Origin of the sequence: Streptomyces sp. NPDC090994 (assembly GCF_044768905.1) — a bacterium.
Classification (GTDB): domain Bacteria; phylum Actinomycetota; class Actinomycetes; order Streptomycetales; family Streptomycetaceae; genus Streptomyces.
This window is the reverse complement of the sequence record NZ_JBIVWS010000004.1, coordinates 339159-451454: the sequence shown is the minus strand read 5'-3', so window position 1 is coordinate 451454 and position 112296 is coordinate 339159. Positions and strand designations below refer to the sequence as shown.

Here is a 112296-nt window from a genome sequence, read left to right as displayed (position 1 = left end):
GCCAGCTGACCGGCAGCACGTCCAGCAGCCCCCAGCGGGCGACCTCCGAACCGTCCGCGCGCCGGGCCACGATCGTGCCGGTGGGCCGCTTGATGCCGGTCTGCACGGAGGAGATCCACTTGGCGACCTTCGCGGTGTCCGGGGTGATCGGACGGGTCAGCCGGATGTTGGAGAAGGTCACGCGGGTCGGCAGCTGCCAGACGAAGCCGTTGTTGCCGCCCTCCTGGCGCTGCTCGACCTCGACCTGGGACGACAGGCCGTCGCATCCGTTCCAGTAGCCCAGGCTCTGGCCGTCGATCGAGAGGGAGAACCAGATGGTGGAACCCGGGTCCTGGCGGGGCATCGGGGGTCGGCCTTTCTGTCGGAAGCGTCGGGGCGGCGGGGGTGGCGGGGGCGGCGGGGGGCGGTTGTGACGGGCGGGGCGGGTCGGGCGGTCGTGGGCGGTGGGGCGGGGACGTCAGCGGCGGTCGTCGCGGAGTCTGCCGATCCGTTCACGGTCCATCCGGAGTTCGGTGCGGACGAGACGGGTGACGCGGCCGATGATCCGGTGCACGAGTTCGTCGAGCTGGGGGTCGGTCAGCTCCTTCGGGTTCCACGCGGGTGCCGGTGTCCGGGCGGACGCGGTCGGTGGGGGCGACGGCCGGGCGGCCGGGGTGTGCCCGGGGGGCGGCACCGCGGCGTAGGGCGGCGGCGGGTCCTCGGGGCCGTTGCCGTGGTTGCCGGTGGCGTGGTGTCCGCTGTCGTTCTGGTGCGGCTGGAACCGGCCCAGCGTGGCGGAGACGGTGGCCGCCGCGGCGGCGGCGAGCGCGCTGGTGGCCGACCGCGCCGGGGCGCGCTGCACGGAGGCCGCCTCGGTCCCGGTGGCCGCGGCGGGCCGTGGCAGCGGGGCGGGCGGTGCCGTGGGGGGCGGGGTGAGGGAGGCGACGGGGAGGGGGGTGGCGGGGCTGGTGGGGCCTGTGGGGCCCGTGGGACCCGTCGGGCTCTGGGGGGTGCGCAGGGGTACGGGGGTGGGGGCGGCGTTCAGGGGGAGGCGCTGGACGCTGGGGGCCGGGGCCGGGGCCGGGGCGATGGCCGGGGCGGCCGTCGGGAGCGGGGCCGGGGCGGGCAGCGCGGTGGGGGGCGGGGACGACATGGAGGTCGTGACCACCGGGACGGCCGGGGTGGTCGGCGTGGCCGGGGCGGCCGGGGGCGCGTCGGACCGGTGGGGCCGGGGGCCGAAGGCGACGGGCAGCACGGCGCGCTGGACGGCGGGTGCGGTGCTCGCGGGGCGGGGCGGGGTGGCGGCGGCCCGCTGGACGGGGGCCACGACGGGAGCCACGACGGGGGCGGGCGCGGATGCGGGAGCCGGGGCGGGCCCGGACCCGGCGGGCTCGGCGGCGCGCTGGACGCGAGGCTCGCCGGGAGCGGCGGCCGCGACCGGCAGGGCCGGCGGCTCGGCAGGCGCCGCGTGCCGCACCTCGGGGGCGGAGGGGCCGTCGGAGGTGGGCGCCGGTGCGGGCGCGGCCGGGGGCGAGGACAGCGGCAGGCGCTGTACGGCGGGCCCGGTGGGCCCGGTGGGCGTGGCGGCCGGGGTGCCCGTGCCTGTCGTGGCGGCGCGCGGCGCCGGCGCCGTCGGTGCGGCGGGCGTGCGGGCCGGGGCGGCGGGCAGGGGGGCGCCGAGTCCTGGACGGCGGGCGGGCGACGGGGCGGCGGCGGCCCGCTGGACCGGCAGTTGCCCGGCGGACGCCCCGGCGGCGGGCTGCCGTACCGGAGGCGTGGCGGGAGTACGCGGGAGCGCCCGCTGAACCTCGGGTGCGGGTGCGGGTGCCGGTGCCGGTGCCGTCTTCGGCGGGGCGGGCCGGGACGTCGTGCCGGACGACGGTGCCGTCGGCGTGGCGCGCTGCACCTGGCCGGGGGCGGGCGGCGCGGGGCGCGCGGACTCGACCGGGAGGGCGGGCGGCGCGTCGGGGCGGGCGGCGTCCGCGGCGAGGCGCTGGACGGCGGGCGCGGGGCCCGACGGGACGGACGGCGCCGGTCCGGAGGTGGTGGGCGCGGGTCCGGAGGCGGTGGGTGCCGCCGGGGCCGGCGCGGGCGTGGCGGAGGGCGCCGGAGGGGTGGACGCGGGGCGCTTGTGCTCGACCGGGAGGGCGGGCGGGGCGTCGGAGCGGACGGCGTCCGAGGTACGGCGCTGGACGGCGGGCGCGGGGGCCGACGTGCCGGGCGCGGCCGGTGCCGACGGGGGCGTGCTCGGGCGGGTCGGCTGGGCCGGCTGGGCCGGCTGGGCCGTGGCCGGGGTGGCCTGCCGCTGGACCGGGGAGGCCGTGGGCGCAGTGGGGGCGGACCGCGGCACCGACGGTGTGGTGGTGCCGGGGTTGCCCGGGTTCCGGGTCGGCTGTGCCGGGTCACCGGTCGCGGCCCGGCGCTGGACGGCGGGCGGCGCGTCCCGGTCCGCAGCGCCGGCGCCCTTGGAGGCGATCGGCAGGTCGGGCTGTACGGGGGTGGCGGGCGTCCGGCGCTGGACCCGGGACGGCGCGGAGGTGCCGGTGGCGCGGGAGGAGCCGCCGGCGTCCGCGTCCCGCGCGGGGGCCGGCCGGGCGGGCTGCGTGGGCTCGGCCGGGTGGCGCTGCACGGCGGGCGGGCCGGCGGGGGAAGTGGCCGCGGGGCGGTCCGCCCGCGCGGGGGCGCTCGGCGTGTCGGCAGCGGGCGCGGGAACCGGTCGGGCCGGCTGCGCCGGTTCGGCCGTCCGGCGCTGGACCGAGGCCGGTGTGTCGCGGCCCGGAGCGCCGGAGTCCTTCGAGGCGATCGGCAGGCCGGGCGGTACGGAGTCGCCGCTCGTCCGGCGCTGGACGGCGGGCGCCGCGGCGGCGTCGGCGCCGCGCGCGGGCGGTACCGGGTCGCCGGCCGGCCGGGGCCGTACGGCGGGCGGGGTGGCGGCGCTGTCCGGGCCCGGTGCGGGCGCCGACCGGTCGGGGCGCACCGGGCCGGTGCTCTGCCGCTGGACGGCGGACTGCGCGGTGCCGGAGGTGCTCGCGCCGCGCACGGGGTCGGCCGCGCGCGGGGCCGGCGGCGCGGTGTCCGTGGCCCGGCGCTGGACGGCGGGCGCCGGGGCGGGGCCGGAGGGGCTCGCGGGGGCGGACGTACGGCCCGGCGTGGTGGCCGGCGCGGAAGGGGAGGAAGCGGAGGGCGTCACCGGGCCTGCGGTGTCGCGGGTGACGGCCCGCTGGATCGGCAGGGCGGCCTCCGACGGGGCGGCACCGGAGGGCGCGGCGGCACGGCCGGGTACGGCGGCCGGCGGGGACGCGGGCGCGGAGGAGGTGGGTGCGGAGGGTGCGGACGGTGCGGGGGACGTGGGCGCGGGGGACGCCGGTGCGGGGGAGGCGGACGTGCCGCCTCCCCCGCCGTCACCGTCCGTCGGCCGTGACGCCGTGGCCGGACTCCCGCCCGACGGCGCGGACTCCCGGCGCGTCGTGGGCAGTGACCTGCGCTGTACGGACGGTGCCGCGACCGGCGCCTTGACCAGGGGAAGCTGCGGGACGGCCGGTGCCGGCGGCGCGGCGGTCACGCGGACGCCGCGCTGCGGGACCGGAGCCGGCGCCGGCGGCAGCACCGGGGTCACCGGAACCGGGGGCACGGAGGCGGCGGCCGGCCCGGAGGACGTGGCCGCCCGCTGGACGGCCGGTCCACCGCCCGCCGCCGGAGCGGACGCGGACGGCGCGGACGACACCGAAGCCGCCGAAGCCGCCGGAGCCGCCGAAGACGCCGACGGCACCCGCCCTCCGGCCTCCCCCGCGGCAGCCGTCGGGTCCGCCGCGGGGACGGCCCGCAGCGGTACCGCCGGCGCGCGCTGCACCGCCGGGCCGCCCGCCGCGGCGCTGGCCGGGGGCAGTGCGCGGGCCGGCCGTTCCAGGCCGGTGACCGGGGTGCCCGCGCCGCCGACCGCCGACGTGGGCGGCAGCAGGCGGTGCGGCGAGGTGTCCAGGACGCCGACGGTCACGGGCTCCGCGAACGACGGGTTCTGCCAGGTCGGCAGGCGTCCGCCGAACCGGTTGTCGGCGACCCCGGGGCCACCGGCCGCCGCGGACCGCTGGATCGGCGGCAGCGCCGACCACGCGGCCCGCACCACCGGCCCCGGACCCGGCGCGGGGGCCGGGGCCGGGCTCGCGGCGGGGGCCGGCGCCGGGGTCGCCTCGGACACCGGTGCCGGCCCTGCCGCCGCCGGTGTCGCGGTCGTGGCGGCGGGACGCTCGCCCCGGCTCCGCAAACGGTCCAGGAAGCCCACGTCTAGCCCTCCGCCTCGGCGCGCGTCACGAAGGACGCGATCTGTTCCGTGTACTGGCGGCGGTCATGGTGTTCCAGGTCCAGGATCGCCTCCAGGCTCCAGTGGAAGTGGTAGGCGACGTACGCGATCTCCTCCTGCAGCCGGTCGGTCGCGTACGTCACGATTCCCCCAGGCGGCTCCCGCCGAGTTCCACCTCGAAGGGCTCGGAGCAGTGCGGGCATTCCACCGCCGCCCGGGTGTGGCCCTCGGCGTTGATCTGGCGGTAGAAGTCCTGGAGGAACGCCAGGTCGGAGGCGAACATGCTCTCCACGATCCCGTCGTGCACCGACGGCAGCGTGCCCAGCTGGGTGATGACCCGGCCGAGCAGGACCACCGACAGGTACGCCGGGTTCTGCTGGACGCGGACGTCGCGCAGCGGCACGAGTTCGTCCCGTGCCGTCGACAGGCGCATCACACCGTTGCGGTGCACCGTGCCGTTGTCGTCCACGTAGCCGCGGGGCAGTTCGAAGGGGAACTCGGTGCGCAGCGTCTGCCGCGGGGCCACGTCCGCCGGCGGCGCGGCGGCGGGCGCCGGAGTGACCTCCGCTCCCGCCGCCGCGGACCGGTCGGCCGCGGGCGCCTCCGCAACCCTGCTCGCACTGGGCGCGCCGACAGCCGAACGCCGCATTACTCGACGACCAGTTCTTCGAACACGATGGTCACGGTCTCGGTGAGCGGATTGGTGTCACCCGCCTTCAGCGTGCCCATCACGATCTTGCTGCACCAGGCGTTGCGCAGGTTCCAGCGCCTGACCGGGCTGTCCTCGTAGTCCATCAGGATGATCGAGGCGTTCTTGCGGGCGGTGGCCATCCGGCCGTTCAGGGAGTCGTCGATCCACTGGGTGAACGCGGGCGACATGCTCGCGCCGCGCTCGACCTGGACCTGCCCGTCCTTGGCCACGCCCGGCATCAGGGTGACGTTGTTGCGGCCGGTCGCGCCCGCGTTCTGCTGGTACTTGATGACGTCCTGCTCGACCTGGAGGCCGCTGACCGAGTTGAGGTACTCGACCATCACACCGTCGATCTGGAGACCGAAATTCGGTGCTACGAGGACATCTTCTTCTTTGGGGAGAGCCATGGGTTCGCTGTCCTTCTAGGAAAAGTGGGGGAGGGGCCGCGGGAACGCGGTGCGCCTACTCCTCCAGCTCGCCGCTGCCGCTGGAGAACTGGGCCAGCCGGAAGATGACGAACTCGGCGGGCTTGACCGGCGCGATGCCGATCTCGCAGATGACCCGGCCGAGGTCGACGGACTCCGGTGGGTTGGTCTCCTCGTCACACTTGACGTAGAAGGCCTGCTCGGGGCTCTGCCCGAAGAGGGCGCCGTTGCGCCACTCGTTGACCAGGAACGCCGAGACGTTGCGCCGGATGCGGGCCCAGAGGTTGTGGTCGTTCGGCTCGAAGACCACCCACTGGGTGCCGATCAGGATCGACTCCTCCAGGTAGTTGAAGTACCGGCGGATGTTCAGGTAGCGCCACGCCGGGTCGGAGGAGAGGGTGCGGGCGCCCCAGACGCGGATGCCGCGGCCCGGGAAGGAGCGGATGCAGTTGACGCCGATCGGGTTGAGCAGGTCCTGCTCGCCGCGGGTGATCTGCAGCTCCAGGTCGACGGCGCCGCGCACGACCTCGTTGGCGGGGGCCTTGTGCACACCGCGCTCGAAGTCGTTGCGGGCCCAGATGCCGGCCATGTGACCGCTCGGCGGGACCAGGCGGGCCTGACCGGTGGCCGGGTCGAAGGACTTGATCCAGGGGTAGTACATGGCGGCGTACTTGGAGTCGTAGCCGGCCGTCTCCTGGCGCCAGACGCGGATCTGGCGGGCGTTCAGTCCCGGCGGCGGGTCGATGATGGCGACCCGGTCGCCCATCAGCTCGGCGTGGGCGATCATGCCGAGCTGGACGGCCTTGACGGCCTCCAGGTCGATGGCGCCGGCCTGGTAGGCGGCCATCAGGTCGGGCACCGCGACCATGGAGATCTCGTCGATCGCCTCCAGGCCGCCGAAGCCGGTGCGGTCGGAGCTGTCGCCGAGGTACTGGGCGGGGCCGGGCTGGGCGATCTCGTCCGGGACCTGCTCGACGGGGGTGGCCGGGGCGGGCGGCACGGCCAGGGTCACCGTCTGGTTCTCCGGACGGGCCAGCTGCGCGGCCGGGGCGGCCTCGGTGACGGTGATGAGCTTGGAGCGCTCCTTCACCTGGGTGACGACGTAGGAGCGGTTGCCCTTCTTGGCGCTCACGTCGAACGTCTCGACCGGCTTCTCGCCGTCCTTGACGATCAGCTTGAAGCGCTCGGCGGGGCCCTCGCCCTCGGGGTCGGCGACCTCGACGGTGAGCGGGCCGTGCTGGCCGGCCGTCGTCGCCGTCACGGCGAACGTGCCGAGCTGCTTGGGCTCGGCGGCGGGCAGCGCGGCCGGGGCGGCGGAGCCGTTCACGGCGGCGGGGGAGGCGGTGGCGCCCGCGCCGGCGCCGTCGGCGGAGCCGCCGACGCGCACGACGTAGGCGGCCGAACCGCCGTTGTTGAAGAAGCCGTAGACGGAGTGCGCGAGGTAGTAGCCGTCGGTGAAGTCACCGAAGGACGCGACGTACTGCGTCCAGTTGGTCACCAGCGTCGGCTCGTTGAGGGGCCCGGTGGGCGCGAGCCCGACGAAGGCCGCCACGGACGTGCCCACTCCCTCGATCGGGCGCGAGCCGCTGGCCACCTCCTCGACGTAGACGCCGGGCGACAGGTAGGACGGCATGCTCTGCTCTCCTCGGGGTACGAGACAGGACGCCCCTCAGCCTCACGCGCGCGTTGCCCTCGTCGAAACGGCCTGCGGTGCCTGATCGGGGGCATTCCGGCTGCCCTGGATCGTGCCCGTTGGGGCAGAATCCTCGATTTGCTCTGGTGGCCGCCCGCCGTTTCTGTTTCAACAGCTCCTGTTGGGTGTCAGTTCGCCAGGATGTCATCTCGTGGTCACGCCCCGGACCGGGGTACGCCGTCCCGCCGCACCGGGCGCGGTGCCGCGTGCTCCCGAACGGTGACGGACGTCAGGAGGGGCTGTCCGTGTCGGACCGCTTGCACGAACCGCACGCTCGCCGCCCAGACCCGGCCGTTCCGGTGCGGCCCGGCCCGCGGGTGGTGCAACGCCCGCTCGCCTCCTTGCAGGCCAGTGCCGGGAACAGGGCCGTCGCCACGGTGATCCAGCGCGCGGCGGCCACGCAGGAGAAGGCCGCGGGCGCGCGCCGGACGCGGGCCGAGACCTCGGGAACGCGGGGGTCGACGGAGCGGCAGCAGGACGACGCCGAGGCCCGGGACAACCACTCCGGGGACAAGGGCTCCGGGAGCAACGACTCCGGGAAGGACTCCGGAGATCAGGGCGGAGACAAGGACTCCGGGAACCAGGGCGGAGACAAGGACTCCGGGAACCAGGGCGGAGACAAGGACTCCGGGGACGGGGGCTCCGGGAGCAAGGGCCCCGAGGACAGGGCGAAGAAGCTCAAGGACGGCGTCGGGGAAGCGGCGCGGGAGCGGGCGGACGCCGAGGCCGAGGTGTGGGAAATGACCGTGGCGGCGGCCGCGGCGCATGGCCGGGCGACCGAGGCCGACGGCAGGGCCGCCATGTCGAGGCACGCGGCCGAGGACGCGCGGTCCAAGCGGGAGCAGGCCGAAGGCGAGGAACGTGAGTGGACGCTGAAGGCCGATGACGCCCAGCAGCGGCGCGAGGAGGCCGAACGCGACGTGCTGACACGGATCGACGCCGAGGCCGACGCGGACGGACAGACGCAGGAGGCGCGGCAGCGGGCCGACGAGGCCAAGGCCGAAGTGCGAAGGCGCCGGGCGGAGGCCGAGGAGGCCAAGGCGGAGGTGCGAAGGCGCCGGGCGGAGGCCGAGGAGGCGGAGCGGGCGGCGGCCGAGGCCGCGGCCGCGGCGGAGAGGTACCGCAAGGAGGCCGAGCAGGCGGAGAAGGCCGCCGCCGAGGCCAGGAAGAAGGCGAGCGCCTGTCAGGAGCGGGTCGACGAGCTGGCGGAGAAGACCGCGCGGGCCGAGGCCGAGGTGAGGGAACGGGCGCGGGCCGAGGCCGAGGCGCAGAAGCGGGCGAAACAGGCCGCGGAACACGCGCTGGCCGAGGCGCGGGCCGCTGACGTGGCAGCGCGGAAAGCGGTGGAGCGGGCGGCCGGGGCCGAGGCGACGGCGAGGCAGCGGACGGAGCAGGCCCGGACCGCGGACGAGGAGCGGGAGAAGGCCGACAGCACGGCGCGGAAGTGCGCCGAGGCCCTGTCGGACGCCGACCACCGCGCCGAACGCGCCGATGCCGCGATGCGGGAGCGGACCGGGGAACTGGCGGTCGCGACGCGGCAGCGTCAGGAGGCGCAGGGCGAGCTGGAGGCGTGGAGATCGGCCGAGGCCGAGGCGCGAGGCAAGGCGGAGCAGGCCGGGGAGGCGAGGCGGGAGCACGAGAGGACCCAGGCCGACGCGGAGGAGCGGGCGCGCACGGCCGGAGCGCAGGCGGAGGGCCATTGGCGGGCGGTCAGGGACGCGCGGCGGCGGGCGGCCGACGCGGCGCGGCGGCAATTGGCGGCGGGCGGCGTCGAGACCTCGGCACGGACGGCCATGGCCACGGCGAAGAAGGAGGCGGCCGAAGCGGCCGAGCAGGCCGCGCGGTCGCAGGAGGCCGCGCAGTCCGGCACCGGCAAGAAGGGCATGAGAGAACGGGTCAGGCAACTGCCCGCCAAGGTCAAGGCAGTGCTCGACGTGCCCGACACGCTGAACCTCCGCCTCACCTCGCCGGTCGGAGGGGGCGTCCGGACCGAAGCCACGCGGGACAACGACATCGCGAAGCTGGTCGGGACCGCGCAGCAGGGGCAGTTCGAGACGGGCATGAACGCCATGGCCACCGGCTTCAACCTCACGACGGACCTCCAGGGTCTCGCGGCCGGGCTCAAGAAACACCAGGGAACGGGACCGGATTCCCACCAGGCGAGGAAGGACGTGCGGGGGAAGTCCGCAGGCGCGGCCACGAACGTCACCATGGGGGTCGGCGACGTATCGAAGATCGTCGACAACGCGGCGCGGAACGCGGGCACCACGGGCGGGCTGACGGCCCTCGGGCACGTCTCCGGCGATGCCACCGTGGTGTTCTCCACGGTCATCGCCGCCCGGGACGGCAAGGCCATCGCGAACGCCGTCGAGAAGCGCCGGAGACTCGACGCACTCCTGGCGGACGTGGAGCCCACGCACGCGGGCAACCTCCAGGCGCTGTTCCACGACCTGGGCTCGGCGAGTGCGGAACTCGCGCGGCACAGTGCGGACCTGGGCACCGAGCAGGGGGTCCCGAGCGAGCAGACGATCGCGGACATCGGTGTCCTCAAGCAGAGGATCGACGACTACCGGAGCACGCTGCTGGCCCACCTCGCCTTCCTCAAGGACTACGCGGTGCGCAAGCAGAACCGGAAGATCTTCAAGCGCGGGGCCAACCTGGGCGGCAACGTGGTGCGCATCGCGGGAGCCACCCTGTCGGTCGCGGCTCTCTCCGGGGCCACCCTCGGTGTCGCCCCGGCGGTCGTCGGGGGTCTGGGAGCGGGAGTCCTGGGCCTCATCGCCGCCTGGAAGGGAGGCAGGAAGGGCCGCAAGCGCGTCGAGGTGATGCGGCACCCCAAGCGATGGGCGCGGACCACTCTGGCGCAGGACGAGACCGAGAGCACCGAGGTCACCGCGCCGGGCACCGAGAACGAGCACGCCCAACACACCGAGAACGCACCGAACCCCGAGAACATCCAGGCCACCGACACCTCCCAGGACGTCTCGGCGGACGAGACCGGTGACCTCCGCAAGCGGGCCGCGGTCCTGGAGTTCGTGAAGGTGCTGAAATCCATCGAGCAGGGTGAGCGGCAACGCATGGCGCAGGAGTTCTACGCGCTCGCGGCCGGGCCGGCCGTCCCGGCGAGCCGGCACGTTCCCGGTGACATCCGCGAGCTGACGCGCGGCATGCTCAAGGAACTCAAGTGCGGCCCCGACAAGCACAAGCAGACGGAGAAGGAGTGGGCGGAGTCGCTCGACGATCCGGACCTGCAGAGGGAATGGGAAGGGTCGATCGCCAAGCAGCTCGCCTCCTGAGCGGGCCCGCGCCGGCGGACCCTGCCCCCACGACTGCCCTTGAGGGCGTTGCGGCAGGGGGTACCGCGGGGTACACCTGTCAGGACCCACACCCACGTGCCGAATAACAGCATCCCTCAAGGAGCGTCGTGCGCGCACACGGAGCACAGCCCGCCCGACAGGCCGGCGAGCAGAGCACGGCCGGTCGTCCCGGCGCCCCGGGCGGTGCCGCCGCCCGGATGCTGTCCCTCCAGCGGCTGGCCGGGAACGCGGCGGTGGCCCGGGCCGTCCAGCGGTCCCGGCACGAGCACGGCCCCGGGTGCGGCCACGCGGACCCGGAGGCGGACGTGCAGCGCAGCGTGGACCTGGAGTCGCCCGAAGTCGCCGCGTCGCGGGTGTCGGTGAACGACGCGATCAACACCCCCCACAAGCCGCTGCCGGCGCACATCCAGCGGACCGCGGAGCAGGCGTACGGGAGGAGCTTCGGGAACGTCAAGGTGCACGACAACGCGGTGGCGCAGGAGTCCGCGAAGAACCAGGGAGCGGACGCCTACACCACGGGCGAGCACATCGTCGTCCGGCCCGAAGCCATGGACGACGCGAAGTATCTCCACGAGACGCACCACACCGTCCAGCAGTCCCTGGGCAAGGTGGCCGGCACCGACAACGGGTTCGGGGAGTCCGTCTCCAGCCCGGACCACCCCGAGGAGATCGAGGCCGCGGCGGTAGGCGCGCACCTGGCCCGGGGTGGCTTCTTCTAACGGCTGAACTGCCCGTTCGGGCAGTCGACTCTGCCCCGGGTCCTGCGACAGCGGACGCGGGCTTCTCTATCGTCGTGGTGTGAGCCTCTGGACCTCTCTTGAGCCCGCTTCCGCCACCGTGGATCCCGGCAGCAGTACGCGCGTACGGCTGCGGGTGCGCAACACGGGTGACGTGGTCGACGAGTACCGGTTCGAACCGGTCGGGGACCTGGCGCCGTGGACGGTGATCGAGCCGGCGACGATGCGCCTGTACCCGGGCACGACGGGGACGGTGGAGCTGACGTTCTCCCCGCCGCGTACGCCGGACGCGACGGCGGGGCCGAATCCGTACGGGGTGCGGATCACGCCGACGGAGCACCCGGACGCGGTGACGGTTCCCGAGGGAAACGTGACGATCACCCCGTTCACCGAGGTGCGGGCCGAGTTGGTGCCGACGACGGTGAAGGGCCGGTTCCGTGGGAAGCCGCGGCTGGCCGTGGACAACCTGGGCAACACGAAGGTGACGGCGTCGATCGCCGGCAGTGACCAGGGCGATCACCTCTCCTACGACCTGCACCCGGCGAACGTGCAGATCGAGCCGGGGCGGGCCGCGTTCGTCAAGGGCACGCTGCGGCCCAAGCAGACCATCTGGTTCGGGTCCAAGGAGGAGCGGCCCTACGCGCTCACCCTCCAGCGCTCGGGCGTGGAACCGCTGGACGTCCCCGGCACGTTCGTCCAGCGTGGTTTCCTGCCGCGCTGGCTGGCAACCTTCCTCAGTGTCTTCATGGCCCTGGCGATCGCGTTCGTGCTGATCTGGATCGCCTACAAGCCCCAGGTGCGCACCGCCGCCACCGAGTTGACCGACGAGGCCGGTGTCGCGCTGGCCCCGAGCCCGAGTGCGACGCAGGAGCTGGCCGCACCCAGCGTGGCGGCCGAGTCGCCCGAGGCGCAGGCCGATCAGCCGGAGGCCGAGGAGTCGCAGGACACGGGCGCCGGCGGCGGTGGCGGTGGCGGTGGGGCGTCACCGTCCGCGACGAAGGAGGCGGAGGCGAGCGTCGTGCCCGCGCAGAACATCATGCTGCGCAACACCACCAGCGACATGTGCGCCGAACTCCCCGGCCGTGACAAGGGGACGACCGACGGGCCCGTCCAGCAGGCCGTGTGCGACGCGAGCGACCAGGACAACCAGAAGTGGAACCTGGAAGTGGTGTACCCGAAGGGCGGCCCCGGCGGGACGAAGCTCTTCCAGATCCGCAACACCAAGGACCAGTACTGCATGGACCTGCCGGACCACGTGGCCGCCGCCTCCGGCACGCCGGTCACGGAGTTCACCTGCGACAGCATCGACAGCACCGACAACCAGCTGTGGTGGGTCGACAAGCAGGAGAGCGGCGACTACTGGATCCGCAACGTCGCCAGCGACAACCTGTGCCTCGCCGTGGAGGGCACCGGCACCGAACTCTTCGCCAAGCTGAACATCTCCGAGTGCACCAACATCGGCGACGAGGAGTGGAAGATCATCAAGCCGACGGCGGAGTGAGTCACCAGGATCCCTCGCCGGGCACCAGGCGCCCCGCCTTGCGGTACTCGCGGCGGGCGCCTTCCAGCAGGTCGGCCGCCGTCACCGCGGAGTCGCGCCCGGCGGCGAGGTAGGCTGCGGTCACCACGGCGCTGCGGATCGAACCGCCCGCCAGCTCGAACTCCTTGGCCAGCGGCGCCACATCGACGTTCTCGACGGTCGGCACGTGCTTCAGCCCGTGCCGCCACAGCGCGAGGCGCTGCTCGGGGTCCGGGAACGGGAAGTCGACGACCAGGTCGAGCCGGCGGGTGAACGCCTCGTCGATGTTGGCCCGCAGGTTGGTGGTGAGCAGCGCGATCCCGTCGAACGCCTCCAGGCGCTGGAGCAGGTAGGCGCTCTCCATGTTGGCGTACTTGTCGTGCGCGTCCTTGACCTCGCCGCGCTTGCCGAAGACCGCGTCCGCCTCGTCGAAGAGGAGCACCGCGTCGGTCCGGTCGGCCTCGGAGAAGATCCGCTCCAGGTTCTTCTCGGTCTCGCCGACGTACTTGTCCACGACCGAGGAGAGCTGGACGACGTAGAGGTCCAGGCCGAGGTCGGCCGCGACGACCTCCGCCGACAGGGTCTTGCCGGTGCCGGACTCGCCCGCGAACAGGCCGAGGACGCCCCGGCCGCGTCCGCCGCCCGCGCTGAGCCGCCAGTCGCCGAGGACCCGGTCGCGGTGACGGGCGCGCAGCGCCAGTTCGCGCAGCTGGGTCAAGGGGTTCTCGGGCAGGACCAGGTCCCCCCAGTCCACGTCGGGGCGGATGCGCCGGGCGTGCTGTTCCAGCCCCGAGGCCGACTGCTGGCGGGCGGCGAGGCGCAGGTGGCCGGCGCCGACCGGGGTGCCGTCGAACGCGGCGAGCGCCCGCGCGGCCCGGGCGGCGCGCACCACGCGCTCCCCGCCGAGGTGGTACGGGGCGACGGTGGCCGCCAGGTCCAGGCCGGGGTCGGTGCCGTCGGCCGGGCCGAGCGCCGCCGACCAGGTGTCCACCGCGCCCGTGCGCCGGGCGGGCGCCTCCAGGACCAGCGGGTCCCGCTCGCACCACTGGGGGTCGTAGGGGCCCTGCGAGGTGATCAGGACCGGTACGTCCGGGGCGGCGGTCAGCGCGCGCACCAGGGCCTCCGGCTTCTCCGGGAGGCCGGTCAGGACGACTGCCCGGCCGGTCAGCCGGGCCTCGCGCAGCAGGTCGGGGACGCGGTCCTCGGGGCCGGTGAAGTGCAGCGCCGGGACGCCCGCGGCGTGCAGGGCGGCCGTCACGCAGGCCAGGCCGTCGCCCTCGCGGCGTTCGCGGACGTAGGCGGTCAGCGGGGCGTCGGCGAGCAGCGCGGCCAGCCGGCGCACGAACACGGCGTCCGGTGCCTCCGCGCCGTCCCCGCCCTCGTCGCCGTACGGCACGACGGGCGCCGGCAGGGCGCGGATGTGCCCGGCGAGCGCGGCGTCCGGGGTGTCGTCGCCCAGCAGGTGGGACGCCAGCCGGTCGGGGACCCGCAGGGAGCGGCTGAGGAAGGGGCGTTCGGGCTCCTCCAGCACCAGCAGGCCGAGCGCGGTCAGCGGCGCCGAGGGGTGCAGCCGGGCCCGGGCCGCCGCGTCGTGCACCGGCAGCCCGCACAGCTCCAGGGCGAGGGCGACGGTGGCGCGGCGGCGGCTGACGTCGTCGTTGAGGTAGCCGTACAGCGACTCGAAGGCGCGGTCCAGGTCCGGGGCGAGGGCGATGAGCAGGACGGCGGCGTCCGTGTCGGTGAGCCCCAGCCGGGCGGCCAGCGCGTCCAGCGCGTCCAGCGCGTCCAGTGGGTCCAGTGGGTCCAGTGGGCCGCCGGGCGCGGCCGGCGCGGGCCGGGGGGCCGCCGCAGGGGCCGGGCGGCCGGGGCTGTCGGGCGCCGCCGCAGGGGCCGGGCCGAGGCCGGCGGGGCGGGCCAGCAGGTGCCGTACCGCGTCCTCGGAGAGGTACAGGCCGCGCAGCGGGTCGTCGGCCGTGGGGTCGGCGGCCGCGCGGTGCTCGACCAGCGTGGCCACCCGTTCCCGCAGCCGGGCGAGCCGGTCCAGCAGAGCGGCCGGGGAGGGCGAGGGGGCGGCCGCCGCCGGGGTGGGGGAGGCCGGCGGGGTGGAGAGGGTCATGACCGTTCGTCGTCCTGTTCCGGGGTGTTCCGGGGGCGCCGCGCGCGTTTGGTCATCGCGACCTGCCGCGGCCGGTGGGCCCGTTCGTCCGTGAGGCGCTCGGTGCGGTCGGCCCAGTCGGCCGTACCGCTGTCGTAGCCCCGGACCCGTACCGCCGCGCCCTCGGTGACCGGCGGTCCGGCGTCGTACTCGCGGAAGGCCGGGAAGGGCGCGGTGATCACGACGTCCAGGGACGGCTTCAGCTCGCCGCCGAGCGCGGACCAGATCTCGGCCAGCGAGCGGGCCTCCGTCTGGTGACCGGCCAGCACCACCTGGACCGTCAGGCCCAGCTCGCCCAGCGAACCGGGAAGCTCGGCGGGCAGGATCGTCTCGCGCGGGATCAGCGTCGCCATCACCGCGGACAGCAGCCGGTGTTCGTCGCGCGGCTGCTTGGTCCAGGCGGTGACCAGGTAGGCCAGCCGGAACCAGCGGACCGGCGTACGGCGCTTGATCACCAAGTCGTTCTCGTCGTGCACGGGGATCTGGCCGCGGTGGCGCCGGGAGAGGTCCTCGCGGATGTCGTACAGATAGGCGTTGATGCCCGGCCCGTTGCGCCGGGCCGCCCAGTCACGGGTCGGGGCGTCGAAGGAGACGTCGATGCCGGAACCGGCCAGCGACCCACTGCCGAGCAGGTCCTTGAGGACCTCGTCCACCTCGTGGATCACCGTCGTGCTCCTGCCTCGCCCGCTCGCTGTGCCGTTCCGTCACCCGGTCGCCGGACACGATGCTGCCCGGCGGCCGCTCCTACCGCACGCGCGGCGGGGACGGGGACCGGGCAGCGGGTGCTGCCCGGGAGTCCGCCTTCGATTGCCCGTTCGGTCAGATGTAGCCTTCCCTGAGGGCATAGGCCACGGCGTGCGCCCGGTTGCGCAGATGCAGGCGCGTGGTCAGGCCGTGCATCACGTTCTTGACCGTGCGTTCGGAGTAGGACAACTTGCTGGCGATCTCACCGGTGTCGAGTCCCTCGGCCACCAGCCGCAGCACGTCGACCTCGCGCGCCGCGAGGCCCAGGGAGGGAGAGCCGGCCCGGCCCGCCGCTCCCCGGTGCAGCGTGCCGACCTGGTTGATGAGCCGGCCGAGCAGATCCGAGGGCAGATCGCCGTCGCCCCGGGAGGCAGCGAGCACTGCCTGCACGAGACGGTGGTCGGTGGCCTCGCGGCGCCAGACGATGGCCCCGACGCCGCACTCGATGACGTCCAGCAGTTCGTTCTCGCGGATCGTGCCCACCACGAGCACGGCGCGGGCGCCCTCGCTGCGCACGAGCCGGCGCAGCCGGGTGAGCCCGGCCTCGTCGAGCGCGTCCTCGATCAGCAGGGCGACCGTGCCGGGACCGGTCTCCTCGCGCAGCTCGATCTCCGGGTGCCGGCGCAGCTGGCTGATCGCGCCTTCGCGGCTGATCGGGTCCGGAGCGGTGACCGACACGGGTGTCCTGCGCCCGGTGCCGGCCGTCTGGCCGGTGTCTGTGGTCCGGGGTGAGTTGAGCAACCGTTTCCCCCAAGTTCACGTGTCCGCACGTCCGGTGAGGGGCGGAGGCGGATGGGCGTACTCCACACTTCTGTGTCTGCCGTGACGCACGCAATCGTGGAGCACCACGAGGTACACCACGAGACCAGCCCGCGAACTCTCGGAGTCGCTCCGGAAAGGCCAACGTCACCGCAGGTCAGCGGTGTTCGCGGCCGGCCGGCCGGTCTCCGGGCCGCCGGACGCGCACCGTGGTGAGCCTCGCCACAACGAGGCTGCGGCCACGCAACCCGAACCACCCCACCCCGTCCTACAGGCCGAGGCGCACCGTCCACCCCGGGAGGCAGCCATGATCCGACCGCTGTGCGAACGCGACGACGCGCACGCGCTGATCGCGGCCGCGACCGAGCGCGCCCGCGCCGGAACCGGCCGCCTCGTCCTGCTGCGCGGCGCCACCGGCACCGGCCGCACCGCCGTCCTGGAGGCCGCGGCCGAGCACGCCGAGGCCCGCGGACTGAAGGTGCTACGAGTGCACTGTTCCCCGCAGGACAGCGACGTACCCTTCTCGGCGGTCCGCGAATGCCTCAGCCACGTACCGGACTTCTCGGAACCGGCCCCCGGCCGCGACGACCGGGAGACCGCCGTGCGGCTGTGGCGGTGCCTGTGCGCGTACGCGGCCGAGTCCCCGGTGATGGTCACCGTCGACGACGTCCACCTGGCCGACTCCGCGTCCCGCCGCTGGCTGGTCGAGGCGGCCCGCCGGGTCGGCCGGTTACCGATCCTGCTGGTCGCCACCGAGCGCAGTCAGTACGACGTGGAGCCGGGACCGCCCGGACTCACGCACGCCCTGCCCCCCTCCCTGGTCAGCGTCCACACCCTCGCCCCGCTCGGCGACATCGCCGCGGCGGCGCTGCCGCGTGCCGCGTTCCCGGCGGCGGGCCCCGACTGGACGGCGGAGTGCGTCCGCGCCGGCGCGGGCAGCCCGCTGCTGCTGCGCGCCCTGCTGGACGACCTGGGCGGTACGGGGTCGGGGGGCGGGGGTGTGGCGTACGGGGTCGGGGGGACGGCTTACGGGGATGGCGGTACGGCGTACGGGGATGGCGGTACGGCGTACGGGGACGGCGGTACGGCGTACGGGGACGGCGGTGCGGCGTACGGGGACGGGGGCACGGCGTACGGGGACCGGGGCTCGGCATACGGGGACCGGGGCGCGGCGTACGGGGAGTTCCCGCCGGCCGGCCCGCAGGGGACCGCTGCCGCCGACGCGCCGTCGGTCGCCGCCCGGTGTGCCACTGCCGGGGAGACGCCACCCGCCGGTTCCGGCGCCGACCCGTCCCGGCGGTTGCCGCAGCCGGTGCCGGACAGCTGCGCCGCGCTGTACCCGGGCGCCTACCCGGCCGCCGTCTCCTGGTGGCTGGAGAACGCCGGGACGGCCACCGCCGAGGTGGCCCGGGCGCTGGCCACCCTGGAACAGGCCTGGACGACGGAGACCACCGAGGACCCGGCGGGCCTGCTCGCCGAGGCGACCGGCACCGACCCGGCCCGGGTCGCGGGCTGGCTCACCGCGATGGCCCGGCTCGGCCTGCTCCGCCCCGACCCCGCCGGACGCCCCCGCTACGCCCACCCCCTGCTGCGCGACGCCGTGCTCACCGGCTGGCCCACCGCGCGGCGGGAGCGGGCCCACCGGGTGGCGGCGGAGGCGATGCTGCGCCGCGGCGGCCGGGTCGAGGCGGTCGCCCGGCACCTGGTGCGCACCCCGGCCGTCGGCCTGCCCTGGGCGCTGCGCGTGCTGCGGGACGCGGTGACCGCCGCCGTCGACGAGTCCCGCCCCGAGGACGCCGTCGCCTATCTGCGCCGGGCCCTGGAGGAGCCGGTCGCCGACGACCTCCGCCAGCGCATGCTGACGGAGCTGGGCTCCCTGGAGTACGCCGCCGCCGACGCCCCCGCGGCCATCGCCCGCCTCGGCGAGGCCCTGCACCTGCCCGCCGCCCCCCGCGACCGGGCCCGCACCGCCATCGCCCTGGGCACCGCCCTGGCCGGCCGCGGCGAGGTCGGTACCGCCCTGGGCGTGCTGCGCCGCACCGAGGGCCACCTCACCGGGCACCCGGGCCTGGCCCGTACCGTACGGACCGCCTCCGTGCTGCTGTCCGACCACGACCACGCGCGGCGCCAGGACGCGTACCGTCGGCTGAGCGAGTCCGCCGCCCGCTCCCCGGAGAGAGCCGGCACCGCCGGGCGGGCCCTGCTCGTCCGCTACGAGGCGGCGGCCGGGCGGATCTCCGCCGACGAGGCGATGAAGCGGATACGGGAACTGCTCGCCGAACCCGGCGACCCGCTCTCCGAACCGTTCCTGCTGGGCACCGCCGCCACCGTCGCCCAGTGGGCCGACGAACTCGACGAGGCCGAACGGCTGGTGGAACGCGGCCTGGCCGGACAGCGCCTGTCCCTGCTGCACCCGATGCGGCACGCCCTGCTCCACACCCGCGCCGGCATCGCCGCCGCCCGCGGCGACCACGCGGCGCTGCTCGCCCACCTCACCGACGACACCGCCCGGCGCGCCCCGTGGACCCGCGGCGCCCCCTCCGACACCGACGCGCACGCCCTGCTGGCCCTCGTGCACACCGGCCGCCTGGAGGAGGCGCGGCGCTTCGCCGACGGCGTCGACCTGCGGCAGGACCTCGACTCCTGGGAGCCGAACCGGTTCCTGTACGCGCGCGGCGCGCTGCGGGCCGCCGTGGGCGACCACGCGGGTGCCCTCCACGACTTCCTGGAGTGCGGACGCCGCCAGTCCGGCCACGGGGTGCTCAGCCCCGTCGTCACCCCGTGGCGCACGGCGGTCGCCGAGTGCCGGCTCGCCCTGGGCCGCACCCGGGAGGCGCTGGACCTCGCGACGGAGGAACTGCGCCTGGCCCGGGTGTGGAACACGCCCCGCACGGTGGGCCGGGCGCTGCGGGTCCTGGGCACCGCGACCGGCGGACGGCACGGCCTGGAACTGACCGAGGAGGCGGTACGGGTCCTGCGGGACGCGCCGTCCGACACCGGCATGGAGCTGGCCGAGGCGCTGCTCGCCCGGGGCCGCCAGCTCATCGACGCCGGCGAACGCGTCCGCGCCCGCGCCCTGCTGCGGGAGGCCGCCGAACGTGCCGAGGACCAGGGCGCCCTCAGGCTGCGCGCCCTGGCCTGGGCGGCCCTGCGCGACGGCGGCGCCCGCCGGACCGGCACCGACCGCACCGGCAGCGACGCCCTGACCGGCAGCGAACGCCGGATAGCGGAACTGGCGGCGGACGGCCGGACCAACGCGGAGATAGCCGACCTCCTCCACCTGGCCCGCCGCACCGTGGAGACCCACCTCACCAGCGCCTACCGCAAGCTGCGGATACGCCGCCGGGTGGAACTGCGCGCGGTCCTCGAACCCCAGGGCGGCCCGGCGCCCCAGGGCCAGGGCCAGGGCCGACGGGACTGACCCCGGCGGCGGACGTCAGCCGGCATCAGCCCCCGCCGCCGCCGGACCGGCCGGAGCCCCCCGCTTCGGCGCCCGCGCCGTCACCAGCACCCCCGCCACCACCCCCGCCAGCAGCATCACCCCGGCCGCCACCCAGATGGCCACCGTGTAGCCGTGCACGATCCCCTCCCGCAGCACCAGCGCCCGCCGCGACGGGTCGGTCAGGTGCGCCTCGACGTACGACGTGCTGCTGGTCGTGGCGATGGTGTTGAGCAGGGCCGTCCCGATCGAACCCCCCACCTGCTGCGCGGTGTTCACCGTCGCCGACGTCACCCCGGCGTCCCGCGCCGCGATCCCCGCCGTGGCCGTCGCGAACACCGGCATGAAGGTCAGGCCCATGCCGAGCCCCATCAGGACCAGCGCCGGCAGGACCTCGGCGGCGTACTCCGAGCGCACGGTGATCCGCGTCAGGATCACCATCCCGCCCGCCGCGAGGACCATCCCCGGCACCATCAGCGCCCGCGGCGGCACGTGCTGGAGCAGCCGCGCGGAGATCTGCGTCGACCCGACGATGATCGCCGCGGTCAGCGGCAGGAACGCCAGCCCGGTCTTCAGCGGCGAGTAGCCCAGGACGACCTGGAGGTAGTACGTCATGAAGAGGAACAGGCCGAACATGCCGATGACCGCGAGCGCCATCGTCAGGAAGCAGCCCGCGCGGTCGCGGTCCCGCACGATGTGCAGCGGCAGCAGCGGGCTCGGCGCCCGGGTCTGCCACAGCACGAAGGCGACGAGGAGTACGACGGCGGCGGCGAACAGCGCCAGCACCAGCGCGTCGGTCCAGCCCCGCGCCTCCGCCTCGCTGAAGCCGTGGACCAGCGCCACCAGGCCCCCGCAGCCCAGCAGCGCGCCGGGGACGTCGAGCCGGGCGTCCGTGCGCCCGGGGGGCCGGTCGTGGAGGAGGGCGAGGGCGCCCAGTACGGCCACGGCGGCGATGGGGACGTTGACGTACAGGCACCAGCGCCAGTTCAGGTACTCGGTGAGCACCCCGCCGACGATGAAGCCGATCGCGGAGCCGCTGCCCGCCAGCGCCCCGTAGATGCCGAACGCCTTGCCGCGTTCCTTGGGATCGGTGAACGTCGTCGTCAGCAGCGACAGCGCGGAGGGGGCGAGGACGGCGGCGAAGACGCCCTGGAGGGCGCGGGCCGCGAAGAGCATCCCCGGGCCGCCGGCCGCGCCGCCGATCGCCGAGGCGACGGCGAACCCGATCAGCCCGGTCACGAAGCTCCGCTTGCGGCCGGCGAGGTCGGAGATCCGCCCGCCGAGCAGCAGCAGCCCGCCGAAGGCGAGCGTGTAGGCGGTGATCACCCATTGCCGGTTCCCGTCCGACATCCCCAGGTCGTGCTGGGCGGAGGGCAGCGCGATGTTCACGATCGTCGCGTCGAGGACGACCATCAGCTGGGCCAGCGCGATCACGACCAGGGCCCACCAGCGCCGGGGATCGGTGGCCGAGTGGACGGCTTCCTGACTCGTCCGGGCGGAAGTCACTCGGACAGGACACCACGGATCGGGGCGTTCCGCACCCAGGCGCCGGCGGTGCGGGTCAGGGTTCCAACACCACCTTCCCCACCGTCCCCCGCGTCTCCAGCGCCCGGTGCGCCGCGGCGGCCTCGGCGAGCGGGAACCGCTGGACGGCCGGGCGGAGCCGGCCCTCGGCGGCCTCGGTGAGGGCGTGCCGTTCCAGGGTGCGCAGCGGGTCGGGGCCGCCCGCCCGCGCCGGCATCGCCGGACCCAGCACCTGCTCGGAGACCCCCTCGACGAGGTAGGGCCCGCCGTCCCGTATCCCCTCCCCCGACCAGCCGAAGACCAGGTGCCTGCCGCCCGGTCCGAGCAGCGCGACCGCCTCGCGGGCCACGTCGCCGCCGACGCCGTCGAAGACCACGGTGGCCGCCCGGCCGCCGAGGTGGGAGCGGACCTGGGCCGGCCAGTCCGGCAGCGTGTAGTCGACGGCGAGCGAGGCGCCGTTCGCCGCCACCCGGGCCACCTTCTCCGGGCCGCCCGCCAGTCCGATCACCGTGGCGCCGGCGTGCCGCGCGTACTGGGTGAGCAGGGTGCCGATGCCGCCCGCGGCGGCCGGGATCACGGCCACCGACTCCGGGCCCGGCTCGGCGAACCGCACGATCCCCATCGCCGTACGGCCCGTGCCGATCATGGCGACGGCCTCGGCGAAGTCCAGCCGGTCCGGGATCTCGTGCGGGCGGCCCGCGTCGACCACGGCCAGCTCGGCGTAGCCGCCGGGCGCGAACCCGAGGTGCGCGACGGCCCGCCTGCCGATCCACTCCGCCGCCACCCCGTCCCCCACCGCGTCGACCACGCCCGCGACCTCGCGGCCCGGCACGGTGGGCAGTACGGGCAGGGCGGGCGCCGGGCCCCGCTCGCCTTCGCGCAGGGCGGTGTCCAGCAGGTGGACGCCCGCGGCGCGTACGGCGATCCTGACCTGGCCGGGACCCGGCTCGGGGTCCGGGACCCGCTCGTAGGTGAGGTTCTCGGCCGGGCCGAAGGCGTGCAGACGGATGGCGTGCATGGGGTCCCCTCGATGCGGTGCGTAGCCGTGTCGTGCCGTGCCCCAGCCAACGTCCTCAAGCGTGCTTGAGGTCAAGCGCCCGCAGCCCGAGCGCGAGCGACACCGCCGTCAGCGCGCTGGTGAAGGACACCTCCGACAGCAGCCCCGGCGCCGCGACCTGGTCGCCCGCCAGGTACACCCCGTCGCCCCGGTCGACGGCGGGCCGGTCCCGCCAGGTGCTGCCGGGCGGGTCGACCGCGCCGGTACGGCCCCGCGCCACGGCCTCCCGCCGCCAGGTGACCCGCTCCCGCCACCCCGGGAACCCCAGGTCGAGCAGTTCCTCCGCCCGCGCGACCCCGGCCGCCTTCGGCTCGTCCGGCGCGATCGGGACCTGTCCCTGGATCAGCTGCTCGCCCGTCGGTGCCAGCGTCCGGTCCTGCGCGGTGAACCGCTCGATCCACCCCGGCGCGTCCAGGTCGGACACCGCGAACGCGTCCCCGCGCCGCGTCCGTACGGCGACGTCGACCAGGACGGTGCGCCCGCTCGGCCAGGTCAGCGTGTCGTCCCCGAGCAGCCGGCGGGCGGCGTCGAGGGAGGTGGCGACGACGACCGCGTGGTCCTCGGGGAGGGCGTCGACGCGGGAGCCGGTCTCGATCCGTACCCCGAGGTCCCAGGCGCGGGCGGCCATCCGGTCGATCAGCGCGGACCAGCCGCCGCGCGGGTAGTGCGCCTCGGGCGGCAGCTTGGCGGCCCGCCGCAGCCGTTCCCGTACGAACGCGGCGGACAGCGAGCCGGGGTCGTGGTGGAAGAGCGCGACCGCGCAGTAGTGGGCGGCGGCCCGCGCCCCGTCCTCCCCGACGACACCGGTGGCCCAGGTCAGGAAGTCCACGTCGACGGGGGCCGGGCCCGCGCTCCGCCGCGCCAGCCTCAGCAGCGCGAGCGGCGGGGTACGGCGCAGCGCGCCCCGGTGCCGGAACCGGAGCCGGGCCCCCTCCAGTGGCGGGATCGGCGCGAGCGGGCCGATGAGGCCGCGCTCGCGCAGCCAGGTCCAGTGCGGGCCGCCGTTGTAGAGGGCGTGCGGGCCCTCATTGGTCCGGTACGGCCCCTCGGCGGTCCGCGCCCGGCCGCCGAGGGTGTCATGCGCCTCGTGCACGGTGACCCGGGCGCCGGCCTCGGCGGCGGCGATGGCCGCGGTCAGCCCGGCGAAGCCGCCACCGACGATGGTGATGCGGTGCATGGGCGTCCTCCCTTCCCTTTTCACTCTCCCCTTACGACGCCCGGGGCGCCCGGGATGTGACAGGGCGTTGTCAGTGGTGGCGTGCAGGATGGGGGCATGGCGAGGAGAGCGGTGGCGGGCGGTACGGGTAGGGGGACGGGTACGGGGACGGGGGCGCGGGTGAAGGCGGCCCGGCGGCCCGGGATACGGCTGCCGGCCCTGACGGAGTACGACGGCGGGGGACTGGAGCCGGACGGGGACTACGACGGACTGGACGTACGGGACGCCGACCTCGCCGGGCAGGACGGCGCGGGCGCCCGCTTCATGGACTGCGCCCTGACCGGCTGCGCGCTGGACGGGACGTCGCTGCCCAGCGCCCGGCTGCTGGACTCGGTCCTGACCGGCGTACGCGGTGTCGGCACCGACCTCTCCGGGGCCACCCTGCGCGATGTCGAGCTGCTCGACGCCCGGCTCGGCGGGACGCAACTGCACGGGGCGGTGCTGGAGCGGGTGCTGATCCGCGGCGGCAAGATCGACTTCCTGAACCTGCGCCGGGCACGGCTCAAGGACGTCGTCTTCGAGGGCTGCGTGCTGGTCGAGCCCGACTTCGGCGGTGCCCGGCTGGAGCGGGTCGAGTTCGTGGGCTGCGCGCTGCGGGAGGCCGACTTCAGCGCCGCCGTCCTCGTCGACGTCGACCTGCGCGGGGCCGAGCCGCTGGAGATCGCCCGGGGCGTGGACCGGCTCTCCGGCGCGGTGATCAGCCCCGCCCAGTTGCTGGACCTGGCGCCGGTGCTGGCGGCGGAACTGGGGGTGCGGGTGGTGGCGTAGGGGCGTGAGGGGGGGGAGGGCCGGCGGCCCTGGGCGGCTACGGCCCTAGATGCGGGGGAACCGGGCCTGGAGCGTCCAGACGGCCGGATTGTCCGCCAGGTCCTCGTGCATGTCGGTCAGGTCGGCGATCAGGTCGTGCAGGAAGTCCCGGGCCTCCCGGCGCAGTTCGGCGTGGGAGAAGGACAACGGGGGTTCGCTCACCGGCAGCCACTCCGCCTCGATGTCGACCCAGCCGAACCGGCGTTCGAACAGCAGTCGGTCGCTGGACTCGGTGAAGTCCAGCTCCGCCCGCTGCGGCCGGGCCGCCCGGGAGCCCGCCGGGTCCCGGTCGATCCGCTCCACGATGTCGCACAGCGCCCAGGCGAAGTCCAGCACCGGCACCCATCCCCAGGCTGTGGAGATCTCCCGGTCGGCCTTGGTGTCGGCGAGGTACACGTCCCCGCTGAACAGGTCGTGCCGCAGCGCGCGCACGTCCGCCCGCCGGTAGTCGGTCTGCGGCGGGTCGGGGAAGCGGTGGGAGAGGGCGTAGCCGATGTCGAGCACGCCCCGATGGTGTCACGGCGCTGACGGTGACACGGCACGCCGCATCGCCGGTCACGGCCGGTCCGGCTTGCCGTCCCCGTACAGCCACTTCTCCCAGATCTCCGTGAAGTCCTCGTCCGGCAGCCGCTGCTCCACGTACGCCGTGAAGTCGCCGGTGTCCGCGTTGCCGTGCCGGTGCTCCGCCGCCCAGCCGCGCAGCAGGGCGCGGAAGGCGGTGTCGCCGGCCCGCTGCCGGATCTTGTGCAGGACCATCGCGCCGCGCTGGTAGACGGGGGCGCCGGAGATCCGCGCCGCGTCCGGCGGATCGGCGGGCGGGAACGCCCAGATCGCGGCATTGGCCTCCGTACCGGCGAAGTAGCGCCCGGCGTACAGCGCGTCGAAGGTCTCCTGCGCCGTGTCGCCGCCGTGGTCCTCCTGCCACAGCCACTCCGCGTACGTCGCGAAGCCCTCGTTGAGCCACATGTCCCGCCAGGTCTTCGGGGTGACGGAGTCGCCGTACCACTGGTGGGCGAGTTCGTGGACGAGCAGGACGATGCCCGGGGCGCCGGGGAAGACGGGCCGGTTCTGGGTCTCCAGGGCGTAGGTGACGTCGGACGGGCGGTCGACGATCGCGCCGGCGGAGGAGAACGGGTACGGGCCGAAGAGGTCGCCGGCCCAGTCGAGGACCTCGGGAATCCGCTGGAGCACGTCCTCGCTCGCCGCCGCCTGCGCCGGGTCGACGGCCGTGATCACCGGCAGCCCGTCCTCCGTGCGGGAGCGGTCGACGTGCCACTGGCCGACGGCCACGGTGGCCAGGTAGCTCGCCATCGGCTCGGTGGTCCGCCAGGTGGAGGTGGTCCGCCCGTCCGCGGTCCGCTCGCCGGCCGGTTCGCCGTTGGAGACGGCGCGCAGCCCCTCGGGCACGGTCACCGTGATGTCGTAGGCCGCCTTGTCGGAGGGGTGGTGGTTGCCCGGGAACCACGCCATCGACCCCACGGGCTGGCCCAGCGCCAGCGCGCCGTCGGCGGTGCGCAGCCAGCCCTCCTTCGAACCGTCGGGATCGGTGATCGTCTCCGGCTCGCCGTCGTAGCGCACGGTCACCCGGAAGGTGTCGCCGTCGTCCAGTTCCTCCGGCGGCCGGACGGTCAGCTCCTGCCCGGCGCGCTGGAAGCGGGCGTCCCGGCCGTCGACCTCGACCGCGCCGACCCGCAGTCCGTCGAGGTCGAGGCTGAACGCCGACAGGTCAGCGGTCGCCCGCGCGGTGACCGTCGCGGTACCGGTGAGGTGGTGGTCGTCGGGGTCGTAGGCGAGGTCGAGGCCGTAGTGGGTGACGTCGTAGCCGCCGTTGCCCGCCTTGGGGAAGTACGGGTCGCGCACACCGCTGCCGCCGGGCCTGCCGTGCACCCCGCCGCACGCGGTGAGCGCGGTGAGGGAGAGGACGGCGGCCACGACGAGCGGGCGGGAACAAGGTGTGCGCACGTCGTGAGCCTATGGGGAGCCGGTGGGGGGACGGCCTGCGGGAATCGGCCGGTCAGGGGGTGGCCGCGGGCTTGGTGTGGAGCACTTCGCGGCCCTGCTCGGCGGCGCGGGTGATGCTCTCGCCGACGAAGTCGAGGAAGCGGGCGATGTTCTCCAGGCGGACGGCGGCCGGGGTGCCGGGGCCCAGGACGCCGACGCCCTGCCGTGAGACCTCGATGACCTGGACGAGGGACCGGGCGCTGGCGATCATCGCCTGGTACCAGATGTCGTCGTCCACGACATAACGGTCCCGGCGCCGCTCGTCCTTCTCCCGGCGCACCAGACCCTGGCCCTCCAGGAACGCGATCGCCTTGGAGACGGACGCCGGGCTGACACCGAGCCGCTGGACCAGCTCGGCCGCGGTGAGACTGCCGGTGTCGGTCATGTACAGGGCGGCCTGCACCCGCGCCATCATCTTGGGCGTGCCCGCCTGCATGAGGACGGTGGTGAACATCTCCTCGTACGCGCGCACCGCCTCGCCGTCGCGCCCGTGCGGCTGCGGCACCGCCTCCGTCCCCCGGGGCGCGGCCCGTCGGCGCCGCTGGGTGCGGTGCTCGGTGGCCCGGTGGGCCAGGTCGGCGCGGTAGCCGGCCGGGCCGCCGTTGCGCATCACCTCGCGGGTGACGGTCGAGGTCGGCCGGTCCAGACGCCGGGCGATCTCGGCGTAGGCGAGGCCGTCGGCCAGCCCCAGGGCGATCTGCTGGCGTTCCTGCTGAGTGAGCCTGCCTCCCGGCATCGGGCGTCTCCTTCGCGGTCCGTGGTGCGCCCCACCATAGCTTTACCTCCACCTCATTGCAACGAAAGATGTGCGTTCTGTTGCGTTACTTAGCCGCTTGTTGCAACGAAATGCATGTGCTGACCTGCGTAAACAATGAAATTACGCAACGAACATGTTGCGCGATCCATGAACGCAACGTAGCTTTTCCAATGTCGGAAACAAGGAACGCACCGAAGGAGAGCACCATGCAGACGTTCGCCACCCCCGCCCCGGTCTCCGCCGTCCTGGACATCCCCGCGGGCCGCGTCCGCCTCATCGCCGCCGACCGCGCCGACACCACGGTCGAGGTCCTCCCGGCGGACGCCTCGAAGGGCCGCGACGTGAGGGCGGCCGAGGAGACCACGGTCGAGTACGGCGACGGTGTCCTGCGCATCGCGGCCGCCCCGGCGAAGAACCGCGTCCTCGGCTCCTCCGGCGCCGTCGAGGTGACCGTCCAGCTGCCCGCCGGCTCCCACGTCGAGGCGACGGCCGCCGCCGCCGAGTTCCGGGGCGTCGGACGGCTCGGCGACGTCACCATCGAGGGCGCGCAGGGCCCGGTCAAGCTCGACGAGACCGCGAGCGCCCGCCTCACCGTCCTCGACGGCGACGTCACCGTCGGCCGCCTCGGCGGTCCCGCCGAGATCAGCACCCAGCGGGGCGACCTGCGCGTCACCGAGGCCGTACGCGGCACGGTCACGCTGCGCACCGAGTCCGGCGGGATCGAGGTCGGCGCCGCCCGCGGCGTCTCCGCCTCCCTGGACGCCGGCACCGGCCACGGCCGTATCCACAACGCGCTCCAGAACACCGACGGCGCCGCCGCCGGCCTGACCATCCACGCCACCACCGGTCACGGCGACATCACCGCCCGCAGCCTGTGACCCGACCTGACCAGGGGGACCCCTCATGACCAGCTTGGCCATCGCGGCGAACGGGCTGCGCAAGTCCTACGGCGACAAGACCGTCCTCGACGGCGTCGACCTCGCCGTCCCGGAAGGCACGGTCTTCTCCCTGCTCGGCGCGAACGGCGCCGGCAAGACCACCGCCGTCAAGATCCTCTCCACCCTGATCGACGCCGACGCCGGAGAACTGCGCGTCGGCGGGCACGACCCGGCCGCCGACCCGCAGGCGGTACGCGCGGCGATCGGCGTCACCGGCCAGTTCTCCGCCGTGGACGGCCTGATCACCGGCGAGGAGAACATGCTCCTCATGGCCGACCTGCACCACCTGTCCAAGGGGGAGGGCCGGCGGGTGGCCGCGGAACTCCTGGACCGCTTCGGCCTCACCGACGCGGCGCGGAAGCCCGCCTCCACCTACTCCGGCGGCATGAAGCGCCGCCTGGACATCGCCATGACGCTGGTCGGCAGCCCGCGGGTCATCTTCCTCGACGAACCGACCACCGGCCTCGACCCCCGCTCCCGCCACACCATGTGGCAGATCATCCGCGAGCTGGTCACGGGCGGTGTGACCGTCTTCCTCACCACGCAGTACCTGGAGGAGGCCGACCAGCTCGCCGACCGCATCGCCGTACTGAACGACGGCAGGATCGCCGCCGAGGGCACCGCGGACGAACTGAAGCGGCTCGTCCCCGGCGGCCACGTACGGCTCCGCTTCACCGACCCGGCGGCGTACGCGAGGGCGGCCGACGCCCTGCCCGGCACCGCCCGGGACGACCAGGCCCTCGCCCTGCACCTGCCCAGCGACGGCGGCCAGCGCGACCTGCGCGCCGTCCTCGACCGGCTGGACTCGGCCGGCGTCGCGGCCGACGAGCTGACCGTGCACACCCCCGACCTCGACGACGTGTTCTTCGCCCTGACCAGCGGCCCTGCCACCCACACCGAGGAGACCGTCCGATGAGCACCCCCCTGGCACTCGCCGTGCGCGACTCGTCCACGATGCTGCGCCGCAACCTCCTGCACGCCCGCCGCTATCCCTCCCTCACCCTCAACCTCCTGCTCACCCCGATCATGCTGCTCCTGCTCTTCGTCTACGTCTTCGGCGACGTGATGAGCGCCGGCATCGGCGGCGGTGAGGCGGACCGCTCCGCCTACATCGCCTACCTGGTCCCCGGCCTGCTGCTGATGACCATCGGCTCCACCACGATCGGCACCGCGGTCTCCGTCTCCAACGACATGACCGAGGGCATCATCGCCCGCTTCCGTACGATGGCCATCCACCGCGGGTCGGTCCTGGTCGGGCACGTCGTCGGCAGTGTGCTCCAGTCGGTGGCCAGCGTGGTCCTGGTCGGCGCGGTCGCCGTGGCCATCGGCTTCCGCTCCACGGACGCCACCGCCCTGGAGTGGCTGGCGGCCTTCGGACTCCTCGTCCTCTTCGCCCTGGCCCTCACCTGGATCGCCGTCGGCATGGGCCTGGTCAGCCCCAACGCCGAGGCGGCGAGCAACAACGCCATGCCCCTGATCCTGCTGCCCCTCCTCTCCAGCGCCTTCGTCCCGCCAGCCTCGATGCCGGGCTGGTTCCGCCCGATCGCCGAGTACCAGCCCTTCACCCCGGCCATCGAGACCCTGCGCGGCCTCCTTCTCGGCACCGAGATTGGCCCCAACGGCTGGCTCGCCCTCGCCTGGTGCGTCGGCCTGGCGGTCCTCGGCTACTTCTGGTCGGCCGCGAAGTTCGACGCCGACCCGAGGTGACACCCCCGGCCCCCGGCGGCCCCACCGGACGCAGACCCCCCGAGCACCAGCCGGGGGGTCTCGCCGTAGCCACCGCCGCGAGCCGAGTCGACATCACGGCGTCAACGGTGTGGCTGTGAGTAACCCACATCAGTGACCTCTGTTCAGGTCACCCTGCGGCGTACCCCGGAGGCACACCGCCCAGCCCGGACCCACGGCGTACCCGATAAACACGACTTCTCAGACAGAAACACGAACATGCTCCACGTTCGTTCGATTGCTGAATCGTTCCTTCCCGGGAGCGTCTCCGTGGAGCGATTCCCGACGAGAAGGAGCCGGCGAAATGGCCGAATGGAAGCAGATCGGCGGTGCGCTCGTCCGGATCTCGGCCGGGTCCAGGACCAATGTCTGGGGTGTCAACGCGGGCGGGAACATCTACCGCTACACCAACAACGACGCCAGCCCGTGGGTGCAGATTCCCGGTGGACTGGCGGACATCGGGGCGGCTGCGGACGGCACGGTCTGGGGTGTCAACTCCGCTGGCAACATCTACCGCTACACCGGCGACCTGCCCGGCTGACCAGCAACCCACCGCCGAACACGAGGCCGGTCACGCCCCTCAGGCCTGACCGGCCTCGCCGCGGCTGCCCGCCGCGCACTGACTCGGGGGCACGACACGTCCATACGCGTCAGCGGCTCGGCTTCGCCGCGTGGGAGAGGAACTCCGCCCATGCGGAAGGCGCGAAGGTGAGGTACGGCCCCGGGAGGGCCTTGGAGTCGCGGATCAGGATCGTGGTCGGGGTGGTGGCTATCTCGACGCAGTTCGAGCTGTCGCCGCTGTACGTGGACTTCTGCCAGTCGAGTTCGGGCACAGGGGCTCCTCGAAGAGGGTCGGCTGAAGTGGATGAGACCTGCCCGAGTCGACGGTGCCCAGATCGCAGGAATCCCATGTAGTGCAGTACGGCTACTTGCTCAACTATGCCGACCGGACCTGACTTCTCAAAGGCCGAGCTTTGCCGCGTGTGAGAGGAAGTCCGCCCAGGCGGAGGGGGGGAAGGTGAGGTGCGGACCGTGGAGGGTCTTGGAGTCGCGGACCAGGATCGTGGTCGGTGCGTTGGCTATCTCCACGCAATTCGAGCCGTTGGGGCTGTAGGTGGACTTTTGCCAGGTGACGGGCTGCATGTCGCTTCCTTTCAGAGGCTTCGGGCGAGGCGTTCGATGAACTGGCGTGACGCGGCCGGGTCGAGAGCGCAGGTCTCCATGCGGTCCAGAAGGGCTCGGTACTGCGACAGATCTTCCTCTGCGTCCAGGAAATCGCAGCCGCCGTGCTGGGTGTCCAGCTGGACGGTGTCGAGTTCGGGGACCGGGCCGACCGCGTAGTCGAAGGGCTGGCCGTTCCCGGGGAAGTGGGGTGAAGAGTAGGGGATGACCCGAACGGTGATGTTGTCCTGTTCGCTCAGTCCGAGCATGTGAAGCAACTGGGCGCGAGTGACGTCCTGCCCTCCGTACTGCATGCGCAGCGCTGCTTCGTGAACCAGAGCCGTGTAGGGAAGCCCTCCGGCGCGGTGAAGGACCTCCTGCCGTTTGATGCGATACGACAGGCGATGTTCGAGCTCATAGGGGCGGAAGGGCGGGACGGCCTCCCTGAGCATGGCCCGGGCGTGATCGGCGGTCTGCAACAGGGCCGGGATGTGGAGCGGGAGGGCCACGCGCAACTCGGTCGCGTGATATTCCAGTTCTGCGAGGTCGATAAGCCCGACAGGCAGGTAGTCCCGGTACTCGTCCCACCAACCACGGACGCGGCCGCCAGTCATGGCAGCGAGTGCCTCCACCAGTGCTTCGTTGAAGCAGCCGTATGCGCGCGCGAGGGTGCGTACCCGGTCCGCGCCGACGGCGTAGCGGCCCGACTCGATGCTGCTGATCTGCGCCTGCTTGAGATCGAGAAGTTCCGCAGCAGCCGTCGACGACAGGCCCGACTGGTCGCGAAGCTTGCGGAGTTCGGCGCCGAGACGTCGCTGGCGCAAGGTGGGCGGGGTGCTGGGTGGCACGGTCCTTCTCTCGTCATGGCGCGCTTCCTCGCGTCACTCGCACGAGGGAAATGTGAAATCTACGCTCTGTTCGATATTAACTATCACATCGAGCCCTCTATGGTGAGTATCGCTGCACCGCCCAACTCCCGCCCTCACAAGCCGGAAGCGCACCTCCCCAGGCACTGCCACCGCAAGGCGCGGCCGTCGGGCAGCCGTATCCCTCCTCTTCCTCCCGGAGACCTCCATGCGCACCGTATCCCCGCCCGACACCTGGGCGTACGCCCTCCGCCTGCCGCATGACCCCAGAGCCGCACGCGTCGCACGTATGACCGTGCGGGCCGCGCTGAGCAGCCACGGTCGGCATGAACTCGTCGACGACGTCGAACTGTTGGCGTCCGAGCTGGTCACCAACGCCTACCGGCACGCCGGAGGGCCCTGCTCCCTGCGGCTCACCGCACTCGGCGACGGGCGGGTGCGGGTCGGGGTGTGGGACAACCACCCGTACGTCCCGGTGCTGTTCACCGATGCGGAAGCGAACGGGAGGCGCACCGTGCCGCCCGACGCACCCGGCGGACGCGGACTGCGCCTCGTGCGGGAGTACGCCGAGACATGGGGTGCCTGGTCGCTCGGGGACGTGCTGCCCGGCAGGCCCGGCACCGGGAAGCTGCTGTGGTTCGAGGTGGGCGCCACGAACCCGGCGTGACACAGCCCTCGGCCCCGCCGAGCCGTGGCTCGACGGGGCCGGGGACGGAAAGGACGGGCGGCGTCAGACGTTCACGCCGAAGTCCTGGGCGATGCCCACGAGGCCCGAGGCATAACCCTGGCCGACCGCGCGGAACTTCCACTCCGCACCGTTGCGGTACAGCTCGCCGAAGACCATGGCGGTCTCGGTCGCCGCGTCCTCCGACAGGTCGTAGCGGGCGATCTCCGTGCCGCCGGCCTGGTTGACGATGCGGATGTAGGCGTTGCGGACCTGGCCGAAGTTCTGCGAGCGGTTCTCCGCGTCGTAGATCGAGACCGGGAAGACGATCTTGTCGATGTCGGCCGGCAGGGCGGCCAGGTTGACGTTGATCGCCTCGTCGTCGCCCGCGCCCTCGCCCGTGCGGTTGTCGCCGGTGTGGACGATGGACTGGTCCGGCGTCTGCTTGTTGTTGAAGAAGACGAAGTGGGCGTCCGAGTAGACCTTGCCCTGGGTGTTGACCGCGATCGCGGAGGCGTCCAGGTCGAAGTCGGTGCCGGTGGTGGTACGGACGTCCCAGCCGAGGCCCACGGTGACGGCGGTCAGGCCCGGAGCCTCCTTGGTGAGCGAGACGTTGCCACCCTTGGACAGGCTTACAGCCATTGTTGGGAGTCCCTTCCCTCGTGTGCGTACGGCAAGAAAGTTACAGCTACCCCCAAGAACGACGAGGGGGGTACGCAAGGTTCCAGCTCGCTTTACTTTCTTTACTCGGATAATCGGGTGACGCGGACCCGGTGGGGGCGGGACCATGGACCGCATGTCCCCGATGTCCGGCCCGCATGTCGTCCGAGGCTCCGTCTCCCTCCCGGAGGCCGAGCTGATCTGGCGTTTCTCGCGGTCCTCCGGGCCCGGCGGGCAGCACGTCAACACCACCGACACCCAGGTCGAGCTGCGGTTCGACCTCGCCCGCACCCAGGCGCTGCCCGAGGTGTGGAAGCAGCGGGCGCTGGAGCGGCTGGCCGGGCGGCTGACCGACGGCGTCGTCACCGTCCGCGCCTCCGAGCACCGCTCCCAGTGGCGCAACCGCGAGGCCGCCGCCGTACGCCTCGCGGCCCTGCTGGCCGAGGCGACCGCGCCGCCGCCCAGGCCCCGCCGCCCGACCCGCGTCCCGCGCGGCATCAACGAACGCCGGCTGCGGGAGAAGAAGCAGCGCGCCCAGACCAAGCGGGGACGCTCCGGGCGGGGCTGGGAGTAGACCGGCGGGCCGAAGAGCCGGCGGCTCAGCCCAACTGCCGGTACCGCCCCCGGAAGTACGTCAGCGGACCGCCCTCCGCGCTCGGCACCCGTGCCGTGAGCACCCGGCCGATGACCAGCGTGTGGTCGCCGGCGCTCACCCGCTGCTCGGTGTGGCACTCCAGGGTCGCCAGCGCCCCGCCGACCAGCGGCGCGCCCGACTGCTCGCCGCGCAGGTAGGGGATGTCCTCGAAGAGGAGGCGGTCGCTGAGGCGGCCCTTCATCGCGAAGCGGCCGGCGATGTGCCGCTGGCTCTCCGAGAGGACCGAGACCGCCCACCGGGGCTGCTCGTCCAGCAGGTCGTCCATGCGGGAGCCCTCGCGCAGGCTCACCAGGACCAGCGGCGGGTCCAGGGAGACGGAGAGGAAGGCCGTCGCCGTCATCCCCACGTCCTCGCCGAGCGGGGCGCTGGGGTCGTCCGGGTCCAGGGGCGGCTCCTGCGCGGTCACCAGGACCACGCCCGAGGCCAGCCGGGACATGGCGGCGCGGAACTCGTCGTTGCTCACTCCCTCAGCATGCACGGCGGCGGCGGGGGAGGGAGAGGACACGGTGGCGGGGCTGGTGTGGGACACATCGCCACGCTAACGGCAGCCCCGCGGGGCCCGCATCGGGCTCCGGTCCCGGTCGGGAGACCTAGGACCAGGGGAGAGAACCACCACCCGAAATTTGCGTTCAGGAAACGCACAGGGAAAGTGCGGAAACATCACGCAATTGTTCATCTTCCGCTGTGACTTGAGTCACAAGAGGTAGGAATTGTTGACCCTGTGTACCGAGTGGGCAGCGCGCTGTGATTCAGTGGCGGGGAAGCTGCAAGAGCATCGTCGACCGCGTCATCGGGACCGCACCGTCGAGACCGGCGCGTCACCGAGCATGACGAGCGTCGAACCGCATGATCCGCATGATCCGGCAATGGCGCCGAAGATGACCCTTGATTCGCTGCGAGGTCTCGGGGGGAGGGCGAGCATGGAGACCGAGTCGGAGCCGTACGTCCGCCTTGCGTCGCTTCGGCAACTGCACCAGGCCATGGCCGACATGAACACGGCCCGCAGTCTGGCGGACACCCTGCAGACCGTCGCGGACGGCGTGGTCCACGCCCTCGGCTACGAGATGGCGTGCGTCAACCTGGTCCGCCCCGACGGCGACCTCGTCGTCGCCGCCTTCGCCGGGAACTCGGCCGCCGAGGCCCTCATCACCGGCCGCGTCGGCCCCCGCTCCTCCTGGGAGCGCCGCCTGAACATGGGCGAGCGGTGGGGCGACCTGATCTTCATCCCGCACACCGAGGGCTGGATCCTCGACGACGACGACGTACCGCAGTGGTACACCGACGGGCCCGCGCCCCGCTTCGAGGACGAGTGGCACCCCTCGGACCGGCTCTTCGCCCCCATGTACGCCCCCGGCCCGCAGGGCGGCGGCACCAGCGGCGAGCTGATCGGCGTCCTCTCCGTGGACCGCCCGCGCAACGGCCGCCGGCCCGGCGCCTGGGGCCGCGAGGCTTTGCAGATGTACGCGTTCCAGGCCGCCATAGCGATCAGCAACGCCCGGCTCCGCTCCAACATGCAGCGCGCCCTGGTCCGCCTGGAGCGCGAGCAGCAGGCCCTGCGCGCCAGCGAGGAGAGCTTCCGGCAGGCCTTCGAGTACGCCCCCTCCGGCATGGCCATCGCCGAGATGGGCGGCGACCAGCACGGCCGCATCCTGCGCACCAACGACGCGCTGTGCCGCCTGCTCGGCCGCCCCGCCTCCGCGATGCGCCGGTACTCCTTCTCCGACCTCGTCCACCCCGAGGACATCGGCACCCTGCTGCGCACCTCCGCCGAGGGCGGCCGGGCCGAGCTGCGGCTGCGCCGCCGGGACGGCTCCCACATCTGGACCTCGCTGCGCAACAGCGTCGTCGCCGACGCCGCCGACGGGCCCCGCTTCCTGCTCACCCACGTCGAGGACATCGAGGAGCGCAAGCGCCGCGAGCTGGCCCTCGCCCACCGCGCCTCCCACGACTCCCTCACCGGCCTGCCGAACTCCGCCGAGCTGCGCTCCCGCCTCTCCGCCCGGCTGTGCACCCGCCCCCAGTCGGCGCACCCCGCGGTCGACGCCATGGACGCCGCCTACGGGGACGCCCCGGCCGCCGACCCCGTCTTCGACTCCGGCGGCCACTACTTCGACTTCCCGCCCCACCCGGACCCGTACGAGGGTCACGACCACCACGAGCACGCGGTCACCCCCGAGGGCGACCGGGACGACGGCACCAAGGGGCTCGCGGTGCTCTTCTGCGACCTCGACGGGTTCAAGTCGATCAACGACCGGTTCGGGCACAACGCGGGCGACGCCGTGCTCATCGAGGTCGCCCGGCGGCTCTCCGGCGGCGTCCGGGACGGCGACACGGTGGCCCGGCTCGGCGGCGACGAGTTCGTCATCCTCGCCGACGGCCTCGGCCGGGCCGACGCCGCCGACCTCGCCGTACGGCTGCGCAACGAGATCATCCAGCCGATCCGGGCCGAGGGACGGGCCGTGCGGGTGGGCGCCAGCTTCGGCATCGGGTGGGCGCACTGCGGCATGACCGCCGACGAGGTGCTGAAGTCCGCGGACGAGCGGATGTACATCGAGAAACGATCTCGTCCCAAACAACACCGGCGGGCGGGATGATCCCCAGGTCAGCGAGTTGATGCGGCCCGAGTCACCCGTTCGGGTCACCGGCACCGGGTAGGCTCGGCCTCTCACCACGTACACCGCACCCGCACCGCACCTGGTTAGGAGACCTAGGGATGACGCCCGGCAACAACGGCGCGAGCACGCCCGAGGACGACGACCCCTTCGGCTACCTGTACGCCGACGGGCAGGCCAACGGGGCCCAGCCGCCGTCCGGTGGCTACGGCTACCCCAACTCGGTCAACCGCGTGCGCCCGGTCGGTACCCGCCAGTACGGCGGACAGGCCGCCGCCCAGCAGGCCGCTCCGCCCCAGCAGGGCGCCTACGGCCGGCCGAACGCGCCCTACGGCGCCCAGAACCCGCACTACGCCGCCCCGGAGACGCTCCCCGGCGGCGCCCCCGCCGCCCCGCACCAGCAGCCGGGACACGGCGGCGGGCACGGGGGCGGGCACGGGGGCGGGCACGGCGGCGGGCGTCGCGGGCCCAACACCAAGGGCCTGCTGATCGGCGCCATCGCGGTGGTCGCCGCCGTCGTCATCGGCATCGGCATCGCCATGACCAGCAGCGGCGATGACGACGACAAGGGCACCGACCAGGCCGGCGGGGTCACCCCGACCCAGTCCCAGAGCAGCGGCGAACCCAGCCCGTCCGCCAGCGGCAGCGCGCAGAGCACCGGGGAACTGCCGACGACCGACGCGGCCGGCCTCCAGCTCAGTGGTGCCTCCACGGCGTCCGACGTCGAGGGCGCCGAGTCGGAGGGCGGCACGTACGTGACCGGCCTCGACCAGAGCGGCGCCTCGGCCACCTGGACCGTCAACGGCATCCCGAAGGCCGGTGTCTACACCCTCTTCGCCCGCTACAGCACCGCCGACGCCGACCAGTCGATGACGCTGACGATCAACGGCAAGGAGTTCGGCAGCAAGCTGAACCTCGGCAACTTCGCCCATGCCAAGGACGGCGACTACACCAAGGGCTGGACCCAGACCTACGCCTACCCGTCTCTCAACAAGGGCACCAACACCATCTCCGTCTCCTGCCAGGACGGCGACAAGTGCGACATCCTGCTGGACCAGCTCTGGCTGAAGGAAGGGCAGGTCACCAGCTGACCCGGCGGCAGGGCCGTCAGGCCGCGTCGGCCTCCGCCGTCACCGTCACCCGGCTCAGCAGCTCCTCGTAGGCCCGTTGGTCGTACTCGCCCGCCACCGGCGCCAGCACCGTCGCCGCCGACAGGGCGACCGCGCGGGCCAGCCGGTCCGGCCAGGGCAGCCGCTCGGCCAGGCCCGACAGCAGACCCGCCACCGCCGAATCCCCCGCGCCGGTCGGATTGCCGCGCACCCGGGCGGGCGGGGCGGCCCGCCAGCGGCCCTCCGCGGTCACCGCCAGCAGCCCCTCGGCGCCCAGTGAGGCGACCACGGCCCGGGCGCCGCGCCGCCGGGCGTCCCGCGTGGCCCGCAGCGGCTCGTGGGAACCGGTCAGCTCGGCCAGTTCGTCGGCGTTCGGCTTGATCAGGTCCGGGCGGGCGGCCACCGCCCGGCGCAGCGGCTCCCCGCTGGTGTCCAGCAGCACCGGCACCGCGGCGGCGCGCGCGGCGCGCACAAGACCGGCGTAGGCGCCCACCGGGACGCCCGGCGGCAGGCTGCCGCACAGGGCCACCGCCGAGACACCGCCGGCGAGCAGATCCTCGTACGCCTCCTGGAACGCGTTCCACTCGGCGGGGGTGATCAGGGGGCCGGGTTCGTTCAGCTGGGTGGTGTCGCCGGTGTGCTCGTCGACGACGGCTATGGTGCGCCGGGTGGCGCCGGTGACCGGCAGCAGCGCGTCGACCAGCCGGGGGAGGCCGGTGAGGCCGTCGCGCACGGCGCGTCCGGTGGCGCCGCCCGCGAAGCCGGTGACCGTCACCTCGTGCCCGAGGGCCGACAGCACCCGGGCCACGTTGATGCCCTTGCCGCCGGGCCGCTCGGTCACCTCGGTGACGCGGTGGGAGGCGTGCGGCGTGAGGCCGGGGACGCGGTAGGTGAGGTCGAGAGCGGTGTTCAGCGTGACCGTGAGGATCACCGGGCCGACCTCCCCCGACTACGTGCGGCGCCGCTGCCCTCGGCGGCGTGCGATGGTGCTCCGATCATGCCAAACGCGGGGCGGTCGGCCCAGTCCCGGGGGCGAGCGGACCGGGCCGGCCCGGGGACGGATCAGCCCAGTTGGGGATCGACCACCCAGGCGCCCCGGCGCATCACGCCCACCACGTCGAACGCGGAGTCCAGCACCACCAGGTCGGCATCCTTGCCCGGCTCCAGCGAACCCACCCGGTCGTCCAGGCCGAGCAGCCGCGCCGGGTTGGCGGAGATCGCCGCGACCACGTCCTCGACCGGCAGCCCGTCCACCGTCACCGCCCGCTTGAAGGCGCGGTCCAGGGTGAGCGTGGAGCCGGCGATCGAACCACCCTCCACCAGCCGGGCCACACCGTCCGCGACCTCGACCTCCATCGGGCCCAGCATGTAGCGGCCGTCGCCGAAGCCGGCCGCGTCCATCGCGTCCGTGATGAAGGCGACGCGGCCGGCCCCCGCGTGGTGGAAGGCGAGCCGGAGCGCGGCCGGGTGCAGGTGGACACCGTCGTTGATCAGCTCGACGGTGACCCGCTCGTCCTCCAGCAGCGCCGTGATCGGACCCGGGGCCCGGTGGCCGATCGGCGGCATCGCGTTGAACAGGTGGGTGGCGACCGTCGCGCCCGCGTCGATGGCCCGGAGCGTCTGCTCGTACGTCGCGTCCGTGTGCCCGACCGCAGCGATCACGCCGTGCTCGGTGAGCAGGCGTACGGAGTCCAGGCCGCCCGGCAGCTCGGTGGCCAGCGTCATCATCTTCGCGTGGCCGTGGGCCGCGTCGACGAGCTTGCGGACCTCGGCCGGGTCGGGGTCGCGCAGCAACTGCTCGTCGTGCGCGCCCTTGCGGCACGGGGAGATGAACGGGCCCTCGAAGTGGATGCCGGCGATGTCGCCCTGCTGGGCCAGCTCGGCGAGCATCCCGGCGTGCCGGGCCAGGAAGTCCAGGTCGCCGGTGACGGCGGAGGCGACGACGGTGGTCGTGCCGTGGCGCCGGTGGGTCTCGACGCCCTGGAGGACGTCCTCGGCGGTGCCCCCGGCGAAGGAGGCTCCGCCGCCGCCGTGGTTGTGGAGGTCCACGAAGCCGGGGACGATCCAGTGGCCGGTCAGGTCGATGACGTGGGCGTTCTCGGGGGGCTCGGCGGCAATGCGGGTGCCGTCCACCACTACTTGGCCCGCTGCCACGGTGCCGGTGGGGAGGACGACGTCGGCGCCGGACAGGATCAGGGGGGATGTGGGGGATGTGGGGGATGTGTCCGTCGCGGGGTGCGGGTATGCCGTGGCTGGTCGCGCTCCGCGACGGAGTCGCATGCCGGCGCTGTCCCGCGCCCCTGGGTCGACTGCCATCAGGACGTTTCCTCCGTACGGTCGAGTAGGTCCCAGGCCAGGAGACCGGCGCCGAGACATCCGGCGGTGTCGCCCAGGGCCGCGGGGACGATGTCCGGGCGGGTCTGGAAGGTGATCCGGCGGGTCACGGCCGCCCGCAGCGGTGTGAACAAGGTTTCCCCCGCCTCCGCCAGGCCGCCACCGATGATCAGTGTCCGGGGGTCCAGCAGGGTCAGCGCGGTGACCAGGCCGTCGGCCAGGGCGTCCACCGCCTCCTGCCACACCCGCGCCGCCCGTACGTCCCCGGAGGCGACGGCCTCGGCGCAGTCGGCGGCGTCCGCGTCGGGGTCGCCCGAGGCCGCCGCCCACGCCTGGCCGACGGCGCTCGCGGAGGCGTACCGCTCCAGGCAGCCGCGCTGCCCGCACGGGCAGGGGGTGCCGCCGGGGCGTACGACGACGTGGCCGATCTCGCCGGCGAAGCCGTGCGCGCCGCCCTCCACCCGGCCGTCGATGCCGATGGCGCCCGCGATGCCGGTGCCGAGGGGGACGAAGAGGAAGCGGTCGGTGCCCCGGCCCGCGCCGACGCGGCCCTCGGCGAGGCCGCCGGTGCGCACGTCGTGGCCGAGGGCGACCGGGATGCCGCCGAGCCGCTCGCTCAGCAGGGCGCGCAGCGGGACGTCCCGCCAGCCGAGGTTGGCGGCGTAGACGGCGGTGCCGTGCGCGTCGTCGACGATGCCCGGGACGGCGACACCGGCCGCCGCGGGCGGCGTGCCGAACCGTTCCGCCCCCAGGAGGCTCAGCTCGGCGGCGAACTCCAGGACGGACTCGACGACCGCCTCGGGCCCGCGGTCGCGGCCGGTGGGCCGGCGGGCCCGGTGCAGCGGCTCGCCGTCCGGCCCGGCCAGGGCGGCCTTCATTCCGGTGCCGCCCACGTCCAGGGCGATGACATGTCTCACGGGGAACAGTGTGGCCCGATGACCCGCGAGAGGTCTAGTCCACTGGTGTGGTGTAGACCTTGATCCGTTAAACGGACAAGGATCGGCGCAATCCGGTCGGCGAAGCGGGGAGCGAACAGTGCAGCGGCGTGGAAAAGGGACGATCGCGGTGGTGTCCGCCCTGGGCATGGCCGTGGTCCTCGGCGGCTGCGGCTCGGGCGGGTCGGACGAGGTGACCCTCCGCCTGGTCGCCGCCGACTACGGCGACAGCGAGTCCACCAGCTCCCAGCGGTACTGGGACGAACTGGCCGAGGCCTACGAGTCGAGCCACTCCGACGTGAACGTCGAGGTCACCGTCTACTCGTGGAACGACGTCGACCGGAAGGTCCGCGAGATGGTCGACGCCGGCAAGGCGCCCGACCTGGCCCAGATCGGCGCCTACGCCGACTACGCGGACGAGGGCCTGCTCTACCGGGCCGACGACCTGCTCTCCATCCCCACCCAGGCCAACTTCGTCTCCCAGCTCGCCGCCGCGGGCCAGGTCAAGGGGGTGCAGTACGGCCTGCCGTTCGCGGCCTCCACGCGCGTGCTGTTCTACAACAAGACCCTCTTCGCCAAGGCCGGCCTCTCCGCGCCCAAGAGCTGGGACGACCTCGCCGAGGCCGCCGAGGCGCTGAAGGAGCAGGGGGTGACGTACCCGTACGCGCTGCCGCTCGGGCCCGAGGAGGCGCAGGCGGAGACCATGCAGTGGCTGCTCAGCGGCGGAGGCGGCTACACCGACACCGTCGGCACCTACACCATCGACTCCGCGCAGAACGTCACCACCTTCACCTGGCTCAAGGACGAGCTGGTCGGCAAGGACCTGACCGGCCCGGTCGCGCCCGGCAAGCTCAACCGGGCGGACGCCTTCGCCGCGTTCGCCAAGGGCGAGGTCGGCATGCTCAACGGCCACCCGTCGCTGATGGCGATGGCCGAGAAGAACGGCGTGAAGTACGGCATGGTGCCCACCCCCGGCGTCGACGGGGAGAGCAGGAGCACGCTGGGCGTCACCGACTGGATGACCGCGTTCAAGAAGAACGGCCACCAGGAGGAGGTCGGCGACTTCCTCGACTTCGTCTACGACGACGACAACGTCCTCGACTTCTCCCGCCGCTACGACCTGCTGCCGGTCACCGCCTCCGCCTCCGAGACGATGGCGGCGGCCGAGGAGGACGAGCACCTGAAGCCCTTCCTCGACGAGCTGCTGACCTCCGAGCTGTACCCGGTGGGCGAGACCTCCTGGGCCACGGTCAGCGCGGAGATCAAGAAGAACATCGGCAAGGCGGTCGCCTCCGGCGGGGACCCGGAGTCGGTGCTCCGGCTGCTGGAGACCACCGCGAACCAGGCCGAGAGCGCCGGGTAGCGCGGGACGGCGCCGTCGCCCGCTGTCGGCGCCCGGCGTTACGGTGCGGACATGGATGAAGGTGAGCAGCAGCCGCTGGGGGAGCGGGAGCGGCGCGTCCTCGCGCTGGAGCGCCGCGGGTTTTCCGGCCCCGGCGCCAAGGAGCGCGTGATCCGCGAGGAACTGGGCCTCGCCCCCGTCCGCTACTACCAGCTCCTCAACGCCCTCCTGGACGACCCCCGGGCCCTGGCGGCGGACCCGGTGACGGTGAACCGCCTGCGCCGCGTCCGGGAGTCCCGCCGGGGGGAACGCTGAGGCGGTCCCCGAAACGGACGGGCCGCTCAGGCCGGCGCGTCACCGAGGCGGCCGGGGCACCGGGGCCCGCGGATCACCGGGGCCTGCGGATCACCGGGGCCCGCGGATCATCGGGGCCCGCGGATCGCCGACGCCCGTCCTGGTCCGGCTCGGGCCCGCCCCCGGTCCCGTTCAGGCCCGCGGATCGCCGACGCCCGTCCTGGTCCGGCTCGGGCCCGCCCCCGGTCCCGTTCAGGCCCGCCGATCACCAAGGCCCGCCCCCGTCCCGCTGACGCCGGCCGATCGCGGAGGCGTGCGACCCGTCCCGCCGGGATAGGTTCGCGGTATGGGCAGCCACACGGACGCAACCCCCGACCCGCTGGACCACCTGCCGGCACCCGCCACCGAGGCCGGGCGCGAAGGGCTCGACGGGCTCCTCGCCGACCCCGGCCGGGCGGTGATCGCGCTCGACTTCGACGGCACGCTCGCCGAGATCGTGCCCGACCCCGACCAGGCCCGCGCCCACCCCGGCGCGGTGCCCGCGCTGGCCGCGCTCGCCCCGAAGGTCGCCTCCGTCGCGGTGATCACCGGCCGCCCGGCCGAGGTCGCCGTCCGCCACGGCGGCTTCGCCGGCGTACCCGGCCTGGAGCACCTCGTCGTCCTCGGCCACTACGGCGCCGAACGCTGGGACGCCGCCACCGGCGCCGTCACCGCCCCGGCCCCGCACCCCGGGGTCGCCGCCGTCCGCGCCGAACTGCCCGGACTGCTGGCCGGGGCCCCGGACGGCACCCGGACCGAGGACAAGGGCCGCTCCGTCGCCGTCCACACCCGCCGGGCCGCCGATCCACAGGCCGCCTTCGAGGCCCTGCGCGCCCCTCTCACCGGCCTCGCCGCCCGCCACGGCCTGATCGTCGAGCCCGGCCGCATGGTCCTGGAACTGCGTCCGCCCGGCATGGACAAGGGCGCCGCCCTCCTGGACCACGTCGAGGGCATCGGCGCCGGCGCGGTCCTCTACGCCGGCGACGACCTCGGCGACCTCCCCGCCTACTCCGCCGTCGAGCGGCTCCGCACCGAGGGCACCCCCGGCCTGCTGGTGTGCAGCGGCAGCGACGAGGTGACGGAACTGAGGAAGCGCGCGGACCTGGAGGTGGACGGCCCGGCCGGGGTGGTCGCCCTGCTCGGCGCGCTCGCCCGGCGCCTGGCCTGAGACAACGTCACAGCGCGTCTCCCCGTGTGTCACAGGCCCGTCCTGACGCCACGCACGGGGCAACCGGCCCGGCGCCCCCGGGCCTCCTCCACGACGAGAAGCCGCCCACCCGGGCCCGCAACCGTGGAGGAGAGACCATGTCCGCTCGCAAGGCCCCGAAGTCCGCCCGCAAGGCCCCGCTGCTCGCCCTCGTCGCCCTCGCCGCCGGCCTCTCCCTCACCGCCTGCGGCGGTGGCGGCGACAGCACCGCGGCGTCCCCGGCCGCCGCGACCGCCGACGCGAGCACCCCGCCGGCCTCCGCCTCGGCCGGCGCGTCCGCCCAGGGCACCGCGGACGACACGCGCACGGACCAGGCCGCGACCACCGGGACCGACCTGAGCTGCACGGACCAGCTCGACTACGCCGACGACCCGCGCTCCAACGCGGAGATCAACTCCATCGGCGCCGACACGGGCACCTGCCCGGAGCCGCTGTCGGGCACGTCCACACAGGAGACCACGGAGTGCACGGACCAGCTGAACTACGCCGACGACCCGCGCTCCAACGCGGAGATCAACTCCATCGGCGCCGACACCGGCTCCTGCCCCGCACCGCTGTCGGGCACGCCCGCGGAGAAGACCTCGAAGTGCACGGACCAGTTGAACTACGCCGACGACCCGCGCTCCAACGCCGAGATCAACTCCATCGGCACGGACACCGGCTACTGCCCGGCGGTGCGGACGAAGTAGTGCGCGAAGCCGCCGCCCCTCAGCCCCGCAACGCCTCCAGCTGCTCCAGGAACCACCGCGCCGGCGGCAACGCGGTCGCCGCCGCCGCCAGCCGCTTCGACCGCTCGGCCCGCTCTCCCGCCGACAGGCCGAGCGCCTCGTGCAACGCCTCCGCCGTCCCCGTCACGTCGTACGGATTGACGGCCACCGCGTCCTCGCCCAGCTCCTCGAACGCCCCCGCCTCCCGCGACAGCACCAGCGCGCACCCCTCGTCGGAGACGACCGGCACCTCCTTGGCGACCAGGTTCATCCCGTCCCGGATGGGGTTGACCAGCGCCACGTCCGCCAGCCGGTAGGCCGCGAGCGACCGCGCGAAGTCGTCCTCGACGTGCAGCAGGACCGGCGTCCAGCCGTCCGTCCCGTACTCCGCGTTGATCTCCTCGGCCACCCGCCGCACCTCGGCCGTGTACTCCCGGTAGACCGCGAGGTCCTGCCGGGACGGGTAGGCGAACGCCACGTGCACCACCCGCTCGCGCCACTCGGGCCGGTCCGCCAGCAGCCGCCGGTAGGCCAGCAGCCCGCGCACGATGTTCTTCGACAGCTCGGTCCGGTCGACCCGCACGATGGTCTTCCGCCCCGGCCCGATCTGCTCCCGCAGCGCCGCCATCCGCTCGTCCACGTCGGCCTCGTGCGACCGCTCGCGCAGGAAGTCCGCGTCGGCCCCGAGCCCGTGCACCCCGACCACGGTGTCCCCGAGCCCGCCGACCAGCGCGTCACAGCACGCGGTGAACGCCTCGGCCCACCGCCGGGTGAGGAACCCGAGCCGGTCCGCGCCCAGCATCCCGCGCAGCACCTGCGCGGCGATGTCGTCGGGCAGCATCCGGAAGTACTCCACCGGCGCCCACGGCGTGTGCGAGAAGTGGCTGATCCGCACGTCCGGGCGCAGCTCGCGCAGCATCCCCGGCACCAGCGTCAGGTGGTAGTCCTGCACCAGCACGGCCGCGCCCTCGGCGGCCTCCTCGGCCAGCGCCTCGGCGAAGGCCCGGTTGAACGCCTCGTAGGACGCCCACTGCCGCCGGAACTCCGCGTCGAAGACCGGCTCCAGCGGCGTCTGGTACAGCATGTGGTGCACGAACCACAGCACCGAGTTGGCGATCCCGTTGTACGCGTCCGCGTGCACGTCCGCCGGTACGTCCAGCATCCGCACGCCGTCCTCGCCGGCCCCGCGCCGCACCGCCTCGCGGTCGCCGTCGGACAGCGCCGAGCACACCCACAGCGCCCCCGCGTCCGGCCCGATCGCCGACAGCCCGGAGACCAGCCCGCCGCCTCCGCGTTTCGACCGCAGCGAACCGTCCTCGCGGATCTCGTACGAGACGGGGCCACGGTTGGAGGCCACCAGTACCTGAGCAGCACCGAAGGTTGAAGCCATACGCCTCAACCTAGCCCGGCCGCCACCAGCTCAAACGTACGTTCACGCCACCTTGCGCCGCGCGTACTCCGCGATCTCCAGCATCGGTGGCCGTTCCTCGGTGTCCACCGAGAAGGTGCGCGGCTCGAACCCGTCCTCGCCGCGCTCGAACTGGGTCAGCGACGGCCGGATCAGATGGCCGCGGGCCAGCCGCAGCTGGGCGGTGCGGTAGATCGCGGCGGACATCCGGCCCAGCGCCTGCCCGTCCTGGTGCCGGTGCTTGCGCACCCCGACGTCCACCTGGGCCAGCGCGTCGAGCCCCACCAGGTGCAGCGCGTCCACCAGCATCCCCAGCTCCACCCCGTACCCCACGGGGAACGGCAGCCGTTCGAGCAGCGAGCGGCGGGCCGCGTACTCGCCGCCCAGCGGCTGCACGAACCCGGCCAGCTGCGGCCAGTGCATGTTCAGCAGCGGCCGGGCCATCAGCTCGGTGACCCGGCCGCCCTGCCCGGCGGCGGAGCCCAGCGGACGGTCGTACATGGCCTTGACCAGGTGCACGTCCGGGTCGGTGAGCAGCGGACCGACGATGCCGGTGACGAAGTCGGACGAGAACTCCCTCAGGTCCGCGTCCACGAACGCCACGATGTCGCCGCCCGTCACCAGCAGCGACCGCCACAGCACCTCGCCCTTGCCGGGCACGGGCGCGACGCGCGGGAGGATCTCGTCGCGGTGCGCGACGCGGGCGCCGGCCGCCGCGGCCACCTTCGCGGTGGCGTCCGTCGACCCGGAGTCGACCACCACGATCTCGTCGACCAGCGGCACCTGGCACATCAGGTCGTGCCGGATCGCGGCGACGATGTCGCCGACCGTCTCCTCCTCGTTCAGCGCGGGAAGCACCACACTGACGGTCTGGCCCGTGCGCTGCTTGGCGGCCAGTATCTGGTGGAGCGGCCGGTCGGACACGGACCAGGAACGTGCGCTGAGCCAACGCTCGACTTCTTCCAGCACGGTCTGCGGCTCCTCCCTGTACGGACCACGCATCCCTTATGTGATCCATCTCGCGCATCGGACGACTATCTCAACTGTCCTGGCCGTCGGTTACAGTCTTGAACAACGCGGATGACCATCGCATGTCGGGGGTGGCCGCCGCTGACAACCACATACAGCTCATCCAGAGGGGCAGAGGGACACGGCCCGATGAAGCCCCGGCAACCCTCCAGTCGGCACTCGTGAAGAAGCGAGGCTCCCGGCTCGGGAAGGTGCCAAATCCGTCTCACGGCGAGATGCGTCGTGAGGAAGATGAGGAGAAAGGGCCTCGCCTCCATGGCTGTGCAGACTGCCGAAAGCACCACCACTCCCGCCGCCTCCGTCGATCTCGGCCCCGCCACGGCGCTCTCCTGCCGGGAATGCGGCCACCGCGTGCCCCTCGGCCCGGTCTTCGCCTGCGAGGAGTGTTTCGGCCCGCTGGAGATCGCTTACGACTTCTCGTCCTACGACACCGAGAAGCTCCGCGCGCGCATCGAGGCGGGCCCCACCAACATCTGGCGTTACGCGCCCCTCCTGCCCGTCCCCGCCGATGTCGCGGACAAGCCCAACATCAACCCGGGCTGGACCAAGCTCGTCAAGGCCGACCGCCTCGCCGCCGAGCTGGGCGTCACCGGCGGTCTGTACGTCAAGGACGACTCCGGCAACCCGACGCACTCCTTCAAGGACCGCGTCGTCGCCCAGGCCCTGGAGGCGGCCCGCGCCTTCGGCTTCACCACCCTCTCCTGCTCCTCCACCGGCAACCTGGCCGGCGCCGTCGGCGCCGCCGCCGCCCGCGCCGGCCTGCGCTCGTGCGTGTTCATCCCGCACGACCTGGAGCAGGGCAAGGTCGTCATGGCCGCGATCTACGGCGGCGAACTCGTCGGCATCGAGGGCAACTACGACGACGTCAACCGCTTCTGTTCCGAGCTGATCGGCGACCCGGCCGGCGAGGGCTGGGGCTTCGTCAACGTCAACCTGCGCCCGTACTACGCCGAGGGCTCCAAGACCCTGGCGTACGAGATCTGCGAGCAGCTCGGCTGGCGGCTGCCCGACCAGCTCGTCGTGCCCATCGCCTCCGGCTCCCAGCTCACGAAGATCGACAAGGGGCTGAAGGAGCTGATCCAGCTCGGCCTGGTCGAGGACAAGCCGTACAAGATCTTCGGCGCGCAGGCGGAAGGCTGCTCGCCGGTCTCCACCGCCTTCAAGGCCGGCCACGACGTGGTCCGCCCCCAGAAGCCGGACACCATCGCCAAGTCCCTCGCGATCGGCAACCCGGCCGACGGCCCCTACGTCCTCGACATCGCGCGCCGCACCGGCGGTGCGGTGGAGGACGTCAACGACGAGCAGGTCGTCGACGCCATCAAGCTGCTGGCGCGGACCGAGGGGATCTTCGCGGAGACCGCCGGCGGCGTCACGGTGGGCGTGACGAAGAAGCTCATCGAGGCGGGGGTGCTGGACCCGGCGCTGACCACCGTCGTGCTCAACACCGGGGACGGCCTGAAGACGCTGGACGCGGTGGCGGGGACCGGGCTCACGGCGACGATCCGGCCGAACCTCGCATCGTTCCGCGAGGCGGGACTGGCGTGACGCGCCCCTACGTAGATTCCCTGACCGGAGGTTTCAAGTGAGTGTCTCTGTCCGCATCCCGACCATCCTGCGCACCTACACCGGCGGCCAGGCCGAAGTGACCGCCGAAGGGGCCACCCTCGGCGAGGTCATCGCCGATCTGGAGAAGAACCACACCGGCATCTCCGCCCGCGTCCTCGACGACCAGGGCAAGCTGCGCCGCTTCGTCAACGTGTACGTCAACGACGACGACGTCCGTTTCGAGCAGGGTCTGGAGACGGCCACCCCCGACGGGGCCGGCGTCTCGATCATTCCGGCCGTCGCGGGCGGCTGACGCGGTCACCCACCGTCCCCCGAATTGCCCCCTCCGCAATAGAAGCGGAGGGGGCAATTCCATGTGGTTGAGCGCGGTAGAGTTGGGGAACGCGCCGATGATCGCTAAAGCGTGAACTCCGAATTCCTGCCGTACGCCCGACCAGATGTAGCCAAACTGTGGGCGTACTTTGCGGCTTTTGTGGCCTTTGCGTGGCCCGACTTGCCCCGGATTCCTGCGATTTCTCGCCATATTCCGGACCGCTCCCGTCCAGATTTCTCGTCCAATTGACCTGTTGCAGAGGGCAGTTGGACAGATACATTCGGCCGCGGTCGACGCGTTCCGGCGCACGCCTCCAGAGCCTTTCGGGGGCGAGGTCTGACCCGGGTCCGCGAAGTGCGGGTCTGTGCAAGGGCCAGTAATAGGGGAGTTAGGCATGGCTCAGGGCACCGTCAAGTGGTTCAACGCGGAGAAGGGGTACGGCTTCATCGCGGTCGACGGTGGTGCGGATGTTTTCGTCCACTACAGCGCGATCCAGATGGACGGCTACCGCACCCTTGAAGAAGGCCAGCGGGTCGAGTTCGAGATCTCGCAGGGCCAGAAGGGCCCGCAGGCCGACATGGTCCGCGTCACTGCCTGATACGCGCGACCACCGCAGCGAAGGTCTTCTCCGGAGGGCCCGCGTCTCACCGAGGCGCGGGCCCTCCGGCATGTCCGACCCCTGCCCGGCCCCTGCCCGGCCCTGTCCGGAGCGTGCCCGGGCCGTGTTCGCGGGCGGCTGAGCGCCGCCCCCGATCCGGGGGAGGCGCTTGCACTCGCAGGGGTCGAGTGCTAATCATTGCGTTAGCACTCTGAAGGTGAGAGTGACAACGAAGGACCGGGTCGGTGAGGCCCGCGGGCCGCCGTGGGGAAGGAACCACGAGGCCGGCGAGCCGTCCGTCGCGGGCGCGGGCGCGGTCCGAAGGAATCACCCCCAGTCCTGGAGGGACCACTTCACATGGCCAAGATCATCGCGTTCGACGAGGAGGCGCGGCGCGGCCTCGAGCGCGGCATGAACCAGCTCGCGGACGCCGTCAAGGTGACGCTCGGCCCCAAGGGCCGCAACGTCGTCCTCGAGAAGAAGTGGGGCGCCCCCACGATCACCAACGATGGTGTCTCCATCGCCAAGGAGATCGAGCTCGAGGACCCGTACGAGAAGATCGGCGCCGAGCTGGTCAAGGAAGTCGCCAAGAAGACGGACGACGTCGCCGGTGACGGTACGACCACCGCGACCGTTCTCGCCCAGGCCCTGGTGCGCGAGGGTCTGCGCAACGTGGCGGCCGGCGCCAACCCGATGGCTCTGAAGCGCGGTATCGAGAAGGCCGTCGAGGCCGTCTCCGCCGCCCTCCTGGAGCAGGCGAAGGACGTCGAGACCAAGGAGCAGATCGCCTCCACGGCCTCCATCTCCGCCGCCGACACCCAGATCGGCGAGCTGATCGCCGAGGCCATGGACAAGGTCGGCAAGGAAGGCGTCATCACCGTCGAGGAGTCCCAGACCTTCGGTCTGGAGCTGGAGCTCACCGAGGGTATGCGCTTCGACAAGGGCTACATCTCGGCGTACTTCGCCACCGACATGGAGCGTATGGAGGCCGTCCTCGACGACCCGTACATCCTGATCGCCAACTCCAAGATCTCCAACGTCAAGGACCTGCTCCCGCTCCTGGAGAAGGTCATGCAGTCGGGCAAGCCGCTGCTGATCATCGCCGAGGACGTCGAGGGCGAGGCCCTGTCGACCCTGGTCGTCAACAAGATCCGCGGCACCTTCAAGTCCGTCGCCGTCAAGGCCCCGGGCTTCGGCGACCGCCGCAAGGCCATGCTCGGCGACATCGCCATCCTCACGGGCGGCGAGGTCATCTCCGAGGAGGTCGGCCTCAAGCTGGAGAACGCGACCCTGGACCTCCTGGGCCGCGCCCGCAAGGTCGTCATCACCAAGGACGAGACCACCATCGTCGACGGCTCCGGCTCCGCCGACCAGGTCGCCGGCCGGGTCAACCAAATCCGCGCCGAGATCGAGAACAGCGACTCGGACTACGACCGCGAGAAGCTCCAGGAGCGCCTGGCCAAGCTCGCGGGCGGCGTCGCGGTCATCAAGGCCGGTGCCGCCACCGAGGTGGAGCTCAAGGAGCGCAAGCACCGCATCGAGGACGCCGTGCGCAACGCCAAGGCGGCCGTCGAGGAGGGCATCGTCGCCGGTGGTGGCGTGGCCCTGCTCCAGGCCTCCCAGGTCTTCGAGAAGCTGGAGCTGGACGGCGACGAGGCGACCGGCGCCAACGCCGTGAAGCTCGCGCTGGAGGCCCCGCTGAAGCAGATCGCCGTCAACGGTGGTCTCGAGGGCGGCGTCGTCGTGGAGAAGGTCCGCAACCTCACCGTCGGCCACGGCCTGAACGCCGCGACCGGTGAGTACGTCGACATGATCGCCGAGGGCATCATCGACCCGGCGAAGGTGACCCGCTCTGCCCTGCAGAACGCCGCCTCCATCGCCGCGCTGTTCCTCACCACCGAGGCCGTCATCGCCGACAAGCCGGAGAAGGCGGGCGCCGCCCCGGCCGGCGGCGGCATGCCGGGCGGTGACATGGACTTCTGATCGACCCCGAGGGTTGATCGAGCGTCCTTCGTGCCGAGGGCGGCACCCCCTGTTGTTCCGACAGGGGGTGCCGCCCTCGGGCGTTTTTCCCTGGCCCCGGCGGCCACTGTGAGCCGGGTCACGGAGCGGAGGCGGCAGGAATGCCGTGAGCGGAGAGACGGGTTGTGCGGAGGGCCGCGTGTTGTATGCGTGTGCACATACCGTCCGGTTCCCCCCTCACGCCAAGGAGCCCCCCGTGACCGACGCCGCCTCCCGCGCCGCCGAGATCCTCTCCCGGCCCACCACCATCAACGGCCTGACCGTGCCGAACCGCATCGCGATGGCGCCCATGACCCGGATGTTCTCGCCGGGCGGTGTCCCGGGCGAGGACGTGGTGTCGTACTACGCCCGACGCGCCGCCGCCGGCGTCGGACTGATCGTCACGGAGGGGACGTACGTCGGTCACCCCTCCGCCGGGCAGAGCGACAGCGTGCCGCGGTTCCACGGGGAGGAGCAGCTGGCCGGGTGGGCGAAGGTCGCCGAGGCGGTGCGCGCGGCGGGCGGCGCGATCGTGCCGCAGCTGTGGCACATCGGGATGGTGCGCAACGACGGGGAGCCGCCGTTCGCCGACGCCCCGGCCGTCGGGCCGTCCGGGCTGCGGCTCGGGGCGGACGAGGTCACCGGCAAGGCGATGACGCAGCAGGACATCGACGACGTGGTCGCCGCGTTCGCGCAGGCCGCCGCCGACGCCGAGCGCATCGGGTTCCACGGGGTCGAGATCCACGGCGCGCACGGCTACCTCGTCGACCAGTTCCTGTGGGAGGGCACCAACCGCCGTACCGACGCCTACGGCGGGGACCCGGTGGCCCGTACGAAGTTCGCCGCGGAGATCGTGGCGGCGGTGCGGGAGCGGGTCTCGGCGCGGTTCCCCGTCATCTTCCGGTTCTCGCAGTGGAAGTCGGACAACTACGACGCCCGTCTCGCCCGGACCCCCGAGGAGCTGGACGCGATCCTCGCGCCGCTCGCCGCCGCCGGTGTCGACGCCTTCCACGCGTCCACGCGGCGCTACTGGCTGCCGGAGTTCGACGGCTCCGACCTCAACCTGGCGGGCTGGACGAAGAAGCTGACCGGCAAGCCCGTCATCACCGTCGGCTCGGTGGGGCTCGACGGCGAGTTCGGCAAGGCGTTCGCGGGCGAGGGCGCGGCGGTCAAGGGCCTCGACGAGCTGCTGGACCGGCTGGAGCGCGACGAGTTCGACCTGGTCGCCGTCGGCCGGGCGCTGCTCCAGGACCCGCGGTGGGCCGAGAAGGTGCTGTCCGGCCGCTTCGACGAGCTGGCCCCGTTCGACCCGGCGGCGCTGAAGACCCTGAGCTGAGCCGGTGCCCCGAGCCGGTGCCCTGGGCCGGGCGGGGCGCCCGCCGGGGCGTAGGGTCCGTGAGATCACCGACTGGCGTACGGCCGACGGTAACCAGTCAGGAGGGGTCGATGACGGACACGCAGGTCAGCGGGGGCAGCGGAGTCAACGGGGGCAGCGGGCTCGTGGTGGGCACCGCGGGCGGCGCGGTGCGCGGGCGCCGGGAGGACGGTCTCACCGTCTTCCGCGGCATCCCGTTCGCCGCGCCGCCGGTCGGAGAGGCGCGGTTCGCCGCGCCGCGCCCGGCCGAGGCGTGGGACGGCGTCCGGGAGGCGTACGCCTTCGGTCCGCCGCCCCCGCAGGACCTGCTGGTCCCGGGCCAGGCGGCGGCCGGGTCGGGCGACGGTGACTGGCTGACGGTCAACGTCTGGACGCCCGACGCCGATCCGGCCGCCCGCCGTCCGGTGATGGTGTGGATCCACGGCGGCGCCTACAAGCTCGGGCACGGCGGCAGCCCCGGTTACGACGCCCGCCGGATAGCCGCCGACGGCGACCTGGTCGTCGTCACCTTCAACTACCGGGTGGGGATGGAAGGGTTCGCCCGGATCGACGGCGCGCCCGCCAACCGGGGGCTGCTCGACCAGGTGGCCGCGCTGGAGTGGGTCCGGGACAACATCGAGGGATTCGGCGGGGACCCGGATCAGGTCACCGTCTTCGGGGAGTCGGCGGGCGCCGGTTCGATCGCCGCGCTGCTGGCCATGCCGAGGGCGGGCGGACTGTTCCGGCGGGCGATCGCGCAGAGCGTGCCGGGCACGTTCTTCTCCGACGAACTGGCCCGGGACATCGGCGCCGCCCTCGCCGCCGAGGCGGGGCTGCGCCCGACCGCCGCCGACCTCGCGACCGTGGACCCCGACCGGCTGGTCCGGGCCGGGCAGACGCTGGCCGCGAAGATGCCCGGGTACACCGGCCGCTGGGGGCAGGCCGCGCCGACGGTGACGCCGTACTCGCCCGTCGTGGACGGCGACGTCCTGCCGGTCCTGCCCTGGCGGGCGCTGGCCGACGGGGCGTCGCGGGACGTGGACCTGGTCGTCGGGCACAACCGCGACGAGTTCCGGCTCTTCGTCGCCATGGGCGGTCAGCTCGGGACGATCGGGGAGGAGCGGGCGGCGTCCGCGCTGCGGATGTACGCGCCGGGCCCCGGGGGAGAGGCCGCGTACCGGGCCGCCTTCCCGGACGCGGGCGCCGGGGAGCTGTACGAGAAGGTGCAGACGGACTGGCTGTTCGCCGTGCCGACGATGAGGCTGGCCGAGGCCCACCTGGCGGGCGGCGGCCGGGCGCACGCCTACGAGCTGACCTGGCCGGCGCCGGGCAACGGCGGCGGGCTCGGCGCCTGCCACGCGCTGGACCTGCCGCTGCTCTTCGGCACGTTCGACGCGGACCTGGGCGCGCTGCTCTTCGCCGGGGCGGAGCCCGACGAGGTGGCGCTGGCGCTGTCCGCCCGCTTCCGGGCGTCCTGGACCGCGTTCGCCCGGACCGGCGACCCGGGCTGGCCCGCGTACGACACCGGACGGCGGCTCGTGCAGGTCCTCGACACCGAGCCCGCCGTCGTCCCCTACCCGGAGGAGACGACCCGGCGGCTGTGGGAGGGGCACGACATCAGCGCGCTGCCGCTGCACGTGTGACCGGCAAGGTCACGGCATCGGTTCGATGTCCCTCCGCACCGGGTTCCCCCACACCCGCAGCACCTCGTAGTCCGTGAACTCGTGGACGAGGCGGTACGCCAGGGCCGGGCGGGGGCCCCGGCGCTCCGCCGCGAGGTACAGCTCGGCCTCGCGGCGGTCGCGGCGCGGGGTGCCGCACAGCTGCCACGCCTGGCCGTTCCACGCCTCCGGGAGCCAGCGCTGCTGGGGCTGGGGGCGGTCGTCGCGCAGGCCGTAGCGGGACTGGACCGGCTCGGCGGGACGGGAGCGGGCGGGGCCGCCGCTCCCGTACTCGGCGCGGCGGGCGGAGCGGCGCCGGGTCTCGCACAGCAGGCACAGGTCGGGGGCGGCCTCGTCCACTGGCCCGCCCGGATGCTCGGGGCAGCGGGTGCTGGGGGCCGTCGTCGACGCGCTCTCCTCCAGCAGGTCCAGGGCGCGGCGCAGATCGCCCCGCATCTCGTGCAGCTTGGCGTCGGGGGTGTCGGTGGTCAGGGCCTCGCCGTGCTCACCGAGCAGGCGCAGGGCACGGCCGAGGGCGGTGAGCTGGGCGTGGTTCATGGCTCCGGTCCGGGGGGTGGTCCGTGGTCGGTTCGGCGGAGGTCCGCGGGGCGGACGCCATGGCCATGGTAGGCGGCGGGCGGGGCCGCCTGAACGGGCACGCGGACTACCCCGCAGTCCCTTCCCCGCCGGGTGTGCGGTCCAGTAGGCAAGGTGCGGGCCGTGCGGAGGCGCACGCCACCTGCTCAGGGGAGAGGGCACACGATGCACCAGCATGGAGGCGGCCGGCCGAGGGAAGAGCATCCCGTCGGCACCGGGCTGCCGGTTCCCGCGCCGCACCGGCGGACGCCGGATGTGCGGGCCCTGCAGCGCCTCGCCGGGAACGCCGCCGTCGCCCGCGCCGTCGGCCGCGGTCCCGGGACCCGCGCCCCGGTGCAGCGCACGCTCGTGGTCGGACAGACGAACTTCACCGATCACTACCGGCGCAGGACGCGGCAGCTGGAGGAGGACCAGCACTCGACGGTCGTCGACGACCTGTCGGGTCAGGCGCACGCGTTCCTGAAGAAGGCGGTCGACAAGGACTTGTCGCCGGAGGAACGCGAGCGGTTCATGAACCAGGAGGGCCCGATCGTCGACCAGCTGAAGAAGGCGATCGTTTCCCCGGTCGGGCACAAGGGCTACCACCCGGCCCTCAAACGGGACGTCGGTGCCCATCCGGACTTCGGGGCGAAGAACCACAAGATCCTGGTGAACGACTACGCGGAGCTGGCCCGTCACCTCATGGGCTGGGTCGCCGCCAAGGGGAACCGGAAGAAAGAGAAGGAGATGGCGCAGGCCATCCAGGACGAGGGGGAGGTCGAAGTCTTCCTGGATGTTCTGCTGAAGCGTCTGTACCTCCACTTCGAGGACAAGAAGAACGAGCGCCGCGGGCAGGGACGCTTCACGGAGGAGAACGAGCAGAAAATGGTGCGCGAGCTGACCAGGACCCTGCCCGGGACCTATGCGACGTACTTCGGCGGCGACAAGTTCAAGGGCACGCGGCTGCGCCCCGCGTTGCTGGGCAACGGCGGTTACCTGGCGGTGATGCAGACCCCCGAGAAGTTCGGCTTCCGGGACAAGCTGATCACGCTGCACGACCTCCAGGAGTACTTCGGGAGGGCCGACCGCGGGGAGCCGACCCAGGGCACCGACTGGCTGCCGGAAACCAGCAGGCAGGAGCTGCAGAGCACCGCCGGCTTCGACGCCGAGGGGAAGCGGCGGACCACCTCGGACCGTGGCAACACCACCCTGAGGAGACCACCGGTGGGCGTGTCCGCCCGCCAGCCCTCCGTGCGCAACGAGGACAGTGAGACCACCAAGCTGGCCCGCGCCAAGAACATGCCGGTGTGGGCGGGGCAGTCCTTCCGGGCCGCCCGCATGATGAAGATGGCGCAGACGGCCGGAGCGTCACAGGAAGAGATCGCCGCGGTCGCCTGGGGCGTCTTCTCCTTCTGGCGGGTCCACTACGATCACACGTCCACCCTGGCCTACCACACGTTGCACGAAGTCATGGACATCGCCCAGAACTTCGGCGTGCCCTACGACATGGACGCGCCGTACGAGGGCGGGTCCATGCCGAGCGGGCGGCGGCTCCGGCAGCGGTTCGTCGCCCTGGCCGACGAGCTGACGACCGCGCACCAGGAGGCGGACGCCGAGATCAAGGCGATCGAGTCCGACCCCGGCCGGGCGGACCACCCCGAGGTAGCGGAGTTCCTGGCCGTGGCGACGAGCGCGCGCCGGCAGCTCGACACGCTGCGGTCGATGGTCCAGGAACGGGCCGACGCCTTCGCGGGGTGGGAGGAGGGCACGCTGGATTCCCAGGGCAAGAGGCGGCTGGTGGAGGAGAGCCTCCGTTCGCTGCAGATCGTCAGGGCGCACGTGGAGATGCTGTCCGACGCGATGGCCAAGCGGCGGCCCCGGTAGCTCCCCGAGGGCAGGGGACGGGGGCCGGACGGGCAGCGGTCGGACGGGCAGCGGCAACGGGTCAGCGCGCCCCGCGCTCCGGCGCGGCGTCGTGCGCCGGTCCGCCCGTCCCCGGCCGGTCCACCTCCGGCCGAGGCGGGCCCGCCTCGGCCGTGCGGCGGGGGAAGCCGAACGCGTACGTCGTCAGGAAGCCGGCCGCATAGCCCGTCACCAGCCCGCCCGCGTACACCCCCGCCGCCACCGCGAGCCCCCGGTCCCCGGCGAGCAGCGGGAACAGGGCCCAGCCGGACGGGCCGATCGCCGTCGCCCCGACCTCGGTGCCGAGCATCGCGAACAGGCCGACGAACGCGCCGCCCGCCGCGCCGCCCACGCAGGCCGTCAGGAAGGGGCGGCCGAGGGGGAGGGAGACGCCGTAGATGAGGGGTTCGCCGACGCCGAGCAGGCCGGCCGGGAGCGCGGACCTGATCGTCGTACGCAGGGACGTGTCGTGGCGCAGCCGGACGTAGACCGCGACCGCCGCGCCGACCTGGCCCGCGCCCGCCATGGCCAGCAGCGGCAGCAGCACGGTGTGGCCCTGCTGGTCGATGAGGGTGGTGTGCAGGGGGATCAGGGCCTGGTGCAGGCCGAGCATGACCAGGGGGAGGAAGAGGCCGCCGAGGAGCAGGCCGGCCAGGACACCCGTGGTCGTCAGCAGCCAGGTCGCCGCCGTGCCGACGGCGGACGCGACCTCGCCGGCCGCGTACATCAGGACGTACAGCGTGGCCAGGCCCGCGACCAGGACAGTCAGGGTCGGGGTGAGCAGGACGTCCAGGGTGCCGGGGAGGCGGGCGCGGCACCACTTCTCGACGTACGTGCCGAGCAGCGCCGCCGCCAGCGCGCCGAGCACCCCGCCCTGGCCGGGGGCGAGCGGGGCGCCGAACGCGGTGACCTGGGCGACGCCCGGATAGACCACGACGGCGGCGACCGCGCCGCCCAGCACCGGGGTGCCGCCGAACTCGCGGGCCGTGTTGTGGCCGACGAACACCGCGATCAGCGCCATGAAGGCGGCGGACAGGGCGGTGAGGGCGGGGGTGAGGCCGGGCAGCCAGTGCAGGTTGCGCAGGAGGCCGGCGGCGCCGGCGAGCATGCCGCAGCCGATCAGGGCCGGGATGAGCGGGACGAAGACGTTCGCCACGCGCCGCAGCCCCCGTTTCAGCGGGGTGGCGTTGCGCTCCTGCTGCCGCGCCTTCAGCGCCGCGCCGCGCCGGGCGAGGGCGTCGGCCGTGTCATCCTCGCCCGTTCCCGTTCCCGTTCCCGTTCCCGTTCCCGCTCCCTCGCTCCCGCCCGGCAGCAGCGCCTCGAACGCCTCCGTCACCCGCCCGACCACCCCCGGCCCCAGCACCACCTGGTACGCCTCCCCGTCCTCCACCACGCCGAGGACGCCGGGCAGCGCCCGCAGTTCGGCGTCCCGCACCCGGGCCCGGTCGGCCAGGACCAGGCGCAGGCGGGTCACGCAGTGGGCGACGGAGACGACGTTGGCGGGGCCGCCGACCAGGGGGAGGAGGGCGGTGGCGGTGGCTCGGGGGTCGTTGTGCACCCCCCGAGCCTGCGGCTCACCGCTCCGTCGCGGCCAGCGCGGCGCGCAGCCGGCCGCCGGAGTCCTCCAGAAGGCGGGCGGCCGTCGGGCCGTCCACCCCCGCCAGCAGGATCAGCACCGCCTGCTTGACCTCGCCGCCGGCCGCGTCCAGCGCCCGCTCGATCTCCTCGTCCCCGGCGCCCGTGGCCTGCGCGACGATCCGCCGGGACCGGGCGCGCAGCTTCTCGTTGGAGGCGCGGACGTCGACCATCAGGTTCCCGTACGTCTTGCCGAGCCGGATCATGGTGATCGTCGACAGCATGTTGAGGACCAGCTTCTGGGCCGTGCCCGCCTTCAGCCGGGTGGAGCCGGCGATCAGCTCGGGTCCGGTGACGACCTCGATGCCGTGCTCGGCGGCGGCGGCCAGCGCGCTGCCCTCGTTGCAGGCGAGCCCGACGGTGAGCGCGCCGAGCGCGCGGGCGTGCGCGACGGCGCCGACGGCGTACGGGGTGCGGCCGGAGGCGGAGACGCCGACCACCGTGTCGTCGGGGGTGAGGCCGAGCGCGTCCAGGTCGGCGCGGGCCAGCTCGGCGGAGTCCTCGGCGCCCTCGACGGAGGTGACCAGGGCGTCCGGTCCGCCCGCGATCAGGCCGAGGACCTGCCCGGGTGCCGTGTCGAAGGTGGGCGGGCACTCGGCGGCGTCCAGCACGCCGAGCCGTCCGGCGGTCCCGGCCCCCGCGTACACGAGCCGCCCGCCGCGCTCCATCCGTACGGCGACGGCGTCGACGGCGGCGGCGATCTCGGGCAGCCGCGCGGCGACGGCGGCGGCGACCCCGGCGTCCTCGCCGTTCATGAGCCGGGCGATGTCGAGGGTGGGCAGCCGGTCGATCTCGGCGAGGTCCGGCCGGAACGCCTCGGTGGAGAGGGAGTCCAGCTGGGAACGGAGGTCGGGGGTGGAGGTCATGGAGAGACAGCCCTTTTCAAGGTCGGTGCCGATGGCGCCCCCGAAAGGGGCGCGGGGAACTGCGCGAGCAACCACGGCGAACCCGCGGCCGCCCACAACGATCAAGCCCTGCGACGCCCCGACCCGTGCCGGTGGGCCAACGCCTCGTAAGACGCCGACAACGCCGGCCCCGCCGCCTCGTACGTCCGCTGCGCCACCCCCACGAACAGACAGTCCACCACCAGCAACTGCCCCGTCCGGGAGGACATCGCCGCCGGCCGCAGCTCGCTCTCCCGCGCCGTGGACGTCGTCAGTACGTGATCGGCGTACTGCGTCACCGGCCCGTCCGGCCGTCCCGTGACCGCCACCGTCGTCGCCCCGCGCTCGAAGGCGACCCGCAGCGGCTCGATGACGTCCCCGGTCGAACCGGAGTGCGTGATGGCGACGGCGACGTCCCCGGGGCGCAGCTGCACCGCGTTGGTGACGGCGAGGTGCGGATCGGAGTGCGCGTGGGCTATCAGCCCTATGCGCAGCAGCTTCTGGGTGAGGTCCTGGGCGACCAGCCCCGACGCCCCGATGCCGTACACGTCGGTGCGCCGGGCGGCGGCGAGCGCGGTGACCGCCGCGCCGAGCTGGGCGGTGTCCAGGCCGGCCGCCGTGTCCGCGAGGGTCTGCTGCTCGTCGAGGGCGAGCTTGGCGACGACGTCGGCGATCGGGTCGTCCACCGCGATGTCGGTGGTGATGGCGGGCGCCCGCCCGGACTGCTGCGCGGCGGCGAGTCCGGCGAGGGCGAGCCGCAGGTCGCGGTAGCCGGGGTAACCGAGCAGGCGGGCGGTGCGTACGACGGTCGCCTCGCTGGTGCCGGTCAGCTCCGCGAGTCCGGTGACCGTGAGCGCGGCGCAGCCCGCCGGGTCCCGCGCGACGGCCTCGGCGACCCGCTGCATGGAACGGGTCATGGACGGCGCCAGGGTGCGCACCTTGGCCGCGAGCGCGGCGGGCGCGGGCGGCACGGACCGCGCGGTCGGCACACCGGCGGTTTCTTTCACCCCGTCAGTCATGGGTGAAAGATATTTTCGTTCCGGTGCCGGGGCAAGAGTGCGCACAATGGGTGCATGAACCCCATCAGCCCCCTGGAACAGGCGCTGCACGCCGCCCGCGCCCTGGTCCTCGCCGACCTCGTCGCCGGCGAGGTCGCCGAGGCGGACGTCGTCTCGCTCGTGGAGGAGTCCGTCGTGCAGCGGCGCTGGTGGGTCGAGCAGTGGCCGGACGGCGCCCCGTTCGTGGCGGGGCTGGTCGCGCAGGACGTGCAGGACGCGCTGCTGGAGCGGTACGGCCGCTGGCCGCTGTGCCCGGTGTGCGGCACCGGCGACCCGCACGCCCTGGACGTCGAGCCGGAGCTGGGCCCCGACCCGCACTGGGTGTGCTCCGAGGCGGGCGTCAAGGTCGCCGCGGTGGGCTCGCTGGGCACGGCCCTCGGCGGCCCGGGGACCTCCTCGTGACCGTCTACGTCGATCCGCCGACCTGGCCCGGCCACGGGCGGATGTGGTCCCACCTGGTCAGCGACGTCTCCTACGACGAACTGCACGCCTTCGCGAGCCGCCTGGACGTGCCCCGCCGGGCCTTCGACCGCGACCACTACGACCTCCCCGCCCACCGGTACGCGGACGCCGTACGGGCCGGCGCGCTGGAGGTGAGCAGCCGCGAGGTGGTGCGGCTGCTGCGCGGGGCGGGGCTGCGCCGCCCCAAGCGCGGCGCGCGGGCGGCCGGGGGCCGGCCGTGACCACCGGACGCCTCGGCCCCGGACGGCCTCAGCCCCGCAGCTCGTAGGCGAACAGTTCCGCGTCCGCCGGGTCCTCCGTCGGCACCCGGGTGAAACCGGCCCGCTCCAGCACCGCCTGCGAGGCGTGGTTGTCCGGCTCGGTGCGGGCGAAGACGCGGCGCACCCCGGGCCGGGCCAGCGCCCACCCCGACAGCGCGCGCAGCGCCTCGGTGGCGTAGCCGTGGCCGCGCGCCGCCTCGACGAGGTCGTAGCCGACCTCCACCCGGCCGTCCTCGTCGGGCGCCCCGTGGAAGCCCATCGCGCCGACCGCAAGCCCGTCCGTGCGGCGCACCAGCGCGTACATCCCCCACTCGGGCCGGTGCACGCCCCCTTCGTACGCCTTCACCACCATCCCGGCGCCCTCGCGCGTGCCGTCGACCGGCCCGCCCCCGGCCCAGGGGAAGCCGCCGTCGCCGCCGAGGGCGAGGTCGTTCGCGGCGGCCGGGGTGATGCCCTCCAGGACGAGCCGCTCGGCCGGGAGCACCAGGTTGTTGCACCACTTCCACCCGGTCACCGGGGCCCGGCCGGGCAACTCGCCCCGCCCGGTGGCCCACAGCAGCGTGCGCCAGGCGTCGGTGCCGGGCCGCACGTGCGGGAAGATCCGCGTCAGGACGTACGCGCACGACTCGGCGGACGGCTCGTACGCCACGCCGAGGCCGGTGGCGATGTCGTGGGTGTGCAGCAGGACTTCGGCGACCCCCATGGCGGCGAAACCGTCCCGGTTCGCGTCCCGGAAGGGGTACGGGTGGAAGGCGCGGACGTCGCGGGGCGTGGTGCGGACGGTGGCGGCGAGCAGCGCGCCGGTGGTCCGGACGACGTGGAGCAGGCCCTCGTTGCCGGTGCCCTCGTCCAGGGCGAGCCCGAAGGGGACGTACGCGTCGGCGGCCCGCCCGGCCAACTGGCCCGCGTAGGCGAGGAGATCCTCCGCGATGTGCGTGGCTGTCTCCCGGCAGCTCCACTCCAGCCGCCCGGCCCGCACCGCCTCCCAGTCCCGGTCCGCCACCGTGCCCAGCACCGCCACGGCGCCCGCGACGGCCGCCTCCACCTGTTCCCCGCCCAGCTCGCCCGTGTTCCGCATGGCGGGCAGGCTACGGGGCCGGGGAGCCGTCCGGCGACAGCATTTCCAGCTCTCCGGCGAGGTTGTACCGGGCGGTCGCCTCCCACTCACCCTGCCCGTACGGCGTCCGGAACAGCCGGGGCAGGCCGAGGAGTTGGCGCAGGACCGCCGCCCGGCCGGTGCGGAAGGCGTCGTCCGGCACGAAGTGGTACTCCTGGCGGACGGCCGCGGTGTAGGCGGCGTACGCCGACGGCGGCGCGGCGAGGATCGCCAGGTCGGCGTCGCACAGCACCTGCCCGTTCCGGTCGTCGCCGGCCGGGTCGTGGGTGACGGTCAGCCGGACGAGCCGGGCCACCTCGGCGGTCACCTCCGGCCCGACCCCGGCCTCGGGCAGGGCGCGCTCGGCGAGCCGCGCCGACCGCTCTTCGTTGGTCGAGCGTTCGGGCAGGTAGACCGCGTCGTGGAACCAGGCGGCTAGGCGTACGGCGGCCAGGTCGTCGGCGTACTCCCGGAGCGTGTCGATGTGGTCCAGGACCGCCGTCAGGTGCTCGACGGTGTGGTAGCGGCGCTGCGGCTCCGACCAGCGGCGCAGCAGCGCGTCGGCGTACCGGTACGGCTCGGGGAAGCAGGCGCCGTCCCGCGCGGGGAGCAGGGCGCGCAGCCAGCGGGCGCGGAGGTCGTCGAGGTCGGCCATGTGCCCATTCTCCCGTGACCGGGCGCCGAAGCCCCCCTAGCGTTGACGTCATGACGACACCTGCTGACGTGCACGACGTACGCGACCCCGAGCTGCCCGGCCGGCTGCTGGCCGTCGAGCGGGACGCGCTGGTGCCGCTGCTGCGGTCCCGGGCCGACGAGGACTGGGGGCTGCCGGTGGCGGCGTGTCCCGGCTGGAGCGTGCGGGACGTGCTGGCGCACTGCTCGGCCGCGCTGGCCCGGGTGGTGGAGAACCGTTTCGAGGAGGGCGTCTTCTCGCCCGAGGCGAACGAGCGGGACATCGCGGAGCGGGCCGAGTGGCCGTCCGCCCGGATCGTCGACGAGCTGGAGCGCGGCATGACGGACGCCGGGCCGGTGATCGCGCGGGCCGGCGGGGCGCTGGACAAGATCGCGTTGGGGGAGTGGGTGCACGCGGGCGATGTGCGGGTCGCCCTCGGGGAGCCGGGGGCGTACGCCGGGCGCGGGCTGCCGCACGCCCTGGCGCTGCTCGCCTCGGTCACCGCCGCTGTCGGCCATGTGCCGCTCCACGCCGACCTGGACGACGCGGACGAACCGCTGAAGCTGGGGGAGGCGAGCGGCGCGCGCCCGCCGGGGCGTTTCATCGGCGACGCGGCGACCCTCGTACGGCTCTACGCGGGACGGCCGGTCGACGGCGCGGCCTACGAACTGGCCGGGGTGGAGGAGCGGGAACTGGTCATCTTCGGGTGAGGTGAGCCCGTGCGCCGGGGGCGCGCGGGCTCGGGACGCTAATCTGTCCGGTGATTGGACTAGACCTGTAGCCGCGCCGGTGGACGCCGGTGGACGCCGACGAATGGGGCCCCATGAGCAAGCGTGCAGTCCTGGAGGTGATCGCCCTCGACGTCGAGGACGCGGTCGCCGCCCGGGCCGGAGGCGCGGACCGCCTCGAACTGGTCACCGACATGGCGGCCGACGGACTCACCCCGTCGGCCGCGACCGTCGCCGCGGTCCGTGCCGCCGTCGACATCGACGTACGCGTGATGCTGCGGCTCGCGGACGGCTTCGCCGCCGGGTCCGCCGAGGACGTGGCGCGGCTGGTGCGGGTCGCGGGGGAGCTGCGGGAGGCGGGGGCCGACCAGTTCGTGCTGGGGTTCCTCGACGCGGACGGGGACGTGGACCTGGCGGCGGTGGAGCGGCTGGCGGCGGTCCTCGAAGGGTGCCGGTGGACGTTCCACCGCGCCATCGACCGGGCCGCCGACCGGGCCGCCCTGCGCAAGCGGCTCGCGGACTTCCCCGGCCTGGACACGTATCTGACGGCCGGGGCGGCCGGCGGGGTCGACGAGGGGCGGGACGTGCTGGTCGCCGAGGCGCGCCGGCAGGGCGAGCCCGGCTACGAGCAGCAGCTCCTGGTCGGGGGCGGGCTGCGGCTGGACCACGTGCCGCGGCTGCTGGACGCCGGGATCGACGGGTTCCACATCGGCGGGGCGGCCCGGCCCTCCGGGTGGGGCGGGCCGGTCTCGGCGGAGGCGGTCGCTCAGTGGCGGCGGGTGCTGGGGGACTGAGTGTGGGCTCCCGCGCGCCGGCGTCCGCGGGGGTGGGGGGCGCGGCCCGGCGCTCGCCGGGGGCCGCCGCGCCCACCCGTGCCGCCCCCGCTGCTACGCGGCTACGCCGCGAGTTGCTGCGGCAGCGGACCCGTATGCGTCACGATCAGCCCCGACACCGCCCGCGTGAGGCACACGTACAGCCGCCGCAGCCCCGTCCGCTCGTCCGGCTCCCCGTCCACCACCGCCCCCGGCTCGTCGAGGACCACGTAGTCGTACTCCAGGCCCTTGGCCAGCGAGGCCGGGACCAGGGTCAGCCGGGCGCCCTCCGTGGTCTCCTCGCCCGGCGCGAGGTGTCCGACGCCCGCCTCCGTCAGCTCCCGCGCCAGCCCGGGGACCCGGACGTCGGCGGCGATGAGCCCGACCGACCCCTCCCGGCGCAGCAGCTCGCGGCAGGCCGCTACCACGTCGGCCGTACCGCCGGCCGCCCGGACCTCGAAGAAGCCGGGGTTCTCCCGGACCGACGCCACCGGCGTCAGCCCCGGCGCGATGTGCGGCAGCAGCCGGGAGGCGTACGCGATCACGTCCGTCGGCACCCGGAAACCGGCCGTCAGCTCCTCCACCACCGCCCCCTCCTTGCCCAGGTGGGCCAGCGCCTCCCGCCAGCTCCGGGTCGCCCACGGCGTGGTGCCCTGCGCCAGGTCGCCGAGGACGGTCGCGGAACCGGTGGTGCAGCGCCGGCCCACCGCCCGGTACTGCATGGGGGAGAGGTCCTGCGCCTCGTCCAGGACGACGTGCCCGAGGGAGTGCGTGCGCTCGATCAGATCCGCCGCCTCGTCGATCAGCACCGCGTCCGCCGCCGACCACTTCGCGGTCTTCACCGACCGGGCCGGCTTCGCCCACAGCACCGCCTTCCGCTCGTCCTCCGTGAGCAGCCCCTCGGCGTGTTCGGCGAGGAACTCCGGCTCCGACAGCAGCCGCAGCACCAGCTTCGCCGGGTCCACGGCCGGCCACACCGCCTTCACGCACGCCTTGACCGCCGCGTTCCGCGCCACCGCGTTCTGCACCCGGTCGTCCGGGGCCTCGCCGGCCCGCTCCATCTGCACCAGCACGGCGTGCGCGATGCGCTGCGGCAGGGCCTCGCGGGCCGCCCCGTACCGGATGTCCCGGTCCAGCAACTCCCGTACCAGCTCCTCCACTTCGTACGCCGCCACCCGCCAGCGCCGCGAGCCGCGCACGACGACGACCGGCTCGACGGGCATCGAGACGTGCGAGTACAGCGCCCGGCGCAGCACCTCCGCCATCCGCGCGTCGCCCTTGACCACCGCCGTCGCCGCCTCGTCGGTGCCGCGCACCTCGACGTGGGCCACCAGGTCGTCGACGGTGGCCTGCCGGACGGTCAGCTCGCCGAGCGCGGGCAGCACCTGCTCGATGTAGTGCAGGAAGGACCTGTTCGGCCCGATGACGAGGGTGCCGGTGCGGGCGAGCCGCTCGCGGTGCGCGTACAGCAGGTACGCCACCCGGTGCAGGCCGACGGCGGTCTTCCCGGTGCCGGGACCGCCCTGCACGCAGACCGAGCCGGACAGCCCGGCGCGCACGATCTCGTCCTGCTCCGGCTGGATGGTGGCGACGATGTCCCGCATCGGACCCACGCGGGGCCGCTCGATCTCCCGCTGGAGCAGCTTGCTGGTGGCCGCCGCCTCGGCCGGGTCGGTCAGCCGCTCGTCCTCGTACGCGGTGATCTCGCCGCCGGTGTAACCGAACCGGCGGCGCAGTTCGACGTCCTTCGGGTCCTTCTTGGAGGCCTGGTAGAACGGCTGCGAGACGGGCGCCCGCCAGTCGATGACCATCGGGTCGCCGTCGGCGTCGTGGACGTGCCGCCGCCCGATGTAGAAGCGCTCCCCTTCCGCCCCCTCGGCCCGCTCCGCCCCCGGCGCGTGCGCGTAGTCGAGGCGGCCGAAGAACAGCGGGGTGTCGCTGAGGTCGGCCAGGGCCTTGACGCGGTCCTCGATCTGCCGTTCCAGGACGGCGGCGTTGACCCAGTTCGCGGTGACGTCGCTGATGTCGAGGGACTCGACGTCGGCCCGCATGGCGCGCAGGGCCGCACGGGACGCGGCCAGGTGGGCGCGCTCCCGGGCGAGGGGGCCGGACCCGGGGTCGGACAGGGGGTCGGACAGGGGGTCGGACGCGGGGTCGTCGTGGACGGGCGTGGACAAGGGGGTGCCTCCGGCGGACCTGGGGTGGTGGGTGCGGATGCCGGCCGGTTTCCGTCCGGACGGCGGCGCTCCGTGAGGGAGGCGGGAAGAGCGGAGATTGTAGAGGAGCGCTCAGGTCGGGAGCCAACGGATTTCCCGCCCCCAGGGGGACCGCCCCTGGGGGACCGCCCCTGAGAGAGACCCCCTGCGCCCCGGAGGGGCCGGGTCCTCCCGCAGACGGACGGGAGGAGGAGACGGGTGGGTCGCAGGGTGGAGGCGGCGGGCGGCGGGGTTCGGCCGGAGGACCGATGCCACCGGCGGCCCGCCACCGCACCATGGACACATGAGCGCAGCAACCCTCTCCCCGACGACAGTCCCGGCACCGGGCCGCACGTCCGCTGCCCCGCACCCGGCCGCCGTCCACCGCCTGACCTACGCCCTGCGCGCCGCCAGGACCTTCGCGGGCGCCGCCTTCGACGTCGTGATCCTCGGTGAGTACGACGACGAGGAGGCGGGCGTCCGCCGCCGGCGGTGAGCGCCGGCCTGCTCCGGGCGGCGCCCGCTGCTCAGTCCCCCGCCAGCAGCTCGTCCGCGTCCATGATCCGGTACGCGTATCCCTGTTCCGCCAGGAACCGCTGCCGGTGGGCGGCGAAGTCCTGGTCGAGGGTGTCGCGGGCGACCACCGAGTAGAAGTGCGCCTGGTGGCCGTCGGCCTTCGGGCGGAGCACCCGGCCCAGCCGCTGCGCCTCCTCCTGCCGCGACCCGAAGGTCCCCGACACCTGCACGGCGACCGTCGCCTCCGGCAGGTCGATGGAGAAGTTCGCGACCTTCGACACCACCAGCACGTTGATCTCGCCCTGCCGGAACGCCTCGAACAGCTTCTCCCGTTGCGCGTTCGACGTCTCGCCCTTGATCACCGGGGCGCCCAGGTGCTCGCCCAGCTCGTCCAGCTGGTCGATGTACTGCCCGATGACCAGGATCTGCTGCCCGGCGAACCGGCGCACGATCGCCTCGGTCACCTTCCGCTTGGTCGCGGTCGTCGCGCAGAAGCGGTACTTCTCCTCCGTCTCGGCGGTCGCGTACGCCAGCCGCTCGGACTCGGTCAGGTTGACCCGTACCTCCACGCAGTCGGCGGGCGCGATGTACCCCTGCGCCTCGATCTCCTTCCACGGGGCGTCGAACCGCTTCGGCCCGATCAGCGAGAACACGTCCGACTCGCGGCCGTCCTCGCGGACCAGGGTCGCGGTCAGGCCGAGGCGGCGCCGCGCCTGGAGGTCGGCGGTGAACTTGAAGACCGGCGCCGGCAGCAGGTGCACCTCGTCATAGACGATCAGCCCCCAGTCCCGGGAGTCGAACAGCTCCAGGTGCGGGTAGACACCCTTCCGCCGGGTCGTCAACACCTGGTACGTGGCGATGGTGACCGGCCGGATCTCCTTCTTCGTCCCGCTGTACTCGCCGATCTCGTCCTCGGTCAGACTCGTCCGCTTGACGAGTTCGTGCTTCCACTGCCGGGCGGAGACCGTGTTGGTGACCAGGATCAGCGTCGTCGACTTCGCCTGCGCCATCGAACCGGCGCCGACCAGCGTCTTCCCCGCGCCGCAGGGCAGCACCACGACCCCGCTGCCGCCGTGCCAGAAGTTCTCCACCGCCTGCTTCTGGTACGGGCGCAGCGCCCAGCCGTCCTCGGCCAGCTCGATCGGGTGCGCCTCGCCGTCGACGTACCCGGCGAGGTCCTCGGCGGGCCAGCCCAGCTTCAGCAGCGTCTGCTTGATCTGCCCGCGCTCGGAGGGGTGCACGGCGACCGTGTCGGGGTCGATGCGGTTGCCGACCAGCGGGGCGATCCGCTTCGACTTCAGCACCTCCTCCAGGACCGGCCGGTCGGTGGTGGTCAGCACCAGCCCGTGCGCCGGGTGCTTGGACAGGGTGAGGCGCCCGTAGCGGTCCATCGTCTCGGCGATGTCGACGAGCAGCGCGTGCGGCACCGGGTAGCGGCTGTACTCGACGAGCGCGTCGACGACCTGCTCGGCGTCGTGGCCCGCCGCCCGCGCGTTCCACAGGCCCAGCGGCGTCACCCGGTAGGTGTGGATGTGCTCCGGCGCCCGCTCCAGCTCGGCGAAGGGGGCGATGGCACGACGGCAGTCGCCGGCCAGCTCGTGGTCGACTTCCAGGAGCAGCGTCTTGTCGGACTGGACGATGAGTGGACCATTCACGGGCGGCACCCTTTCGCGCGCGTACGGCCGACGGCGACTGGACGGATCGGCCAAACGTCCAGTGTGCCTGATCGGCCCGGGTGCGCGAGGGGCCGGTGGGCCCGGGCGGAGAGGGCGGCCACGGGTTCACGGGGCCGGGCGGGCGTCCCGTCCTACTGAATGTCTTTTCATTCCAACGTGTGGTGTGAATTCCCCTTCCCCCGGACGGCCCAGGAAAATAGGCGACCGTGCCCCCTGTGCAGAACACCCCGATGCCGACGCTCGGCTACGCCCTTTTCGCCACCCGCTGGCTACAGGCTCCCCTGTATTTCGGCCTGGTCGCCGCGCAGGGCGTGTACGTCTACAAGTTCTTCAACGAACTGTGGGCCTTACTCCTTCGCTGCGTGAGCGGGCAGGCCAGCGAGACCTACGTCATGCTCGCCGTGCTCAAGCTGGTCGACGTCGTCATGATCGCCAATCTGCTGATCATGGTCATCGTCGGCGGTTACGAGACCTTCGTCTCGCGTATCGGCCTCCAGGGCCACCGGGATCAGCCGGAATGGCTGTCGCACGTCAATTCCAATGTGCTGAAGGTGAAACTGGCCACCGCCATCGTGGGCATTTCCTCCGTCCACCTGCTCCAGATGTTCGTGGACGTCCACCACACCTCCCGGCACGCGCTGCTGTGGGGCACGGTCATCCACATGGCGTTCATCGTCTCGGCGGCGATCCTGGCGTACATGTCGGGCCCGATGGCCCGGCAGGCGGAACGCGCGCACCTGACCGAACGGCGACAGGAGCGGCCCCCGGCGGACATGCCGTCGCCCGACACACACCTCGCCCAGGTCTCCGCGCCCCCGGCTCCCGCCCTCGTCTCCGCCCCCACCCCCTTCCCGGCCCAGCGGCAGGCCGCCGAGGTGCCGCCCGCGCGGGCGGCGGCCGGGGCCGAGGACCGGATCGGGGAGGCCGGCTTCCCGGGGCGCAAGCTGCTGGAGGACTTCGACGAGAGCCACCCCCTCGCCTTCGACCGGGAGACCGTGGCCCGGCTCGGCAAACTGGACTTCGTCACCGCCCGGCAGAACGTGGTGTTCGCCGGCCCGCCCGGCACCGGCAAGACGCACCTGGCCGTCGGGCTCGGGGTGCGCGCCTGCCAGGCCGGGCACCGGGTGCTGTTCGCGACCGCCGCCGAGTGGGCCGCCCGGCTCACCGAGGCCCGCACGGCAGGCCGGCTCACCGAGGAACTGACCGCCCTCGACGCCTACCCCGTGCTGATCGTCGACGAGGTCGGCTACACCCCCTTCGACCCGGCGACCACGTCCCTCTTCTTCCGGCTCGTCGCCCACCGCTACGAACACGGCTCGCTGATCGTGACCGGGGACCGTCCGCCCGCCCGCTGGGACGAGGTCTTCGGCGGCCCGTCCGTCCCGGCGATGGTGGACCGCCTGGTCCACCACGCCGAGCTGGTGCGCCTCGAAGGGGAGAGCTACCGCACCCGCCGCGCTACCGCAGCGTGGGCAGAGTGATGGTGTTCACCAGCGGCCCCTCCACGGAGATCAGCTCACCGTTGGCCAGCGTCCGGCCGCCCGAGCCCGCCAGCGGGAGCGGCAGGGCGGCGGCCTCGGGGACCAGCGCGGCGATCAGCGCGGCGGCGGTGACCAGGGCGGAGAGGGAGACGGCGACGGCGGAACGGACGGAGACGGTGGAACGGACGGAGACGGGGAGCTTGGAACCCATGGACTTCCGGCCTTTCACGGGAGCGGACGGGGTCGAGTACGGAGCGCGGTGAGCGGGCCGGCCCAGGGGTTGGGGCCGGCCCGCGGAGGGAGGGACGGGACGGGTCAGAGGGTGAGACCGCCGCCCAGATCGATACCGACCGCGGCGGCCTCGGCGGCGAACGCGGTGAGGAGCGCGGCGGTGGTGGTCAGGACGGCGGCGATACGACGAACGGCACCCATCGGGACTTCCTTTCGGTCTGGTTCAGGACACCCGGTGGCTGCCCGAGCCGGAACCGCCCGATGCGGTTTATGAAAAAAGCTCCCTCCGGGGTGGGAAAACCCCGGCGTGGCGCGCATGAACCGCCGCGTACGCCCGAAAGTGCGCAGCTGGACGGGGCCGGGCGCCCGGCCCCGTAAAACGGGAGGGAGTCATCCCGCGTCGTCGGCGAGTTCGGCGACCCCCGTGATCCGGTGCAGCGCGAAGGTGCGGACCTCGTCCGCGGTGTGGTCGTACGCCGTCACGAACCCGCCCTCCACCCGTACCGGGGCGATCACCCGCTGGCTGGCGGCGCCCTCGGCGTTCACGTACCCGATCCACACCGCCTCGCCGGTCAGCACGGCCGCCTGCACGGTGGCCAGCGTCTCGGCGGAACCGGTACGGGGCGGCTCCCCGCCCGCCGGCGTCGTACCGGCGTCCGGCTTGCGCGGCGCGGTGGCGGCCAGGTCACCGGCCCGGATGGCCCGGATCGCGGCCGTCAGCAGCGCGTCGTCCGGCACCGGCGGGCCCTCCGGGACCGGCTCGGGCGCCGTGCGCGGCGGGGTGCGGCGGGCGTCGGCGCGGGCGATCAGCACATCGCCCCCGGCGGACTCGGCGGCCGGCGCGAACCCCATCGCGCGCAGCCCCTCCAGCAGCCCCGCCGGGTCGGTCCGCGCGGCCAGCACGGTCGGCGCCAGGCGCCGCAGCCCGAGGTTCGCGGCCCGTTTGTCGGCGAGGATCTCGTCCAGCGTCGCGTCGTCGTCGCAGCGGACGTACGCGGAGGCCGCCCCGACCCGCAGCCGCCCGTGCCGGCGGGCCACGTCGTCGATCAGGTACGTCAGCGGCTGCGGCACCGGCGTACGGGAGTACCGGGCGAGGAAGGAGTGCAGGTCGGCGGCGGTCCGGCCGGAGTCCAGGGCCCGGCGTACCGAACCGGGCGTGAACCGGTAGACGGTCGCCCCGCCCTTGGACTCGACGTCCGCGACCACGTCGAGCAGTTCGGCGAGCGGCCGTTGCAGCGGGCCGGGCGCCACCGCCGTCAGGTCGGCCTGGAGCAGGACGTGGTCCAGCGGCTCCGGCAGCAGCGGCGCGAGCACCCGGGCGGCGGCGGCCGTCGCGGCGGCCTGCTCGGTGGGCGGCAGCGGCTCGGACGGGGGCGGCGTGCGGTGCCGGAGGTGGTGGAGGTGGTGGAGGTGGTGGACGGGAAGCTTGTCACCGGGCCCGCCGGCACCGCGCTCCTCGGCACGCGACGGCGACTGCGACTGCGACGGCGACGGCGACTGCGACGGCGAGTGCGGCTGCGGCTGCGGCTCGGGAGCGGGCGCTCCGATCAGCGCCCGCCCCGGCCCCGCCAGCGCCCCCCGCCCGGTCACCCCCAGCAGCTCCGCCTCGGCCAGCGTCCACCGGGCGAGCCGGGCCCGCAGGTCCTCCGTGGAACCCTCGGTCCGATCGGCCCGTTCGTCCCGCCGCGGCCCCCGCAGCGGACGCTCCCAGCGCAGCCGGGCCAGCACCGACTCCGGGTCCGGCGCGGCCCCCTCGGGCAACTGGGCCAGCAGCGCCAGCACCCGGTGCCGTACCTCCGGCGCCGCCGACCGGTCGAGCCCCGCGCCCAGCGCCGACAGGGCGCGGTCCTTGGCGTCCCGGCTGCCGACCAGGCCGCTGGTGCGGGTCGCGAGCAGCCACGCCTCGGCCAGCCGCGCCCAGCGCTCGGCCGGAGGCAGCTCCCGCCACTCGTCGTACGCCGGGGTCGCCGCGTACCGCTCGTCGGCCTCGCCGTCGGAGGCCAGCAGCCCGGCCGCGTAGGCCAGTTCGATCCAGAAGGCGGCGACCGGCTCGGGGACGTCCAGGGCGACCGCCGTCCGCTTCAGGTCGCGCACGCTCAGCCCGCCCGCCCGCAGCACGGCCGGGCCGCCCTCGTCCCAGTCCTTCAGCAGTTCCTCGACGGTGGCGAGCGCCCCCAGCGCCTGCCCGGCGGCGGCGCCGTCCACCACCTGCGGGCGGTACGTCGCCGCGGCCGTCACCGCCGGCGGCAGCGGCTCGGGCGTCCGGTGCGCCCGCCCGGACCGCAGCCGCAGGGCGACCTCGCGGGGCAGCACGACGGTGCCCGGCGCGGCCGGCAGCAGCAGACCCCGGTCGAGGAGCCAGCGCAGATGGGGCGCCGGGTCATGGGTGACCTGCCCGTACGGCGGCCCCCACACCAGCCGCTCCAGCACCTGGACCGAGTCCGCCGGGGCACCGGCGAGCAGCGCCGCCATCCCGTCCCGGTCGGTGAACAGCCCGGTCAGCGCGTCCACCGCGGAGACCGGATCGTGCGTCGAGGGCAGCCCCACGGCGCCGAGGATCTCCTGCAGCCGCCCCGGCGACATCCCCGCCGCGGCCTCCCGCACCGTCGGCCCCAGACCGGTCGGTGACGGATGCTGCGGCGAGGGCACCAGCAGCTCCCGGGCGGTCCGTACCAGCCGCAGCCGGTCGTCGCCGCCCCACACCAGTGCCTGCTCCCGGAGCACCTCCAGCGCGTGCGGCAGCGCGGCGGTGACGTCCGGGTCGCCGTCGTCCCCGGCCATCAGCCCGGACAGTTCCTCGTACGTCGCCGGATCGGCCGCCACGGCCAGCGCCTCGGCCGTCTGCAGCGTGAACCGGTCCAGCCGCTCCAGCGCCCGCACCACCGAGGCACGGGTGCCCGCCCGGGTGGCGAGCTGGGTGAGGTCGGTGGGGACGGGGGTGACGAGGTCGGGGCGGCTGCGCAGGAGGGCGGCCAGGGAGACGTCGTCCCTGCCGCGAAGGGCCTCCGCGAGGGACCGGGGCGGAGCGGGCTTCTCCTCGGTGCTCATCCGCCCCACGGTAGCGGGTCGCCCCCGGCCCACCGAGCCGTTCCCGGACGCCCGCCCGGGGCGCGTCCCGTCCTGTTCCCGGTGGTTTCGCCGCCGGTGGGGGCGATTTCGCACCGCGACAACGGGTACGGTCGACCGACGGGGTATCACCAACGCACCGCCCCGGAGGGGTTGTGGGGATCGAGAGCGACCAGGTCGTCTACGAGTATCTGAGCCGCGTCGGGGACGTGGCTCAGCAGCAGCAGTTGCCGTCGGCCACGCGCATGCGGCTCGTCGCCGAACTGCGCAACGAGATCGACAAGCGCCGGTCCCGGACCGTCGTCGACTCCCCGGCGGCCGTCCGCCGCATCCTGGACCGGCTCGGCAGCCCCGACGAGGTGGTCGAGGCGGCCGGCGGCGACCACCGGACCGCGTCCTGGGAGCCGCCGCCCGCCGTGCCCGTCCAGCCGGACGGCGAGACCCCGCGCGAGGAGCGCCCCAGGGAGCGCCTCAAGCGGAGCCCCAAGCAGAGCCCCAAGCAGAGCGCCAGGCGGAACCCCGAGCAGAGCCCCGAGCAGGTCCCCAAGGAGCGCCCGAAGGGTCTGCGCCGGGTGGTCCCGCGCCCCCGCCCGGCCGCCCCGCCGCCCGCCCCCGCCGAGGCGCCCACCCCGCCGCACCTGGCCCAAGCCCACGAGCTGGGCGACCCCACTGCCCCGCGGCCCGACTGGTGGCGGACGGAGAGCGGCCCGTTCGGCGGCGGCGACAGCGTGCCCGGGTTCGTCGGCGGCATCGAGATCCCGGACCTGCTCAAGCCCCCGCCGCCCCGGGAGCGGCCGGCGGCGGCACCGGAGAAGACCGAGGCGCGGGCCACGGAGACGCCCGAGGGACGCCGGGCGTGGTGGCCCCGCAAGGGCGGCGGCGCGGAGCCGGCCGCCGGACGCCGCCGCCTCTTCCCCGAGGGCAGCCGCCCCAACCCCCTCCTCCTGCTCGCCGCCGCCCTCCTCCTCGTCGGCGCGGTCCTCGGCAACCTGCTGCCGCTGGCCCTCGGCTGGGTCCTCGCGTTCCTCTCCCGCCGCCTCACCCCGGCCCAGGCCAAGTGGGCGGTGCTGGGCCTGCCCGGCCTGGTGGCGGCGGCCGGGGTCGTCTGGCTCTGGGGCCGCACGGAGGGCCGCTGGGGCGACCCGATCGCCGAGGGCCACATGAACGAGGCCCTCACCCAGACCTGGCCGTGGGTCCTCAGGGGAGCGGCCCTCGCCTCGGCGGCGTACCTGTTCTGGAGAGCCCGCCGTACGTAGAGGGCCGCGCCGGGCCTCCCACCACAATGGACCCCATGACGACTACTCCCACCGTCGGCTTCGACCTCGACATGACGCTGATCGACTCCCGCCCCGGCATCCACGCCTGCTACCTGGAACTCTCGGCGAGAACCGGCACCCACGTCGACGCCGACCTCGCGGTCACCCGCCTCGGCCCGCCCCTGGAGCAGGAGCTGGCCCACTGGTTCCCGGCGGAGCGGATCGCGGCCACCGCCGACCTCTACCGCTCGCTGTACCCGGAGCACGCCATCGCCGCCACCCCCGCCCTGGCCGGCGCGGCGGAGGCGATCGCGGCCGTACGGCGGGCCGGCGGGCGGGCGATCGTCGTCACCGCCAAGTACGAGCCCAACGCCAAGCTCCACCTGGACCACCTCGGCATAGAACCGGACGCGGTCATCGGCGACCTGTGGGCGGAGCAGAAGGCCGTCGCGCTGCGCGAGCACGGCGCCGACGTCTACGTGGGCGACCACCTCGGGGACATCCGGGGCGCCCGCGCCGCCGACGCGTACTCCGTCGCCGTCGCCACCGGCCCGTACACCGTCGACGAACTCCGCGCGGCCGGCGCCGACACCGTACTGGCCGACCTCACGGAGTTCCCGGCCTGGCTGGACTCCTACCGGGAGGGCTCCGCCGCGGCCCGCGCCTGACGCCGCCCCGCCGCGATCGACCGGAGCACCCCCGCCCCGGCGATCAGGAAGCCGAGCCCCATGAACATGCTCAGTCCGAACATGTACGTGGGGAACGGCGTCGTGCCCAGGAACAGCGGGGCCACCGTGATCATCGTGGCCACGGTGCCGATGAAGAAGACGATCGCACCGGCACGGATCAGCCGGTCGCCCGGCGCGGCGGAATTCGTTTGGGTTTGTTCACGCACTCGACCAGGGTAGTTCCCGACCCGAGGGAACGTCCGGGGGACGTCTTGTCACCGGACCGAAGACCATTAGCCTGGGTACCGGCGGGTCCCATGACCCGCCCGAGTGCTATCAAGAGCAGTTTTCCGACGAGTACGAGGACGAGGACAGACGTGCCTACCGGCAAAGTCAAGTGGTTCAACACCGAGAAGGGCTTCGGCTTTCTCTCCCGTGACGACGGCGGTGACGTCTTCGTCCATTCCTCGGTCCTCCCCGCCGGAGTCGAGACCCTGAAGCCGGGCCAGCGCGTCGAGTTCGGCGTGGTCGCCGGCCAGCGCGGTGACCAGGCGCTGTCCCTGACGCTGCTCGACCCGGCCCCGTCCGTCGCGGCGGCCCAGCGCAAGAAGCCCGACGAACTGGCCTCCATCGTCCAGGACCTGACGACGCTCCTGGAGAACATCACGCCGATGCTGGAGCGCGGCCGCTACCCCGAGAAGACGGCCGGCAAGAAGATCGCCGGCCTGCTGCGGGCGGTCGCGGACCAGCTCGACGTATAGAACCCGGTCAGGGGAAGGCGAGCGCGTCGGGGCCGAGGGCCGGTACCAGTCCCTCGGCCGCCGCGCGGGTCAGCAGCCCGCGGATCGCCGCGTAGCCGTCCTCGCCGAGGTCGGCGGTGAACTCGTTGACGTAGAGCCCGATGTGCTGGTCGGCGACGGCCGGGTCCATCTCCTGGGCGTGCGCCATGACGTACGGGCGGGAGACCTCGGGGTCGTCCCAGGCCGCGCGGACGGACGCACGGACCGCGTCGGCCAGCCCGGTCAGGACCTCGGCGCCCAGGGACCGCTTGGCGATGATCGCGCCGAGCGGGATCGGCAGCCCGGTCGTCGCCTCCCAGTGCTCGCCCATGTCGGCCAGCTTGTGCAGCCCGTAGTTCTGGTACGTGAAGCGCGCCTCGTGGATGACGAGGCCCGCGTCGACCTTCCCGTCCCGCACGGCCGGCATGATCTCGTGGAACGGCATGACGACGATCTCGCCGACCCCGCCGGGCACGGTGTCCGCGGCCCAGAGGCGGAAGAGGAGATACGCCGTCGACTTCTCGCTGGGCACGGCGACCGTCCTGCCGCGCAGGTCGGTGCCGGCCTCGCGGGTCAGCACCAGCGGGCCGCAGCCCCGGCCCAGCGCGCCGCCGCAGGGCAGCAGGGCGTACTCGTCGAGGACGTACGGCAGCACGGCGTACGACACCTTCAGCACGTCGTACTCGCCGCGCTCGGCCATGCCGTTGGTGAGGTCGATGTCGGCGAAGGTGACGTCGAGGGCGGGGGCGCCGGGGACGCGGCCGTGCGCCAGGGCGTCGAAGACGAAGGTGTCGTTGGGGCAGGGGGAGTAGGCGATCCGCACGCTGCTGTCACTGGTCATGGGGGTCACGGGGGTCATGGGGGTCACGGGGGTCATGGGGGTTCCAACTCTCCAGGGCGGGGGTGAGCTTCCCGAAGGCGTCCGTCAGGACCGCCAGCGCGTCGCCGATGCGCCAGGCGGCGCGGTCGCGGGGGCCGACGGGGTTGGAGACCGCGCGCAGTTCCAGCACGGGTGTGCCGTGCGCGGCGGCGGCCTCCGCGACGCCGAAGCCCTCCATGGCCTCGGCGAGGGCCCGGGGGTGGCGGGCGCGCAGCGCGTCCGCACGGGCGGCGGTGCCGGTGACCGTGGAGCCGGTCAGGACGGTGCCGGGGCGGGCGCCGGTCGCGGCGGCGACCGTACGGACCAGATCGGGCGGCGGGCGGTGGGTGACCGTGCCGAAGCCGAGGTCGGTGACGGGCAGGAAGCCGTCGGCGGTCTCGGCGCCCAGGTCGGCGGCGGTGATCTCGTCGGCGACGACGAGGGAGCCGACCGGCGCGTGCGGGGCGAAGCCGCCGGCGATGCCGGCCGAGACGACCAGGGCGTAGGGGCGGCCCGCCAGGGCGGCGGCGGTCAGCGCGGCGGCGGTGGAGGCGGCGGCGAGGGCGGGGCCGACGCCGGCCGCGAGCAGGTCCCAGTGGCCCAGCCGGTGCGGGGTGGCGCCCGGCAGGGGCGTCTCCCGGACCGGACCGGGAAACGCCCGGGCCACCGCGTCCCGTTCGGCGGGGACCGCGGTGGCCACCAGGATGCGTACGGCGGACGTGGTCAGTCGTCCTTCTTCAGCTCGAAGGCCCACACGCCGGTGAACGTCTGGCCGCCCTCCTTGCCGTTGCCGGCCACGACGGCGACCTTGGTGGAGTCGCCCTGCGCGCCGTACTGGGCGTTGAAGAACACGCTGCCCGGGACCGTGCGGTAGGTCTTCTTGCTGTCGTCGGTCAGCGGCTGACCGTTCATCAGGATCGTCCAGCGCTTGTCGGCGATCTCCGGGTCCACCCCGAAGCGCACCGTCTCGTCCGGGTCCACCGTGATCGTCTCGATGTCCTCGGACTGGAGGCACTTGGTCAGGTCGGCGGTCTTCAGGGCTTCGTCGCCCTCGCCGCCACAGGTGGCCTCGGAACTGATCGAGTCGCTGCCGACGGTGATGGTCGACAGCGGCGTCGGCTTGTCGCAGGCCGACAGGACGAGCAGTCCGGCGGATACGGCGCCGGCGGCGGCGACGGCACGGCGGCGTCGCACAGCGCGGTGTCCGAGAGCGGCTGCGCCGCGGGGCAACGTGGTCATGGGCGAAGGTTATCGGGCCCTTATCACCAGCCGCCCACCTGGGTACGGCGTGCCGCTCCCGCCGGTACGGCATGCCGGCCCCGCCGGTACGGCGTGCCGCTCCCGCCGGGTACGACCTGCCGCGCTCACGCCACCCTCGACCGCCGGCCCCCGTACCGGGCCGAGCCGACCAGGCCCCGTACGGTGCCCAGCCAGCCGGCGGCGACGATCACGGCGCCCACCGCCAGGCCGAGGGTGCCGTTGAGCGGCAGGGCGATGCCGACCGCGCCGCCCACCACCCAGGCCATCTGGAGCAGCGTCTCGGCGCGGGCGAACGCGGAGGTGCGCACCAGCTCCGGCACGTCCCGCTGGATCAGCGCGTCCAGGGACAGCTTGGCCAGCGCCTGCGCGAACCCGGCGACCGCCGCCAGACACGCCACCAGCACCGCGCCGAAGAACACGGCGGCCACCGCCGCCGCGGCCAGCACACCCGCCAGGACCGTCACGATGATGATCTCCGGCGCGCGGGAGCGCAGCCAGGCCCCCACCGCCGTACCCAGCGCGTTGCCGGCGCCCGCCGCGACGCCGACGATGCCCAGCGACACCGCCGCGCTCTGGCCGGTCATCGGATGCTCGCGCAGCAGGAACGCCAGGAAGAAGATCAGGAAGCCGCTCAGGCAGCGGACGGCGGCGTTGGCGGCCAGCGCGTGGGTGACGGCGGCGCCGACCGTGCGCAGCCCGGGGCGCTTGACCGGCCGCCGGTGCGGGCCGTGCAGGTGGGCGCTGTCCGCGGCGAGCAGCGCGGTGGCCTCGCCCTTGGCCGAGTCGACCTTCCGGGGCAGCGTGAAGGAGAGGACGGTGCCCGCGGCGAAGATGACGAAGGCGCCGTACAGCGGCCAGCGCGGGCCGATCTGCTGGAGGCCGGCGCCGATGGGGGCGGCGACGCCGGTGGCGAGCAGGCCGCCGAGGGTGACCCGGGAGTTCGCCTTCACCAGCGAGAAGGCGGGCGGCAGCAGCCGGGGCACGACGGCGCTCCTGACCACGCCGTACGCCTTGGAGGCGACCAGCACGCCGAGCGCCGCCGGGTACAGCTCGATGCCGCCGCTGATCACCGCGCCCGACAGCACCAGGGCGAGCAGCGCGCGGGCCGCCATCGCGGTGGCCATCGCCGCCCGCCGGCCGTGCGGGACGCGGTCCAGGAGCGGGCCGATCACCGGGGCGAGGAGGGTGAAGGGGGCCATGGTGATGGCGAGGTAGAGGGCGACCCGGCCCCGGGCCTCGTCGGTCGGCACCGAGAAGAACACGGTGGAGGCGAGGGCGACGGTGATCATGACGTCGCCGGCGCCGTTCACGCCGTGCAGCTCGATCAGCTTGCCCAGCCCCGACTCGCCCGCGCCGTGCGCGTGCGTCACCCGCCGGATGCCCCGGGCCGGGCCGGTCACCGGCAGGTGCAGCGCGCGCCCGACCGCGCGGAAACGCCCGGGACCGCGTCCCCGGGCCCCGTCCTTCAGGTCCGTCCGTTCCGTGCGTGCGGCTGCCACCCCGTCATAGTGCCCCGCGAGACGGGGGAGTAGAGCTGTCATCGGGCGGATGGAGCTGATCGGGTCGGGCGAGGCGGGGCCGGGCGGCGGGTGTGCGGTGGGTGCATGGCGGGTGCGTGGCTGGTGCGTGGCGGGTGTGCGGTGGACGGGCGGCGGGCGGGAAACTCCCGCCGGTGTCCCCCGTCGGTGTAGGCCCAGCGAAGCTGAGCAGGTAGCGTGCGTAGCGCGTCGTGGCGAACGTTCTCGGCCGCGCGCCTCACAGTCATCCCGCAGAATGGATGACGTAGGTGCGCCCGAGCGCGTCGGGCGCGGACGTCGACGCGGTCCCCGGGTCCGCTCCGTCCGTCCCCCGCCGGCAGTGGCGCACCCGTGAGACGGCGTATGGAGAGAAGCGATACCTGTGAGCGCAGCGACAACGCGAAGCCGCACCCCTGACCGCCTGTGCGCCGAGGCCGTCGACCTCGCCAGGGCGGCGGCCGAGGAGGCCGCGGCGCCCGGCGTGGTCGGCGAACACGTCGGGCTGGTCGCGGAGGGCGACCGCGTTGTCACGCACTACTTCGCGTGCATGGAGCTCGGGTACCGCGGCTGGCGCTGGGCGGTGACGGTCGCGCGGGCCTCCCGCGCCAAGATCGTGACGGTGGACGAGGCGGCGCTGCTGCCCGGCCCGGACGCCGTCCTCGCCCCCGAGTGGGTGCCGTGGAGCGAGCGGCTGCGCCCCGGCGACATGGGACCCGGCGACCTGCTGCCCACCGACGCGGAGGACCTGCGCCTGGAGCCGGGCTGGTCCGGCGAGGACGAGCCGCCGCCGAACTCCGTCGTCTCCGAGCAGATGGCCGCGCTGGCGGAGGCGGAGGACGCCGAGGTCACCGGCGGTTCCCCGGCCGAGCAGGCGGTCACCCCGCCGCGCGGCACGATCGCGGCGGTCGCCGACGAGCTGGGGCTGCGGCGGGCGCGGGTGCTGTCGCGCTACGGGCTGCACACCGCCGCCGACCGCTGGGAGGAGGCGTTCGGCCCGAAGACGCCGATGGCGCAGGCGGCGCCCGCGGCCTGCGTGTCCTGCGGGTTCCTGCTGCGGATCGGCGGCTCGCTCGGCCAGGCGTTCGGGGTCTGCGCGAACGAGTTCTCGCCGGCGGACGGACGGGTGGTGTCGCTGGCGTACGGGTGCGGCGGGCACTCCGAGGCCGCGGTCATGCCGAAGCCGCCGCAGCCGGCCGCGCCGGTGATCGACGAGACGCGGGTGGACCCGTTCCCGCTGCGGCCGACGGCCGACGCCGGGTCGGTGCCGGTCGCCGAGGACGTGGCGTCGGCGGATCTGGGGCATTCGTAGCGGCGGATCCGGGGCATCCCCGGCGCGGGCCTGCGCCATCGGACCGGCGTCGTCCTCAACGGCCTCGTCCTCGAACGCCGGACGGGCTGGAGAGCGCCGGCCGGCGTCGAAAGGGGCCCGTCCGCGTCGAAGGGTGACCGCCGGGGTCCCGGGGCACCCGTCCGCGCTCAAGGGTGACGCCCCGCATCGGCGGGTGATCCGCGCGGTACCTTCGGACTCACGTCGTTGAGGGCCCCATGAGGAGAGATGAACGTGAGCAAGTTCGTGCGGCCCGCTGCCGAGGGCGCGGACCCGTTCGGTACGGCACGGCTGCGGCGCGGGGTGCTGGACGCCTGGGCGGCGAGCCCGGCCCGGTTCCGGGAGGACGCCAACGCCGAGGAGGACCTCGTCCTCGGCGGCTACCGGGACCGCCTCGTCGTGGAGCTCGCGCAGAACGCCGCCGACGCCGCAGCCCGCGCCGGGGTGCCGGGCCGGCTGCGGCTCACCCTGCGGGACGGCGTGCTGGTCGCCGCCAACACCGGCGCCCCGCTGGACGCGGCCGGCGTCGAGTCGCTGTCCACCCTGCGCGCCTCCGCCAAGCGGGACACCACCGAGGGCGCCGTGGGCCGCTTCGGCGTCGGCTTCGCGGCCGTACTGGCCGTCACCGACGAGCCCGCCGTCGTCGGCCGGCACGGCGGGGTGCGCTGGTCGCTGGCCGAGTCCCGGGAGCTGGCCGCCGACGTCGCCCGGCACAGCCCCGGCCTCGGCGACGAGATCCGCCGCCGGGACGGCCACGTACCGCTGCTGCGGCTGCCGCTGCCCGCCGAGGGCACCGCCCCCGACCCGTACGACACGGTCGTCATCCTGCCGCTGCGCGACACCGCCGCCGCCGATCTCGCCGAGCGGCTGCTGGACGCCGTGGACGACGCGCTGCTGCTGGCCCTGCCCGGTCTGGAGGAGGTCGTCGTCGAGCGGGCGGACGAGGACGTCGTGCGCACCCTGCGCCGCCGCCGCGACGGTGACGTGACCGTCGTCGAGGACTCGCGCGAGGGCGTCACCCGCTGGCGCACCGCCACCGCGCACGGCCCGCTCACCCCCGACCTGCTCGCCGACCGCCCGGTCGAGGAACGGCTGCGCCCGCACTGGTCGGTGACGTGGGCCGTGCCCGTGGACGACGAGGGCGCCCCCGTCCGGCCGCGCACCAGCCCCGTGCTGCACGCGCCCACCCCCAGCGACGAGCCCCTCGGCGTCCCCGCCCTGCTCATCGCGTCGTTCCCGCTGGACTCCACCCGCCGGCACGCGGCGCCCGGTCCGCTCACCGACTTCCTGGTGCAGCGCGCGGCGGACGCCTACGCCGGTCTGCTCGCCGACTGGACCCCGGTCACCGCCGGGATCATCGGCCTGGTCCCCGGCGCGCTGGGCAAGGGCGAGCTGGACGGCACCCTGCGGCAGGCGGTCCTCGACCGGCTGCCGCGCACCGCCTTCCTGCCGCCCGCCGCCGTGCCGGGCGAGGACGACGACCCCGAACTGCCCCGCTCGCTGCGGCCCCGGGACGCCGAGGTGGTCGAGGGGGCCGGCGCGGACACCGTACGGGTGCTGGCGGAGGTGCTGCCGACCCTGCTGCCCGCAGGGCTTGAGCGGCGCGTCGAGCTGCGCACGCTGGGCGTGGCCCGGCTGCCGCTGACCGACGCCATCGACCGGCTGGCCGGTCTGGAGAAGGAACCCGGCTGGTGGCGGCGGCTCTACGACAGCCTGGCCGGGGTCGATCCCGACCGGCTCTCCGGGCTGCCGGTGCCGCTCGCGGACCGCCGTACGGTGATCGGGCCGCGGCAGGTGCTGCTGCCCACGCCGGACGCCGCCGCCCTGGACCCGGAGGTGCTCGCCCGGCTCGGACTGAAGGTCGCCCACCCGGACGCCGCCCACCCCCTGCTGGAGAAGCTCGGCGCGCTGCCGGCCTCCCCGCGCGCGGTGCTCACCACCCCGCAGGTGCGGGCCGCCGTCGCCGCCTCCCTGGACGACGACTCCGCGGCCGACTGGGAGGAGGACGCCCTCGACGCCGAGGAACTGGCCGACACCGTCCTGGGCCTGGTCCGCGACGCCGGTCTGGAGCCCGGCGACGAGCCGTGGCTCGGCGCCCTCGCGCTGCCCGACGAGGACGGCGAGCTGTCCCCGGCCGGTGAACTGGTCTTCCCCGGCGGGCCGTTCGCCCGCGTCATGCGGGAGGACGAGGTCGCGGCGGTGGACGCGGAACTCGCGGACCGGTGGGGCCCGGAGCCGCTGGCCGCCTGCGGGGTGCTCGTCGGCTTCGCCCTCGTCCGCGCCACCGACGTCGTCCTCGACCCGGACGAACTGGAGCCCAGGGAAGGCGACTTCGCCGAACCCGACGACGCCGGTCTGCTGGACGCCGTCGACGTGTGGTGCGAGGACATCCTCGACCGCTTCCCCGACACGCCCGTCCCGCCGGTCGCCACCGAGATCGTCGCCGTGCGCGACCTGGACCTGGTCGACGACGACAAGTGGCCCGAGGCGCTCGCCCTCCTCTCCCGGCCGCCGCTGCGCGACGCCCTCGTCCAGCCGGTGCGGATGCTGCTGCCCGACGGCACCCACGAGACCGTACGGCCGTACACGGCGTGGTGGCTGCGCGGGCACCCGGTGCTCGGCGGGCGGCGCCCGGCCGGGCTGCGCGCGGCGGGCGGCGACCCGCTGCTGCGCGGCCTGTACGACGAGGCCGACGCCACCGGCTTCGACGACGAGCAGGTGCTGCGGGCGCTCGGCGTACGGACGTCCGTCGCCGCGCTGCTCGACGAGCCGGGCGGCGCGGCCGAGCTGCTGGACCGCCTCGCCGACCCGGAACGGCCCGTCACCGCCGCCCAGCTGCACGGCCTCTACGGTGCGCTGGCCGACCTCGACCCCGACCAGGTGACCCTGCCGGACGAGGTGCGCGCGGTCGTCGACGGCGAGGTGCGGGTGGTGGACGCCGCCGACGCGGTGGTCGTCGACTCGCCCGACCTGCTGCCGTTCACCGGCGGTGTGCCGCTGCTGCCGGTGCGGCCGGCCCGCGCCGCCGAGCTGGCCGAGCTGTTCCAGGTACGGCGGCTGAGCGAGTCCATCACCGGCCGCGTCGACTCCGAGGGCACCGAGCACGACGTACCGGAGCCGGTGCGGGTGCTGCTCGGCGCCCGGACCCCCGCCTCCTACGTCGAGCACGAGGAACTCGTCGTGGACGGCGTGGAGATCGACTGGCGGCTCACCGACGACGGCGTGCTGCACGCGGCCACGCTGGAGGGGGTCGCCGCCGGGCTCGCCTGGGCGGCGGGGCAGTGGCCGCGCCGCTTCGAGGTGGCCGCGCTCCTGGAGGACCCGTCCCGCACGGAGGAACTGGCCCGGGACCGCTGGTTCGACTGACCGGCCGACGGCCGGCACCAGGGCGTACGGGGACACATTTTCTTCATCTCCGTACAACCATTCGTTTCCCTGGTTGATCTGATCACGCGAGTCAACAGACTCCACGATCACTTGGGCCCCGGCGTGACACGAGCCGTTGGGGGGCGACGACCGCCGGGGCCCCCTTTCCCACTTGGGGATCGCATGCGTATGCGCGCCACCGTGGCCGCCGTCTCCGGCGCCCTGGCCCTGTCCGCCTTCGCCGCCGTGCCGGCCGCGCAGGCCGACGACCCGTCGTACCGCGAGTCGGCGGCGTCGGCCTTCGCCGCCCACCACGACCCGTCCGCCTCCGCGTCCTCGTCCTCCTCCGCCCGGTCGTACGGCATCACCGCCGCGGCCGACGGGACCATGGACGTCTCGTTCTCCAACTTCAAGATCGCCAAGGCGGTCAAGGTGGGGACGACCAACCACGTCTCCACCACGGTCACCTACAAGCTGACCCACGGCACCGGTGTGGACATCCACGCCGCCGACTTCGCCACCGGCCCGTACATCTACAAGGGCTCCTTCGACACCCCGGTCAACATGCTGTTCGGTGTCTACGCGGCGACCTGCACCGACACGTCGGCGACCACCGCCACCTGCAAGGGCGACATCGACGTCTACCCGTACGACGGCGAGCTGCTCAACTCCGACGCCGGCACCTGGAAGGGCGGCGCGCTCGCCCTCGACTACACCACCAGCGACTACGCCGACCAGGGCGGCCTCGGCAGCACGCTGGTGCAGCGCTACTCCAAGCTGACGGTCAACGCCTCGCCGGAGCCGGTCAAGAAGGGCAAGACCCTCACGGTCACCGGCAAGCTCTCCCGCGCCAACTGGGAGGACAACAAGTACCACGGCTACACCGGCCAGTCCGTGAAGCTCCAGTACCGCAAGAAGTCCTCCAGCACGTACACCACCGTCAAGACGATCAAGACGAACTCGACGGGCAACCTGAAGACCACCGTCAAGGCGTCGGCCGACGGCTACTACCGCTTCGCCTTCGCGGGCACCTCGACGACCCCGGCGGTCAACGCCGCGGGTGACTTCGTCGACGTGAAGTGACAAGGACACAGCAGATGAGCACTCGTTCCCTCGGGGCCGCCCTCGTCGGTGCCCTGGCCCTGTCGGCCCTCGCCGTCCCGGCCGCGCAGGCCGCGTCCGCGCAGGACGTCGTGGTGGGCGACACCACCATCACCAAGGTCGTCGTCGACGGCGACAACAAGGTGTCGGTCGGCACCTCGGCCGCCAAGACCATCAAGGTCAGCGTGACCGCCAAGGACGACTCCGGCATCGCGGGCGCCGAGACGTTCTCGCTGTCGGGCCCGGACTACGGCTTCCTGACGACCGGCAAGCCGACCTGCACGAAGGTCAGCTCGACCACGTCCACCTGCTCCGCCTCGGTGAAGGTGGACCCGAAGGTCGACTACCTCAGCAACGCCAACGCGGGCACCTGGTACGTGGACGCGATGATCAACGCGAAGGACGACGACTTCGCCTGGGAGGAGAAGGCCGGCTCCTTCAAGTTCCAGCGCGCCTCGAAGCTGACGGCCAATGCCACGCCCGAGCCGGTGAAGAAGGGCAAGACCCTCACCGTCACCGGCAAGCTGTCCCGGGCCAACTGGGAGACGCTCGAGTACGCGGGGTACAGCGGCCAGTCCGTGAAGCTCCAGTACCGCAAGAAGTCCTCCAGCGCGTACACCACCGTCAAGACGATCAAGTCCAGCTCGACGGGCACGCTGAAGACCACCGTCAAGGCCACGGCGGACGGCTACTACCGCTTCGCCTTCGCGGGAACCTCGACGACCCCGGCGGTCAACGCCACGGGTGACTACGTCGACGTGAAGTAACTCGCCTTCCGGCACCGGCAGTTCACCTTCTGGACGCCAGGGTGAACTGCCGGTGTCGTCTGCACCAAGGCTTCACAGGGCGTACAACCAGTCACTCCCGCCACGGATCAGACCATGCGAGTCACCAGACTCCACTGTCACCCTGTGGGGGATCCAACACATGCGTATACGTGCCACCGTGGCCGCCGTCACCGGCGCCCTGGCTCTCTCCGCCCTCGTCGTGCCGGCCGTCGCACAGGCCGCCGACGACACCCGGCCGTCCTTCGGGGCGACCGTCGGCGACACCACCGCCGACCTCAAGGCCGGCCTGAAGGCCGACGCGTCCGCCGCCCGCAGCGGCGCCTCCGTGAAGGCCGCCGCAGCGCTCGACGTCACCGTCTCCGGCGTGACGGTCAACAACAACAAGGACGTCGTCGTCGGTACGACCGGCAGCTACACCGTGCCGCTCACGTACACCCTGAACCACACCGGCGACCTGGGCGCCTACGGCACCGCAGCGATGATCTACCACGGCACCTCGGTCGAGGACGCCACCTGGGGCTTCGCCTCCGACGACGCGGCCGCCTGCACCGAGGTCTCCTCGACCGCGCTGAAGTGCTCGACCACCGTCACCTTCCTGCCGGACGAGCTGATCAACACGGACGCCGGCACCTGGCGCGTCGGCGTCGTCGTGGTCACCGAGGACGACGAGAAGCTCCTGGAGAACGTGGGCACCCGCAAGGTCCTGCGCACCTCCAAGGTGACCGTCAACGCCGCCCCGGAGCCGGTCAAGAAGGGCGCCACCCTCACCATCACCGGCAAGCTCACCCGCGCCGACTGGGACACCAGCAAGTACGTCGGCTACGGCAGCCAGTCCGTGGTCCTCCAGTACCGCGCGAAGAGTTCCAGCACCTACACCAACGTCAAGGGCATCAAGTCCACCTCCACCGGAGCCCTGAAGACGACCGTCAAGGCCTCGGCGGACGGCTACTACCGCTTCGTCTTCAACGGCTCCCCGACCGGCGGCAAGGCCACCGCCACCGGTGACTACATCGACGTGCAGTAACCCTTTCCTCCGTCACCCGACGGGAAAGCGGCGGTCGACCAGTCTCCACAGGAGTTCCAGGGCGGCCGCCGCCACCGCCGCGATGCCGACCGCGGTCCACGGCATCACCGTGCCGACCAGCCTCAGCGCGAAGAAGTCCTGGAGCCACGGCACGGCCAGCACCACCAGGAACCCGGCGCCCATCGCCGCCACCAGCCCGATCCGCCACCAGGTGTAGGGGCGGGCGATGATCGCCAGCACCCACAGCGAGATCAGGAACAGCGTCAGCGTCGCGGCGCTGGTCTCCGCCGCCAGCGCGTCCGGCCCGCTGTAGTGGTGCCGCGCCACCAGGTACGTCGCGAAGGTCGCCGCCCCGGCCAGCACCCCGCCGGGGATCGCGTACCGCATCACCCGCCGCACGAAGTGGGGCCGCGCCCGTTCCCTGTTGGGGGCCAGGGCGAGGAAGAAGGCCGGGACGCCGATGGTCAGGGTGGACAGCAGGGTGAGGTGGCGGGGCAGGAACGGGTACTCCACCTGCGAGCACACCACCAGGATCGCCAGCAGCACCGAGTAGACCGTCTTGACCAGGAAGAGCGTCGCGACGCGGGTGATGTTGCCGATCACCCGGCGGCCCTCGGCGACCACCGACGGCAGCGTGGCGAAGCTGTTGTTCAGGAGGACGATCTGCGCGACCGCCTTCGTCGCCTCCGACCCGGAACCCATCGCGACGCCGATGTCGGCGTCCTTGAGGGCGAGGACGTCGTTGACGCCGTCGCCGGTCATCGCGACGGTGTGCCCCCGGGACTGGAGGGCGCCCACCATCTCCCGCTTCTGCCGCGGGGTGACCCGCCCGAACACCGTGTTCTCGTCGATCGCCCCGGCCATGTCGTCCCGCTCGGCGGGCAGCCGGCGCGCGTCGACCGCCGTGCCGCCGAGCCCGAGCTTGCCGGCCACCGCGCCCACCGACACCGCGTTGTCGCCGGAGATGACCTTGGCCCGGACGTTCTGCTCGGCGAAGTAGCGCAGGGTGTCGGCGGCGTCCGAGCGCAGCCGCTGCTCCAGCACGACCAGGGCGACCGGCTCGGCGCCCTCGGCCGCCCTCGGGTCGTCCAGGCCCCGCCCGTCGGCCCGGACCAGCAGCAGCACCCGCAGGCCCTGTTCGTTGAGGCGCCCGGTCTCCGCCAGCGCCGGGTCGTCCTCGGCCAGCAGCACGTCGGGGGCGCCCAGCAGCCAGGTCCGGGTGGTGCCGTCCGCCTCCTCGACGCGGGCGCCGCTGTACTTGCGGGCGGAGGAGAAGGGCAGCGTCCCGGTGGGGCGCCAGTCGCCGGCGCCGTCCGGGCAGGCGTCGATGATCGCCTGGAGGGAGGCGTTCGGACGCGGCTCGGCGGCACCGAGGGCGCCGAGCACCCGCCGTACGTACCCCTCCTCGGCGCCGCCCAGCGGCCGTATCTCGGTGACGTCCATGCCGCCCTCGGTCAGCGTGCCCGTCTTGTCCAGGCAGACCGTGTCGACGCGGGCCAGGCCCTCGATCGCGGGCAGCTCCTGGACCAGGCACTGCTTGCGGCCCAGCCGGATCACGCCGATCGCGAAGGCGACCGAGGTGAGCAGCACCAGGCCCTCGGGGACCATGGGGACGATGCCGCCGACGGTGCGGGCGACGGAATCGGCGAGGTCGTTGTCCTCGCGGACGAGCTGGCTGATGATCAGGCCGATCGCGGTCGGCACCATCATCCAGGTGACGTACTTCAGGATCGTGGAGATCCCGGAGCGCAGCTCGGAGTGGACCAGGGTGAACCGGGACGCCTCCTCGGCGAGCTGCGCCGCGTACGCCTCCCGCCCGACCTTGGTCGCCCGGTACGCCCCGCCGCCCGCGACCACGAAGCTGCCGGACATCACCTGGTCGCCGGGGCGTTTGACCACCGGGTCGGCCTCACCGGTGAGCAGCGACTCGTCGATCTCCAGCCCGTCGGTGTCGACGCACACGCCGTCGACGACCACCTTGTCCCCGGGGCCGAACTCGATCACGTCGTCCAGCACGATCTCGGAGGTGCCGATCTCGGTGGACCGCCCGTCGCGCCGTACGGCCGGCCGGGCCTCGCCGATCAGGGCGAGCGAGTCCAGGGTCTTCTTCGCCCGCCACTCCTGGACGATGCCGATGCCGGTGTTGGCGAGGATGACGAAGCCGAACAGGCTGTCCTGGATCGGCGCCACGATCAGCATGATCACCCAGAGCACGCCGATGATCGCGTTGAACCGGGTGAAGACGTTGGCGCGGACGATGTCCGGCGTCGACCGGCTGCTGCGCACCGGCACGTCGTTGACCTGGCCCCGGGCCACCCGTTCGGCGACCTCCGCGGAGGTCAGTCCGGCGGCCGACACCGGGAGCGGCACCGGGTGCACGGGATCGAGTTCGGCGCCCGCGTCGATGTGCGTCATGCGTTCGACGGTACGTGCGGACGCGGGGCCCCACACGGCGGAAGGGCGGAAGTTCCGACCTGGGGAGGACGGTCGGGGCGGAAAGTGGTGCCGTGGTACTACGCGGTGCCCTGGGCGCTCCGGTCCGCTGCCCCGGGCGTCCCGTCGGCCGCGCGGGCCCGCTGGATGGCGGCGTCGCGCCTGCGGACGTACCAGATGCCGATCAGGCCGAGACCGGCGCCGGCCAGGCAGGTCCACACCCACCACAGGTGCCCGCGGTCGTCGAACCAGCCGTAGAAGGGGAGCTGGACCAGGAAGAGGACGAACCAGATGACCGTGCCGCCGGTGATGGTGGCGACCACGGGGCCCTCCAGGGGCTCCGGCGCCTCGTGCTTCGGTGTCCACTTCGCCATGCGCACAGCTTACGAGGGCACGGCCGGGGCGCGTCCGGCACGCGGGTCTACGCGCGGAGATGGTTTTATTTCCCTCATACGTTCATACTGAAACCGTTTGTTCCTGACCACTTTCATTCGTAGAAAACACCAAGGGGCCGTGTGGGGGACCGCTTGGTGATGAGGTCTCGCATGTCCACCCCGGCCCAGCCCCCGTACGGGGCCCTCGACCGCTACTTCAAGATCTCCGAGCGTGGCTCCACGCTCGCCCGCGAGGTCCGGGGCGGATTCGCCACCTTCTTCGCGATGGCCTACATCGTCGTGCTGAACCCGATCATCCTGGGCAGCGCGAAGGACATGTACGGCCATCAGCTGGACAACGGCCAGCTGGTCACCGCGACCGCGCTGACGGCGGCGTTCACCACCCTGCTCATGGGCGTCATCGGCAACGTCCCGATCGCGCTCGCCGCCGGTCTCGGCGTGAACTCGGTCGTCGCCCTCCAGCTCGCCCCGCGGATGTCCTGGCCGGACGCCATGGGCATGGTCGTGCTGGCCGGTTTCGTCGTGATGCTGCTGGTCGCCACCGGTCTGCGCGAGCGCGTGATGTCCGCCGTGCCGCACGGACTGCGCAAGGCGATCTCCATCGGCATCGGCCTCTTCGTGATGATCGTCGGCCTGGTCGACTCCGGGTTCGTCACCCGCATGCCGGACGCCGCGGGGACCTCCGTGCCGCTCCAGCTCGGCGACGGCGGCCACCTGAACGGCTGGCCGGTCCTGATCTTCGCCCTCGGCGTGCTGCTCACGCTGGCGCTGATCGTCCGCAGGACGCCCGGCGCCATCCTGATCTCGATCGTCGTGATGACGGTCGTCGCGGTGATCGTCAACCTCGTCGCCGACATCCCCTCCTGGGGCCTGACCACCCCCGAGTGGCCCGGCAACCCCGTCTCCACCCCGGACTTCGGGCTGGTCGGCGAGGTCAGCCTGTTCGGCGGGTTCGAGAAGGTCGGCGTGCTGACCGGCGTGCTGTTCGTCTTCACCGTGCTGCTGTCGTGCTTCTTCGACGCGATGGGCACGATCATGGGCGTCAGCGACGAGGCGAAGCTGACCGACGCCCAGGGTCAGATGCCGGGCATCAACAAGGTCCTGATGATCGACGGCATCGCGGTCGCCGCCGGTGGTGCCAGCTCCTCCTCGGCCACCACCGCGTTCGTCGAGTCCACGGCGGGCGTCGGCGAGGGCGCCCGGACCGGCTTCGCCAACGTCGTCACCGGCCTGCTGTTCGCCGTGGGCCTCTTCCTCACCCCGATCGCCACGATGGTGCCGTCCCAGGCGGCCACGCCCGCGCTGATCGCGGTCGGCTTCCTGATCCTGGCGGGTTCGATCAAGCAGATCGACTGGGCCGACCACACGATCGCCATCCCGGCCTTCGTGACGATGCTGATGATGCCGTTCACCTACTCGATCACCAACGGCATCGGCATGGGCTTCATCACCTTCACGGTGCTGCGGCTGGCGGCCGGCCGGGGCCGCGAGGTGCCGGTGGCGATGTACGTCGTCTCGGCGGTGTTCGCCTTCTACTACCTGATGCCGGCGCTGGGCCTCACGTGACGGTCCCGTAGAACCTCTCGGTCTCTTCCACGGCGGACTGGAACCGCTCGTCGAAGTCATCGCGGATGAGCGTCCGGACGACATAGTCCTGGACGCTCATCCCTCTTCTGGCCGCACGGTCCCGGAGCCGTTCGAGCAGCTCCCCGTCCATCCGCAGGCTGAGCACGCTGGTCCCCATGGGGACGAGGGTCACCCCGCGCCACGGGGTGGCGTACGGCATTTCCGTACTTGCTCACTCGTACGAGTGAAGCGAGGGTGGAACGGGACGAGGGTGAGTGGTCAGGGTCACGGCCCGCCTCCGCACCCCCGGTGGTCTTTCGTCAGTCTAATGAGTTAAGCTAAGGACATGCCGGACCTCACCCACGGCGACGACGCCGCCGCCGTGAACTCCCTGCGATCCGCCGTGATGCGGCTGTCCCGTCGGCTCAAGCACCAGCGCGTCGACGAGTCGCTCAGCCCCACCGAGATGTCGGTGCTCGGCACCCTGTCCACCTGCGGCCGTGCCACCCCGGGCGAACTGGCCCGCAAGGAGCACGTCCAGCCGCCCTCGATGACCCGCATCGTGGCGTTGCTGGAGGCCAAGGGACTGGTCAGCCTGGAACCGCACCCCGAGGACCGGCGCCAGAAGGTCGTGACGCCGACCGAGCAGGCCGTGGTGATGCTCGACGAGAGCCGCCGCAAACGGAACGCGTTCCTGGCCACGCTGGTCGAGGGCCTCGACGAGGACGAGTGGGCGAAGCTGCGCGCCGCCGCCCCCGTGCTGGAGAAGCTCGCACACCTGTAAGCGGCATGGACGAGGAGGCGAACCCTTTTGAGTACGGGACCCGGAGCACACTCCGCCCCCGCACCTGACTCCCACGACGACCCGCCCACCCCCGACACCGACCGCAAGACCTCGATGTTCGCCTCCCTGAAGGTCAGGAACTACCGCCTGTTCTTCATGGGTCAGGTCGTCTCGAACATCGGCACCTGGATGCAGCGCATCGCCCAGGACTGGCTGGTGCTGAGCCTGACCGGCTCCTCCGCCGCCGTCGGCATCACCACCGCCCTCCAGTTCCTGCCGATGCTCCTGTTCGGCCTCTACGGCGGTGTCCTGGTCGACCGCCTGCGCAAGCGCCCCACGCTGCTGGTCACCCAGTCGTCCATGGCCCTGACCGCGCTGGCCCTCGCCGCCCTCACCCTGACCGGACACGTCCAGGTCTGGCACGTCTACGTCGCCGCCTTCGTCATGGGCCTGGCGACCGTGGTCGACAACCCGGCCCGGCAGTCCTTCGTCTCCGAGCTGGTCGGCCGCGACCAGCTGCAGAACGCGGTCAGCCTGAACTCGGCCAACTTCCAGTCCGCCCGCCTGGTCGGCCCCGCCGTCGCGGGCCTGCTGATCACCGGCGTCGGCACCGGCTGGGCGTTCTTCCTCAACGGCGTCTCGTTCGTCGCCCCGCTCACCGGGCTGCTGCTGATGCGGGCCCGCGAGCTGCACACCGTCGAGCGCACCCCGCGCGGCAAGGGCCAGCTGCGGGAGGGCCTGCACTACGTCGCCGGGCGCCCGGACCTGCTGTGGACCATCGTCCTGGTCGGCTTCATCGGCACCTTCGGCTTCAACTTCCCGGTGTTCCTCTCCGCCTTCGCCGACGACGTCTTCCACTCCGGGGCGGGCACCTACAGCCTCTTCAACACCCTGATGGCGGTCGGCTCGGTGGCCGGCGCCCTGCTCGCCGCCCGGCGCGGCACGGCCCGGCTGCGCCTGCTGATCGCGGCGGCGATGGGCTTCGGCGCGCTGGAGATCGTGGCCGCCGCGGCTCCGGAACTGTGGCTGTTCGCGCTGCTCATGGTCCCCATCGGCCTGTTCAGCATGACGGTGAACGTCACCGCCAACACCAGCATCCAGATGTCCACCGACCCGGCGATGCGGGGCCGGGTGATGTCCCTGTACATGATGGTGTTCCTGGGCGGCTCGCCGGTCGGGGCGCCGATCGTCGGCTGGGTCACGGACACCTACGGCGCGCGCGCCGGCTTCGCGGCCGGCGGCACGGTGGCCTTCCTGGCGGCGGCGGTGACCGGCGTGGTCCTGGGCCGCCTGGGCGGCTTGCGCCTCTCGGTCGGCTGGCACCACGGCCATCCGCAGGTCCGGTTCGTGCCGCGCGGCAGCCGGGAGGAGCTGGCGCCGGCGGCGTGACGCCCCTCAGTCCCGGGGGAACCCGTCGGTCTTCAGGACCAGACCGACGGGGGAGCCGGTGAGGTCGATGTCCTCCCCGAACCCGAAACTGACACTGCCGTGGTAGGTGCCGTCCTTGGGCAGCGTGTGCAGGTGTCACTGGCCGGTGTACGGGTCGACGATCAGGTAGACCGGTACGCCGGCGGTGGCGTAGGTGTCTTTTTTGGGGCCGTAGTCGTTGGCGGCGGTGCCTTCGGAAATGACCTCGGCGACGAATTCGGCATCTCGCCGGGTGCCTTCAGCGAGGGCCGTCACGTCGGATGCGAAGCCGTTGAGGTGACCCGGGTAGTCCCTGCGCACGTCGGATTTCAGGCGCTCCCGCGGATAGGCGGCGCGTAGCTGTTCGAGGATGTCCATGGTGATGTCCCAGTGGGTGTCCCGCTGGGGCGTCAGGAAGATGTGTCCTCCGACGATCTCGGACTTGTACCCCTCCGGAACAGGCATCTCTCCAGCCACTCGAACATCATGTCGAGCGTGAGCGCCTCGCCACCGTCGTCCATCTCGATCCTGCCTGTGAGGACGGTCATCGCAGCGGTACAACGATACGCACGGTGAGCCGGACACGCCGGGCAGACTGTGACCCATGAGACTCTTCGCCGCCGTGCTGCCGCCCGAGGACGCCGTCCGGGAGCTGGCCGCCGAGGCGGACCGGCTGCGGCGGCTGCCCGGCGCGGAGCGGCTGCGCTGGACCGGCCGCCCCGGCTGGCACTTCACGCTCGCCTTCTACGGGGAGGTCGACGACACCCTCGTACCGGAGCTGTCGCAGCGGCTGGCGCGGGCCGCCCGCCGTACGGAGCCGTTCGCGCTGGCCCTGCGCGGCGGCGGACAGTTCGGGCGGGGCCGGGCCCTGTGGGCCGGGGCGGAGGGCGAGCTGCGCACCCTGCGCCTGCTGGCGGACCGCGCCGAGGCGGCGGGCCGCAGGGCGGGCGTGGAGATGGGCGAGCACCGCCGCTACACCCCGCACCTCACCGTCGCCCGCGGCCGGGACGCCTACGACGTACGCCCGTACCTGGAGGTGCTCGACGGCTTCGCCGGCCGTACCTGGCAGGTCACCGAGCTGACCCTGGTCCGCAGCAACCTGCCCGCCTCCGGGGTGCCGGGGGAGCGGCCCCGGTACGAGGCCCTCGCGCGTCTGCCGCTGGGTTAGGGCGGGGTCAGGGCCAGACGGTGGCGCCCGCCCGGAAGGTCTCGGCGTCGCTCTCCTGCGGCAGCACGCAGAGCAGGTGCCCGCCGGGCGCCCGCAGCACATGGCACTCCTGCCACCGCGCGACGGGCCGCGCGCCCAGCGCGGTCAGGCGCCCGAGTTCCGCCTCGACGTCGTCGGTCTCGATGTCCAGGTGCATGCGCGGCGCGTCGTCGACCGCCTGGACGGCGGTGACCAGCCCCGGCAGGGCCTGGTGCAGGCTGGTGAACTGCGGCGCCGGCGGGAACGGCCGGGCCTCGGCGCCCAGTGCCGCCGACCAGAAGTCCGCCGACCGGGCGGCCTCGGCTTCGGGGGCGTCGATGATGACGGCGTACACCCGGCTGCTGTGCATCGGGAAGCGACCTCCCTGGACGGGCACCCGGGGTCACCGCGGTGCCGGCGAAGAATTAGGCTCGGTGCCGTGGACCCGAAAACCCGGAACCGGATCATGGCCGGTGTGCTTGTGCTGATGCTCGTGGTGGTCGCGGTGGCGGCGGCGCTCGGTAACTAGCGCGTGCCCGTGCGCCGCCGTCATCGTCCTGTCAGGGGCATCGTCCTACCAGGCGAAGGCCTCCGGGGAGGGCCCGGGGCCGGGGAAGATCTCGTCCAGCCCGGCCAGCAGTTCCCCGGACAGTTCCAGCTCGACGGCGCGCAGCGCGGACGCCAGCTGGCCGGCGGTGCGCGGGCCGACGATCGGGCCGGTCACGCCGGGCCGGGTGAGCAGCCAGGCCAGTGCGGTCTCGCCGGGTTCCAGGCCGTGCTTGTCGAGCAGGTCCTCGTACGCCTGGACGCGGGCGCGGGCCGCGGGGTCGGCGAGGGTGTCGGCGGCCCGGCCGCTCGCCCGGCGTCCGCCCGTGGCCTCCTTCTTCAGCACGCCGCCCAGCAGACCGCCGTGCAGCGGCGACCAGGGGATGACGCCGAGTCCGTACTCCTGGGCGGCCGGGATGACCTCCATCTCGGCGCGGCGCTCGGCGAGGTTGTACAGGCACTGCTCGCTGACCAGGCCGATGGTGCCGCCGCGGCGGGCGGCCAGCTCGTTGGCCTGGGCGATCTTGTAGCCGGGGAAGTTGGAGGAGCCGGCGTAGAGGATCTTGCCCTGCTGGACCAGGACGTCGATGGCCTGCCAGATCTCCTCGAACGGGGTGTTCCTGTCGACGTGGTGGAACTGGTACAGGTCGATGCGGTCGGTCCTGAGCCGCTTGAGGCTGGCGTCGACGGCCCGCCGGATGTTCACGGCGGACAGCTTGTCGTGGTTGGGCCACGCCTCGCCGTCGGCGCCCATGTTGCCGTACACCTTGGTGGCGAGGACGGTCCGGTCGCGCCGGTCGCCGCCCTGGGCGAACCAGTTGCCGATGATCTCCTCGGTGCGGCCCTTGTTCTCGCCCCAGCCGTAGACGTTGGCGGTGTCGAAGAAGTTGATGCCCGCGTCGAGCGCGGCGTCCATGATGGTGTGGCTGTCGGCCTCGTCGGTCTGCGGACCGAAGTTCATGGTCCCGAGAACGAGGCGGCTGACCTTGAGGCCGGTGCGTCCGAGCTGCGTGTACTTCATGGTCCCCAAGCCAACGGCTTGGAGTGCGCTCCAGGCAAGCGGTGGCGGGCGGTCAGTCGCGGTCGTCGGCGGCCGTACGACGATACGCACGGCGACCAGGACACGGGTCACCGTGCGTACGGCCCGCCCAGCCCCCACCCCTGGTGCAGTGCCTCCGCGAACGCCCCCGCGATCTTCCGTTCGCCGCTGTCGCCGGGGTGGGTCCCGTCGTACGTGTCGCTGTGGATGTCGTACGCCGGCGGGACCGACGCCAGCAGCAGGGGGGAGCGGGGGTCGTCGAGGTCGGCGGCGGTCTTGGCGAGCAGGTCGTTGAAGAGGGCGACCTGGGCGCCGAAGGCGGGGTCCTGCCGGGCCCGTATGTTGGGGATGACCGGCAGCAGCACCATGCGGACGCGGGGCCGGGCGGCCCGTGCCTCGGTCACGAACCGGCGGACGTTCTCCGTGGTCTGCCCGGCGTCGGTGTAGAAGCCGAGGTCGATCAGGCCGAGGGCGACGAGGAGCACGTCGGCGCGGTGCGCCCGGACCGCGTCCCCGATCAGCGGGGCCATGTGCAGCCAGCCCTCGCCCCAGCCGGCCAGGTGGGCCCGCGGGAAGCCGGGGTCGGCGTAGGCGAGGGAGACCGGCGCGTCGGCGGCCTTGTCGTAGAGCGTCTCGCGCGGGCCGACGAAGGTGAACGGACCGTCGTACGCCGTGCACAGGTGCTGCCACAGCCGGTAGCGCCAGGTGTGGTCGCCCGCGCTCCCGATGGTCTGGGAGTCGCCGACCGGCATGAACCTGAGCATCCGTACATCATGGACGATCGCCGGACCCCTGACGACGTGAGCCCGGCCACCGTCACGAACACCCGTCCGGGATGGCAGGCTTGGGCCCATGCGCCGATCCCTCGCCCTTCTCGCCGCGACCCTCCTCACGGGCGCGTGCGCCGTGCCCGCCTTCGCCGTCGACGGGGACGAGGGGTTCACCATCACGGACCCGCGGATCACCGAGTCCAGCGGCCTGGCCGCCTCCCGCCTCCACCCCGGCGTCTACTGGACCCACAACGACCAGGACACCGGCCCGTACCTCTACGCGGTGGACGGCGCCACCGGCAAGACGGTCGCCCGCGTCTCCCTCTCCGGCATCGGCACGCCCCGCGACGTCGAGGCGGTCTCCATCGGCCCGGACAACCGGATCTACGTCGGCGACATCGGCGACAACCTCGGCGGCACCTGGCCGCACGTGTGGATCTACGAGCTGCCCGAGCCGACGGAACTGAAGGACCAGACGGTCGAGGCGAAGCAGTACGTCGTGCAGTACGACGACGGCGCGCGGGACGCCGAGTCGATGGTGGTCCACCCGAAGACCGGCCGCGTCTACATCATCGACAAGAACGAGGACGGCGGGCACCTGTACGAGGGCCCGGCACAGCTGTCCACGTCCGGGACGAACGTCTTCACCCGCTCCACGGCCGTCGACCTGTGGGCCACGGACGCGGCGTTCTCGCCGGACGGCGAGCAGCTCACGGTGCGCGGGTACCTGGGCGGGCTGTACTACGACTGGAACGGCGGGAAGATCAAGCGCGAGGGCCGGATCAGCGTGCCGCTGGGCCAGGGCGAGTCCGTCACCTACACGGTCGACGGCAAGAAGCTGCTGCTCGGCATGGAGGGCGCCGACAGTGCGGTGAAGGCGCAGGACGCGCCCGGCGGGGGCGGCGCGTCGGCGTCCACGGGCGGGAGTCCGGCGGCCTCCTCCTCCGGCGACGGTGCCGGGACGGACGGCAGGACGCTGAAGATCGGCGGCGCGGCGGCGGTCCTGGCGGTGCTGGCGGCGGTGTTCGGACTGCGGCGGCTGTTCCGGCGGTCATGACGGCAGGGGGCAGGTGAGTTCCGGCCGCGCGCGGTGCGGGGAGCAGGTCACCAGGGTGAGGGAGAGGTACGCCGGGCGTTCGAGGTAGAAGCCGAGTGTCACGTCGCCGCCGGCGGTGAGGCGTTCGGTGGCGGCGGTGACGTGGCCCGCCAGGCGGCCGGCGTCCCGTTGGGCCGCGGCGGCGAACCGGGGCGCGTACTCGGCCAGACGGTCGTGCAGCCAGGCCGCCGCGTCATCGGCTCTGTCCCAGGTGCCGCGGATCAGGGCGGGCGGTTTGAGGAGCCAGTACGCCGTTTCGAGGGGCGGGAGATCGGACGTGGGGAAGGCCGTCGCCACGTCGCGGTGACGGTGGATCAGCTCCGGCCGGCTGCCGGGTGGGGGTGGTTCGGGGTGGGGCGGGCGCCGGAGGGCCTCCTGGTCGAAGCGGGCCTTCGGGCCGGTCCACAGGTAGGCGTGGTGGTGCACCGGGGCGTCGTCCTGTTCGCGGGGCGCGGGGCCGGCCGGCTCCACGGGGGCCGGCCGGCGACGGGACGGTCAGAGGGCGAGGCCGAAACGGGCGGGGTCGATGCCGGCGACGGCCAACTCCTCCGTGGTGAACCGCAGGGGCGGTACGTCGGGTCGCTTGCTGTCACCGAGGGCCCAGGCGTCCCGCCCGATACGGGCCAGGGTCACGCAGCCTTCGCTGCACGGGCCTCCGCAGGCTTGGACGAAGGTGGCTGAGGTGATGTCGAGGGCGTAGAGGTCGGGGATGCGGGGCATGGGATGCCTTCCCATCTGGCCTGGTCACGGCCTGGGTGGAGGGTTCTGGCGATGACCGTAGGAGGGCGGGACGCGGCATCGGGCCGAATATTCTCGACTATTCTCACGTGGTCACTCTGAATGCATGGACTTTCACTCAGCGTCCCCGGGAAGCTGTGCGCACACGGATTTCGTCGACACCCAGGGGGTGGTTGCGCGTGGCGCGCAGGTTGCGGTTCAACGGGACGGGGAGCGACGGTGACGGATGTCCGGCCGTCCATGAGGACGTGGACAGTGGGGAGGTGATCGTGCAGGGCGCCCCGCTGGCCGATGCGGAAGACGTGGCGCAGCTCCAGTGCCTCTCAGAAGGCGAAGTAGCGGTGGTGGTGCCGCGTGAGCTGCTGGTGGACTGGGCGCCGAAAGAGCGGACGCGCAAGGTGAGGACGATCGGGCTCGAGGAGTTCGGCGGTCTCTTCCGCAAGTTCGAGCACACCGCGTGGCGTCTGGAGACGCGTCGGCGCTACGCGAGCGATGAGGCAGGAGACCGCTGGAAGGGGTTCATCGAAACCGGGTCCGTTGTCGAGGACTGGCCCGCGGGAGCGCCGGCGCGTTCCTTCCGCGACACGATCCGCGAGCAGACCGGACTGGGCAAACGCGTCGAGCGGGTTCGTATCGTGGACCAGCCGCCGACCACCGGGCAGCATTACCTCCTCGACGGCGCCAGGTGGAACATCGCCTCCGGCGAGGACATCCGCAACATGTGGCGTGTCGACGCCGACCGGCTCCGGCTGCCCGACGAGGACTTCTGGCTGTTCGACAGCCGTCTCGTCGCGCTTCTGCGCTTCGACGACGACGATCAGCTCACGCACGTGGACCTGATCACGGAGCCCGCCGAGGTGGTGCGGTGCTCGATGATCAGGGATGCTGCTTGGCATTACGCCGTGCCGTGGGAGGAGTTCACGGCCGGAATGTAGGCGACGGAGCGGGTAACCGGTGAGCACGGACTACCAGAGGGCGCGTGAGGAACTCGGCCGCAGACTACGCGAGTTGCGCACCGAGCGCCCCGAGGGACGGCTCACCGGTGTTCAGCTCGCACAGCGGCTGGGATGGCGGCAGTCGAAAGTCAGCAAGCTGGAGAACGGCCGGCAGACGCCTACGGCCGACGACCTGCGGGCATGGGCCGAGGCCGTGGGCCAGCCGGCCGTTTTTCCGGAACTGCACGCGCGGCTGAAGGGCTTCGAGAGCCACATCCGTTCCTGGCGCCGTCAGCTCACGGCCGGACACGCCCCTGTCCAGGAGACCTGGAACGCCCTCGTGTCCAACACCACCACCGTGCACGCGCTGAGCAACGCCGCCGTCAACGGCATGCTGCAGACGGCCGACTACGCCCGATGCCTCTTCGAGCGGCATGCCCGGCTCCGCAAGACACCGCGGGACACGGAAGACGCGGTGCGGGCCCGCATGAAGCGTCAGGAGTGGCTGTACCGGCCGGGCAGACGGCTGAACCTGCTCATGCCCGAAAGTGTGCTGTGGGGACGGATCTGCCCGCCGGACGTGCTGGCCGCTCAACTCGACCGGTTGTGCGGCGTGGTGGGCATGGACACCGTGAACCTGGGGATCCTGCCCTTGGACGGCACGCTGCCGTTGGCGATGGGGAACTCGTTCAATGTGCTGGACGACCGCCTGGCCGTCGTCGAGGACTGGCATGCCGAACTCTGGCTCGACGACGCCGAGACGATCGCTCTCTACCGCCGGGTCTGGGACACCTTCGCCGAGGCGGCCGTCTTCGGTGCCGAGGCTCAGCAGGTGATCGCGCGGGTGCGCCGGAGTATCAAGGTCTGAGACGGGCCGCTCAGTCGAGGCAGAACTCGTTGCCCTCGACGTCCTGCATCACCAGGCACGACTCGTTGAAGCCGTCGGCGCGCAGCAGTTCGACGCGGGTCGCGCCGAGTGCGGTCAGGCGGGCGCACTCGGCCTCCAGGGCGGCGACGCGCTCCTCGCCCACGAGGCCGGTGCCGACCCGTACGTCGAGGTGGACCCGGTTCTTGACGGCCTTCCCCTCCGGGACGCGCTGGAAGAACAGGCGCGGGCCCACGCCCTCGGGGTCCACGCAGGCGAACGCCGAGCCCTGGCGCTCGGGCGGCAGCGAGCGGTCGAAGTCGGCCCAGCTGTCGAATCCCGGCGGGGGCGGCGGGACGACGTACCCCAGCACCTCGCACCAGAAGCGGGCGACGCGCTCCGGGTCGGCGCAGTCGAAGGTGACCTGGATCTGCCTGATCGACGTCATCGCGCCACCCTATCGAGGGGAGCCGCTTACGCGGCCGCCTCCGTCAGCCTCGCCGTCTCCGCCTCCGTCAGGGTGACCTCGGTGAGCGCCAGCAGCGCCGGGAGCTGCTCCACCGTCCGCGCGGAGGCGGTGGGCGCGATGACGGTCGGGCGGGAGGCGAGCCAGGCGAGGGCGACCGTGGCGACCTCCACCTCGCGCGCGCCGGCGATCTCGTCGAGCACCTTCAGCACCCGTGCGCCCCGTTCGGAGTCCACGAGCTGCGCCACGCGGCCCGCGCGCACCGAGTCCACCGGCGCCCCCGGCCGGTACTTCCCCGTCAGGAAGCCCGACGCGAGTGCGAAGTACGGCACCGCGGACAGGCCCGCTTCCGCGGCGACGTCCTGGAGGGCGCCCTCGTAGGTGTCCCGGGAGACCAGGCTGTAGTGCGGCTGGAGGGCGACGTAGCGGGCCAGGCCCTCGCGCTCGGAGAACTCCAGCGAGGCGCGCAGCCGTTCGGCCGAGATGTTGGAGGCCGCGATGTGCCGTACCTTGCCCGCCTGCACCAGCCCGTCCAGCGCGCCGATGATCTCCTCGACGGGCACGTCCGGGTCGTCGTAGTGCGTGTAGTACAGGTCGATGTAGTCCGTGCGGAGCCGCCGCAGTGAGGCGTCGGCCGCCGCCCTGATGTTGTCGGCGGACAGCCCCGGGTAGGCGGGGTGCCGGCCGACCTTGGTCGCGAGGACCACGTCGGAGCGGTTGCCGCGCGCGGTGAACCAGTCGCCGAGGACGGTCTCGGACTCGCCGCCCTTCATGCCGGGCGCGAACGCCGAGTAGCCGTCGGCGGTGTCGACGAAGTTGCCGCCGGCGGCCGTGTAGGCGTCCAGCACGGCGAAGGAGGCGGGCTGGTCGGCGGTCCAGCCGAAGACGTTGCCGCCGAGGCAGAGCGGGGCGACCTGGAGGGTGGTTGAGCCCAGGGGGCGAAGAGACATCATTTAACAACGTTAAGGGGAGCGGTCCCGTGATGCCGCGGCGACGGGGTGATTCGGCCACTATCTGGCCGATACCCGCCCGTGAGGCCGGGGAAGGCGCACCGCACCTACGAAGGGCGCCCGGCGGTCAGGACCGCCGGGCGCCCTTCGGGCACGTAGCCGGGACGTCAGAGCTTCTCGATGACGTAGTCGACGCACTTCGTCAGGGCCTCGACGTCCGCCGGGTCGATCGCCGGGAACATCGCGACGCGCAGCTGGTTGCGGCCCAGCTTGCGGTACGGCTCCGTGTCGACGACGCCGTTGGCGCGCAGGGCCTTGGCGACGGCCGCCGCGTCGATGTCGTCGGAGAAGTCGATCGTGCCGATGACCTGGGAGCGCTTGGCCGGGTCGGAGACGAACGGGGTCGCGTACTTCGACTCGTCGGCCCAGGTGTAGAGGCGGGTGGACGAGTCCTTCGTGCGGGACGTGGACCAGGCCAGGCCGCCCTGGCCGTTCAGCCACTCCAGCTGCTCGTTCAGGAGGAACAGGGTGGCGAGGGCCGGGGTGTTGTACGTCTGGTTCTTGCGGGAGTTGTCGATCGCCGTGGGGAGGCTGAAGAACTCCGGGATGTGGCGGCCGGACGCGTGGACGCGCTCGGCGCGTTCGATCGCGGCCGGGGAGAAGACGCCGATCCACAGGCCGCCGTCGGAGGCGAAGGACTTCTGCGGGGCGAAGTAGTAGACGTCGGTCTCCGCGATGTCCACCGGGAGGCCGCCGGCGCCGGACGTGGCGTCGACCAGGACGAGGGAGCCGTCGTCGGCGCCGGGGACGCGCCGGATGGGCATCGCCACGCCGGTCGACGTCTCGTTGTGGGTGTACGCGTAGACGTCGACGCCGGACTCGGCCCGCGGGTCGGGGTGCGTGCCCGGGTCGGCGGAGACGACGGTCGGCTCGGCCAGCCACGGGGCCAGCTTGGCCGCCTTGGCGAACTTCGAGCTGAACTCGCCGAACGTCAGGTGCTGCGACTTGTTCTCGATCAGGCCGTGGGTCGCGATGTCCCAGAACGCCGTGGAGCCGCCGTTGCCGAGCACGACCTCGTAGCCCTCGGGGAGGCCGAACAGCTCGCTGATGCCCTCGCGGACCTTGCCGACCAGGTTCTTCACCGGGGCCTGGCGGTGGGAGGTGCCCATGAGGGAGGTGCCGGTGGCGGCGAGGGCGTCCAGCGCCTCCGTCCGCACCTTGGAGGGACCCGCGCCGAAACGTCCGTCCGCGGGCTTGATGTCAGAAGGAATCCGGATCTCAGCCACGTGGCCGAGGGTATCCGTTGCGGGAAACCTGGGCGAAACGTCGTCCGTCGGGTGAGACGGTCACCCGAGGGTGCCTCCCAGCGCGGGCGTCGGGGAGAACTTCACCGGGAGGTCCGTCAGACCGCGCAGCCACGGGGACTCGCGGCGGTGCAGGGACGCGGCCGGGACCGACAGGTCGATGTCGGGGAGGCGGTCCAGGACCACCTCGATGCCGGTGCGGGCGATCACCTCGGAGATCTCCTGCGCCGGGAACGGGCAGCGGTGCTCCCCGTGACTGAAGGAGAAGTGCGCGTTGTTGCCGCCGGTCAACGACGCCGCGTCGGTACGGACCTGGGGGTCGGAGTTGGCCCCCTGGAGACCGAGGATCAGCAGGTCGCCGGCGTTGATGCGGCGTCCGCCCAGGTTGGTGTCGCGGGTGGCGTAGCGGCCCGGCATGTTCTGGGTGGGGGTCTGCTCCCACAGCACCTCGTTCATCGCCTCCGAGACGCTGCTGCGTCCGCCGAACATGGAGGCGGCGAAGCGGTGGTCGGTCAGCATCAGGTGCAGCGAGGTGCCGATCCAGTCGGCGGTGGGCTGGTGGCCCGCCGACATCAGGACCATCAGGTCCTGGACGATCTCCTCGTCGGTGAAGTCGGACCGGGCGGCGATCATGCGGGAGACCACGTCGTCGGCGGGGTCCGCCAGGCGTTCGGCGACCAGGGCCTGGCAGGAGCCGTGCAGGTGCTTCTGGCCCGCCAGCGCCCGGTCGCCCGCGTTGATCATGTCGGTCATCGACGTGACCAGGGCCAGGCCCTCGTGGTCCGACCAGCCGTAGAGGTGGGCCAGGACGCGGACCGGGAGCAGCATGGCGTACTCGTTGATCAGGTCGGCGGTGCCGCGGGCGCAGAAGGCGTCGATCAGCTCGTCCGCGAAGCGTTCGGAGTCGGCGCGCAGGACCGCCGGGTCCACGCCGTCCAGCGCGTCGCTCAGCATGGCCGAGCGGCGGCGGTGGCGTTCGCCGACGGTGTAGAGGATGGAGGGCTGGCCGCGGTTGATGACCGGGCGCAGCGGCCAGTCGTCGGGGACGTTGTCCCACTGGTTCCACAGCTGGGAGTCCCGGCTGAACAGGTCCGGGTCGCCGGTGACCTGGTGCAGCTCGCGGTAGCCGATCACCAGCCAGGCGGGGATGCCGCCGTCCAGCGTCACCGGGGCCACCGGGCCGTGCTTGCGCCGCATCGCCCGGTAGAGGTCGGCCGGTTCCTCGTGGGAACCAGGGCCGCGCAGGGGGAGGGGGCTCACACCAGCTCCTGTGTGGGTCGTGCGGGTTGTGCGGGGGCGGTGGCGGGGGTCTTGGCGTAGCGGGCGTAGACGTGTTCCACCAGGGTGATCAGGATTTCCTTGGCCGACTCGCGGGAGCGCGCGTCGCAGCGCAGCAGCGGGACGTGCGGGTCCAGGTCCAGGGCCTCGCGGATCTGGGCCGGGGCGAAGTCGGGGCCGCCGAAGTCGTTCAGGGCGACGACGAACGGCGTGCCGCTGCGCTCCAGGCGGTCGATGGCGTACCAGGAGTCGTCGATGCGCCGGGTGTCGACCAGGACGACGGCGCCCAGCGTGCCGTAGAAGAGGCGGTCCCAGAGGAACCAGAAACGTTCCTGCCCGGGGGCGCCGAACAAGTACAGGACGTTGCGCGCGTCGAGCGTGATGCGGCCGAAGTCGAAGGCGACCGTGGTGGTCGTCTTGCCGTGCACCCCGGTCAGGTCGTCGACGGAGGCGCCGGCCTGCGTCATCGTCTCCTCGGTGTTGAGGGGGCGGATCTCGCTGACCGAGCGGACCAGGGTCGTCTTGCCGACGCCGAAGCCGCCCACGATCACGATCTTGAGGCCGTTGTCGGCGGAGGCGCCGAGCGGCGCGCTCGCTCTAGAGGTTGCGGAGTCCAACGAGCACCTGCTCCAGGATTTCGGGATCGGGTAGGGCTTCCTGCCGGGGGTGACGTGCGCTGACGCGTCCGGTGTCCAGAAGGTCGGTCAGCAGGATCTTGGTGATGCCGACGGGCAGCCGCAGTTCGGCGGCGATCTCCACGACCGCCGTCGGACGCTCGGTCATCCGCAGGATCGCCGCGTGCTCCGACTGCATGCCGGGGACCGGGTCGCACTCGGCGACGACGAGCGTGACCAGGTCGAACGGGTTGTCCGAGCCCGTACGGCTGCGTCCCCCGGTGAGCGTGTAGAGGCGGTCGGGGGCGTCGTCCCGGCCGGGCCTGCCGCCGGGCTGCGTCATGACGTGCGGGGCCGGGCGGTCAGGTGCTCGCCGAGTTGCTCGACGAGTTCGCTCATGTTGTGGCCGACGAGCCCGGCGTCCGCGTCCTCGGCGGTGACCACGGCCAGGTGGGCGCCCTCGCCGGCCTCGACGATGAACAGCACCCCGCCGTAGAACTCGGCCATCGCCGACCGGACGCCGCCGGTGCCGTCGCCGAACTCCACGGAGGCGCCGTGCGACAGGGACTGGATGCCGGCCGCGATCGCGGCGAGCTGGTCGGCCTGGTCCGCGGTCAGCTCCGGGGTACGGCACAGTTTGAGGCCGTCTCGGGAGAGCACGAGGGCGTGCCGCGTACCGGGGGTGCGCTGGAGCAGGCCCTCTATCAGCCACGTGAGCTTGTCGTCGGCGGTCGTCGTGCCGGTCATGAGCGTGGTGTCGCCTTCCGGGTGGGAATTACGGGTGGGAAGGGGTGGTGCCGGGGGTCGCCGTGTCCTCCGGGGCGTCGGGGGTGTCGGAGGGGTCGGCGGGGTCGGCGGGGTCGGCGGGGTCGGCGGGCGGGGTGGTCGGGGCGGCGGGGGTGGCGGGGGCGGCCGGGGCGGCCGGGGCCGGGGTGCCGCGTACGGCCTGGCGGAAGCTGCTGAAGCGGGCGACGCGGGCCATCGACTCCTCGCGGGTCGGCGGGGCGGGCGGCGTGGCGGAGTGCTGCGCCGCGTGCGCGCGTTCGGCCTCGGCGAGGGTGCGTCCGCGACGGCGGCGGGGGAGTCCGTGCGGGAGCGTGGACTCTTGCGAGGCCGGTGGGGAGGAGAGGGTGGAGGAGAGGGGGGAGGACTCGGAGTGCGCCGGGTGCTGCGTGGCGTCCCGGTGGTCCCTGGCGCCCTGGTGGTCCCTCACGTCCCGGTGGTCGCCGGCGTCCGGGCCGGTCGCGCCGGTCGCGCCGCCGGTGGCCGTGGTGTGCCGCGTCCCGGCGTCCTGGCCGGAGCGGGCCGCCGGGGCGGAACCGTGGCGCTGCGGCAGCGGGGGTGCCGCGGAGGCGGTGCCGGCCGAGCCGGCCGTCTCGGCCGTGCCGGTCCCGTCGGTGCCGTCGGTGCCGTCGGTCCCGTCGGCCGGAGCCGTCCGGGTGGCCGGGTCCGCCGAACCCTGCCGGGGCAGGGTCGGGGCCGCCGTCCCCGCCCCGGTGACGCCGGCGGCGGGAGCGGGCAGGGCGCCCGTCGCACCGTCCGCCGGGACCAGCAGGTCCTGCGGGATCAGCATCAGCACGCCCGTGCCGCCCCGGGCCGACGGACGGAACGACACCTTCAGGCCGTACCGCTGGGCCAGCCGCCCCACCACGGTGAGTCCCAGCCGCGTGCCGGTCAGGCCGCCGAGCCCGGCGGTCTTGCCGGACACCGCGCGTTCGGCGCGGCGCAGCTGGACGTCGCCCATGACGAGGCCGCTGTCCTCGACGGACACGATGGCGCCGGCCGGGACCTCCTCGACGTAGACGTGGACCTCCGCCGTCGGCGGGGAGAAGTTCGCGGCGTTGTCCAGGATCTCGGCCAGCGCGTGCATCACGCCCTCGGCGGCGTGCCCGGCGACCGCGGTCTCGCTGGTGGAGTGGACGCGGACCCGCTGGTAGCCGCTGATCCGGCCCATCGCGCCGCGCAGGATGGACTCCATGCCGATCGGCCGGGCCCAGCGGCGTCCCGAACGGGCCCCCGCCAGGACGGCGACGGAGTCGGCGAGCCGCCCGGCCTGGGCGGTGCGGTGGTCGAGCTGGAGGAGGTCGGCGAGCACGTCCTCGTCCGCGTGGCGTTCCTCCATCGCGCGCAGGTCGGCGAGGGTGGCGGTGGCCAGGGCCTGGAGGCGTCCGGCGACGTTGGCGGTGGCGGAGACGGCGGCGGTGCGGCGGGCCTCGGACTCGCGGAGCTTCTTGGTGAGCCGCGCGATCTCCCCGGTCAGCCGGGCCCGTTCCGCGGTGTGCTCCTCGACGAGCCGGTCCCGGTGCGCCTCGTACTCCTCGGTGAGCCGGGCGTGTTCGGTGGCGTGTTCCTCGGTGAGCCGGGCGTGTTCGGTGGCGTGTTCCTCGGTGAGCCGGGCGTGTTCGGCGGTGTGGGCGTCGGTGAGGCGGGTGCGCTCCTGGGCCAGTTCGGCCGTCGCGCGGGCGCGTTCCTGGGCCAGTTCGGCCGTCAGCCGGGTGCGCTCCCGGTCCAGTTCGCCGCTGAGCCGGGCGCGTTCCTGACGGGCCTCCTCGGCGGTCCGGACGCGCTCCTGGAGCAGCCGCCCCATCTCCTGGTTGGCGGACTCCAGCCGGCGGCGGGCCGCTCGGGCCGCCCGGATGCCGTACATGGCCACGGTGACCGCCACGCTCAGCAGCAGGCCGGCCGCGCCGCCGCCCAGCGCGAGCGGGAAGCGCACGCTCTCGGGGGCGACGACGACCGCCGCGGTCACCGCGAGCCCGGCCGGCACCGCGGTGACCAGGAAGGCGGGCAGGAGACTGGATATGGCGGGGCGTTCGCCGGGAGGCGGGGGGGAGGTCATCAGTCGGTTCCTCGGTCGGGTCCGCGGGCGTTCACCGGGCGGGGCGGCGGTCTGCGGGATGGTTCCTCAGGTGGTGTCGTCGGGGGCGTTCCGTGGGGGAAGTGAGGGGATTTCGTGGTCTGTTTTCGGCAGTCTTCTCCGGTGCCGGACAACACCTTTGGCTACCTGACGGTCACTATAAGAGACTTCGCGATCGCGTTGGGCACATTAGTGTCACGTTCTTAGCATCAGATCACAGGAACAACTACGGCAAACATGCCGGGCGTGAACGCCCCGCCCCCGGTGGCCCGAAGCCGTCCCCCGCCCGGCCGGGCATGCTGAGGGCATGACGGATGCAGCACAAGCCGGGCCCGAGCTGCGCAGGGCGCTGCGGGCGGCCGTGCGCGGCGAGGTCTCCTTCGACGCGGCCGCCCGGGCGCTGACCACCATGGACGCGTCCAACTACCGCCGGGTCCCGCTGGGCGTGGTCGCCCCGCGCGACGCCGACGACGTGGCGGCCGTACTGGAGGTGTGCCGGACCCGGGGCGTGCCGGTCGTGGCGCGCGGCGGCGGCACGTCGATCGCGGGCCAGGCGACCGGGACCGGTGTGGTCCTGGACTTCACCCGGCACATGAACCGGCTGCTCTCCCTCGACCCCGGCGCCCGTACGGCCGTCGTACAGCCCGGCCTCGTCCTGGACCGGCTCCAGGAGGCCGCCGCCCCGCACGGCCTGCGCTTCGGGCCCGATCCCGCCACGCACAGCCGGTGCACGCTCGGCGGCATGATCGGCAACAACTCGTGCGGCTCGCACTCGGTGGCGTGGGGGACGACCGCCGACAACGTCGCCGGGCTGTCGGTCCTGACCGCGCGCGGCGAACGGCTGCGGCCCGGACCGGAGTGGGCCGGGGCCCCCGCCGGGCTGCGCGCGCTGGTGGACGGCGAGCTGGCGCGGCTGCGCACCGGCTTCCCGGACCTGCCCCGCCGTATCTCCGGCTACGCCCTGGACGCCCTGCTGCCGGAGCGCGGCGCGGACGTCGCCCGCTCCTACTGCGGCTCCGAGGGCACGCTGGGCGTGCTGACCGAGGCGGTCGTCCGGCTGGTCGAGGCACCGCCCGCGCGGGCCCTGGCGGTGCTCGGCTACGGCGACGAGGGCGCGGCGGCCGAGGCGGCGGCCGGACTGCTGCCGCTGGGGCCGCTGACGGTGGAGGGGATGGCCGCCGACCTGGTGCCGGACCCGGCCGGACTGCCCAGGGGCGGGGCGTGGCTGTTCGTGGAGACCGGCGGCGCCACCCCGGCCGAGGCCCGCGCGCGGGCGGAGGCGGTGGTGCGGGCCGCCGACGTCGTGGACGCCCGCGTGGTGACCGACCCGGCCGGGCAGCGGGCGCTGTGGCGGGTACGGGAGGACGCGTCCGGTACGGCGACCAGGATGCCGGACGGCAGCGAGGCCTGGCCCGGCTGGGAGGACTGCGCGGTGCCGCCCGCCCGGCTGGGCGCCTACCTGCGCGACTTCAGGGCGCTGCTGGCCTCCCACGGGCTGCGCGGCACACCGTACGGGCACTTCGGGGACGGCTGCATCCACGTCCGGATCGACTTCGACCTGCTGACGGAGACCGGCGTCGCCCGCTTCCGGCACTTCTCCGAGGAACTGGCCGGCCTGGTCGTGGCACACGGCGGCTCCCTCTCCGGGGAGCACGGCGACGGGCAGGCGCGGGCCGAGCTGCTGCCGAGTATGTACGGCGAGGAGACGGTGGCCCTCTTCGAGCGGGCCAAGGCCGTCTGGGACCCGGACGGCCTCCTCAACCCGGGGATGCTGGTCCGCCCGGCGCCGCTCGACGCGCACCTCCGCTTCGCCGTCCTGCCGCGCGAGCCGGTGGACGTGGAGTTCGGCTACCCGGCCGACGGCGGTGACTTCTCGGCCGCGGTGCGCCGCTGCGTCGGGGTCGCCAAGTGCCGTACGACGTCGGTGTCCGGCCCGGGGGTGATGTGCCCGTCGTTCCGGGCGACGGGGGAGGAGGAGCACTCGACGCGCGGACGCGCCCGCCTGCTGCACGAGATGCTCGCCGGCGAGCTGGTGACGGACGGCTGGCGCTCCACGGAGGTCCGGGACGCCCTGGACCTGTGCCTGTCCTGCAAGGGCTGCCGCTCCGACTGCCCGGTGGGGGTCGACATGGCCACGTACAAGGCGGAGTTCCTGCACCACCACTACGCCGGCCGCCGTCGCCCGGCCGCCCACTACGCGATGGGGTGGCTGCCGGTGTGGCTGCGCTGGACGGCGCGGACCCGGACGGCCTCGGTCGTCAACACGCTGGCCCGGGTGGGGCCGCTCGCCGCGGTGGCGAAACGGCTGGGCGGGATCGCGGCGCAGCGGGAGGTGCCGCGGCTGGCGGGGGAGACGTTCAGCCGGTGGTGGCGCCGGCGCGGAGGGCCCGTCGGCGAGGGCGAGTTGGTGGTCCTGTGGCCCGACACGTTCACCGAGCACCTGTCGCCGTCCGTGGGCCGGGCGGCCGTACGGGTGCTGGAGGCGGCGGGGCTGCGGGTGGTGCTGCCGCCGACGCTGCGGGCGCGGGCCGTCGGGGACGGCGCCTCCCGGTCGGCGGCCGCCCTGCTGTCCGCCCGCCGGGGCCGGGTCTGCTGCGGACTGACGTACGTGTCGACGGGCCAACTGGACCGGGCCCGCGCGGTGCTGCGCCGCACGCTGGACCTGATGGCCCCGGTACTGGAGACGCCCGCGCCGGTCGTCGTCCTGGAGCCGAGCTGTGCCGCCGCGCTGCGCACGGACCTGCCCGAGCTGCTGCACGACGATCCGCGTGCCGCCCGGCTGGCCGCCCGCGTCCTCACCTTCGCCGAGGTGCTGGAACGCCACGCTCCCGGCTGGACCCCGCCCACCGTGGACCGTCCGGTCACCGGCCAGACCCACTGCCACCAGCACGCGGTCCTCGGCGACGCCGCCGACCGCCGGCTGCGCGCGGCGGCGGGCCTGACCGGCGAGCTGAGCGGCGGCTGCTGCGGCCTCGCGGGCGACTTCGGCTTCGAGGACGGCCACTACGAGGTCTCCGCCGCCTGCGCCGAGGAGCAGCTGCTCCCGGCGGTGCGCGAGGCGCCGGACGGGGCGGTGGTCCTGGCGGACGGCTTCTCGTGCCGGACCCAGCTGGAGCAGCTGGCGGGGGTGCGGGGGCGGCACCTGGCGGAGGTGCTGGCGGAGGGGCTGGAGGCGGGGTCGGAGGCGGGGGACGGCGGCGGCGCCGGATGACCGGCTGCGGCGGGCGGTACCGGCACGGGTACGGAGGGCAGCACGTCGGGCGCAACCGTCGAGCGAGGTGTTCATCGAGTAGGTCACGCTGCGCACGGGACATTTTCCTCGGTGCGGGCTCCTCGGTGCGGGCTCCTCGGTGCGGGCTCCTCGGTGCGGGCTCCCTCAGGGCGACCGGTTCCGACCGTATGCCCGTCCTCGTCCGACCCGTCCGTCCCGTCCGTCCCGCCCGTCCCCGCCCGGAACGCTCCCCGAAGCGGTACCTCAGGGTGACGTCTCGCCCCGTACCAGCGGACCGCACACCGGCTGGACGTCCTCGGGGAGGTCGTCCGGGGCGCACCAGCGGGCCTCCAGGATCTCGAACG

The 112296-nt window shown here is 73.5% G+C and carries 103 protein-coding genes, 1 pseudogene and 1 riboswitch (2 of these 105 running past the window's edge); of the genes and pseudogenes, 46 read left to right on the top strand and 58 right to left on the bottom strand.

What is annotated here, in order from left to right:
* The 6 genes from ACIQR3_RS12215 to ACIQR3_RS12190 all read right to left on the bottom strand — a co-directional run.
* Nucleotides 1-343: the 5' portion of a phage tail protein gene (locus ACIQR3_RS12215; protein WP_215174814.1), read on the bottom strand. The gene continues 80 nt to the left of window position 1, outside the view; 343 of the gene's 423 nt are visible here — the first part of the coding sequence; its start codon is at nucleotides 341-343; its stop codon lies beyond the left edge, outside the window.
* A gap of 114 nt (nucleotides 344-457) precedes the next feature.
* Nucleotides 458-4174, bottom strand: coding sequence for a hypothetical protein (locus ACIQR3_RS12210; RefSeq protein WP_403537588.1), 3717 nt, complete (start codon nucleotides 4172-4174; stop codon nucleotides 458-460).
* An 86-nt stretch (nucleotides 4175-4260) separates the two neighbouring features.
* On the bottom strand, nucleotides 4261-4419 hold the full coding sequence (locus tag ACIQR3_RS12205; RefSeq protein ID WP_215173255.1) for a DUF6760 family protein: 159 nt from the start codon (nucleotides 4417-4419) through the stop codon (nucleotides 4261-4263).
* Nucleotides 4416-4925, bottom strand: a complete 510-nt coding sequence (locus ACIQR3_RS12200) for a hypothetical protein (RefSeq protein ID WP_403537586.1) — start codon at nucleotides 4923-4925, stop codon at nucleotides 4416-4418. The genes ACIQR3_RS12205 and ACIQR3_RS12200 overlap by 4 nt, the downstream gene beginning before the upstream one ends.
* On the bottom strand, nucleotides 4925-5374 hold the full coding sequence (locus tag ACIQR3_RS12195; protein ID WP_215173251.1) for a phage tail protein: 450 nt from the start codon (nucleotides 5372-5374) through the stop codon (nucleotides 4925-4927). Before ACIQR3_RS12195 ends, ACIQR3_RS12200 begins: the two co-directional genes overlap by 1 nt.
* 55 nt (nucleotides 5375-5429) lie before the next feature.
* The gene (locus ACIQR3_RS12190) at nucleotides 5430-7025 is read right to left on the bottom strand and encodes a phage tail sheath subtilisin-like domain-containing protein (RefSeq protein WP_403537584.1); all 1596 of its coding nucleotides are present in this window, start codon (nucleotides 7023-7025) and stop codon (nucleotides 5430-5432) included.
* A 305-nt stretch (nucleotides 7026-7330) separates the two neighbouring features.
* Here ACIQR3_RS12190 and ACIQR3_RS12185 point away from each other — a divergent pair, with 305 nt between their 5' ends.
* From ACIQR3_RS12185 to ACIQR3_RS12175, 3 genes are all read left to right on the top strand, one after another.
* Nucleotides 7331-10381 (top strand): hypothetical protein, encoded by a 3051-nt coding sequence (locus ACIQR3_RS12185; RefSeq protein WP_403537582.1) that lies wholly within the window; start codon nucleotides 7331-7333, stop codon nucleotides 10379-10381.
* Between the two features lie 128 nt (nucleotides 10382-10509).
* Entirely contained in the window at nucleotides 10510-11121 is a 612-nt protein-coding gene (locus ACIQR3_RS12180; RefSeq protein WP_403537580.1) for a DUF4157 domain-containing protein, read from the top strand.
* A gap of 79 nt (nucleotides 11122-11200) precedes the next feature.
* Nucleotides 11201-12640, top strand: coding sequence for an RICIN domain-containing protein (locus ACIQR3_RS12175; RefSeq protein ID WP_403537578.1), 1440 nt, complete (start codon nucleotides 11201-11203; stop codon nucleotides 12638-12640).
* A gap of 1 nt (nucleotide 12641) precedes the next feature.
* On the opposite strand, the gene ACIQR3_RS12170 is transcribed toward ACIQR3_RS12175, so the two are convergent.
* From ACIQR3_RS12170 to ACIQR3_RS12160, 3 genes are all read right to left on the bottom strand, one after another.
* Nucleotides 12642-14774, bottom strand: a complete 2133-nt coding sequence (locus ACIQR3_RS12170; protein ID WP_403537577.1) for an ATP-binding protein — start codon at nucleotides 14772-14774, stop codon at nucleotides 12642-12644.
* A complete protein-coding gene (locus ACIQR3_RS12165; RefSeq protein ID WP_403537575.1) occupies nucleotides 14771-15478 on the bottom strand; it encodes a DUF4255 domain-containing protein in 708 nt (235 codons plus the stop codon). Before ACIQR3_RS12165 ends, ACIQR3_RS12170 begins: the two co-directional genes overlap by 4 nt.
* Nucleotides 15479-15632: 154 nt before the next feature.
* Nucleotides 15633-16298 carry a LuxR C-terminal-related transcriptional regulator gene (locus ACIQR3_RS12160; RefSeq protein WP_403537573.1) on the bottom strand — a complete coding sequence of 222 codons (666 nt, stop codon included), beginning with the start codon at nucleotides 16296-16298 and terminating at the stop codon, nucleotides 15633-15635.
* 325 nt (nucleotides 16299-16623) lie between these two features.
* Between ACIQR3_RS12160 and ACIQR3_RS12155 the strand changes: the two genes are divergently transcribed.
* Nucleotides 16624-19737 carry an AAA family ATPase gene (locus ACIQR3_RS12155; protein ID WP_403537571.1) on the top strand — a complete coding sequence of 1038 codons (3114 nt, stop codon included), beginning with the start codon at nucleotides 16624-16626 and terminating at the stop codon, nucleotides 19735-19737.
* Nucleotides 19738-19752: 15 nt separating this feature from the next.
* Here the strand turns inward: ACIQR3_RS12155 and ACIQR3_RS12150 are convergent, their stop codons facing one another.
* The 3 genes from ACIQR3_RS12150 to ACIQR3_RS12140 are packed head-to-tail and all read right to left on the bottom strand — an operon-like array spanning nucleotide 19753 to nucleotide 23513.
* Nucleotides 19753-21261: an MFS transporter gene (locus ACIQR3_RS12150; protein ID WP_403537569.1), complete on the bottom strand. Its 1509-nt coding sequence runs from the start codon at nucleotides 21259-21261 to the stop codon at nucleotides 19753-19755.
* A 55-nt stretch (nucleotides 21262-21316) separates the two neighbouring features.
* A complete protein-coding gene (locus ACIQR3_RS12145) occupies nucleotides 21317-22297 on the bottom strand; it encodes a zinc-binding dehydrogenase (RefSeq protein WP_403537567.1) in 981 nt (326 codons plus the stop codon).
* A 55-nt stretch (nucleotides 22298-22352) separates the two neighbouring features.
* Nucleotides 22353-23513 (bottom strand): FAD-dependent oxidoreductase, encoded by a 1161-nt coding sequence (locus ACIQR3_RS12140; protein ID WP_403537565.1) that lies wholly within the window; start codon nucleotides 23511-23513, stop codon nucleotides 22353-22355.
* 96 nt (nucleotides 23514-23609) lie between these two features.
* Between ACIQR3_RS12140 and ACIQR3_RS12135 the strand changes: the two genes are divergently transcribed.
* Complete coding sequence (locus ACIQR3_RS12135) at nucleotides 23610-24320, top strand: pentapeptide repeat-containing protein (RefSeq protein WP_403537563.1); 711 nt, start codon at nucleotides 23610-23612, stop codon at nucleotides 24318-24320.
* A 45-nt stretch (nucleotides 24321-24365) separates the two neighbouring features.
* On the opposite strand, the gene ACIQR3_RS12130 is transcribed toward ACIQR3_RS12135, so the two are convergent.
* Genes ACIQR3_RS12130 through ACIQR3_RS12120 form a run of 3 tightly spaced genes read right to left on the bottom strand, consistent with a single transcriptional unit; the run spans nucleotide 24366 to nucleotide 27096 of the window.
* Nucleotides 24366-24863, bottom strand: a complete 498-nt coding sequence (locus ACIQR3_RS12130) for a hypothetical protein (protein WP_403537561.1) — start codon at nucleotides 24861-24863, stop codon at nucleotides 24366-24368.
* A 51-nt stretch (nucleotides 24864-24914) separates the two neighbouring features.
* Nucleotides 24915-26321 (bottom strand): M1 family metallopeptidase, encoded by a 1407-nt coding sequence (locus ACIQR3_RS12125; protein WP_403537559.1) that lies wholly within the window; start codon nucleotides 26319-26321, stop codon nucleotides 24915-24917.
* A 52-nt stretch (nucleotides 26322-26373) separates the two neighbouring features.
* On the bottom strand, nucleotides 26374-27096 hold the full coding sequence (locus ACIQR3_RS12120) for a helix-turn-helix domain-containing protein (protein WP_403537557.1): 723 nt from the start codon (nucleotides 27094-27096) through the stop codon (nucleotides 26374-26376).
* Between the two features lie 227 nt (nucleotides 27097-27323).
* Between ACIQR3_RS12120 and ACIQR3_RS12115 the strand changes: the two genes are divergently transcribed.
* The 4 genes from ACIQR3_RS12115 (at nucleotide 27324) to ACIQR3_RS12100 (ending at nucleotide 30321) form a co-directional block, all read left to right on the top strand.
* Nucleotides 27324-27995 carry a DUF4097 family beta strand repeat-containing protein gene (locus ACIQR3_RS12115; RefSeq protein WP_403537555.1) on the top strand — a complete coding sequence of 224 codons (672 nt, stop codon included), beginning with the start codon at nucleotides 27324-27326 and terminating at the stop codon, nucleotides 27993-27995.
* A 25-nt stretch (nucleotides 27996-28020) separates the two neighbouring features.
* Nucleotides 28021-28971 carry an ATP-binding cassette domain-containing protein gene (locus tag ACIQR3_RS12110; RefSeq protein ID WP_403537553.1) on the top strand — a complete coding sequence of 317 codons (951 nt, stop codon included), beginning with the start codon at nucleotides 28021-28023 and terminating at the stop codon, nucleotides 28969-28971.
* Nucleotides 28968-29762: an ABC transporter permease gene (locus ACIQR3_RS12105; RefSeq protein ID WP_403537551.1), complete on the top strand. Its 795-nt coding sequence runs from the start codon at nucleotides 28968-28970 to the stop codon at nucleotides 29760-29762. The genes ACIQR3_RS12110 and ACIQR3_RS12105 overlap by 4 nt, the downstream gene beginning before the upstream one ends.
* 322 nt (nucleotides 29763-30084) lie before the next feature.
* Entirely contained in the window at nucleotides 30085-30321 is a 237-nt protein-coding gene (locus tag ACIQR3_RS12100; RefSeq protein ID WP_403537549.1) for a tectonin domain-containing protein, read from the top strand.
* Between the two features lie 109 nt (nucleotides 30322-30430).
* On the opposite strand, the gene ACIQR3_RS12095 is transcribed toward ACIQR3_RS12100, so the two are convergent.
* The 3 genes from ACIQR3_RS12095 to ACIQR3_RS12085 all read right to left on the bottom strand — a co-directional run bounded on the left by ACIQR3_RS12095 (nucleotide 30431) and on the right by ACIQR3_RS12085 (nucleotide 31789).
* Complete coding sequence (locus ACIQR3_RS12095) at nucleotides 30431-30613, bottom strand: DUF397 domain-containing protein (RefSeq protein ID WP_403537547.1); 183 nt, start codon at nucleotides 30611-30613, stop codon at nucleotides 30431-30433.
* A gap of 127 nt (nucleotides 30614-30740) precedes the next feature.
* Nucleotides 30741-30923 carry a DUF397 domain-containing protein gene (locus tag ACIQR3_RS12090; protein ID WP_403537545.1) on the bottom strand — a complete coding sequence of 61 codons (183 nt, stop codon included), beginning with the start codon at nucleotides 30921-30923 and terminating at the stop codon, nucleotides 30741-30743.
* 11 nt (nucleotides 30924-30934) lie between these two features.
* Entirely contained in the window at nucleotides 30935-31789 is an 855-nt protein-coding gene (locus tag ACIQR3_RS12085) for a helix-turn-helix domain-containing protein (RefSeq protein WP_403537543.1), read from the bottom strand.
* Between the two features lie 226 nt (nucleotides 31790-32015).
* Here ACIQR3_RS12085 and ACIQR3_RS12080 point away from each other — a divergent pair, with 226 nt between their 5' ends.
* Nucleotides 32016-32474 carry an ATP-binding protein gene (locus ACIQR3_RS12080; protein WP_403537541.1) on the top strand — a complete coding sequence of 153 codons (459 nt, stop codon included), beginning with the start codon at nucleotides 32016-32018 and terminating at the stop codon, nucleotides 32472-32474.
* A gap of 63 nt (nucleotides 32475-32537) precedes the next feature.
* On the opposite strand, the gene ACIQR3_RS12075 is transcribed toward ACIQR3_RS12080, so the two are convergent.
* The gene (locus ACIQR3_RS12075) at nucleotides 32538-33113 is read right to left on the bottom strand and encodes a TerD family protein (RefSeq protein ID WP_403537539.1); all 576 of its coding nucleotides are present in this window, start codon (nucleotides 33111-33113) and stop codon (nucleotides 32538-32540) included.
* Nucleotides 33114-33267: 154 nt separating this feature from the next.
* Here ACIQR3_RS12075 and arfB point away from each other — a divergent pair, with 154 nt between their 5' ends.
* Complete coding sequence (gene arfB, locus ACIQR3_RS12070) at nucleotides 33268-33705, top strand: alternative ribosome rescue aminoacyl-tRNA hydrolase ArfB (RefSeq protein ID WP_403537537.1); 438 nt, start codon at nucleotides 33268-33270, stop codon at nucleotides 33703-33705.
* A 25-nt stretch (nucleotides 33706-33730) separates the two neighbouring features.
* Here the strand turns inward: arfB and ACIQR3_RS12065 are convergent, their stop codons facing one another.
* Nucleotides 33731-34249, bottom strand: coding sequence for a flavin reductase family protein (locus ACIQR3_RS12065; protein WP_403537535.1), 519 nt, complete (start codon nucleotides 34247-34249; stop codon nucleotides 33731-33733).
* Between the two features lie 457 nt (nucleotides 34250-34706).
* Here ACIQR3_RS12065 and cdgB point away from each other — a divergent pair, with 457 nt between their 5' ends.
* Nucleotides 34707-36380 (top strand): diguanylate cyclase CdgB, encoded by a 1674-nt coding sequence (gene cdgB / locus ACIQR3_RS12060; protein WP_215170177.1) that lies wholly within the window; start codon nucleotides 34707-34709, stop codon nucleotides 36378-36380.
* 119 nt (nucleotides 36381-36499) lie between these two features.
* Nucleotides 36500-37489, top strand: a complete 990-nt coding sequence (locus ACIQR3_RS12055; RefSeq protein WP_403537534.1) for a carbohydrate-binding protein — start codon at nucleotides 36500-36502, stop codon at nucleotides 37487-37489.
* Between the two features lie 16 nt (nucleotides 37490-37505).
* On the opposite strand, the gene ACIQR3_RS12050 is transcribed toward ACIQR3_RS12055, so the two are convergent.
* From ACIQR3_RS12050 to ACIQR3_RS12040, 3 genes are all read right to left on the bottom strand, one after another.
* Nucleotides 37506-38438, bottom strand: coding sequence for a 1-phosphofructokinase family hexose kinase (locus ACIQR3_RS12050; protein WP_403537532.1), 933 nt, complete (start codon nucleotides 38436-38438; stop codon nucleotides 37506-37508).
* 131 nt (nucleotides 38439-38569) lie between these two features.
* A complete protein-coding gene (gene nagA, locus ACIQR3_RS12045; protein ID WP_403537808.1) occupies nucleotides 38570-39787 on the bottom strand; it encodes an N-acetylglucosamine-6-phosphate deacetylase in 1218 nt (405 codons plus the stop codon).
* 35 nt (nucleotides 39788-39822) lie between these two features.
* Complete coding sequence (locus tag ACIQR3_RS12040; protein WP_403537530.1) at nucleotides 39823-40758, bottom strand: ROK family protein; 936 nt, start codon at nucleotides 40756-40758, stop codon at nucleotides 39823-39825.
* A 166-nt stretch (nucleotides 40759-40924) separates the two neighbouring features.
* Here ACIQR3_RS12040 and ACIQR3_RS12035 point away from each other — a divergent pair, with 166 nt between their 5' ends.
* The 4 genes from ACIQR3_RS12035 to ACIQR3_RS12020 all read left to right on the top strand — a co-directional run bounded on the left by ACIQR3_RS12035 (nucleotide 40925) and on the right by ACIQR3_RS12020 (nucleotide 44347).
* Entirely contained in the window at nucleotides 40925-42139 is a 1215-nt protein-coding gene (locus ACIQR3_RS12035; protein ID WP_403537806.1) for an ABC transporter substrate-binding protein, read from the top strand.
* Between the two features lie 51 nt (nucleotides 42140-42190).
* On the top strand, nucleotides 42191-42433 hold the full coding sequence (locus ACIQR3_RS12030; RefSeq protein ID WP_403537528.1) for a DUF3263 domain-containing protein: 243 nt from the start codon (nucleotides 42191-42193) through the stop codon (nucleotides 42431-42433).
* A 325-nt stretch (nucleotides 42434-42758) separates the two neighbouring features.
* On the top strand, nucleotides 42759-43619 hold the full coding sequence (otsB, locus tag ACIQR3_RS12025) for a trehalose-phosphatase (RefSeq protein ID WP_403537526.1): 861 nt from the start codon (nucleotides 42759-42761) through the stop codon (nucleotides 43617-43619).
* 137 nt (nucleotides 43620-43756) lie between these two features.
* Complete coding sequence (locus ACIQR3_RS12020; RefSeq protein ID WP_403537524.1) at nucleotides 43757-44347, top strand: hypothetical protein; 591 nt, start codon at nucleotides 43757-43759, stop codon at nucleotides 44345-44347.
* Between the two features lie 19 nt (nucleotides 44348-44366).
* On the opposite strand, the gene ACIQR3_RS12015 is transcribed toward ACIQR3_RS12020, so the two are convergent.
* Together ACIQR3_RS12015 and ACIQR3_RS12010 are read right to left on the bottom strand one after the other, a co-directional pair.
* Entirely contained in the window at nucleotides 44367-45755 is a 1389-nt protein-coding gene (locus ACIQR3_RS12015) for a trehalose-6-phosphate synthase (protein WP_403537522.1), read from the bottom strand.
* Between the two features lie 42 nt (nucleotides 45756-45797).
* A complete protein-coding gene (locus ACIQR3_RS12010) occupies nucleotides 45798-46742 on the bottom strand; it encodes a glucosyl-3-phosphoglycerate synthase (RefSeq protein ID WP_403537520.1) in 945 nt (314 codons plus the stop codon).
* A gap of 156 nt (nucleotides 46743-46898) precedes the next feature.
* A riboswitch (SAM riboswitch) is annotated at nucleotides 46899-47040 on the top strand.
* A 17-nt stretch (nucleotides 47041-47057) separates the two neighbouring features.
* Here ACIQR3_RS12010 and thrC point away from each other — a divergent pair.
* From thrC to ACIQR3_RS11980, 6 genes are all read left to right on the top strand, one after another.
* Nucleotides 47058-48347 carry a threonine synthase gene (gene thrC / locus ACIQR3_RS12005; RefSeq protein ID WP_403537518.1) on the top strand — a complete coding sequence of 430 codons (1290 nt, stop codon included), beginning with the start codon at nucleotides 47058-47060 and terminating at the stop codon, nucleotides 48345-48347.
* Nucleotides 48348-48384: 37 nt separating this feature from the next.
* Nucleotides 48385-48660, top strand: a complete 276-nt coding sequence (locus ACIQR3_RS12000; RefSeq protein WP_215170196.1) for a ubiquitin-like small modifier protein 1 — start codon at nucleotides 48385-48387, stop codon at nucleotides 48658-48660.
* 415 nt (nucleotides 48661-49075) lie between these two features.
* Entirely contained in the window at nucleotides 49076-49279 is a 204-nt protein-coding gene (locus ACIQR3_RS11995) for a cold-shock protein (protein WP_004986573.1), read from the top strand.
* A gap of 357 nt (nucleotides 49280-49636) precedes the next feature.
* The gene (gene groL / locus ACIQR3_RS11990) at nucleotides 49637-51262 is read left to right on the top strand and encodes a chaperonin GroEL (RefSeq protein ID WP_215170198.1); all 1626 of its coding nucleotides are present in this window, start codon (nucleotides 49637-49639) and stop codon (nucleotides 51260-51262) included.
* A 235-nt stretch (nucleotides 51263-51497) separates the two neighbouring features.
* A complete protein-coding gene (locus tag ACIQR3_RS11985; protein WP_403537515.1) occupies nucleotides 51498-52616 on the top strand; it encodes an NADH:flavin oxidoreductase in 1119 nt (372 codons plus the stop codon).
* Nucleotides 52617-52726: 110 nt separating this feature from the next.
* Nucleotides 52727-54277 carry a carboxylesterase/lipase family protein gene (locus ACIQR3_RS11980; protein WP_403537514.1) on the top strand — a complete coding sequence of 517 codons (1551 nt, stop codon included), beginning with the start codon at nucleotides 52727-52729 and terminating at the stop codon, nucleotides 54275-54277.
* A 9-nt stretch (nucleotides 54278-54286) separates the two neighbouring features.
* Here ACIQR3_RS11980 and ACIQR3_RS11975 read toward each other — a convergent pair whose 3' ends face one another.
* Nucleotides 54287-54853, bottom strand: coding sequence for a hypothetical protein (locus tag ACIQR3_RS11975; protein ID WP_403537512.1), 567 nt, complete (start codon nucleotides 54851-54853; stop codon nucleotides 54287-54289).
* Between the two features lie 204 nt (nucleotides 54854-55057).
* Here ACIQR3_RS11975 and ACIQR3_RS11970 point away from each other — a divergent pair, with 204 nt between their 5' ends.
* Nucleotides 55058-56755, top strand: coding sequence for a hypothetical protein (locus ACIQR3_RS11970; protein ID WP_403537510.1), 1698 nt, complete (start codon nucleotides 55058-55060; stop codon nucleotides 56753-56755).
* 61 nt (nucleotides 56756-56816) lie between these two features.
* On the opposite strand, the gene ACIQR3_RS11965 is transcribed toward ACIQR3_RS11970, so the two are convergent.
* The 3 genes from ACIQR3_RS11965 to ACIQR3_RS11955 form a co-directional block, all read right to left on the bottom strand.
* The gene (locus ACIQR3_RS11965; RefSeq protein ID WP_403537509.1) at nucleotides 56817-58331 is read right to left on the bottom strand and encodes a PTS transporter subunit EIIC; all 1515 of its coding nucleotides are present in this window, start codon (nucleotides 58329-58331) and stop codon (nucleotides 56817-56819) included.
* Nucleotides 58332-58347: 16 nt separating this feature from the next.
* Nucleotides 58348-59274 (bottom strand): N-acetylmuramic acid 6-phosphate etherase, encoded by a 927-nt coding sequence (murQ, locus tag ACIQR3_RS11960; RefSeq protein WP_403537508.1) that lies wholly within the window; start codon nucleotides 59272-59274, stop codon nucleotides 58348-58350.
* A 101-nt stretch (nucleotides 59275-59375) separates the two neighbouring features.
* A complete protein-coding gene (locus tag ACIQR3_RS11955) occupies nucleotides 59376-60311 on the bottom strand; it encodes a MurR/RpiR family transcriptional regulator (RefSeq protein WP_403537507.1) in 936 nt (311 codons plus the stop codon).
* A 54-nt stretch (nucleotides 60312-60365) separates the two neighbouring features.
* Between ACIQR3_RS11955 and ACIQR3_RS11950 the strand changes: the two genes are divergently transcribed.
* Nucleotides 60366-60752 carry a hypothetical protein gene (locus ACIQR3_RS11950; protein WP_403537506.1) on the top strand — a complete coding sequence of 129 codons (387 nt, stop codon included), beginning with the start codon at nucleotides 60366-60368 and terminating at the stop codon, nucleotides 60750-60752.
* A complete protein-coding gene (locus ACIQR3_RS11945; protein WP_403537504.1) occupies nucleotides 60749-61033 on the top strand; it encodes a DUF4031 domain-containing protein in 285 nt (94 codons plus the stop codon). The genes ACIQR3_RS11950 and ACIQR3_RS11945 overlap by 4 nt, the downstream gene beginning before the upstream one ends.
* 28 nt (nucleotides 61034-61061) lie before the next feature.
* Here the strand turns inward: ACIQR3_RS11945 and ACIQR3_RS11940 are convergent, their stop codons facing one another.
* Together ACIQR3_RS11940 and ACIQR3_RS11935 are read right to left on the bottom strand one after the other, a co-directional pair.
* Nucleotides 61062-62117 (bottom strand): GNAT family N-acetyltransferase, encoded by a 1056-nt coding sequence (locus ACIQR3_RS11940; protein ID WP_403537805.1) that lies wholly within the window; start codon nucleotides 62115-62117, stop codon nucleotides 61062-61064.
* Nucleotides 62118-62160: 43 nt separating this feature from the next.
* Complete coding sequence (locus ACIQR3_RS11935; protein ID WP_403537503.1) at nucleotides 62161-62823, bottom strand: hypothetical protein; 663 nt, start codon at nucleotides 62821-62823, stop codon at nucleotides 62161-62163.
* 50 nt (nucleotides 62824-62873) lie between these two features.
* On the opposite strand from ACIQR3_RS11935, the gene ACIQR3_RS11930 reads away from it, so the two are divergent.
* Together ACIQR3_RS11930 and ACIQR3_RS11925 are read left to right on the top strand one after the other, a co-directional pair.
* A complete protein-coding gene (locus ACIQR3_RS11930) occupies nucleotides 62874-63551 on the top strand; it encodes a maleylpyruvate isomerase family mycothiol-dependent enzyme (protein ID WP_403537501.1) in 678 nt (225 codons plus the stop codon).
* 113 nt (nucleotides 63552-63664) lie between these two features.
* Nucleotides 63665-64363 carry a copper homeostasis protein CutC gene (locus ACIQR3_RS11925; RefSeq protein WP_403537499.1) on the top strand — a complete coding sequence of 233 codons (699 nt, stop codon included), beginning with the start codon at nucleotides 63665-63667 and terminating at the stop codon, nucleotides 64361-64363.
* 101 nt (nucleotides 64364-64464) lie between these two features.
* Here ACIQR3_RS11925 and ACIQR3_RS11920 read toward each other — a convergent pair whose 3' ends face one another.
* Nucleotides 64465-66507: a HelD family protein gene (locus ACIQR3_RS11920; protein ID WP_403537804.1), complete on the bottom strand. Its 2043-nt coding sequence runs from the start codon at nucleotides 66505-66507 to the stop codon at nucleotides 64465-64467.
* Nucleotides 66508-66880: 373 nt separating this feature from the next.
* On the opposite strand from ACIQR3_RS11920, the gene ACIQR3_RS11915 reads away from it, so the two are divergent.
* Entirely contained in the window at nucleotides 66881-67072 is a 192-nt protein-coding gene (locus ACIQR3_RS11915) for a hypothetical protein (protein ID WP_403537497.1), read from the top strand.
* Nucleotides 67073-67103: 31 nt separating this feature from the next.
* On the opposite strand, the gene ACIQR3_RS11910 is transcribed toward ACIQR3_RS11915, so the two are convergent.
* Nucleotides 67104-68747 carry a DNA repair helicase XPB gene (locus ACIQR3_RS11910; RefSeq protein ID WP_403537495.1) on the bottom strand — a complete coding sequence of 548 codons (1644 nt, stop codon included), beginning with the start codon at nucleotides 68745-68747 and terminating at the stop codon, nucleotides 67104-67106.
* A 251-nt stretch (nucleotides 68748-68998) separates the two neighbouring features.
* On the opposite strand from ACIQR3_RS11910, the gene istB reads away from it, so the two are divergent.
* Nucleotides 68999-70249, top strand: coding sequence for an IS21-like element helper ATPase IstB (gene istB / locus ACIQR3_RS11905; RefSeq protein ID WP_403537802.1), 1251 nt, complete (start codon nucleotides 68999-69001; stop codon nucleotides 70247-70249).
* Here the strand turns inward: istB and ACIQR3_RS11900 are convergent.
* The gene (locus ACIQR3_RS11900; RefSeq protein ID WP_403537493.1) at nucleotides 70227-70460 is read right to left on the bottom strand and encodes a hypothetical protein; all 234 of its coding nucleotides are present in this window, start codon (nucleotides 70458-70460) and stop codon (nucleotides 70227-70229) included. The two genes, istB and ACIQR3_RS11900, sit on opposite strands and share 23 nt — an antisense overlap.
* A gap of 410 nt (nucleotides 70461-70870) precedes the next feature.
* Entirely contained in the window at nucleotides 70871-73528 is a 2658-nt protein-coding gene (locus tag ACIQR3_RS11895) for a helicase-associated domain-containing protein (RefSeq protein ID WP_403537492.1), read from the bottom strand.
* Between the two features lie 173 nt (nucleotides 73529-73701).
* Between ACIQR3_RS11895 and ACIQR3_RS11890 the strand changes: the two genes are divergently transcribed.
* Nucleotides 73702-74802 (top strand): hypothetical protein, encoded by a 1101-nt coding sequence (locus tag ACIQR3_RS11890; protein WP_403537491.1) that lies wholly within the window; start codon nucleotides 73702-73704, stop codon nucleotides 74800-74802.
* A 26-nt stretch (nucleotides 74803-74828) separates the two neighbouring features.
* Entirely contained in the window at nucleotides 74829-75470 is a 642-nt protein-coding gene (locus tag ACIQR3_RS11885; RefSeq protein WP_403537489.1) for an HAD family hydrolase, read from the top strand.
* On the opposite strand, the gene ACIQR3_RS11880 is transcribed toward ACIQR3_RS11885, so the two are convergent.
* Complete coding sequence (locus tag ACIQR3_RS11880; protein WP_403537487.1) at nucleotides 75437-75697, bottom strand: hypothetical protein; 261 nt, start codon at nucleotides 75695-75697, stop codon at nucleotides 75437-75439. The genes ACIQR3_RS11885 and ACIQR3_RS11880 overlap by 34 nt on opposite strands.
* 150 nt (nucleotides 75698-75847) lie before the next feature.
* On the opposite strand from ACIQR3_RS11880, the gene ACIQR3_RS11875 reads away from it, so the two are divergent.
* Nucleotides 75848-76231 (top strand): cold-shock protein, encoded by a 384-nt coding sequence (locus ACIQR3_RS11875; protein WP_215174546.1) that lies wholly within the window; start codon nucleotides 75848-75850, stop codon nucleotides 76229-76231.
* A 7-nt stretch (nucleotides 76232-76238) separates the two neighbouring features.
* Here the strand turns inward: ACIQR3_RS11875 and ACIQR3_RS11870 are convergent, their stop codons facing one another.
* The 4 genes from ACIQR3_RS11870 to ACIQR3_RS11855 form a co-directional block, all read right to left on the bottom strand.
* Nucleotides 76239-77090 (bottom strand): 1,4-dihydroxy-6-naphthoate synthase, encoded by an 852-nt coding sequence (locus tag ACIQR3_RS11870; RefSeq protein ID WP_403537485.1) that lies wholly within the window; start codon nucleotides 77088-77090, stop codon nucleotides 76239-76241.
* Nucleotides 77080-77862 (bottom strand): futalosine hydrolase, encoded by a 783-nt coding sequence (locus ACIQR3_RS11865; protein WP_403537483.1) that lies wholly within the window; start codon nucleotides 77860-77862, stop codon nucleotides 77080-77082. The genes ACIQR3_RS11870 and ACIQR3_RS11865 overlap by 11 nt, the downstream gene beginning before the upstream one ends.
* Nucleotides 77832-78347, bottom strand: coding sequence for a DUF2771 domain-containing protein (locus tag ACIQR3_RS11860; protein WP_403537481.1), 516 nt, complete (start codon nucleotides 78345-78347; stop codon nucleotides 77832-77834). Before ACIQR3_RS11860 ends, ACIQR3_RS11865 begins: the two co-directional genes overlap by 31 nt.
* 125 nt (nucleotides 78348-78472) lie before the next feature.
* Nucleotides 78473-79867 carry an MFS transporter gene (locus ACIQR3_RS11855; protein WP_403537480.1) on the bottom strand — a complete coding sequence of 465 codons (1395 nt, stop codon included), beginning with the start codon at nucleotides 79865-79867 and terminating at the stop codon, nucleotides 78473-78475.
* A 400-nt stretch (nucleotides 79868-80267) separates the two neighbouring features.
* Between ACIQR3_RS11855 and ACIQR3_RS11850 the strand changes: the two genes are divergently transcribed.
* From ACIQR3_RS11850 to ACIQR3_RS11830, 5 genes are all read left to right on the top strand, one after another.
* Complete coding sequence (locus tag ACIQR3_RS11850) at nucleotides 80268-81194, top strand: DUF3027 domain-containing protein (protein WP_403537478.1); 927 nt, start codon at nucleotides 80268-80270, stop codon at nucleotides 81192-81194.
* Between the two features lie 252 nt (nucleotides 81195-81446).
* On the top strand, nucleotides 81447-84578 hold the full coding sequence (locus ACIQR3_RS11845; protein WP_403537477.1) for a sacsin N-terminal ATP-binding-like domain-containing protein: 3132 nt from the start codon (nucleotides 81447-81449) through the stop codon (nucleotides 84576-84578).
* Nucleotides 84579-84761: 183 nt separating this feature from the next.
* Nucleotides 84762-85661 carry a hypothetical protein gene (locus ACIQR3_RS11840; protein WP_403537473.1) on the top strand — a complete coding sequence of 300 codons (900 nt, stop codon included), beginning with the start codon at nucleotides 84762-84764 and terminating at the stop codon, nucleotides 85659-85661.
* A 14-nt stretch (nucleotides 85662-85675) separates the two neighbouring features.
* Nucleotides 85676-86446, top strand: coding sequence for a calcium-binding protein (locus tag ACIQR3_RS11835; RefSeq protein ID WP_403537472.1), 771 nt, complete (start codon nucleotides 85676-85678; stop codon nucleotides 86444-86446).
* 160 nt (nucleotides 86447-86606) lie between these two features.
* Nucleotides 86607-87491 carry a hypothetical protein gene (locus tag ACIQR3_RS11830; protein ID WP_403537470.1) on the top strand — a complete coding sequence of 295 codons (885 nt, stop codon included), beginning with the start codon at nucleotides 86607-86609 and terminating at the stop codon, nucleotides 87489-87491.
* A gap of 12 nt (nucleotides 87492-87503) precedes the next feature.
* On the opposite strand, the gene ACIQR3_RS11825 is transcribed toward ACIQR3_RS11830, so the two are convergent.
* Nucleotides 87504-89906: an HAD-IC family P-type ATPase gene (locus tag ACIQR3_RS11825; protein ID WP_403537468.1), complete on the bottom strand. Its 2403-nt coding sequence runs from the start codon at nucleotides 89904-89906 to the stop codon at nucleotides 87504-87506.
* Between the two features lie 98 nt (nucleotides 89907-90004).
* A complete protein-coding gene (locus tag ACIQR3_RS11820) occupies nucleotides 90005-90298 on the bottom strand; it encodes a DUF2530 domain-containing protein (RefSeq protein WP_403537467.1) in 294 nt (97 codons plus the stop codon).
* Nucleotides 90299-90469: 171 nt separating this feature from the next.
* Between ACIQR3_RS11820 and ACIQR3_RS11815 the strand changes: the two genes are divergently transcribed.
* Nucleotides 90470-91885 carry an NCS2 family permease gene (locus tag ACIQR3_RS11815; RefSeq protein WP_403537465.1) on the top strand — a complete coding sequence of 472 codons (1416 nt, stop codon included), beginning with the start codon at nucleotides 90470-90472 and terminating at the stop codon, nucleotides 91883-91885.
* Here the strand turns inward: ACIQR3_RS11815 and ACIQR3_RS11810 are convergent.
* Nucleotides 91878-92105: a ribbon-helix-helix protein, CopG family gene (locus tag ACIQR3_RS11810; RefSeq protein WP_403537463.1), complete on the bottom strand. Its 228-nt coding sequence runs from the start codon at nucleotides 92103-92105 to the stop codon at nucleotides 91878-91880. The two genes, ACIQR3_RS11815 and ACIQR3_RS11810, sit on opposite strands and share 8 nt — an antisense overlap.
* A 126-nt stretch (nucleotides 92106-92231) precedes the next feature.
* Here ACIQR3_RS11810 and ACIQR3_RS11805 point away from each other — a divergent pair, with 126 nt between their 5' ends.
* Together ACIQR3_RS11805 and ACIQR3_RS11800 are read left to right on the top strand one after the other, a co-directional pair.
* A complete protein-coding gene (locus ACIQR3_RS11805; protein ID WP_215166825.1) occupies nucleotides 92232-92669 on the top strand; it encodes a MarR family winged helix-turn-helix transcriptional regulator in 438 nt (145 codons plus the stop codon).
* Between the two features lie 27 nt (nucleotides 92670-92696).
* Nucleotides 92697-94058: an MFS transporter gene (locus tag ACIQR3_RS11800; protein WP_403537461.1), complete on the top strand. Its 1362-nt coding sequence runs from the start codon at nucleotides 92697-92699 to the stop codon at nucleotides 94056-94058.
* 6 nt (nucleotides 94059-94064) lie between these two features.
* Here the strand turns inward: ACIQR3_RS11800 and ACIQR3_RS11795 are convergent.
* Nucleotides 94065-94624, bottom strand: a pseudogene (locus tag ACIQR3_RS11795) (Uma2 family endonuclease).
* Between the two features lie 56 nt (nucleotides 94625-94680).
* Here ACIQR3_RS11795 and thpR point away from each other — a divergent pair.
* The gene (gene thpR / locus ACIQR3_RS11790) at nucleotides 94681-95244 is read left to right on the top strand and encodes an RNA 2',3'-cyclic phosphodiesterase (protein ID WP_403537459.1); all 564 of its coding nucleotides are present in this window, start codon (nucleotides 94681-94683) and stop codon (nucleotides 95242-95244) included.
* 7 nt (nucleotides 95245-95251) lie between these two features.
* On the opposite strand, the gene ACIQR3_RS11785 is transcribed toward thpR, so the two are convergent.
* From ACIQR3_RS11785 to ACIQR3_RS11775, 3 genes are all read right to left on the bottom strand, one after another.
* The gene (locus tag ACIQR3_RS11785; protein ID WP_403537458.1) at nucleotides 95252-95632 is read right to left on the bottom strand and encodes a VOC family protein; all 381 of its coding nucleotides are present in this window, start codon (nucleotides 95630-95632) and stop codon (nucleotides 95252-95254) included.
* Nucleotides 95633-95836: 204 nt separating this feature from the next.
* Entirely contained in the window at nucleotides 95837-96829 is a 993-nt protein-coding gene (locus ACIQR3_RS11780) for an aldo/keto reductase (RefSeq protein WP_403537456.1), read from the bottom strand.
* Nucleotides 96830-96936: 107 nt separating this feature from the next.
* Nucleotides 96937-97611, bottom strand: a complete 675-nt coding sequence (locus ACIQR3_RS11775) for an SGNH/GDSL hydrolase family protein (RefSeq protein ID WP_403537454.1) — start codon at nucleotides 97609-97611, stop codon at nucleotides 96937-96939.
* Between the two features lie 88 nt (nucleotides 97612-97699).
* Between ACIQR3_RS11775 and ACIQR3_RS11770 the strand changes: the two genes are divergently transcribed.
* Nucleotides 97700-98674, top strand: coding sequence for a WD40 repeat domain-containing protein (locus tag ACIQR3_RS11770; RefSeq protein WP_403537453.1), 975 nt, complete (start codon nucleotides 97700-97702; stop codon nucleotides 98672-98674).
* Here ACIQR3_RS11770 and ACIQR3_RS11765 read toward each other — a convergent pair.
* Together ACIQR3_RS11765 and ACIQR3_RS11760 are read right to left on the bottom strand one after the other, a co-directional pair.
* A complete protein-coding gene (locus tag ACIQR3_RS11765; RefSeq protein WP_215166816.1) occupies nucleotides 98669-99139 on the bottom strand; it encodes a hypothetical protein in 471 nt (156 codons plus the stop codon). The genes ACIQR3_RS11770 and ACIQR3_RS11765 overlap by 6 nt on opposite strands.
* Nucleotides 99140-99208: 69 nt before the next feature.
* Nucleotides 99209-99433, bottom strand: coding sequence for a DUF397 domain-containing protein (locus tag ACIQR3_RS11760; protein WP_403537452.1), 225 nt, complete (start codon nucleotides 99431-99433; stop codon nucleotides 99209-99211).
* 197 nt (nucleotides 99434-99630) lie between these two features.
* On the opposite strand from ACIQR3_RS11760, the gene ACIQR3_RS11755 reads away from it, so the two are divergent.
* Together ACIQR3_RS11755 and ACIQR3_RS11750 are read left to right on the top strand one after the other, a co-directional pair.
* The gene (locus ACIQR3_RS11755; RefSeq protein ID WP_403537450.1) at nucleotides 99631-100386 is read left to right on the top strand and encodes a DUF6879 family protein; all 756 of its coding nucleotides are present in this window, start codon (nucleotides 99631-99633) and stop codon (nucleotides 100384-100386) included.
* A 19-nt stretch (nucleotides 100387-100405) separates the two neighbouring features.
* A complete protein-coding gene (locus ACIQR3_RS11750; RefSeq protein WP_403537448.1) occupies nucleotides 100406-101254 on the top strand; it encodes a helix-turn-helix domain-containing protein in 849 nt (282 codons plus the stop codon).
* A 10-nt stretch (nucleotides 101255-101264) separates the two neighbouring features.
* Here ACIQR3_RS11750 and ACIQR3_RS11745 read toward each other — a convergent pair whose 3' ends face one another.
* From ACIQR3_RS11745 to ACIQR3_RS11710, 8 genes are all read right to left on the bottom strand, one after another.
* On the bottom strand, nucleotides 101265-101699 hold the full coding sequence (locus tag ACIQR3_RS11745) for a VOC family protein (RefSeq protein WP_403537447.1): 435 nt from the start codon (nucleotides 101697-101699) through the stop codon (nucleotides 101265-101267).
* A 26-nt stretch (nucleotides 101700-101725) separates the two neighbouring features.
* Nucleotides 101726-102670, bottom strand: a complete 945-nt coding sequence (locus ACIQR3_RS11740; RefSeq protein ID WP_403537445.1) for an aldo/keto reductase — start codon at nucleotides 102668-102670, stop codon at nucleotides 101726-101728.
* Between the two features lie 164 nt (nucleotides 102671-102834).
* A complete protein-coding gene (gene serC, locus ACIQR3_RS11735) occupies nucleotides 102835-103953 on the bottom strand; it encodes a phosphoserine transaminase (protein ID WP_403537443.1) in 1119 nt (372 codons plus the stop codon).
* A gap of 60 nt (nucleotides 103954-104013) precedes the next feature.
* Complete coding sequence (locus ACIQR3_RS11730) at nucleotides 104014-105231, bottom strand: cytochrome P450 (protein ID WP_403537441.1); 1218 nt, start codon at nucleotides 105229-105231, stop codon at nucleotides 104014-104016.
* Complete coding sequence (locus ACIQR3_RS11725) at nucleotides 105228-105866, bottom strand: GTP-binding protein (protein ID WP_403537440.1); 639 nt, start codon at nucleotides 105864-105866, stop codon at nucleotides 105228-105230. The genes ACIQR3_RS11730 and ACIQR3_RS11725 overlap by 4 nt, the downstream gene beginning before the upstream one ends.
* Entirely contained in the window at nucleotides 105847-106206 is a 360-nt protein-coding gene (locus ACIQR3_RS11720) for a DUF742 domain-containing protein (protein WP_215166801.1), read from the bottom strand. Before ACIQR3_RS11720 ends, ACIQR3_RS11725 begins: the two co-directional genes overlap by 20 nt.
* Nucleotides 106203-106610: a roadblock/LC7 domain-containing protein gene (locus tag ACIQR3_RS11715; protein ID WP_403537439.1), complete on the bottom strand. Its 408-nt coding sequence runs from the start codon at nucleotides 106608-106610 to the stop codon at nucleotides 106203-106205. The genes ACIQR3_RS11720 and ACIQR3_RS11715 overlap by 4 nt, the downstream gene beginning before the upstream one ends.
* A 28-nt stretch (nucleotides 106611-106638) precedes the next feature.
* Entirely contained in the window at nucleotides 106639-108702 is a 2064-nt protein-coding gene (locus ACIQR3_RS11710; RefSeq protein ID WP_403537438.1) for an ATP-binding protein, read from the bottom strand.
* A 325-nt stretch (nucleotides 108703-109027) separates the two neighbouring features.
* Between ACIQR3_RS11710 and ACIQR3_RS11705 the strand changes: the two genes are divergently transcribed.
* Nucleotides 109028-111931 carry an FAD-binding and (Fe-S)-binding domain-containing protein gene (locus ACIQR3_RS11705; protein WP_403537436.1) on the top strand — a complete coding sequence of 968 codons (2904 nt, stop codon included), beginning with the start codon at nucleotides 109028-109030 and terminating at the stop codon, nucleotides 111929-111931.
* 264 nt (nucleotides 111932-112195) lie between these two features.
* Here ACIQR3_RS11705 and ACIQR3_RS11700 read toward each other — a convergent pair whose 3' ends face one another.
* On the bottom strand, nucleotides 112196-112296 hold the 3' end of the coding sequence (locus tag ACIQR3_RS11700) for an NUDIX hydrolase (protein ID WP_403537434.1). The gene runs 352 nt beyond the window's last position; only the last 101 of its 453 coding nucleotides appear in the window; its start codon lies beyond the right edge, outside the window; its stop codon occupies nucleotides 112196-112198.

Coding starts and splice junctions, on each gene's coding strand:
- ACIQR3_RS12200 (WP_403537586.1), bottom strand. CDS start 4,925: ATGCGGCGTTCGGCTGTCGGCGCGCCCAGTGCGAGCAGGGTTGCGGAG.
- ACIQR3_RS12195 (WP_215173251.1), bottom strand. CDS start 5,374: ATGGCTCTCCCCAAAGAAGAAGATGTCCTCGTAGCACCGAATTTCGGT.
- ACIQR3_RS12190 (WP_403537584.1), bottom strand. CDS start 7,025: ATGCCGTCCTACCTGTCGCCCGGCGTCTACGTCGAGGAGGTGGCCAGC.
- ACIQR3_RS12170 (WP_403537577.1), bottom strand. CDS start 14,774: ATGACCCTCTCCACCCCGCCGGCCTCCCCCACCCCGGCGGCGGCCGCC.
- ACIQR3_RS12155 (WP_403537571.1), top strand. CDS start 16,624: ATGATCCGACCGCTGTGCGAACGCGACGACGCGCACGCGCTGATCGCG.
- ACIQR3_RS12145 (WP_403537567.1), bottom strand. CDS start 22,297: ATGCACGCCATCCGTCTGCACGCCTTCGGCCCGGCCGAGAACCTCACC.
- ACIQR3_RS12140 (WP_403537565.1), bottom strand. CDS start 23,513: ATGCACCGCATCACCATCGTCGGTGGCGGCTTCGCCGGGCTGACCGCG.
- ACIQR3_RS12135 (WP_403537563.1), top strand. CDS start 23,610: ATGGCGAGGAGAGCGGTGGCGGGCGGTACGGGTAGGGGGACGGGTACG.
- ACIQR3_RS12120 (WP_403537557.1), bottom strand. CDS start 27,096: ATGCCGGGAGGCAGGCTCACTCAGCAGGAACGCCAGCAGATCGCCCTG.
- ACIQR3_RS12115 (WP_403537555.1), top strand. CDS start 27,324: ATGCAGACGTTCGCCACCCCCGCCCCGGTCTCCGCCGTCCTGGACATC.
- ACIQR3_RS12110 (WP_403537553.1), top strand. CDS start 28,021: ATGACCAGCTTGGCCATCGCGGCGAACGGGCTGCGCAAGTCCTACGGC.
- ACIQR3_RS12105 (WP_403537551.1), top strand. CDS start 28,968: ATGAGCACCCCCCTGGCACTCGCCGTGCGCGACTCGTCCACGATGCTG.
- ACIQR3_RS12100 (WP_403537549.1), top strand. CDS start 30,085: ATGGCCGAATGGAAGCAGATCGGCGGTGCGCTCGTCCGGATCTCGGCC.
- ACIQR3_RS12090 (WP_403537545.1), bottom strand. CDS start 30,923: ATGCAGCCCGTCACCTGGCAAAAGTCCACCTACAGCCCCAACGGCTCG.
- ACIQR3_RS12080 (WP_403537541.1), top strand. CDS start 32,016: ATGCGCACCGTATCCCCGCCCGACACCTGGGCGTACGCCCTCCGCCTG.
- ACIQR3_RS12075 (WP_403537539.1), bottom strand. CDS start 33,113: ATGGCTGTAAGCCTGTCCAAGGGTGGCAACGTCTCGCTCACCAAGGAG.
- arfB (WP_403537537.1), top strand. CDS start 33,268: ATGTCCCCGATGTCCGGCCCGCATGTCGTCCGAGGCTCCGTCTCCCTC.
- cdgB (WP_215170177.1), top strand. CDS start 34,707: ATGGAGACCGAGTCGGAGCCGTACGTCCGCCTTGCGTCGCTTCGGCAA.
- ACIQR3_RS12055 (WP_403537534.1), top strand. CDS start 36,500: ATGACGCCCGGCAACAACGGCGCGAGCACGCCCGAGGACGACGACCCC.
- nagA (WP_403537808.1), bottom strand. CDS start 39,787: ATGCGACTCCGTCGCGGAGCGCGACCAGCCACGGCATACCCGCACCCC.
- ACIQR3_RS12035 (WP_403537806.1), top strand. CDS start 40,925: ATGGCCGTGGTCCTCGGCGGCTGCGGCTCGGGCGGGTCGGACGAGGTG.
- ACIQR3_RS12030 (WP_403537528.1), top strand. CDS start 42,191: ATGGATGAAGGTGAGCAGCAGCCGCTGGGGGAGCGGGAGCGGCGCGTC.
- otsB (WP_403537526.1), top strand. CDS start 42,759: ATGGGCAGCCACACGGACGCAACCCCCGACCCGCTGGACCACCTGCCG.
- ACIQR3_RS12020 (WP_403537524.1), top strand. CDS start 43,757: ATGTCCGCTCGCAAGGCCCCGAAGTCCGCCCGCAAGGCCCCGCTGCTC.
- ACIQR3_RS12015 (WP_403537522.1), bottom strand. CDS start 45,755: ATGGCTTCAACCTTCGGTGCTGCTCAGGTACTGGTGGCCTCCAACCGT.
- thrC (WP_403537518.1), top strand. CDS start 47,058: ATGGCTGTGCAGACTGCCGAAAGCACCACCACTCCCGCCGCCTCCGTC.
- ACIQR3_RS11995 (WP_004986573.1), top strand. CDS start 49,076: ATGGCTCAGGGCACCGTCAAGTGGTTCAACGCGGAGAAGGGGTACGGC.
- groL (WP_215170198.1), top strand. CDS start 49,637: ATGGCCAAGATCATCGCGTTCGACGAGGAGGCGCGGCGCGGCCTCGAG.
- ACIQR3_RS11980 (WP_403537514.1), top strand. CDS start 52,727: ATGACGGACACGCAGGTCAGCGGGGGCAGCGGAGTCAACGGGGGCAGC.
- ACIQR3_RS11975 (WP_403537512.1), bottom strand. CDS start 54,853: ATGAACCACGCCCAGCTCACCGCCCTCGGCCGTGCCCTGCGCCTGCTC.
- ACIQR3_RS11970 (WP_403537510.1), top strand. CDS start 55,058: ATGCACCAGCATGGAGGCGGCCGGCCGAGGGAAGAGCATCCCGTCGGC.
- murQ (WP_403537508.1), bottom strand. CDS start 59,274: ATGACCTCCACCCCCGACCTCCGTTCCCAGCTGGACTCCCTCTCCACC.
- ACIQR3_RS11955 (WP_403537507.1), bottom strand. CDS start 60,311: ATGACTGACGGGGTGAAAGAAACCGCCGGTGTGCCGACCGCGCGGTCC.
- ACIQR3_RS11950 (WP_403537506.1), top strand. CDS start 60,366: ATGAACCCCATCAGCCCCCTGGAACAGGCGCTGCACGCCGCCCGCGCC.
- ACIQR3_RS11935 (WP_403537503.1), bottom strand. CDS start 62,823: ATGGCCGACCTCGACGACCTCCGCGCCCGCTGGCTGCGCGCCCTGCTC.
- ACIQR3_RS11930 (WP_403537501.1), top strand. CDS start 62,874: ATGACGACACCTGCTGACGTGCACGACGTACGCGACCCCGAGCTGCCC.
- ACIQR3_RS11925 (WP_403537499.1), top strand. CDS start 63,665: ATGAGCAAGCGTGCAGTCCTGGAGGTGATCGCCCTCGACGTCGAGGAC.
- ACIQR3_RS11915 (WP_403537497.1), top strand. CDS start 66,881: ATGAGCGCAGCAACCCTCTCCCCGACGACAGTCCCGGCACCGGGCCGC.
- istB (WP_403537802.1), top strand. CDS start 68,999: ATGCCGACGCTCGGCTACGCCCTTTTCGCCACCCGCTGGCTACAGGCT.
- ACIQR3_RS11900 (WP_403537493.1), bottom strand. CDS start 70,460: ATGGGTTCCAAGCTCCCCGTCTCCGTCCGTTCCACCGTCTCCGTCCGT.
- ACIQR3_RS11895 (WP_403537492.1), bottom strand. CDS start 73,528: ATGAGCACCGAGGAGAAGCCCGCTCCGCCCCGGTCCCTCGCGGAGGCC.
- ACIQR3_RS11885 (WP_403537489.1), top strand. CDS start 74,829: ATGGACCCCATGACGACTACTCCCACCGTCGGCTTCGACCTCGACATG.
- ACIQR3_RS11870 (WP_403537485.1), bottom strand. CDS start 77,090: ATGACCAGTGACAGCAGCGTGCGGATCGCCTACTCCCCCTGCCCCAAC.
- ACIQR3_RS11860 (WP_403537481.1), bottom strand. CDS start 78,347: ATGACCACGTTGCCCCGCGGCGCAGCCGCTCTCGGACACCGCGCTGTG.
- ACIQR3_RS11840 (WP_403537473.1), top strand. CDS start 84,762: ATGCGTATGCGCGCCACCGTGGCCGCCGTCTCCGGCGCCCTGGCCCTG.
- ACIQR3_RS11835 (WP_403537472.1), top strand. CDS start 85,676: ATGAGCACTCGTTCCCTCGGGGCCGCCCTCGTCGGTGCCCTGGCCCTG.
- ACIQR3_RS11830 (WP_403537470.1), top strand. CDS start 86,607: ATGCGTATACGTGCCACCGTGGCCGCCGTCACCGGCGCCCTGGCTCTC.
- ACIQR3_RS11825 (WP_403537468.1), bottom strand. CDS start 89,906: ATGACGCACATCGACGCGGGCGCCGAACTCGATCCCGTGCACCCGGTG.
- ACIQR3_RS11820 (WP_403537467.1), bottom strand. CDS start 90,298: ATGGCGAAGTGGACACCGAAGCACGAGGCGCCGGAGCCCCTGGAGGGC.
- ACIQR3_RS11815 (WP_403537465.1), top strand. CDS start 90,470: ATGTCCACCCCGGCCCAGCCCCCGTACGGGGCCCTCGACCGCTACTTC.
- ACIQR3_RS11810 (WP_403537463.1), bottom strand. CDS start 92,105: ATGCCGTACGCCACCCCGTGGCGCGGGGTGACCCTCGTCCCCATGGGG.
- ACIQR3_RS11805 (WP_215166825.1), top strand. CDS start 92,232: ATGCCGGACCTCACCCACGGCGACGACGCCGCCGCCGTGAACTCCCTG.
- thpR (WP_403537459.1), top strand. CDS start 94,681: ATGAGACTCTTCGCCGCCGTGCTGCCGCCCGAGGACGCCGTCCGGGAG.
- ACIQR3_RS11785 (WP_403537458.1), bottom strand. CDS start 95,632: ATGCACAGCAGCCGGGTGTACGCCGTCATCATCGACGCCCCCGAAGCC.
- ACIQR3_RS11780 (WP_403537456.1), bottom strand. CDS start 96,829: ATGAAGTACACGCAGCTCGGACGCACCGGCCTCAAGGTCAGCCGCCTC.
- ACIQR3_RS11775 (WP_403537454.1), bottom strand. CDS start 97,611: ATGCTCAGGTTCATGCCGGTCGGCGACTCCCAGACCATCGGGAGCGCG.
- ACIQR3_RS11770 (WP_403537453.1), top strand. CDS start 97,700: ATGCGCCGATCCCTCGCCCTTCTCGCCGCGACCCTCCTCACGGGCGCG.
- ACIQR3_RS11760 (WP_403537452.1), bottom strand. CDS start 99,433: ATGCCCCGCATCCCCGACCTCTACGCCCTCGACATCACCTCAGCCACC.
- ACIQR3_RS11745 (WP_403537447.1), bottom strand. CDS start 101,699: ATGACGTCGATCAGGCAGATCCAGGTCACCTTCGACTGCGCCGACCCG.
- ACIQR3_RS11740 (WP_403537445.1), bottom strand. CDS start 102,670: ATGATGTCTCTTCGCCCCCTGGGCTCAACCACCCTCCAGGTCGCCCCG.
- ACIQR3_RS11720 (WP_215166801.1), bottom strand. CDS start 106,206: ATGACGCAGCCCGGCGGCAGGCCCGGCCGGGACGACGCCCCCGACCGC.
- ACIQR3_RS11715 (WP_403537439.1), bottom strand. CDS start 106,610: ATGACCGGCACGACGACCGCCGACGACAAGCTCACGTGGCTGATAGAG.
- ACIQR3_RS11710 (WP_403537438.1), bottom strand. CDS start 108,702: ATGACCTCCCCCCCGCCTCCCGGCGAACGCCCCGCCATATCCAGTCTC.
- ACIQR3_RS11705 (WP_403537436.1), top strand. CDS start 109,028: ATGACGGATGCAGCACAAGCCGGGCCCGAGCTGCGCAGGGCGCTGCGG.